The organism is Algisphaera agarilytica (genome assembly GCF_014207595.1).
Lineage (GTDB): Bacteria > Planctomycetota > Phycisphaerae > Phycisphaerales > Phycisphaeraceae > Algisphaera > Algisphaera agarilytica.
The window spans coordinates 3,369,479-3,482,373 of the sequence record NZ_JACHGY010000001.1; the positions used below are offsets into that span (position 1 = coordinate 3,369,479).

At 62.8% G+C, this 112,895-nt stretch carries 103 protein-coding genes and 4 tRNA genes (2 of these 107 running past the window's edge); 45 read left to right on the forward strand and 62 right to left on the reverse strand.

Annotated elements, in window-relative coordinates; translation table 11 throughout:
• The 4 genes from HNQ40_RS14610 to HNQ40_RS14625 all read left to right on the forward strand — a co-directional run.
• Positions 1-541: the 3' portion of a hypothetical protein gene (locus tag HNQ40_RS14610; RefSeq protein WP_184678570.1), read on the forward strand. 782 nt of this gene lie to the left of the window's left edge; only the last 541 of its 1,323 coding nucleotides appear in the window; its start codon lies off the left edge, out of view; the stop codon is at positions 539-541.
• A gap of 131 nt (positions 542-672) precedes the next feature.
• On the forward strand, positions 673-2,490 hold the full coding sequence (locus HNQ40_RS14615; protein WP_184678571.1) for a S49 family peptidase: 1,818 nt from the start codon (positions 673-675) through the stop codon (positions 2,488-2,490).
• Positions 2,491-2,512: 22 nt separating this feature from the next.
• Entirely contained in the window at positions 2,513-3,331 is an 819-nt protein-coding gene (locus HNQ40_RS14620) for an IspD/TarI family cytidylyltransferase (protein ID WP_184678572.1), read from the forward strand.
• 151 nt (positions 3,332-3,482) lie between these two features.
• Positions 3,483-4,928 carry a hypothetical protein gene (locus HNQ40_RS14625; protein ID WP_184678573.1) on the forward strand — a complete coding sequence of 482 codons (1,446 nt, stop codon included), beginning with the start codon at positions 3,483-3,485 and terminating at the stop codon, positions 4,926-4,928.
• A gap of 27 nt (positions 4,929-4,955) precedes the next feature.
• Here HNQ40_RS14625 and HNQ40_RS14630 read toward each other — a convergent pair whose 3' ends face one another.
• Positions 4,956-7,661: a tetratricopeptide repeat protein gene (locus tag HNQ40_RS14630; RefSeq protein WP_221435549.1), complete on the reverse strand. Its 2,706-nt coding sequence runs from the start codon at positions 7,659-7,661 to the stop codon at positions 4,956-4,958.
• Between the two features lie 25 nt (positions 7,662-7,686).
• On the opposite strand from HNQ40_RS14630, the gene HNQ40_RS14635 reads away from it, so the two are divergent.
• Both HNQ40_RS14635 and HNQ40_RS14640 read left to right on the forward strand, forming a co-directional pair.
• Positions 7,687-8,841, forward strand: a complete 1,155-nt coding sequence (locus tag HNQ40_RS14635; protein WP_184678575.1) for an aminotransferase class V-fold PLP-dependent enzyme — start codon at positions 7,687-7,689, stop codon at positions 8,839-8,841.
• 109 nt (positions 8,842-8,950) lie between these two features.
• Positions 8,951-9,907: a mechanosensitive ion channel family protein gene (locus tag HNQ40_RS14640; protein WP_184678576.1), complete on the forward strand. Its 957-nt coding sequence runs from the start codon at positions 8,951-8,953 to the stop codon at positions 9,905-9,907.
• A gap of 87 nt (positions 9,908-9,994) precedes the next feature.
• Here the strand turns inward: HNQ40_RS14640 and HNQ40_RS14645 are convergent, their stop codons facing one another.
• Together HNQ40_RS14645 and HNQ40_RS14650 are read right to left on the reverse strand one after the other, a co-directional pair.
• Complete coding sequence (locus HNQ40_RS14645; protein ID WP_184678577.1) at positions 9,995-10,855, reverse strand: LolA family protein; 861 nt, start codon at positions 10,853-10,855, stop codon at positions 9,995-9,997.
• 324 nt (positions 10,856-11,179) lie between these two features.
• On the reverse strand, positions 11,180-11,950 hold the full coding sequence (locus tag HNQ40_RS14650) for a hypothetical protein (RefSeq protein WP_184678578.1): 771 nt from the start codon (positions 11,948-11,950) through the stop codon (positions 11,180-11,182).
• A 122-nt stretch (positions 11,951-12,072) separates the two neighbouring features.
• Here HNQ40_RS14650 and HNQ40_RS14655 point away from each other — a divergent pair, with 122 nt between their 5' ends.
• Positions 12,073-13,356 carry a DUF1570 domain-containing protein gene (locus HNQ40_RS14655; protein ID WP_184678579.1) on the forward strand — a complete coding sequence of 428 codons (1,284 nt, stop codon included), beginning with the start codon at positions 12,073-12,075 and terminating at the stop codon, positions 13,354-13,356.
• Positions 13,357-13,453: 97 nt separating this feature from the next.
• On the opposite strand, the gene sdhB is transcribed toward HNQ40_RS14655, so the two are convergent.
• The 4 genes from sdhB to HNQ40_RS14675 all read right to left on the reverse strand — a co-directional run bounded on the left by sdhB (position 13,454) and on the right by HNQ40_RS14675 (position 17,625).
• Complete coding sequence (gene sdhB, locus HNQ40_RS14660) at positions 13,454-14,233, reverse strand: succinate dehydrogenase iron-sulfur subunit (RefSeq protein ID WP_184678580.1); 780 nt, start codon at positions 14,231-14,233, stop codon at positions 13,454-13,456.
• Between the two features lie 59 nt (positions 14,234-14,292).
• Entirely contained in the window at positions 14,293-16,212 is a 1,920-nt protein-coding gene (locus tag HNQ40_RS14665) for an FAD-binding protein (RefSeq protein ID WP_184678581.1), read from the reverse strand.
• A gap of 87 nt (positions 16,213-16,299) precedes the next feature.
• Complete coding sequence (locus HNQ40_RS14670) at positions 16,300-17,145, reverse strand: hypothetical protein (RefSeq protein WP_184678582.1); 846 nt, start codon at positions 17,143-17,145, stop codon at positions 16,300-16,302.
• A 63-nt stretch (positions 17,146-17,208) separates the two neighbouring features.
• The gene (locus tag HNQ40_RS14675; RefSeq protein ID WP_184678583.1) at positions 17,209-17,625 is read right to left on the reverse strand and encodes a DUF1844 domain-containing protein; all 417 of its coding nucleotides are present in this window, start codon (positions 17,623-17,625) and stop codon (positions 17,209-17,211) included.
• A gap of 188 nt (positions 17,626-17,813) precedes the next feature.
• Between HNQ40_RS14675 and hisI the strand changes: the two genes are divergently transcribed.
• Positions 17,814-18,215 (forward strand): phosphoribosyl-AMP cyclohydrolase, encoded by a 402-nt coding sequence (gene hisI / locus HNQ40_RS14680; protein ID WP_184678584.1) that lies wholly within the window; start codon positions 17,814-17,816, stop codon positions 18,213-18,215.
• Positions 18,216-18,236: 21 nt separating this feature from the next.
• On the opposite strand, the gene HNQ40_RS14685 is transcribed toward hisI, so the two are convergent.
• The gene (locus HNQ40_RS14685; protein WP_184678585.1) at positions 18,237-19,097 is read right to left on the reverse strand and encodes a helix-turn-helix domain-containing protein; all 861 of its coding nucleotides are present in this window, start codon (positions 19,095-19,097) and stop codon (positions 18,237-18,239) included.
• Between the two features lie 85 nt (positions 19,098-19,182).
• Between HNQ40_RS14685 and HNQ40_RS14690 the strand changes: the two genes are divergently transcribed.
• The 4 genes from HNQ40_RS14690 to accC all read left to right on the forward strand — a co-directional run bounded on the left by HNQ40_RS14690 (position 19,183) and on the right by accC (position 23,299).
• Complete coding sequence (locus tag HNQ40_RS14690) at positions 19,183-20,085, forward strand: phytanoyl-CoA dioxygenase family protein (protein ID WP_221435550.1); 903 nt, start codon at positions 19,183-19,185, stop codon at positions 20,083-20,085.
• Between the two features lie 38 nt (positions 20,086-20,123).
• The gene (locus HNQ40_RS14695) at positions 20,124-21,233 is read left to right on the forward strand and encodes a M24 family metallopeptidase (RefSeq protein WP_184678587.1); all 1,110 of its coding nucleotides are present in this window, start codon (positions 20,124-20,126) and stop codon (positions 21,231-21,233) included.
• Between the two features lie 81 nt (positions 21,234-21,314).
• Positions 21,315-21,803 carry an acetyl-CoA carboxylase biotin carboxyl carrier protein gene (gene accB / locus HNQ40_RS14700; RefSeq protein WP_184678588.1) on the forward strand — a complete coding sequence of 163 codons (489 nt, stop codon included), beginning with the start codon at positions 21,315-21,317 and terminating at the stop codon, positions 21,801-21,803.
• Between the two features lie 152 nt (positions 21,804-21,955).
• Positions 21,956-23,299 carry an acetyl-CoA carboxylase biotin carboxylase subunit gene (gene accC / locus HNQ40_RS14705; RefSeq protein ID WP_184678589.1) on the forward strand — a complete coding sequence of 448 codons (1,344 nt, stop codon included), beginning with the start codon at positions 21,956-21,958 and terminating at the stop codon, positions 23,297-23,299.
• A gap of 12 nt (positions 23,300-23,311) precedes the next feature.
• Here the strand turns inward: accC and HNQ40_RS14710 are convergent, their stop codons facing one another.
• The 4 genes from HNQ40_RS14710 to HNQ40_RS14725 form a co-directional block, all read right to left on the reverse strand.
• Positions 23,312-23,734: a hypothetical protein gene (locus HNQ40_RS14710; protein ID WP_184678590.1), complete on the reverse strand. Its 423-nt coding sequence runs from the start codon at positions 23,732-23,734 to the stop codon at positions 23,312-23,314.
• A gap of 48 nt (positions 23,735-23,782) precedes the next feature.
• Positions 23,783-24,628 (reverse strand): diaminopimelate epimerase, encoded by an 846-nt coding sequence (dapF, locus tag HNQ40_RS14715; protein WP_184678591.1) that lies wholly within the window; start codon positions 24,626-24,628, stop codon positions 23,783-23,785.
• 117 nt (positions 24,629-24,745) lie between these two features.
• Positions 24,746-26,206 (reverse strand): M48 family metallopeptidase, encoded by a 1,461-nt coding sequence (locus HNQ40_RS14720; RefSeq protein WP_184678592.1) that lies wholly within the window; start codon positions 26,204-26,206, stop codon positions 24,746-24,748.
• Between the two features lie 18 nt (positions 26,207-26,224).
• On the reverse strand, positions 26,225-27,073 hold the full coding sequence (locus HNQ40_RS14725) for a LarC family nickel insertion protein (protein ID WP_184678593.1): 849 nt from the start codon (positions 27,071-27,073) through the stop codon (positions 26,225-26,227).
• Positions 27,074-27,281: 208 nt separating this feature from the next.
• Here HNQ40_RS14725 and HNQ40_RS14730 point away from each other — a divergent pair, with 208 nt between their 5' ends.
• From HNQ40_RS14730 to HNQ40_RS14740, 3 genes are all read left to right on the forward strand, one after another.
• Positions 27,282-28,415 (forward strand): S49 family peptidase, encoded by a 1,134-nt coding sequence (locus HNQ40_RS14730; RefSeq protein WP_184678594.1) that lies wholly within the window; start codon positions 27,282-27,284, stop codon positions 28,413-28,415.
• A 139-nt stretch (positions 28,416-28,554) separates the two neighbouring features.
• Positions 28,555-29,124, forward strand: coding sequence for a hypothetical protein (locus tag HNQ40_RS14735; RefSeq protein ID WP_184678595.1), 570 nt, complete (start codon positions 28,555-28,557; stop codon positions 29,122-29,124).
• Between the two features lie 188 nt (positions 29,125-29,312).
• On the forward strand, positions 29,313-30,560 hold the full coding sequence (locus HNQ40_RS14740; protein WP_184678596.1) for a hypothetical protein: 1,248 nt from the start codon (positions 29,313-29,315) through the stop codon (positions 30,558-30,560).
• 9 nt (positions 30,561-30,569) lie between these two features.
• Here the strand turns inward: HNQ40_RS14740 and HNQ40_RS14745 are convergent, their stop codons facing one another.
• From HNQ40_RS14745 to HNQ40_RS14755, 3 genes are read right to left on the reverse strand one after another with little or no spacing between them, the layout of a single operon-like run.
• Entirely contained in the window at positions 30,570-31,427 is an 858-nt protein-coding gene (locus tag HNQ40_RS14745; protein ID WP_184678597.1) for an alpha/beta hydrolase, read from the reverse strand.
• A gap of 3 nt (positions 31,428-31,430) precedes the next feature.
• Positions 31,431-32,615, reverse strand: coding sequence for a hypothetical protein (locus tag HNQ40_RS14750; RefSeq protein ID WP_184678598.1), 1,185 nt, complete (start codon positions 32,613-32,615; stop codon positions 31,431-31,433).
• Between the two features lie 46 nt (positions 32,616-32,661).
• Entirely contained in the window at positions 32,662-33,069 is a 408-nt protein-coding gene (locus tag HNQ40_RS14755; RefSeq protein WP_184678599.1) for a cupin domain-containing protein, read from the reverse strand.
• Between the two features lie 113 nt (positions 33,070-33,182).
• Between HNQ40_RS14755 and HNQ40_RS14760 the strand changes: the two genes are divergently transcribed.
• Positions 33,183-34,091: a hypothetical protein gene (locus HNQ40_RS14760; RefSeq protein ID WP_184678600.1), complete on the forward strand. Its 909-nt coding sequence runs from the start codon at positions 33,183-33,185 to the stop codon at positions 34,089-34,091.
• Positions 34,092-34,112: 21 nt separating this feature from the next.
• On the opposite strand, the gene HNQ40_RS14765 is transcribed toward HNQ40_RS14760, so the two are convergent.
• Complete coding sequence (locus tag HNQ40_RS14765; protein ID WP_184678601.1) at positions 34,113-34,541, reverse strand: ribonuclease HI family protein; 429 nt, start codon at positions 34,539-34,541, stop codon at positions 34,113-34,115.
• 81 nt (positions 34,542-34,622) lie between these two features.
• Positions 34,623-35,375, reverse strand: a complete 753-nt coding sequence (locus tag HNQ40_RS14770) for a zinc ribbon domain-containing protein (protein ID WP_184678602.1) — start codon at positions 35,373-35,375, stop codon at positions 34,623-34,625.
• Between the two features lie 132 nt (positions 35,376-35,507).
• On the opposite strand from HNQ40_RS14770, the gene HNQ40_RS14775 reads away from it, so the two are divergent.
• From HNQ40_RS14775 to HNQ40_RS14785, 3 genes are all read left to right on the forward strand, one after another.
• Positions 35,508-35,580: transfer RNA gene (locus HNQ40_RS14775), tRNA-Ala, on the forward strand.
• 214 nt (positions 35,581-35,794) lie between these two features.
• Positions 35,795-36,694, forward strand: coding sequence for a fructosamine kinase family protein (locus HNQ40_RS14780; RefSeq protein ID WP_221435551.1), 900 nt, complete (start codon positions 35,795-35,797; stop codon positions 36,692-36,694).
• A 70-nt stretch (positions 36,695-36,764) separates the two neighbouring features.
• Positions 36,765-36,838 (forward strand) — tRNA-Leu (locus tag HNQ40_RS14785).
• A 70-nt stretch (positions 36,839-36,908) separates the two neighbouring features.
• Here HNQ40_RS14785 and HNQ40_RS14790 read toward each other — a convergent pair.
• Complete coding sequence (locus HNQ40_RS14790; protein WP_184678604.1) at positions 36,909-38,282, reverse strand: hypothetical protein; 1,374 nt, start codon at positions 38,280-38,282, stop codon at positions 36,909-36,911.
• Between the two features lie 164 nt (positions 38,283-38,446).
• A complete protein-coding gene (gene argJ, locus HNQ40_RS14795) occupies positions 38,447-39,670 on the reverse strand; it encodes a bifunctional glutamate N-acetyltransferase/amino-acid acetyltransferase ArgJ (protein WP_184678605.1) in 1,224 nt (407 codons plus the stop codon).
• 119 nt (positions 39,671-39,789) lie between these two features.
• Between argJ and fbaA the strand changes: the two genes are divergently transcribed.
• Complete coding sequence (gene fbaA, locus HNQ40_RS14800) at positions 39,790-40,827, forward strand: class II fructose-bisphosphate aldolase (RefSeq protein ID WP_184679261.1); 1,038 nt, start codon at positions 39,790-39,792, stop codon at positions 40,825-40,827.
• A gap of 93 nt (positions 40,828-40,920) precedes the next feature.
• On the opposite strand, the gene HNQ40_RS14805 is transcribed toward fbaA, so the two are convergent.
• The 3 genes from HNQ40_RS14805 to HNQ40_RS14815 are packed head-to-tail and all read right to left on the reverse strand — an operon-like array spanning position 40,921 to position 42,471.
• Positions 40,921-41,454: a hypothetical protein gene (locus tag HNQ40_RS14805; protein WP_184678606.1), complete on the reverse strand. Its 534-nt coding sequence runs from the start codon at positions 41,452-41,454 to the stop codon at positions 40,921-40,923.
• Positions 41,426-41,920, reverse strand: coding sequence for a hypothetical protein (locus HNQ40_RS14810; protein WP_184678607.1), 495 nt, complete (start codon positions 41,918-41,920; stop codon positions 41,426-41,428). Before HNQ40_RS14810 ends, HNQ40_RS14805 begins: the two co-directional genes overlap by 29 nt.
• The gene (locus HNQ40_RS14815; RefSeq protein WP_184678608.1) at positions 41,917-42,471 is read right to left on the reverse strand and encodes an RNA polymerase sigma factor; all 555 of its coding nucleotides are present in this window, start codon (positions 42,469-42,471) and stop codon (positions 41,917-41,919) included. The genes HNQ40_RS14810 and HNQ40_RS14815 overlap by 4 nt, the downstream gene beginning before the upstream one ends.
• Positions 42,472-42,761: 290 nt before the next feature.
• Here HNQ40_RS14815 and HNQ40_RS14820 point away from each other — a divergent pair, with 290 nt between their 5' ends.
• Positions 42,762-44,600, forward strand: coding sequence for a DUF5060 domain-containing protein (locus tag HNQ40_RS14820; protein ID WP_221435552.1), 1,839 nt, complete (start codon positions 42,762-42,764; stop codon positions 44,598-44,600).
• 85 nt (positions 44,601-44,685) lie between these two features.
• On the opposite strand, the gene HNQ40_RS14825 is transcribed toward HNQ40_RS14820, so the two are convergent.
• Positions 44,686-45,405: a cobalamin B12-binding domain-containing protein gene (locus HNQ40_RS14825; protein ID WP_184678609.1), complete on the reverse strand. Its 720-nt coding sequence runs from the start codon at positions 45,403-45,405 to the stop codon at positions 44,686-44,688.
• 458 nt (positions 45,406-45,863) lie between these two features.
• Here HNQ40_RS14825 and HNQ40_RS14830 point away from each other — a divergent pair, with 458 nt between their 5' ends.
• A complete protein-coding gene (locus tag HNQ40_RS14830) occupies positions 45,864-46,835 on the forward strand; it encodes a M48 family metallopeptidase (RefSeq protein ID WP_184678610.1) in 972 nt (323 codons plus the stop codon).
• A 30-nt stretch (positions 46,836-46,865) separates the two neighbouring features.
• Positions 46,866-47,648, forward strand: coding sequence for a bifunctional demethylmenaquinone methyltransferase/2-methoxy-6-polyprenyl-1,4-benzoquinol methylase UbiE (ubiE, locus tag HNQ40_RS14835; RefSeq protein ID WP_184678611.1), 783 nt, complete (start codon positions 46,866-46,868; stop codon positions 47,646-47,648).
• 2 nt (positions 47,649-47,650) lie between these two features.
• On the opposite strand, the gene HNQ40_RS14840 is transcribed toward ubiE, so the two are convergent.
• The 3 genes from HNQ40_RS14840 to HNQ40_RS14850 all read right to left on the reverse strand — a co-directional run bounded on the left by HNQ40_RS14840 (position 47,651) and on the right by HNQ40_RS14850 (position 51,371).
• On the reverse strand, positions 47,651-49,504 hold the full coding sequence (locus tag HNQ40_RS14840) for a monovalent cation:proton antiporter-2 (CPA2) family protein (protein WP_184678612.1): 1,854 nt from the start codon (positions 49,502-49,504) through the stop codon (positions 47,651-47,653).
• A gap of 3 nt (positions 49,505-49,507) precedes the next feature.
• The gene (locus HNQ40_RS14845; RefSeq protein ID WP_184678613.1) at positions 49,508-50,116 is read right to left on the reverse strand and encodes an NAD(P)H-dependent oxidoreductase; all 609 of its coding nucleotides are present in this window, start codon (positions 50,114-50,116) and stop codon (positions 49,508-49,510) included.
• A 712-nt stretch (positions 50,117-50,828) separates the two neighbouring features.
• Positions 50,829-51,371, reverse strand: a complete 543-nt coding sequence (locus HNQ40_RS14850) for a hypothetical protein (RefSeq protein WP_184678614.1) — start codon at positions 51,369-51,371, stop codon at positions 50,829-50,831.
• A 1,041-nt stretch (positions 51,372-52,412) separates the two neighbouring features.
• Here HNQ40_RS14850 and HNQ40_RS14855 point away from each other — a divergent pair.
• Both HNQ40_RS14855 and HNQ40_RS14860 read left to right on the forward strand, forming a co-directional pair.
• On the forward strand, positions 52,413-54,761 hold the full coding sequence (locus HNQ40_RS14855) for a hypothetical protein (protein ID WP_221435553.1): 2,349 nt from the start codon (positions 52,413-52,415) through the stop codon (positions 54,759-54,761).
• A gap of 235 nt (positions 54,762-54,996) precedes the next feature.
• Positions 54,997-55,869, forward strand: coding sequence for a hypothetical protein (locus tag HNQ40_RS14860; RefSeq protein ID WP_184678616.1), 873 nt, complete (start codon positions 54,997-54,999; stop codon positions 55,867-55,869).
• Positions 55,870-56,023: 154 nt separating this feature from the next.
• Here the strand turns inward: HNQ40_RS14860 and HNQ40_RS14865 are convergent, their stop codons facing one another.
• The 13 genes from HNQ40_RS14865 to HNQ40_RS14925 all read right to left on the reverse strand — a co-directional run bounded on the left by HNQ40_RS14865 (position 56,024) and on the right by HNQ40_RS14925 (position 66,639).
• Positions 56,024-58,081, reverse strand: coding sequence for a phage tail tape measure protein (locus HNQ40_RS14865; protein ID WP_184678617.1), 2,058 nt, complete (start codon positions 58,079-58,081; stop codon positions 56,024-56,026).
• A gap of 3 nt (positions 58,082-58,084) precedes the next feature.
• Entirely contained in the window at positions 58,085-58,549 is a 465-nt protein-coding gene (locus HNQ40_RS14870; RefSeq protein WP_184678618.1) for a hypothetical protein, read from the reverse strand.
• 448 nt (positions 58,550-58,997) lie between these two features.
• Positions 58,998-59,660: a hypothetical protein gene (locus HNQ40_RS14875; protein ID WP_184678619.1), complete on the reverse strand. Its 663-nt coding sequence runs from the start codon at positions 59,658-59,660 to the stop codon at positions 58,998-59,000.
• Positions 59,661-59,953: 293 nt separating this feature from the next.
• A complete protein-coding gene (locus HNQ40_RS14880; protein WP_184678620.1) occupies positions 59,954-60,289 on the reverse strand; it encodes a hypothetical protein in 336 nt (111 codons plus the stop codon).
• 357 nt (positions 60,290-60,646) lie between these two features.
• Entirely contained in the window at positions 60,647-61,843 is a 1,197-nt protein-coding gene (locus HNQ40_RS14885; protein WP_184678621.1) for a helix-turn-helix domain-containing protein, read from the reverse strand.
• Complete coding sequence (locus tag HNQ40_RS14890) at positions 61,840-62,061, reverse strand: hypothetical protein (protein ID WP_184678622.1); 222 nt, start codon at positions 62,059-62,061, stop codon at positions 61,840-61,842. The genes HNQ40_RS14885 and HNQ40_RS14890 overlap by 4 nt, the downstream gene beginning before the upstream one ends.
• Positions 62,062-62,137: 76 nt before the next feature.
• Complete coding sequence (locus HNQ40_RS14895) at positions 62,138-62,395, reverse strand: hypothetical protein (protein ID WP_184678623.1); 258 nt, start codon at positions 62,393-62,395, stop codon at positions 62,138-62,140.
• Positions 62,396-62,473: 78 nt separating this feature from the next.
• Positions 62,474-63,040 carry a hypothetical protein gene (locus HNQ40_RS14900; RefSeq protein ID WP_184678624.1) on the reverse strand — a complete coding sequence of 189 codons (567 nt, stop codon included), beginning with the start codon at positions 63,038-63,040 and terminating at the stop codon, positions 62,474-62,476.
• 129 nt (positions 63,041-63,169) lie between these two features.
• Positions 63,170-63,355: a hypothetical protein gene (locus HNQ40_RS14905; RefSeq protein WP_221435554.1), complete on the reverse strand. Its 186-nt coding sequence runs from the start codon at positions 63,353-63,355 to the stop codon at positions 63,170-63,172.
• Between the two features lie 335 nt (positions 63,356-63,690).
• On the reverse strand, positions 63,691-64,860 hold the full coding sequence (locus HNQ40_RS14910) for a tyrosine-type recombinase/integrase (protein ID WP_184678626.1): 1,170 nt from the start codon (positions 64,858-64,860) through the stop codon (positions 63,691-63,693).
• 141 nt (positions 64,861-65,001) lie between these two features.
• A tRNA-Arg gene (locus HNQ40_RS14915) sits at positions 65,002-65,075 on the reverse strand.
• A gap of 93 nt (positions 65,076-65,168) precedes the next feature.
• Complete coding sequence (locus tag HNQ40_RS14920; RefSeq protein WP_184678627.1) at positions 65,169-65,627, reverse strand: RbsD/FucU domain-containing protein; 459 nt, start codon at positions 65,625-65,627, stop codon at positions 65,169-65,171.
• A 58-nt stretch (positions 65,628-65,685) separates the two neighbouring features.
• Positions 65,686-66,639, reverse strand: coding sequence for an aldo/keto reductase (locus HNQ40_RS14925; RefSeq protein ID WP_184678628.1), 954 nt, complete (start codon positions 66,637-66,639; stop codon positions 65,686-65,688).
• Between the two features lie 309 nt (positions 66,640-66,948).
• On the opposite strand from HNQ40_RS14925, the gene HNQ40_RS14930 reads away from it, so the two are divergent.
• Both HNQ40_RS14930 and HNQ40_RS14935 read left to right on the forward strand, forming a co-directional pair.
• Positions 66,949-67,794: an amidohydrolase family protein gene (locus tag HNQ40_RS14930; RefSeq protein ID WP_184678629.1), complete on the forward strand. Its 846-nt coding sequence runs from the start codon at positions 66,949-66,951 to the stop codon at positions 67,792-67,794.
• Between the two features lie 73 nt (positions 67,795-67,867).
• Positions 67,868-69,139, forward strand: a complete 1,272-nt coding sequence (locus HNQ40_RS14935; RefSeq protein ID WP_184678630.1) for a tagaturonate epimerase family protein — start codon at positions 67,868-67,870, stop codon at positions 69,137-69,139.
• A gap of 87 nt (positions 69,140-69,226) precedes the next feature.
• Here the strand turns inward: HNQ40_RS14935 and HNQ40_RS14940 are convergent, their stop codons facing one another.
• On the reverse strand, positions 69,227-70,522 hold the full coding sequence (locus HNQ40_RS14940; RefSeq protein ID WP_184678631.1) for a competence/damage-inducible protein A: 1,296 nt from the start codon (positions 70,520-70,522) through the stop codon (positions 69,227-69,229).
• A gap of 239 nt (positions 70,523-70,761) precedes the next feature.
• Between HNQ40_RS14940 and HNQ40_RS14945 the strand changes: the two genes are divergently transcribed.
• From HNQ40_RS14945 to HNQ40_RS14955, 3 genes are all read left to right on the forward strand, one after another.
• On the forward strand, positions 70,762-71,607 hold the full coding sequence (locus HNQ40_RS14945) for a bifunctional 5,10-methylenetetrahydrofolate dehydrogenase/5,10-methenyltetrahydrofolate cyclohydrolase (RefSeq protein WP_184678632.1): 846 nt from the start codon (positions 70,762-70,764) through the stop codon (positions 71,605-71,607).
• On the forward strand, positions 71,607-72,197 hold the full coding sequence (locus HNQ40_RS14950) for a hypothetical protein (protein WP_184678633.1): 591 nt from the start codon (positions 71,607-71,609) through the stop codon (positions 72,195-72,197). The genes HNQ40_RS14945 and HNQ40_RS14950 overlap by 1 nt, the downstream gene beginning before the upstream one ends.
• Before the next feature lie 233 nt (positions 72,198-72,430).
• Positions 72,431-73,165, forward strand: coding sequence for a hypothetical protein (locus HNQ40_RS14955; RefSeq protein WP_184678634.1), 735 nt, complete (start codon positions 72,431-72,433; stop codon positions 73,163-73,165).
• An 88-nt stretch (positions 73,166-73,253) separates the two neighbouring features.
• Here HNQ40_RS14955 and ispH read toward each other — a convergent pair whose 3' ends face one another.
• The 3 genes from ispH to HNQ40_RS14970 form a co-directional block, all read right to left on the reverse strand.
• The gene (gene ispH / locus HNQ40_RS14960; protein ID WP_184678635.1) at positions 73,254-74,201 is read right to left on the reverse strand and encodes a 4-hydroxy-3-methylbut-2-enyl diphosphate reductase; all 948 of its coding nucleotides are present in this window, start codon (positions 74,199-74,201) and stop codon (positions 73,254-73,256) included.
• Between the two features lie 102 nt (positions 74,202-74,303).
• Entirely contained in the window at positions 74,304-75,176 is an 873-nt protein-coding gene (locus HNQ40_RS14965; protein ID WP_184678636.1) for a glycosyltransferase family 9 protein, read from the reverse strand.
• Between the two features lie 18 nt (positions 75,177-75,194).
• Entirely contained in the window at positions 75,195-77,039 is a 1,845-nt protein-coding gene (locus HNQ40_RS14970) for a SulP family inorganic anion transporter (protein ID WP_184678637.1), read from the reverse strand.
• 289 nt (positions 77,040-77,328) lie between these two features.
• On the opposite strand from HNQ40_RS14970, the gene HNQ40_RS14975 reads away from it, so the two are divergent.
• Entirely contained in the window at positions 77,329-78,213 is an 885-nt protein-coding gene (locus HNQ40_RS14975) for a sigma-70 family RNA polymerase sigma factor (protein ID WP_184678638.1), read from the forward strand.
• An 87-nt stretch (positions 78,214-78,300) separates the two neighbouring features.
• On the opposite strand, the gene HNQ40_RS14980 is transcribed toward HNQ40_RS14975, so the two are convergent.
• The 9 genes from HNQ40_RS14980 to HNQ40_RS15020 all read right to left on the reverse strand — a co-directional run bounded on the left by HNQ40_RS14980 (position 78,301) and on the right by HNQ40_RS15020 (position 88,114).
• Complete coding sequence (locus HNQ40_RS14980) at positions 78,301-78,621, reverse strand: hypothetical protein (RefSeq protein ID WP_184678639.1); 321 nt, start codon at positions 78,619-78,621, stop codon at positions 78,301-78,303.
• Positions 78,622-78,710: 89 nt separating this feature from the next.
• The gene (gcvT, locus tag HNQ40_RS14985) at positions 78,711-79,838 is read right to left on the reverse strand and encodes a glycine cleavage system aminomethyltransferase GcvT (RefSeq protein ID WP_184678640.1); all 1,128 of its coding nucleotides are present in this window, start codon (positions 79,836-79,838) and stop codon (positions 78,711-78,713) included.
• Between the two features lie 59 nt (positions 79,839-79,897).
• Complete coding sequence (locus tag HNQ40_RS14990) at positions 79,898-80,053, reverse strand: hypothetical protein (protein ID WP_184678641.1); 156 nt, start codon at positions 80,051-80,053, stop codon at positions 79,898-79,900.
• A gap of 188 nt (positions 80,054-80,241) precedes the next feature.
• On the reverse strand, positions 80,242-82,116 hold the full coding sequence (locus HNQ40_RS14995) for a peptidoglycan D,D-transpeptidase FtsI family protein (RefSeq protein WP_184678642.1): 1,875 nt from the start codon (positions 82,114-82,116) through the stop codon (positions 80,242-80,244).
• Entirely contained in the window at positions 82,109-82,432 is a 324-nt protein-coding gene (locus tag HNQ40_RS15000; protein WP_184678643.1) for a hypothetical protein, read from the reverse strand. Before HNQ40_RS15000 ends, HNQ40_RS14995 begins: the two co-directional genes overlap by 8 nt.
• A gap of 42 nt (positions 82,433-82,474) precedes the next feature.
• Positions 82,475-83,968, reverse strand: coding sequence for a LysM peptidoglycan-binding domain-containing protein (locus tag HNQ40_RS15005; RefSeq protein ID WP_184678644.1), 1,494 nt, complete (start codon positions 83,966-83,968; stop codon positions 82,475-82,477).
• Between the two features lie 123 nt (positions 83,969-84,091).
• A complete protein-coding gene (gene rsmH / locus HNQ40_RS15010; RefSeq protein ID WP_184678645.1) occupies positions 84,092-85,102 on the reverse strand; it encodes a 16S rRNA (cytosine(1402)-N(4))-methyltransferase RsmH in 1,011 nt (336 codons plus the stop codon).
• 66 nt (positions 85,103-85,168) lie between these two features.
• On the reverse strand, positions 85,169-86,749 hold the full coding sequence (locus HNQ40_RS15015) for a sulfatase family protein (RefSeq protein ID WP_221435556.1): 1,581 nt from the start codon (positions 86,747-86,749) through the stop codon (positions 85,169-85,171).
• A gap of 45 nt (positions 86,750-86,794) precedes the next feature.
• On the reverse strand, positions 86,795-88,114 hold the full coding sequence (locus tag HNQ40_RS15020) for a nucleoside hydrolase-like domain-containing protein (protein ID WP_184678646.1): 1,320 nt from the start codon (positions 88,112-88,114) through the stop codon (positions 86,795-86,797).
• A 444-nt stretch (positions 88,115-88,558) separates the two neighbouring features.
• Between HNQ40_RS15020 and hslV the strand changes: the two genes are divergently transcribed.
• Positions 88,559-89,155: an ATP-dependent protease subunit HslV gene (gene hslV / locus HNQ40_RS15025; RefSeq protein WP_184678647.1), complete on the forward strand. Its 597-nt coding sequence runs from the start codon at positions 88,559-88,561 to the stop codon at positions 89,153-89,155.
• Complete coding sequence (locus HNQ40_RS15030; RefSeq protein WP_184678648.1) at positions 89,152-89,700, forward strand: GrpB family protein; 549 nt, start codon at positions 89,152-89,154, stop codon at positions 89,698-89,700. The genes hslV and HNQ40_RS15030 overlap by 4 nt, the downstream gene beginning before the upstream one ends.
• Positions 89,701-89,767: 67 nt before the next feature.
• Here the strand turns inward: HNQ40_RS15030 and HNQ40_RS15035 are convergent.
• From HNQ40_RS15035 to HNQ40_RS15045, 3 genes are all read right to left on the reverse strand, one after another.
• Positions 89,768-89,851 (reverse strand) — tRNA-Leu (locus HNQ40_RS15035).
• Positions 89,852-89,969: 118 nt separating this feature from the next.
• A complete protein-coding gene (locus HNQ40_RS15040; protein WP_184678649.1) occupies positions 89,970-91,292 on the reverse strand; it encodes a dihydroorotase in 1,323 nt (440 codons plus the stop codon).
• Positions 91,293-91,378: 86 nt separating this feature from the next.
• Entirely contained in the window at positions 91,379-91,663 is a 285-nt protein-coding gene (locus HNQ40_RS15045; RefSeq protein ID WP_184678650.1) for a hypothetical protein, read from the reverse strand.
• A gap of 137 nt (positions 91,664-91,800) precedes the next feature.
• Between HNQ40_RS15045 and HNQ40_RS15050 the strand changes: the two genes are divergently transcribed.
• Positions 91,801-94,161: a hypothetical protein gene (locus HNQ40_RS15050; protein WP_184678651.1), complete on the forward strand. Its 2,361-nt coding sequence runs from the start codon at positions 91,801-91,803 to the stop codon at positions 94,159-94,161.
• A gap of 167 nt (positions 94,162-94,328) precedes the next feature.
• On the forward strand, positions 94,329-95,288 hold the full coding sequence (locus HNQ40_RS15055) for an ABC transporter ATP-binding protein (RefSeq protein WP_246402886.1): 960 nt from the start codon (positions 94,329-94,331) through the stop codon (positions 95,286-95,288).
• A gap of 157 nt (positions 95,289-95,445) precedes the next feature.
• On the opposite strand, the gene HNQ40_RS15060 is transcribed toward HNQ40_RS15055, so the two are convergent.
• Positions 95,446-96,081, reverse strand: a complete 636-nt coding sequence (locus HNQ40_RS15060) for a Spy/CpxP family protein refolding chaperone (RefSeq protein ID WP_184678652.1) — start codon at positions 96,079-96,081, stop codon at positions 95,446-95,448.
• A 146-nt stretch (positions 96,082-96,227) separates the two neighbouring features.
• On the opposite strand from HNQ40_RS15060, the gene HNQ40_RS15065 reads away from it, so the two are divergent.
• Genes HNQ40_RS15065 through HNQ40_RS15075 form a run of 3 tightly spaced genes read left to right on the forward strand, consistent with a single transcriptional unit; the run spans position 96,228 to position 99,118 of the window.
• Positions 96,228-97,325: an Mrp/NBP35 family ATP-binding protein gene (locus HNQ40_RS15065; RefSeq protein ID WP_184678653.1), complete on the forward strand. Its 1,098-nt coding sequence runs from the start codon at positions 96,228-96,230 to the stop codon at positions 97,323-97,325.
• Between the two features lie 47 nt (positions 97,326-97,372).
• Positions 97,373-97,954, forward strand: a complete 582-nt coding sequence (locus HNQ40_RS15070) for a YqgE/AlgH family protein (protein WP_184678654.1) — start codon at positions 97,373-97,375, stop codon at positions 97,952-97,954.
• Positions 97,955-97,999: 45 nt separating this feature from the next.
• Positions 98,000-99,118 carry a serine hydrolase domain-containing protein gene (locus tag HNQ40_RS15075; RefSeq protein WP_184678655.1) on the forward strand — a complete coding sequence of 373 codons (1,119 nt, stop codon included), beginning with the start codon at positions 98,000-98,002 and terminating at the stop codon, positions 99,116-99,118.
• A 23-nt stretch (positions 99,119-99,141) separates the two neighbouring features.
• On the opposite strand, the gene HNQ40_RS15080 is transcribed toward HNQ40_RS15075, so the two are convergent.
• On the reverse strand, positions 99,142-99,417 hold the full coding sequence (locus HNQ40_RS15080; RefSeq protein WP_184678656.1) for a hypothetical protein: 276 nt from the start codon (positions 99,415-99,417) through the stop codon (positions 99,142-99,144).
• Positions 99,418-99,419: 2 nt separating this feature from the next.
• On the reverse strand, positions 99,420-100,034 hold the full coding sequence (locus HNQ40_RS15085) for a hypothetical protein (protein WP_184678657.1): 615 nt from the start codon (positions 100,032-100,034) through the stop codon (positions 99,420-99,422).
• Positions 100,035-100,108: 74 nt separating this feature from the next.
• Between HNQ40_RS15085 and HNQ40_RS15090 the strand changes: the two genes are divergently transcribed.
• The 3 genes from HNQ40_RS15090 (at position 100,109) to HNQ40_RS15100 (ending at position 104,781) form a co-directional block, all read left to right on the forward strand.
• On the forward strand, positions 100,109-101,788 hold the full coding sequence (locus HNQ40_RS15090) for a MiaB/RimO family radical SAM methylthiotransferase (protein ID WP_184678658.1): 1,680 nt from the start codon (positions 100,109-100,111) through the stop codon (positions 101,786-101,788).
• A gap of 105 nt (positions 101,789-101,893) precedes the next feature.
• Positions 101,894-103,399: a sulfatase-like hydrolase/transferase gene (locus HNQ40_RS15095; RefSeq protein ID WP_184678659.1), complete on the forward strand. Its 1,506-nt coding sequence runs from the start codon at positions 101,894-101,896 to the stop codon at positions 103,397-103,399.
• A 113-nt stretch (positions 103,400-103,512) separates the two neighbouring features.
• Positions 103,513-104,781 (forward strand): family 16 glycosylhydrolase, encoded by a 1,269-nt coding sequence (locus tag HNQ40_RS15100; protein ID WP_184678660.1) that lies wholly within the window; start codon positions 103,513-103,515, stop codon positions 104,779-104,781.
• Between the two features lie 20 nt (positions 104,782-104,801).
• Here the strand turns inward: HNQ40_RS15100 and HNQ40_RS15105 are convergent, their stop codons facing one another.
• Positions 104,802-105,701: a hypothetical protein gene (locus HNQ40_RS15105; protein WP_184678661.1), complete on the reverse strand. Its 900-nt coding sequence runs from the start codon at positions 105,699-105,701 to the stop codon at positions 104,802-104,804.
• 61 nt (positions 105,702-105,762) lie between these two features.
• On the opposite strand from HNQ40_RS15105, the gene HNQ40_RS15110 reads away from it, so the two are divergent.
• The gene (locus HNQ40_RS15110; protein ID WP_184678662.1) at positions 105,763-106,551 is read left to right on the forward strand and encodes an alpha/beta hydrolase; all 789 of its coding nucleotides are present in this window, start codon (positions 105,763-105,765) and stop codon (positions 106,549-106,551) included.
• Between the two features lie 6 nt (positions 106,552-106,557).
• A complete protein-coding gene (locus HNQ40_RS15115; protein ID WP_184678663.1) occupies positions 106,558-107,694 on the forward strand; it encodes a dipeptidase in 1,137 nt (378 codons plus the stop codon).
• A gap of 54 nt (positions 107,695-107,748) precedes the next feature.
• Here HNQ40_RS15115 and HNQ40_RS15120 read toward each other — a convergent pair whose 3' ends face one another.
• Entirely contained in the window at positions 107,749-108,510 is a 762-nt protein-coding gene (locus HNQ40_RS15120) for a hypothetical protein (RefSeq protein WP_184678664.1), read from the reverse strand.
• 214 nt (positions 108,511-108,724) lie between these two features.
• Positions 108,725-109,774: a type I phosphomannose isomerase catalytic subunit gene (locus HNQ40_RS15125; RefSeq protein WP_184678665.1), complete on the reverse strand. Its 1,050-nt coding sequence runs from the start codon at positions 109,772-109,774 to the stop codon at positions 108,725-108,727.
• Positions 109,775-109,843: 69 nt separating this feature from the next.
• Here HNQ40_RS15125 and ispG point away from each other — a divergent pair, with 69 nt between their 5' ends.
• Together ispG and HNQ40_RS15135 are read left to right on the forward strand one after the other, a co-directional pair.
• On the forward strand, positions 109,844-111,097 hold the full coding sequence (ispG, locus tag HNQ40_RS15130; RefSeq protein WP_184678666.1) for a flavodoxin-dependent (E)-4-hydroxy-3-methylbut-2-enyl-diphosphate synthase: 1,254 nt from the start codon (positions 109,844-109,846) through the stop codon (positions 111,095-111,097).
• Positions 111,098-111,217: 120 nt separating this feature from the next.
• The gene (locus tag HNQ40_RS15135; RefSeq protein WP_221435557.1) at positions 111,218-112,771 is read left to right on the forward strand and encodes an SHOCT domain-containing protein; all 1,554 of its coding nucleotides are present in this window, start codon (positions 111,218-111,220) and stop codon (positions 112,769-112,771) included.
• A 19-nt stretch (positions 112,772-112,790) separates the two neighbouring features.
• Here HNQ40_RS15135 and HNQ40_RS15140 read toward each other — a convergent pair whose 3' ends face one another.
• Positions 112,791-112,895 carry the 3' portion of an aminotransferase class I/II-fold pyridoxal phosphate-dependent enzyme gene (locus tag HNQ40_RS15140; RefSeq protein WP_184678668.1) on the reverse strand. 1,128 nt of this gene lie beyond the right edge of the window, so 105 of the gene's 1,233 nt are visible here — the last part of the coding sequence; its start codon lies off the right edge, out of view; the stop codon is at positions 112,791-112,793.

The window sequence follows — 112,895 nt, forward strand, 5'->3', positions numbered from 1 at the left end:
GTTGTCTCACATGGAGTTCGCGCAGCAGGCGGCGGAACTGCTTAGTGTGCTTCACGACAAGGTCGGCGTGATTCACCTCGACCTGCGGCTCGACAACATGGTCATCAGCGAGGGCAAGGTCTGTTTCCTGGACTTCGGCTCTTCGGTGCGGGTCGGCGAGAACGTGCACGAGAGCCCGCTGCTCAGCTCGCTCTTCGACGAGATGATGAACACCAGCCAGATCCAGCGCACGATGGGTAAGATGCGCGACGCGGGGCGGTTGACGTCGGATGTACTGGTCGCGGCCCAGGGCAAGATCGACCGCGGGGTCGACATGTTTTATCTGTCGCTGCAGATCAGTAAGCCCGTGAGCAACCCCGAATTGCTCCCGCTCATCCGATACGACGCGCTATCGCCCACCGCCAAGCGGATTAAGTTGCTCACCGACTCGATCCTGCGCCCGAGTAATCCCAACCGCCCGCACTTCATCTCGGCACATGATGTCTTCCTGGGGCTGCAGAAGATTGAGCAAAAGCTGGTCGAGGCCGGCGAGGCTGATTGAATCTCGGGTTTGCGGAATTTAGGGCGGGCTTCTGCGGGACATCCTGTGCGCCTATGGTTAAGCTGAGCGAATATCAATTGGAGCACGCGATGACAAATGCAGGTTGTTGGAAATGGGTGGCGGTTCTGGGGATGTGTTTCGCATCTTTTTCGGCGTCGGCAGACGAATCTGAAGCTGCAGCGGGTCAAGTCGAGATCCATGTCGAAACCGATGCAACGAGCGACGCGTCGGAAACCACGCCGATCGTGGGCTGGATCGAACTGAACGGGATGTTGCGAGAGAGTCCGGTGCCGTTCGCCTGGGTGGCCGAGTCCGATGCGGGCCCCTCGCTGCAGAGCTTACTCGACCAGATCGCCGCGGTCCGTGACGGCGAAGAGCACAAGGGCCTGGTGCTCTTCCTTGATCAACCCGAGCTGTCGTTGACCCAGTGCACCGCGATCGCGGACGCCCTGATTGAGCTGCGGGCGACCGGGAAAACCGTGATGACCTTCGCCGAGGCCTATGACCTGCGCGACTACATCATCGCCAGCGCGGCCGACATGGTCCTGCTCCAGCAAAAGGGTTCGGTGGAACTGATGGGCATCGCCGTCGAGGAGATGTACCTGGCGGGCATGCTGGAGAAGATCGGCGTCAAGCCCGATCTGTTGCAGGTCGGGAAATACAAAGGGGCCGACGAAACGCTGATGCGTTCCGAGCCGAGCGAGGCCTGGGACGAGAACTTCGATGCGCTGCTCGACGGCTTGTACGAGCAATCGATTTCGCGGATCGCCGAAGGGCGGGGGATGACCCGCGAAGAAGTCGAGTCGCTGATGGCCGACTCGTGGACGCTGACGGATCAAGAGCTTCTCGCTCGCCGCGCGGTGGACCAGGTCGTCGATCGTGATCTGATCGAGGTCACCGAGGTCAGCTTTGGCGAGTACTTTGAGTGGGACACCGAACTCGGGCTCTACGCCACGACGATGGACACCAGCAACCCGTTTGCCATGTTCAGCGTATTGTTTGCCGAACCGACGGTGCAGACCGATCGGCCGACGCTCGCCGTGATCCACGCCGACGGCCCGATTATGTCCGGCGATTCGTCGTACGGCGACGGTCTGTTCTCCGAGGAGTCCATCGGCAGCCGTACGCTCGTGTACGCCCTTGAAGATGCGCTCTACGACGAGAACATCATGGGCGTGGTTCTGCGTCTGGATTCGCCCGGCGGCTCGGCACTCGCCTCGGAGGTGATCTGGCAGGCCGTGCGTGATGTCGCTGCAGAAAAACCGGTCTTCGCAGTCGTGGGGTCCATGGCCGCGTCTGGCGGGTACTACATCGTGTCGGGGGCCGATCAAATCTACGTGCAGCCGCACTCGATCCTCGGGTCCATCGGCGTCGTCGGCGGCAAGATCACCCTAGGCGGGTTGTATGACTGGGCCGGTGTCAGCATCACCCGTCGTAGCCGCGGCCCGGGGGGCGATCTGTTCAACTCGGTTGAGCCGTTCACGACCGAGCAGCGTGTGACCGTCCGTAAGGCTTTGCAGGTGGTTTACGACCAGTTCATCGATCGTGTCGAGATCGGCCGAGGCGATCGCTTGCCGGATGTAAGCACCGTGGCAGAGGGACGATTGTTCGTCGGCACCACGAGTATCGAAAACGGCATGGCTGACCGATTGGGCGGCCTCGACCAGGCGCTGGCTGACCTCGCGGAGCAGATCGGTCTGGACGAAGGGGAGTACGACGTGGTCAACCTGCCCGGGCCGATGTCGCTCAACGAATACCTCAACAGTCTGTTTGGCGTCAGCAGCCCCGCGGTGGCGATGGATTCGGATCTTCCGGCCTTCATGGGGGCCGCGAAGCAATTGCTCGGCCCGGTGGCCTGGCGGAACATCAGCCGGTCTATGCAGGGCATGATGTTGCTCCAAGACGAGCCGGTGTTGATGATGATGCCAACCGCTATCGTGGTGAAGTAAGAGCTTTCAGCGAGTCATCGAAATGAATATTTGTGTCATCCTTCCCGCTGCGGGGGTCGGACAACGCTTTGCGGCGGGCGGCAGCGCCTCGGCCAGCAAGATCGAGTTTGAACTCGATCACAAGCCCGTGTTCGTTCACGCGATCGAGGCGTTTCGGGCGGTGGGTAACGTCGGGCAGATCATCCTCGCGGTCCATCCCGAGCGGATCGATGATTTTCGATTTCGCTGGGAGGACAAACTCGCGTTTCTTCAGGTCGATTTGGTGGCGGGGGGCACGGTGGAGCGGTGGGAGACCGTGAAGCTCGCGCTCGATGCCGTACGCGATGGTGCGACGCACATCGCGGTGCACGACGCGGCCCGTCCGGTGGTTTCGCCGAAGATGATCGAACGCGTGTTTACGGCGGCCGAGCGATTGCCCGCCATCATCCCGGGTTTGCCGGTCAGCAGCACGCTGAAAAAAGTCGGCGATGCCGCATCGTCAGCACCGTCTGATCCGCTTGATGCGATTCTAGGTGATGCGCTCAGCCCGACCACGCAAGCCCGGCCGGTTCACGGCACCGTGTCACGCGAGGGGTTGGTGGCGATCCAAACCCCTCAGGTCTTTGAGGCCGAGTTGCTGCGCCGGGCTTATGCCCAAGCGCAAGACACCGAAGGCATCACCGACGACGCAGGCCTGGTCGAGGCGTTGGGTGAGGCGGTCCACGTGGTTGAGGGCGACCCGGGCAACATCAAGATTACCCATCCCGGTGATGCGGAGTTGGCCCTGGCGTTAATCGCTCACCGCAAGCAGGCCGTTGCCGAGAAGAAGGTGATCGATCTGTTCGGCGATGACGACGATTAAGCAAGCAGCACTGGTTTCATGGTTCGGTTGATTTCACACGCGCTTCAGTTCTGGGTGAGATGAGGTGGCGAGTCGCACGCATGGAGCGCCGGGCGCGTTTAGAATTTGTGGGTCGCATACTTTTGTTTTCTAACACATCAAGGGGTTTTCTATGCCAGCCATCTGCCGTCGTTCTTTCGCTTGTCTCTGGGTTTTAGTCCTCGCGCTGGTGTTGGCGGGATGCTACGAAGACGAGGCCGAGGTCACGATCAACGCCGACGGCAGCGGCTCGTTTGTGCAGACCATCCTGATTTCGGAGCAGATGGTGGTGGCGATGATGTCGGAAGACGAGAGCATGGGTGTCAGCAGTGACGCGCCCTTCGACGTGTCTCGTGAAGAACTGGAAGCCAAGCTCGGCGACGCGGGGAAGATCACCGCGTTTGAGACCGAAGACCTGGACGACGGCAGCATGCGGATCACCGTGCAGGGCACCTTCCAAGACGCCGCAGTGTTTTTCGGCAGCGAATACGCCCTCGACTCCCTCCAACTCGGCGTCGAGGCCACCGAGGACGGTCAGGCCGAAGTGATCTGGGTGGCCCAGGACGAATCCAGCCAGAACGGCCCATCGCTCGACCAGCTTTACGGCATGGCCAAGGGGCTCAAGATCGTGCGTGCCGTTAATCTTCCCTCTGCTCCCGTTGCCGAGCTGGGCGAAGTCGTGGGCAACCGCATCGAGTGGGCGATGGATCTGTCCGACCGCGTGGCCCTTGAGTCGACCAAGGCCATGATCGAAGCGTCTGATGACGGCGTTCTGGTGGCCAGCTTCGATCCTGTAGGCATCGATTTCGGTGTGGTGGAGGAGATGCCGGTTGTCGAACATGAGGCCAGCGGTCAAGACCAGCCGGCGAAAGCTGCGGCGCCGGTTGATACCTCGGGGATGGAAGTGGTAATCAACACGGTGGGCTGGACACGCTACGTCACGCTGAACGAAAACGCCTTCGCCCAGGACCACACCCTGAGCCTGGATATGGAACTCAAGTGGCCCGAGGGCAGCCGGCCGATCGCGGTCTACCCGGCGACGCTGACTTCGCTAAACGATGACCTGGGTAACAACCTGGTCCGTGAAGTGGACAACACGTTTGGCCAAAACCGCAGCGAAATCTGGGAACACTCCGATACGCAGATGATCCGTCTCGACGCCGACGGCCCGGACCGTGATGCACGGGCGTTGCTTGGGCTGTCGGGTGAGGTCCGGGTGGTCACGCAGGTGAACCTCGAGGCCGCGAGCCTGGACAACCCTACCAGCTTGGTGGGTAAAGCCAAAGTCGGCAACACCACGCTCGACGGCATGGGCTTCAAGATCAAAGCGATCAAAGACATGTCGCTGGAGCTCACGTTCAACGAAGGCGTCGAAGCTACCGAAGTCATCGAGTCTTTGACCGCGACCCTGCCAAACGGCAGCGTGGTCGAGAGCAACGGTTGGGGCGGTTGGGCGAACAACATGAACTACAGCTTCCCCGAAGATGTTTCGGGGATGAAGAACCTGACGGTCAATGTGCTCACCGGTGAAACGGTCGTGGCGGTGCCGTTCTCCCTGGAGAAGATCGAGCTGCCCTGATTGGCGGAGTCGCCAGGACGGTAAGGCTTACTCAGTGGGCTCGGCCTTGAGGAAGTTCTGCACCTTGGCGTTGGGGTTGAGTTCAAGAGCCCGTTGCGCTGCGTCGTGTGCGTCGTCGGGTCGGTTCAGTCGGCTGTAGATCACCGCCAGTCGGGTGGGGTGTTGAGCCCGATCGGGTTCGAGGATGGCTAACGCCTCGACTTGGAAAGCTGCGGTTTCGAGGTCACGCCGCTGGATGGCGATGGTGGCCGCGAGCTCACGGTAGGGGGCGTGGTACGGCTCGCAGTAGAGCGCGCGGGTGATCGAACGCTGAGCGGCGTCGAGTCGGCCAGCGCTTCGGTGGATCTCCGCAAGCTGGTGAGACCACGTCGAGGTATACGTGTCGCTACGTTCGAGCAGCTGCAACGAGCCGAGGGCTTCTTCGGGACGGCCCAAGTCGAAGGCGAGTTGGGTCAGCACTTTGTGGGGCCAGGGATCGACCGGCCGGGCCTGGGCGTAACGGTTCAGCCAGAGGCGGGTTTGCTCGGGGTCCACGCCATCCGCGGCACGTTCGGCGACGAGTTTGAGCAGGTCGGGGTGGTTGTTGCCGTGGGCCTCGAGTAGCTCGACGAGTTGGCTGGTGGCGATGCCCTGGCCGCCTGACGCGAGTACCGCGGCGGCCTCTTCGCTGGTTTCAACACGACCCAGTCCCCAGGCTTGGACCTGGCCCTCGGCCCACACACTGAATGCATCCATGAACGCGTCGGCGGTGTAGCCGGTGACTTGTTTCAGAGCATCGGTGTCGGAGACGCCTTCCCGGTAGAGATCCAGCAGGTCGACGACAGCCTGGTGCGACCAATGGATGGCGATGAACTCGAGCATCCAGTCGGATTGAGCGTAGGCCAGCGGGCGTTCACGGTCGGTCTTCGGGCGGACAAATCCCCAGTTGATCTGGTCGTATTCGAACAGCTTGTCGTTGTGGACGGCCCAGGCGAGCAGCTGGCAGCTGTCGAAGGTCCGCCCGGTGGTTTCGGAGGACACTGCGCACGCTTCGGTGAACCAGTGGGGCACGCGGTTCTGGGTCTGCGCGAGGTTGACGGTGTGCACGAATTCGTGCCGCATCACGTTGACCCAGTTGTACGGGTCGAACTGATCGGGGCCCGAGCGGGGCGGGGTCATGGAGATCACATCCCCCGTCGCGGCGGCGATGGTCCAGATGTCGGGCATGCCGGTGATGCGGACGGCAAAGGTGGACTGATCGGGCATCAGGTCGATCTGGGTTTTGTTGGCGGGGCGGTGCTGGAAGACGGCGGTGAGCTCGTCGTAAAGCTCTTCGAGCGGGCCGGGCATGTCGCGGGCCAGGACTTCATCGATCCCGGGGCGGTAGCGGATGACGAAGTTCTCGGTTTCGATGGTCTCGTATTCATCCAGCAAATCCTCGACGAGGCGGAGCTGGTTGTTGATCCGTTGGTGGAACGGGTCGAGGCGTTGGGCGTGGGCGAGTTCGAGGCGGGCGCTTTTGAGGTCGCCCGACTGCATCAACAGGAGCCCCAGTTCGAGGCGGGGCGCGGGCCAGTTGGGTGAGCGCTCTATGGCTCGACGCAGCAGGTCTTCGGCCGGGATGTACTGGCGGTCGAGGCTCATGTACTCGCCAGCGATATACAGCGCCAAGGGCGAGCCCACGGCGTCTTCCCGGCCGCCGGTGCTGATTTGATCGAATCGGTCCAACGCCGACGCCAACGCCGAATCGTCGTACGCCATCGCTTCGGTCGCCGCGGCGAGGGCGAGGAGTTCGCGGTTTTTGGGGAAACTCTTGAGTGCGGGTACGAGCACCTTCCGGGCGGAGGCCACGTCGCATTGGCGAAGGAACGACCGGATGTCGATCACGTCCGCCAGCGGATGGATCGGGTTGATCGTTCGGAGTTGGTCGGACACCTCGGCTGCGGCGTCGAAGTTATAGCTGTCCACCCAGAGCCGTCCGAGTTCGTACCAGGCGATGCCGGCCTTGGGGTTGAAGCTCAACGCTTCTTGCAACGCATCGCTCGCCTCGGACCAGTTGTCCTTGCTCATGAGCAGCTGCGCTTCAGCGACGCGGGCGGGCCAGTACAGCGGGTCGAGCTCTTGGTAGGCCCGGGCATACATCCCCAGAGCGAGTTCGTAGTCTTGTGAAGGTCGGCCTTCAAGATGGGCCAGCAACACGATCGCGTTTGCCCCAGCGGTCAGCTCTGCAGGATCCGTCAGGGTTTCGTGCTGGAAGCGCTCACGCAGCGGGGTGAGCAGAGCCACGGCCTCGCTCAGCCGACCGAGGTCTTCCAACGCACGCCCACGCAGAAAAGCCGCGGCGACCGTTACCTCATCTTGCAGCAGACGCAGGACTTCCCCGGCGTCGCCACGGAACAGCGCGACTTCGGCCCGCAGCGTAAGGTCGGACGACGCTTCAAAAGTGGACGGGTCCGACAGCCGGTAGCTGGCCCAGGCGAGGGCCGCCTCTTCGTCGGGTGTTTCGGCCGTGAAGTCGTCCCACTGGCCGTGGAACAGCTTCAGGGCTTGTCGACGCGTTTCGTCGATGGCGGGGCTGTCGAGGATGCGGGTCAGGGTCGCCGACAACTCGACCTCGGGGTGCTCGTGCCCGTCGGCTTGGGTTTCGATCAGGCCGTCGATCACGGTGGTGTCTTGTAGCGACACCTGAGTGGTGGGGACGAGGGCGGTGGCTCCCAGCAGCAAGAAAACGGCATAGCGTTGGAGAGACATCATCAGTTAGTTTAGGATCGGTACCGCCATGAACCAACCCTTTCCCGAGTTTGCCGGCGATTTCCCGATTCTGCGGAAGCTCGATTTTTTCAACCACGCGGGGGTCGGTCCGATCAGCGGGCCTGCGGCCCAGGCGATCCGTGACTACGCCGAGCAGGCCCAGTCGGAGGCCTACGTCGGGGCGGACTGGTACCGCCGGGCGAATCAGACCAAGAAGCTCGCGGCCCAACTCATCAACGCCAAGGGCGGCCACGAGATCGCCTTTGTTCCGAACACCTCGACGGGCTTGTCGCTCGTGGCCAAGGGGCTGACGTTTCATCCCGGCGATCGCGTGATCATCACCAACGTGGAATACCCCGCCAACCGCTATCCGTGGGAAGACCTGAAACGCTTGGGCGTGGAGCTTTTCGAAGTGCCCCAGTCGGCCGACGGACGGATCGATGTCGAACAGGTGTGCGACGCGATCAACGACCGGACGCGGGTGGTGTCGCTGTCGCATGTGCAATACGCCTCGGGTTTCCGGATCGACCTCAAGCCGATCAGCGACATGGTCCACCGGGCGGGTGGGTATCTGTGCGTCGATGCGATTCAGAGTTGCGGGGTGCTGCCGGTGGATGTGGAGGCGATGGGGATCGACTTCCTTTCGGCCGACGGGCACAAGTGGATGCTTGCCCCAGAGGGCGCGGGGATTTTTTATTGCCGTGAAGCGTTGTGTCCGTTGCTGCATCCCAACGTGGTCGGCTGGATGAATATGGTCGACGCGGGGAACTACGGCGACTACCAATTCCGGTTTCAGGATGACGCCCGTCGTTTCGAACCGGGCAGCTGGAATATCCCGGGGATCGTGGCGCTGGGCGCGAGCCTTGAGTTGTTGCTTGGGGTTGGCGTCGAAGGCATCTGGTCACGGGTTGAAGGTTTGACTCACCAGTTATGTGAAGGGTTGGAGGCGAAGGGGTATTCCGTATTCACTCCTCGGGCTTTGCCTGAGGAACGTAGCGGGATTGTGATTTTTGATCTGCCGCAACGCTTGCGCGATGCCTTGGACCCCAGGCAACTCGTGGCCGAACTGCAGAAGCAAGGCATCGTGATCGTGGTCCGAGAAGGCCGACTCAGAGCGAGTCCACATTTCTACAACACGCCCGCACAGATCGATCGGCTGATCGACGCGTTACCCGCGGGTTAAACTCGTCTTGGCGTATCGTGTCGGTTTGTTTAGACTTTGAAGTGCCGTGTCGACGTTGCACGACATGGCATGATTCAACCGCCATGTTCAAATCTCAGGAAGGTCTCGAATGTCGATTTCCCAACTCTTTTCGCTACCGTTAACGCTCGCGCAAGACGAACCGCCAGCCGAAGACGCCGCCTCCGAAATTGAGGCCGTGCAGGCCAGTGCGAAGGAGGACGCCCAGCAGGCGCTCGACGGCGTGATGAGCGGCGACGTGGGGGCCGCGTGGCCGTTGGTCGAAAAATATCTGTTGCCGCTGGCGCTGGCCATCGTCATCCTGATCGCCGCGATTATCGTGGGCAAGATCATCGCCAAGATCGTGTCGAACTCCACACGCAAAGCCAACGTCGATGAAACCCTGGCCCGCTTCTTCGGCAAGCTGGCGTTTTATGTCGTGGTCATCCTGGGTGTGATCGCGGCGCTGGGGCGGGTCGGCATCGAGGTGACCGCCTTCGCCGCCATCCTCGCCGCGGCGGGCTTTGCCGTGGGTATGGCCCTGTCGGGAACCCTGAGCAACTTCGCGGCCGGCGTGATGCTGTTGATCTTCCGCCCATTCAGCGTCGGCGATGTGGTCTCCGCTGCGGGCATCACCGCGAAGGTGAACGAGATCGAGCTTTTCACGACCACGTTCGACACCCCCGACAACCGCCGCATCATCGTGCCCAACTCGTCTATTTTTGGTGGCACCATCGAGAACATCACCCACCACACGGACCGACGCGTCGACGTGGCGGTGGGCTGCGATTACTCGGCTGACATCGACAAGACCCGCGAAGTCCTAACCGCGGCCGTGGAATCGGTCGGCGGCCGGATCGATGGAGACGGGCGTGGCTATCAAGTCTTCCTGTCCGGGCTCGGCGCATCGTCGGTCGACTGGGCGGTCCGCGTGTGGTTCCCCGCGGCGGACTACTGGGGCAAGTACGAAGAGCTGACCCGTGCCGTCAAGGTGCATCTGGACGAAGCGGGGATCGGCATCCCGTTCCCGCAGATGGATGTTCACGTCGACGGCAAGCTCGGCGACTGATCGCACAACACCAATTCACAACAGCCGAGCCTTTGCGGGCTCGGCTGTTTTTTGCGCGTTTTCACGGGGAATCGGGGCGTGTGGGTCTCAGTCCAGGGGGACGACTTGCAGCTCCCAGCCGGGCTCGGTGGGCAGGCTGGTTTCAAAGGTGTCGTCCGAAATCTCGGCGTTGGCTTCAAGCTGAAACAGGTCCACGATCGTCTGGTCGTCGTCGGCCTCGAGGGTTGCGGCGCGGAGCGGCAGCAACGTTTCGCGATCAAACCACAGGTCGATCCGCTGGGCGTCGGTGCCCGCGGCCGGCTTGGGGGTCAGCCGGAGGTGAAAAGTCCCGGCGTCCGATTTAGGGTCGCCCTCTGCGGCATCGATCAACTCGACGTCAAACTTCTGCAGCACCCGGTCCTTGCGTAGATTTAACGGCAGCAGAAACGGCCCATCGCCGAGCTCGAGATTCGCCTGCTCGCCTTCGGGAACCAGTTCGCGTTGCGTGGCGGTTTTATCGATGGCGTCCATGTCCAGCAGCCAGCGTCCGTCGTAGATGTAGCTCTGATCGATGTCTTCGATGAGGTCCTCGATCTTCATGCGGGTGAACTGAACGGCGAACCGCATCGAAGGGTTTTGGTCATCCGCGGCAGCGTACTTCAACGGCCCGAAACGCTGTGTCTCTTCTTCGAGCAGCGAAGCGATGGTGGTCATACGGACCCGCGCGGTGAGCGTAAGGGTTTCGCTGGCGCTGCTTTCCAGCAGGGTCAGCCAGCCCTCGGCGGTGGGTTCAACGGGCTGAACCACCACGGGCTCGATCGTGTCCGGAGCGACCGGTTGGACCGGCGTGTTGGGGGCAGGCTCAGCGGGCGCCGCGGTGCACCCGACCGCAATCAATGAGAAACCGATCGCGCAGGACAACGAATGCCAAGCGCCGCTTTTTCGGGTCGGATCAAACGGGGTCTTCATCAATGGATTTTATCAGCGGGATCGAGAAGGGCGGGCGTGTCTGATAGATCAGTCACCGGGGCGCAGTGCACCACTTCCGGCTGACCATCGGTCGCACGCGCGGGGGGTTGTCCGATAGGCAACACCAAGGGCACCATGAAGATCAGGACTTTCGCCCTGAACATCTCATCTCTCATTCCCATGATGAGAGTGTACCCCCTTATCGGCCGTATGAGAAGAGCGGTGACCCTTGTTCAGGGCATATTTTCACGACCGATAACGTTCCGTGGGAAATCTTTCGGGGTATACCGGTCAGGTAATTTGGGGAGGTCCAAAACGGGGGGCTCAGGCGACCTCGGCCAGGGGGAAGCGTCGGAAGACCATCCGGGTCGGATCGATCTGACGCAGCGCCTCGGCGACGCGATCGCTCAACGCGCCCAGGTGGCCCACGAAGTAACCCGCCAGGCTGGGGTGGGACGAGAGCCGTGAGACCTGCGCGGCCACCGACGACTCGACTTGTGCTTCGGGGTCGATCGGAACGCACTGCACCAGCAGGATCCCGGCGCGGTCGGCGGCGTCGTAGAGCAGCTCCGGGCCGAAGTGGTCCCGCACCAAAAGCAACGACTCGCCGGTTGCGGGCAGGAGCTGATTGGCATCGGTGCGATCGATCACGACCACGGAATCAAAGTCGCAGATCCGGCCGTTGACCAGCAGCGATTCGTCGAATTCCTCGCCTAGGACACGGTCTCGCCGGACGCTGGTGAGGCCGAACGTCACGGACTGCTCGGCGTATCCCAGGCCAGGTTCCTGCACTGTGACCGAAAGGGTGTACAACGCCTGCTCACCCATCCCCGCGGGCCACCAGCGTTGTGGACGAACGATCTCGAAGCGTACGCTGCCCGAATGATCGGTGAGTTGGACCCGGGCACTTCCTTCGTCGTGGAAACCGTCGCTGCCGTCGATCTCGATCTGGACATCAACCGCACCCCCGGGGGGTTGGCTGATCGAGCCCGTGACCGCGGGCAACGTGGTGAAGTGGGCGTCGATCACCGCCTGGTCGCGATCGACGTAGCGGACGAGCGGGCGGATGGATTCCAGACGAACACCGTGATGCATGGCGTACTCCCAAAGGGCGTGACGCAGGCCGAACCTAATGTATGATCGGATGAAAGATTTGTGAACTACAAATTTTAGAGGTTACGATTCCGTATTCTTTCTCCCATTTCCGGAAACCCGTCATGACCAGGTTCGCCTCTCCATTTTCGCTTCTCCGGGCCCAACGCCAAACCCTCCATGGCCTCGCCGGTGTAGGGATGCTTGTCCTTGGTGCGCTGTTGGTGTTTGGTACAGCCCCCGAAGCGACCGCCCAGCCCCGCGGCTTGTCCAAGTTCGAGAGCCGGGCCTACGTCATCCACACCAACCTGACGAAAGAGGAGGCGCTCGAATACGGGGTCCACATGGACCTGATCTACAAGGAGTACAGCAAACGCTTTTCGGTGCTCGAAGGAAAAGGGCGGGGCAAGCAGGACCTGTACCTCTTGCGTACCCGGCAGGACTACATCCGTGCGATGGCGGCGTTTGGGCTACAGGCCGAGGCGTCCGGCGGGATGTTCTTTTGGGGGCCGGGCATTTCGGGGCTGGCGACCTGGGTCGAAGGACTGTCACGCGATCAGGTGTTCTCCACGCTGCAACACGAAGGGTTCCACCAATTCGCCTACACCAAGATGGGCGAGAACTTGCCGCTGTGGGTTAACGAAGGACTGGCCGAATACTTCGGCGCGGCGATCGTCGTCGAAGGCAAGGTGCGGATGGGTATCGTCGATGAAGACCGCGTCGAGCGGGTGCGGCGGGCGTTGGAAGCCGGGCAGGCGCTGACGTTCCGCGAGTTGCTGGGCATCCAATCCAATCAGTGGCACCAGAACATGCTGAGCGGATCGCACAAGGGGTATCTGCAATACGATCAGTCCTGGGCGGTCGTGCACTTCCTGGTTCACGGCGACAAGGGGCGCTACAAGAAAGCCTTCGGCAACTACCTCGTGCTGATCAGCCAGGGCGCGACCCACGACCAGGCCTTCAGCCGAACCTTTGGCGACGACACGCGCAAGTTCGAAGCGCGTTGGGAAAACTTCATCGAGAAGGTGGAGCCCGATCACTACAGCATGGCCCTCAAACGCATGCAGTTCCTTGGCGAGGGGCTGCGTTTTCTCGAATCACAGAACGTCGACACGCCCAAGACAACACGCGACCTGCGGAAGGCGTTGCAGGCCCGCGGGTTCCGCCTGACCTGGGTCACGCAAGCCGGCAAAAAGGTGGTCGATTCAGACGACAGCTCGCTGTACAGCTACAAGGACAGCAAGGGCAACACCCAGCGATTCGAGATCATTCCCGCGGAAGAGGACTCGGAACTGCCGCCGTCGATGAGCGCGCCCAAGCTCAAGCCCGTGGTGTCGCTTACTTGGATCAAAGACGACCAGGGCAACCTCCGCTCACAGCTCGAATACGGCAAGAAGCGCCGCCGGTAGGGCGGTGGCGAGGAAAGCAAGCCCGAAAGCAATCGCCAGCAAAAAACGCCCGAGGTTGACCTCGGGCGTTTTTACGTGTTTCAAAATGAGTCGGGCCTTACGAACCGGTGAAGAATTTCTTCACCGCGTGGACGGTCAGCTGCCGGCCCGCCTTGCCGATCGCTTCGGTCAGCGGGATTTCCTTGGGGCAGACCTGCACGCAGTTCTGGGCATTGCCGCAGTCGCTAACGCCACCGGGGCCCATCAGCACGTCCAGGCGCTCTTTCTTGAGCTTCTTGCCGGTCTCGTGTTCGTTGAAGTAGTACGCCTGAGCGATGGCCTGAGCGCCGAGGAAGTCGTTGTCCTTGGTGAACTGCGGGCAGGCTTCGAGGCAGCAGCCGCAGGTCATGCAGCGGCTGATGGCGTAGCGTTCTTCTTGTTTCTCGGGCGACTCGGTCGGGCCCGCTCCGAGGGAGTGCGTGCCGTCGATCGGCACCCAGCCCTTGACCTTGATCAGGTTGTCGAACATCCGCTGGCGGTCGACAAACAGGTCGCGGACCACGGGGAACTTGGTCATCGGTTCGAGGGTGATCGGCCCGCCGTTGGCCTCGGCCAGCAGCTCGGGAACGAGGGCCGAGCAGGACTGCCGGGCCCGGCCGTTTATCACCATCGTGCACGCGCCGCAGACTTCTTCGAGGCAGCCCGCGTCCCAGACGACCGGCTCGACGTCTTTGCCGTCGGTGGTGGTGGGGTTCGCCGCGATGTACTGCAGCACGCTGATGACGTTCTGCGACGGACGGACGGGCACTTCGAATTCCTGCCAATAGGCGGGCTGGCTTTCGCCGTCTTGACGCTTCACACGGACGAGGAATTTCTGGTCGGGGTTGGGTGCAATCATGGGGTGCTTTCGAGTAGTCAGGGCGATCTTCGATCGCCCGCTAAACGTTGTGAACGAATTCAGCTAGCTGCGGCTTCTTCTTTCTTCTCGGGGCTCGCATCAACCTTACCGTAGGTCCGTGCACGCAGCGGGACCAGCGGGCTGGGGATGTCTTCCCATTCGATGATCGGCTTGTCCGCGTCGGCGTCGTACTTCACCTTCGTGGTCTTGTGGAACTGGTCGTCAACCCGCTCGGTGTAGTCGCTACGGTAGTGGCTGCCGCGGGATTCTTTGCGGGCGATCGAGCCTTCCATAAGGGCGTCGCTGTAGACGATCATGTCGCCGAGGGCGCGGGCGAAGCTCACGTTCTGGTTGGTGTAGACACCGGTGTCGCTGATCTTGAGGTCTTGGTACTTGGCCTTAATCTCGGCGAGTTTCTCCCGGCCCTGCAGCAGCCGCTGCTCTTCCTTGACCACGGTGCAGGTTGCGGTCATCTCCAGGCCCAGCTCCTGGTGGATCTCGTAGGGGTTGTTGGCCCCGGTGGATTCAGTGAGTTTCTGGACTTTGGCTTTTTCCTGCTCGACGTACTTGTCGAACAACGCGTCGGGCAGCTCGCCGGCCGGGGTGCCCTGCGGGGCGTGGGCGTAGTTGTGGACCGACAGGCCGTTGTAGAGGCCGTCGAAGATGCAGGACAAGAGGGCGTTGGCGCCCAGGCGGGTTGCGCCGTGGTAGGCGTAGTTGGACTCCCCGAAAGCGTAAAGCCCGGGGATGTTGGTCATCATGTTCTTGGGGTCGCCGTAGAGCAGGCCCTCGTTGGGCTGACGCTTGGGCTCCGAGGCGGGGGTGTAGGTGTCCCGCTCGGGGTCGTAGGGCTCGTAGATCGTGTAGAGCCCGCCCATGGTGTAGTGCACCGCAGGGAAGATCTTCATCGGGACTTCACGCGGGTCGTCGCCGGTGAACTTCTCGTAGATCTCGAGGATCGCGGCGAGCTTGTTCTTGGTGGCGATGGGCAGGTGGGTGATGTCGAGGTAGACCTGGTTGGCCCCGCCGATACCCAAGCCTTCCTGACAGACCCAGAAGATCTCACGGGTGGCGATGTCGCGGGGCACGAGGTTGCCGTAGCCGGGGTACTTCTCTTCGAGGAAGTAGTAGCGTTCTTCCTCGGTGATGTCGAGGGGGTGCCGGTCGTCGCCCTTCTTGCGGGGGACCCAGACGCGTCCGCCTTCGCCGCGGGCCGACTCGGACATGAGCCGGCACTTGTCTTCGCCGGGGATGGCGGTGGGGTGGACCTGGATCATCTCGGGGTTGCCGAGGTAAGCGCCGGCCTGGTAGCAGCGGGCGACCGCGGCGCCGGTGCAGATCACCGACATGGTCGACTTACCGAACATCAGGCCGTTGCCGCCGGAGGCCATCACGACCGCGTCGCCGCGGAAGGCTTTGATCTCCATGCTGCGGACGTCCTGGGCGACGATGCCCTTGCACACACCCTCGTCATCGATGATCGGCCAGAGGAACTCCCAGAACTCGTACTTGTTGATCTTGCCCTCGGCCTCGTAGCGACGGGTCTGTTCATCCAACCCGTAGAGAAGCTGTTGGCCGGTCGAAGCGCCCGCAAAGTGCGTCCGCTTGAACAGGCTGCCGCCGAAGAGGCGTAGGTCTCGCATGCCCTCGGAGGTGCGGTTGAACGGCACGCCCATGCGGTCGAGCAGGTCGATGATCTTGGGCGCCCAGTGGGTCATCTCGTAGACGGGCGGCTGGTGGTTGAGGAAGTCGCCGCCGATGAGCGTCTCGTCCATGTGCTGCCACTCGGAGTAGCCCTGCTGGCGGGCGACGTCGTTGCAGGCGTTGATCCCGCCCTGAGCACACACGCTGTGGGAGCGTTTGACCGGGACCAGAGAGAACAGGTCGACCTTGGTACCCGACTCGGCCACACGGACCGCGGCGGAGAGTCCCGCCAATCCGCCGCCGACGACGATCACTCGGGGTTCTGCTTTTGCCATCGTTGCTTCAACTCACTTTCACTACGCGGAATCGATCCGCATTTCATCATCGAGAAGTCTAGGTCCCCACCCACGCCACGGCCGCGATTATTTGTTCACCGGGATCGCCACCGCGGGGTCTTCGACGATCAGGAGGAACAGCTCGGTTTGCTCAGGGGTCATATCGGAGAAATCGAAGATCAACGCCGCCACGATCGCGATGCTGAAGAACGCCGTGAGGGCGATGAACATCGCGATGCAGACGTAGCCCCAGCGTTTCATCGAGGACGTGGTAATCGTCAGGCCCCAACTGATAGCGGCGGTCCACAGGCCGTTAGCCCAGTGGAAGACCGCCGAGAGGGTGCCGACTACGTACAGGACCACGACGATCCAGCTGTACTGCAAGGCATACGCCGTCAGTGGCAGCGACATCGGCACATCTTTCAGGTGCTTGGGGATCCCGCCGTCAACCGCTCCTGCGGCCTGGTAGCCCTCGCCGTAGAACGGGGTGAACCAGCCAAAGATATCCCACCGCCACCGCAGGGTCGCGATGTGCAGGAAGATGAAGATCAACGCGATGATGCCGGTGACGCGCTGGAGCGTGTAGCGGACATTGCTGCCGTAGCTGTAGTGGGTGAGGTTGCCCTTGCCGGTGAAGGTGTACCACAGGCCGAGCACGGCGTGGAAGCCGATTGCGCCCCACAGGCTCATCTCGATGAAGAGCAGGAAGGGCATGCTGTGGATGAAGTCGACTTCGTGCTGGAACTCGCCCTTGCCGGTCGCCGGGTCCTGGCCCCAGATCATCTGGGCGTTCGTGAACAGGTGGACGCAGACGAACAGGCCGATGGGCACGATGCCCGACAACGAGTGGAGCCGCCGCAGCAGGAAGTGGTTCTTGCTCAGCAGGGCGGAGGGGGAGAGCTGACTTCCAGAGGGGGCATCAATGGCGGTCACGGTCGTGAACCTTTCAGGGCGGGGCGGGGGTTGGGAGGTTTAGGGCTTTAGGCCAATCATCGGCTAGGCACCACGCTGAGCATTGGCAACCTGCACGTAGCGGGTGCGCAGCTCGTACATCGTGCCGGCGAGCATCTTCTCTTCGTCTTCGGTGAGGTTGCCTTTGGTTTTTTCTTCGAGCACGCCCAGCATGTCGATCTGGTAGCGGGCCAGGTCGAGGTGCAACGCGGGCTGGCCGGTCTGCGGATCGGGGATCGCGCCCATGGCAAACAAGGCCTGGGTGACGAACGAGCTCAGCAGTGTTTCAAAGTTGGCGGGGGGCAGTGCTTCGCCACCGGGGCCGCCGAAGTCGGTGTTCTCGGGGGAGTCTCCACCCGGCTCGGCTTTGGAGGCGGCGGCGAGCTTTTCCTTCTCGGCCTGGGCCTGGGCTTTCCAGTCGCTGTCGATCTGAATCTTGGGTGTGTCGTCCGTGTCACTCATTAATCAGCCCTTTCGTAAGCATGACTATAGATTCCCTGCGGCGACATGCCAACCGCACCTAAAACGTATGGTTTTCAAGGCTTCGAGGCGAGACTTCGTCTCAACGGGTGACTTGGAACTCGCCGTGGTTTCGCGCACAATATCGAGCCTTCAGTCAGTCAACCACCACCTTCAAGAGTTAGGAATCCATGTCCGATCCCGCCCGCGAAACCGGTACCCTCCTCGATGTGAAATACGACGCCAACGGCCTCGTCCCCGCGATCGTGCAGGACCACGAGTCCGGCGAAATCCTCATGATGGGCTGGATGAACGAAGGCGCCCTGAAGCAAACGCTCGAGACCAAGCTCGCCAGTTTCTACTCCCGGTCACGCCAAAAATTCTGGATCAAGGGCGAGAGCTCAGGTAACACCCAGGAAGTCGTCGAGGCCCGGATCGACTGTGACCAGGACACGATCATCCTCAAGGTCAAATCCAACGGCCCATGCTGCCACGTCGGCTACAACAGCTGCTTCTACCGCAAGATCACCGGCCCCGAAAGCCTCGAAACCGTGGATGAAAAAGCGTACGACCCCAGCGAGGTCTACAAGTAAGGCGAATCACTACGTGGCGGGTTAATGCAGGCTGGCGCGGAATTGGCTCGGTGTGCGGCCGACCAGTTGCTTGAAGCGTCTTGAAAAGTGTTGTGCGTCGGTGAAGCCCAGGCGGACGGCGATTTGTTTGTCGTTCATCGTGGTGTCGCGCATCCACTGCCGAGCCTGATCGATCACTTGCCCCGAACGATAGCGCCCCGGTGATACACCAAAGGTTGGGGTAAACGCACGCCGGAAGGTGGTGTAGGACACGCCGAGTTCGTTGGCTAGCGAGTCCCAGTCAACGGGTTTGTTGAGATGCTCAGCGAGTCGTTGCTTCGCTTGACTCAACCAGCGTGGAGCTTGGGCGTCGGGTGGGGCTGGTGAAAGCTGAGCGTTCGCGATCAACCGGCTGAGCACGGCCTGCCAACGGCCCAGACGGAGCAACCCTTCCTTGGTGGAGCGAGATGGATCATCTGCACCATGGACAGCTTGATAGAACTGCGCGGGCCAGTCTTGTGGTGATTCGATAGTCGTGACCGGCGGGTCGGTGTGGAAGATGCCGTGCTGCTGCCAGAGTTCGAAGAGTGGTCCTTCGAACACAACGTAGGTTTGTACCCACCCGTCGGTGCCCGGGCTGTAACGGTGGCCCAGTTCGGGAGTCAGCTTGATGAGGCTGCCGGGGCCAAGGTCTGCCTCGTATCCGTTCTCGTCGAGGTAGGTGCCCTCGCCGTTCACGACCACGACGACTGCGTAACTCCCCAGTCGACGCCAGCTCGGCCAGGGCATCTCGCGGGCTCCGTCTTGCCTGACGGTCGCCGCCTGACTTACCCGCCCCAAGGGGTGGGGTGGCTCGCTGGCGGGGCACGACCAGTACCAGGATTCGGGGAGCGCTAAGGCCATGGTCAAAATATACGACAGATGGTCAAATGAGCTATCGACAGCTGAATTTTTTGGGAGAAAATCCCAGTCCGCCTTCGGTCAAATGATGAATGGAGTTGCCATGAGGACCCGGTTTTGCCTTGATGAATTCGAACTCGACAGCCCCGAACTCGGTCGGCTGCAGGACAGTTCTCCGATCGTGGGCGATCCGGAGGCTTTGCGTGAGCGCCTTCGAGTACAGGGCTATTTGTACATGAAGGGCTTTTTCGATCGTGAGGCAGTGCTCGGGGCTCGTGAGGTGATCCTTAAGCATATGGCGGAGCACGAAGGGCTCGAGCCCGGTTCCCGTCCGCTGGACGGGGTGATGGGTCGGTACGGCAAGAGCGTCGGGATGTTGGGCAGACGCGCGATCACCCACCACCCTGCGGTGAAAGCGGTGCTCGAAGCCCCGGGCCTGTTTGATTTCTACCGCGGGCTGTTCGAGGAATCCGCCTCGACATTCGACTTCAAATGGCTCCGGGCGATCGGGGTGGAAGAAGCCACGGGCTGCCACATGGATCACGTCTATATGGGGCGGGCATCGCAGCGGGTGATGACGTGCTGGGTGTCGTTCGGGGACATCCCGGTCGAGCAGGGAACTCTGGTGGTCTGCGAGGGGTCCCATCGTGGTGAACGTTTCGCGAAGCTGCGCGACACCTACGGCAGGATGGACGTCGATCGCGACGGCATCGAGGGCTGGTTCACGATGCATCCGCGTGAAGTGACCGGGGCTTTCGGCGGGCGATGGCTGACCGACGATGTCGAGGCGGGCGACTTCATCACCTTCGGCATGCATCTGATGCACGCCTCGACCACCAACACGACCGACCGCTGGCGTATCTCGTGTGATGTGCGTTTTCAGCCCTCGGCCGATTCGATGGATGAGCGATGGCTCGGCGAAGAGCCTCCCGGCCACTCGGTAAAGCAGCACACCTCCATGAAGCAAGCTCGGGCGGCGTGGGGGGTGTGATCCAGACCGGCGGGCGTGAATTTTTTTAGAATGCCTGCATGTCTAAATCCAAACCAACAGAAACGCTTGATTCTCGGCTGCGTAAGCTCCGCGGTCGGTTACGCGATGCCGGGCACGACGCTTTGCTCGTCACCAACCCTGTCGATACCCGCTACCTCACCGGCTTTGTCGGCGACGATTCGTGGACGCTTGTCCCGGCCAAGCGTGGGCAGCCGATCGTGCTCAGCGATAATCGGTTCGAGGAGCAGATCAAGCAGGAGGCGCCGCACGTCAAGGCGGTGATGCGAAAGCAGAGTTTGGCCGACGAACTCGCCAAGCTCGCGGATCGGCGGAACCTGCAGCGTATTGCCGTGCAGTGCGGGCACCTCACCCTGGCCCAATACGACGCGATTGGGAAGAAGGTCGGTAAGCGACGGCTTCAGGCTTTCGAGGATGGCTTGCTCGAGCAGCGGGCGGTCAAGACCGATGACGAGGTCCGCCTGATCCGCAAGGCGGGGAAGATCCAGCAGGAGGCGTTTATCGAGCTGCTGGATTTCATCGAGCCAGGCCAACGTGAGTCGGAGGTGGCGGCGTTTCTCGAGTACCGGATGCGGGCGCTCGGGGCCGACGGGGTGAGCTTCCCGTCGATCGTGGCGGCGGACGCCAACGCGGCGCTGCCCCACGCGATCCCGGGCAACCGCAAGCTCAAGAAGGGGGGCATCGTGCTCATCGACTGGGGCGCGAAATACAAGGGCTACTGCTCGGACATGACCCGCGTGATCGGGCTGGGCGGGATGAAGCCGAAAATGCGGGAGATCTATCAGGTTTGTTTGGAGTCTCAGTTGGCGGGGATCGACGCGATCAGGCCGGGCGTGAAGTTGACCGACGTCGATGCGGCGGCCCGCAAGGTGATCGACGACGCGGGCTACGGTGATTTCTTCGGGCACGGCCTGGGCCACGGCATCGGTCTGGACATCCACGAGGCCCCGCGGCTTTCGCCTCTGGCGGGCCCCGGCGTGCTGGAGCCGGGTCACGTGGTGACGGTCGAGCCGGGCATTTACCTGCCGGGCGTGGGCGGGGTGCGGATCGAGGACGATGTGCTGGTCACCGCTCGGGGCAAACAGGTGCTGACCGACTTGCCCAAATCGCTAGAATCCGCGATCATCTAGGGTTACGAGAGGGTTAATCTCTATATTGCTGCGGGGTGTTGGAACCCCCAGTCCGAATCAAAAACCAACGAGACGGCTTCTATGAATGACCTCAAAACGATCCGCCAGCTCATCAAGATGATGGTCGACAACGACATCTCCGAGATCGATCTGGAGGGCGAAGGCGAAAAAATCAAACTCAAGCGTGGTGGTGTCGGCGGCGTGGGCGGGCCCAACAACGTCCAATACGTCAGTGCCCCGGCCCCGACCGCTTCGGCTCCTGCCGCCCCGGCTCCCTCAGCCGCAGCGGGCGACGCCGGTGACGCCGCCGCCGCGGATGCCGAAGACGACAGCCTGATCACCATCGATAGCCCGATGGTCGGCTCGTTCTACACCGCCTCGAACCCCGACGCCGACGCCTTCGTGAACACCGGCGACAGCGTGAGCGAAAATACCGTGGTCTGCATCATCGAGGCGATGAAGGTCTTCAACGAGATCAAGGCCGAGGTTACCGGCACGATCGTCGAGGTGCTGGTCAAGAACGGCGACGCGGTCGAGTTCGGCCAGCCGCTGTTCAAGATTAAGCCGTGATAGGGGCTTGGGTGTTGGGGGCTTAGGGGCTTAGGACCCTAAGGGCGAGTTTTCTGAAACTCACTCCAACACCCAAGGGTTGCGCCGTTTCATCAGGCGTGATTTTCCCTCCTAAGCTCCCAAGCCCCTAAGCCCCCAGGCCCCCAACCCCCATGTTCTCACGCATCCTCATCGCAAACCGTGGCGAGATCGCCGTCCGCATCATCCGCGCCGCTCACGAGCTGGGCGTCGAAGCGGTGGCGGTTTACTCCGAAGCCGACGCCGAGTCGAAGCACGTGAAGATGGCCGACCACGCCGTGTGTATCGGCCCGCCCGCGCCCAACGAGTCGTACCTCAACATCCCTCGCATCATCGCCGCCGCGGAAGTCACCAACGTCGACGCGATCCACCCGGGCTACGGCTTCCTCGCCGAGAACGCCCACTTCGCCGAGGTCTGCCGGTCCTGCAACATCGAGTTCATCGGCCCCTCGGTCGAAGCCATGCAGACCCTCGGGGACAAGGTCGCCTGCAAGCAGCTCGCCATCAAGAACAAAGTCCCCACTTCGCCCGGCTCCAAGGGCGCGGTGGAAACCGAGGCCGAGGCGCTCAAGCTCGCCAAAGAGATCGGCTACCCCGTGATGATCAAGGCGTCGGCCGGCGGCGGCGGACGCGGGATGCGGGTCGCCCACAACGACGGCTCGCTCCGCAGCGGCATGAAGGCCGCCAAGGCCGAGGCGGAAAACGCCTTCGGTGACGGCACGGTCTACCTCGAAAAATTCATCGAGAACGCCCGCCACGTCGAGGTCCAGGTCATCGGCGACCAGCAGGGCAACGTCTGCCACCTCTATGAACGCGACTGCACCATGCAGCGCCGCAAGCAGAAGTTGATCGAAGAAGCGCCTTGTCCGGTGCTCACCCGCGGCGAAGCCGAATCGCTCTGCAAATCGGCCGCCCGCCTGGCCAAGGCCGCGGGCTACCACACCGCCGGCACGGTCGAGTTCCTCATGGACTCGAAGAAAAACTTCTACCTGATGGAAGTCAACACCCGCGTCCAGGTCGAGCACCCCGTGACCGAGATGATCACCGGCGTCGACATCGTCAAGACCACCATCGAGGTCGCTGCGGGCAAGCCCCTGTCCTTCAAGCAGAAGGACATCAAGGTCAACGGCCACGCCATCGAGGTCCGCATCAACGCCGAGGACCCGGAAAAGGGCTTCATCCCCTCGGCCGGCCTCGTGCAGGAGTTCGATCAGCCCGGCGGCCTAGGCGTTCGCATGGATACGCACTGCCACGCCGGCTATCGCATCCCCCCGAACTACGACTCGATGATCGGCAAGCTCATCGTCCACCGCAAGACCCGCGACGCCGCGATGGATGCGCTGCTGGGCTCGCTCAACGAGTTCCACATCGCCCCAACCAAAACCACGATCCCGCTGCATATCCGCCTGCTGAAGAACGGTAACTTCCGCAAGAGCGACGTGGACATCAACTTTGTTGAGCGCCTGCTGGGGCTGTGAAACCGTCTGGTTTTACTGTTGGGCACCCGGCTCAAGCGTGACCATCAATTCCAGCTCGTTGTCCGGGCGGAGTTGGTACTTGCGTGAGTTGGTGCCCTTGAGCCATTGGCCTGAGGGGAAGAAGCCGTCGAGGTTCGGCAGGTCGAAGGTGATCAGGTCGTACTGCGGGGCGTCGACCGTGACCTGATATTTGGTTTGCCCGGTGGCGAGCCGGAGGCGGGCGGTGCCGAAGCTGTTGCCTTGCTCGGTCACGGCAGCGCTGGGCTTACCCAGAGAGCCGCTGCGGGGGGTGATGGTGATCACCGGCTCGGCGACGGGCGAGCGGTCCAGCCGATCCCGGACCGAGACGATCACCCACGCCTCGGGCGAGGCGCACCCCGCCAGGGTGGAAAGCGTGATCAGGACGGCGAGGATGGCAGAGACACTGAGCTTCATCACGTGGTTGCTAGCTGGGTTACCGCAGGCCACAGCCCGCGGGTGGGGTTATCCGTTGTCCGGCCACTCGCCGGTAAACACCTCGACGGCCGGGCCGGTCATGATGACCTGGCCGTCCTTGGAGCCTTCGTCACCTTCCCAGTGTAACTTGAGCGGGCCGCCGGGCAGGTGGGCGGTTAGGGTCCGCCCAGTCCGGCCCGATAACACCCCCGCCACGCAAACCGCACACGCCCCGGTGCCGCAGGCCAGCGTCGCGCCGCTGCCACGCTCCCAGTGGTACACCTCGACCTCTTCCGGGCTCTTCACCCGCACAAAGTGGACGTTGATGCGATTCGGGAACGCGGGATGGCGTTCGAGCTCGGCCCCGAGATCGGGCTGCACGAGGTCCGAGTCGTCATCGATATAGATCACCACGTGGGGATTACCCATACTGACGAAGACCGCGTTATCGAGACGGGCATCGAGCTTGGATTCATCGACGGGGATAGCGGGCAAGTCCAGGATGGGGGCACCCATGTCCACGGCCACCGTTTCGACCTGGCCTTCGCCGTCCAGCGTGTACTCCAGCGAGAGCACGCCGTTGCCGGTCTGGATACGCATCGGGTTGGCGGTGGGGTTGGGGCCCAGGCCGTGGTCGTGGACGAGCTTGCAGACGCAGCGGATGCCGTTGCCGCACATCTCGGATTCGCTGCCGTCGGCGTTGAACATGCGCATCCGGGCGTCCGCCTCGACGCCGTCCTCGGCGGGCATCGCCAGGATGAGCCCGTCGCCGCCGACACCGAAGTGGCGGTCGGCGATCTTCACGGCAAGGGCCGCGGGGTCATCGATCGTGTTGGAGAAGCCATCGACGTAGACGTAGTCGTTGCCGAGGCCGTGCATCTTGGTGAATCGCATCGTGGGGTCTCGTTCGGGGAAAGCGTGGGATTATAGGCGAATCTCGCAACATCCCAACCTTCCCACTTTAGCCCCGGGTCAATGACCCGGGGTGCCGCGGCTTCCCACAAACAGGTTTCAACCCACCACCCCCCAAACGATCACCCCCACCAGCAAGAGCAAACTGACCGCATTGATCTTCCACATCATCCGATCGATCGGCGGCCGGTCCAGCGGCTGTCCGATCAGAGAGCTGAGGTACGCCTGTCGCCACGCGATCGAGCCGTGCCGCCAGCTCCGTCGGTTGGTGGCGATGTGGTTCAGGTCCGCGACGCGTTGCAGGGCGCCGATCATCGAAGCCACGCCGAACTCGTCAAAAAGTGTCGCGGGGGCTCGGGAGGGCAGCTCGGCTTCAACCGTCGTCTCCCCCGGGGTGGCCCGCGTCCGCTCGTCATGGACCACGGTCATATGCCGGGCTCCGAAGGTGTCCGCCTGCCGCTCGATCCGTCGCGACACCCAGCCGAACTGCAACGCCCACAACACCAAGCCCACGACCGACAGGCCCGCCTGAACCCATGCGGGCCAATCGCCGCCGAGCTTCAACAACGTCTCGCCCAACACGGACAACACCCCCACACCCGCCGCCGCGGAAATCAGCAGCCACCACAGGTGACGCATCCGAACGTGGGCCAACTCGTGGGCCATGACGGCCTCCACCTCACGCTCGTTGACCTGGTCCAGCAGCCCGTCGGACAGCAGGATGAATCGCACCCGGCCGAACAAGCCCATGACCGCCGCGTTGATCATCCCGCCGAAGGTCCGCCACAGCAGCAGGTCGCTCACCCGGACGCGGTGCCGATCGCACATCGACAGCAGCTTGTCGCGGATCGGCCCCGGCGGCAACGGCACCGTGTCCCACAGTTTCCGGATCATCAGCGGGGCAAACAAAAAAGCCACGCCCGCGCCAACGGGCATCAGCCAGAGCTGGGTGGTGCCGGTGATGTGGCCCGCGGTCTGGAGTTTCACCAGCGTCTCGCTCCAGGCCATGATCACCAGCAGCGGGCCGAGGATCATCGCGAAGTGGTTGCGGATCTGGGCGGTGACGTACTGGCGTCGGGTCCAGACCGGGTAGAGCGGAAGGCCCTGGTCGGCCCGGGTGAGCAGCGTCGCCTCACGCAGCCGGCGGTCGATCGGGTAGTACACCCAGTACGAAAACACCAGCAGCCCCAGCGTCGGCAGCATCACCACGAGTTCATCAATCAGCACCCAGTCTCGCGGGCCCGTGGTGCCGGGCGTGTCCGCGCCACGCAGCCAACTCGGCAGACCCGCCCAGAGGTCGAGGACAAAGCTGGCCAGCGCGAACAGCGGGAAAAGGGCGGTGAAGCGATTCAGGCGGTTGATGCTACGCATGCCCCCGGCTTTGCCCAATCGCCGTGTAGTTCGACGGCAAGCCCACGCATAGCCCAAGGCGAGAATCGCTTTCGGCACCAGGACACAGACCAAGAGCCAGCCCAACGGCAGAACAACACCCAGTCCCGAGAACTCGGGGGTGTCGTGCATGAAGATGGCGAGCGCAAGCCCCAACAGGATCAGTTGCATGGGTCGGCGATCCCGTCGTTAACCCCGGGGCGAAGCGTGGGTGTTTGAAGCAGCATCCTCGGGAGTCAGCGGGCCGAGGTCTCCGGTGTCTAGCGATTGACCCAAGAACAACCGCAGGAGATTGGGCACCTTGGGGTCGGTCCGGTCGCCCGCGCCGTAGCCGACGCCGAGCATGGTCATGGCCGGCGGCGGCCCGACGCGATCGCACAACGCCTTGACCAAGGCGGCGCCGGTGGGCGTGATGAGCTCGCCACGCCGATCCACGCCGAGGGTGGGCAGGTCCTGGAGCAGGTAGGCGGTGGCGGGGGCGGGCACGGGCATCAGGCCATGGGCGCATTTCACGAATCCGCTACTGATCGGCAGCACGCCGCAGGAGAGCGTGTCGATCTCCATGAGTTCCAGGGCCACCACCGAGCCGAGCATGTCCACGATCGAGTCGACCGCGCCGACCTCGTGGAAATGGATGTCATCGAGCGTCTTGCCGTGCACCCGAGCCTCGGCCTCGGCCAAGACCGTCACGACCTCGCCCGCCCGTTGTCGACCGCGCGGAGAGGTGTCGAGCTGTTCTACCATCGCCATGATCTCCCGGTAGCCGGTGTGATGGTGGTGGTGATGGTCGTGGCTATGCGAATGGTCGTGGTCGGCGTGGTGGTGGTGATCCTCGTCTTCGAGGACGACCTTGAGGTCCACCGCTCCGATGCCGTGGCGTTCCACGCGGTCGGTGGTGATGCGGTAGGGACGCTGGACGGGCAGGTCCCCCAACGCGGCACGGACCGCGTTCAGGTCAAGACCGAGGTCGACGAGAGCGCCCAGAAACATGTCGCCAGCAATACCGCTGAACGGATCGATATGCAGGTGTTTGGCCATCGTAACCGATGATAACCCTCTGAAGACGCGCGGGCCACCGCCGCGGTGAATCGGGTTTCCTGGCGACTTGGGTTGCTGTGTGTGGGCTTGAAAGAAACAATTGGGCCCGTGCGCTCGTAGATGTAGCGGGCGGCAGGGGCCGCATTCAAACCAATTTACAAAGCGGGTCTATGATGTTTGTTGACGAACCCGCACGGAGTCTGAATCGATGAATGAATCCAACACGCCACCTTCGCCCAACGACATGGGCCGGCCGCCCGTCTCCACCCAGGCCATGAGCAGCCCGCCGCCGCCGCCCCCGGGCTACCTCCCCCCGGCCTACCCCGCGCCGCCCGCTCAGAAAGGGGTGGTCACCAAGGTGCTGACCTCGGTCGTGGCGACTTTGTTCATCCTCTCGATCCTGGCCAATATCTACTTGGCCTTCATCGTCTTCTCGCTGACTGCCGGGGCGAGCGAAATGGAGTACCGATCCGGTTCGAGTGAGCAGCGTGTGGTCATCGTCCCGATCGAGGGCGGGATCGATGCGGTCATGGAAGACTACGTCACCAAGTCTTTTAAGGCGCTCAAGAAGTCACCGCCCGCGGCGATCGTGCTACGCATCGACTCTGGCGGCGGCGGGGTCACCGCCTCCGATCAGATCTGGCACACGATCAGCCAGTTCAAAACCGACCACCCCGACACCAAGATCATCGCCAGCTTCGGCGGCGTCGCAGCCAGCGGCGGTTACTACATCGCCACCCCCGCGGATTACATCTTCTGCGAGCAGACCGGGATCACCGGCAGCATAGGCGTGATGGCACAGATCCCCGCGCTCGAAGACATGATCGGCCTGATTGGTGTTGAGATGAACACCCTCGTGGCCGACGGCTCGGACCGTAAAGCGGTCGCGAATGACCTGTTCCAAAACTGGACCAATGAAGAAGGCGAATTGACCCAGGCCGGCGAGATGAACCAGCAGGTCCTCAAAAACCTGCTCAACAGTGCGTGGGACCGTTTCGTGCAAGTGGTCGATGAGGGCCGGGACACGCTCGACCTCGACCAGGTCCGGGAGCTGGCTTCGGGCGATATCTTCACCGCTCAGGAGGCCCTGGACAATCAGTTGATCGACGACATCGGCTACCTCGACGACGCCGTGGACAAAGCGATCGAGATGGCGGGGCTGCCCGCCGAGGACACCCGGGTGACGGAGGTCCGCCGCGGCGGCGGGGGGCTCTTGGGCTTGCTGGGAGCCTCGACCTCCAATGATGGAATTGACGTAACCGATCTGTCTGCCGAGGGCGTACGCACCTGGATGCAAGAGCTCGGAGAAGTGAAGCTGTCGTACCGCGTACAGTATGAATAATAATTTTTACGACTCGCCCGTTAGATATTGAGCATGTCTGCTTTGTGCGTGCATGGGCAATTGCAATAACCTTGCGTGCGTTGCGTTTAATACCGGCACGCAAAAGAAGTCTGATTTCATAAGTCAAATTAGGAAATGCATGGTTGCCGCAAAACTCCGCGGGTTCTTAAATCAGCACTCTGCGATCGCCACGATCGTCGCGGTGGCTCTGTTGGTTTTGGCCCTTGCAATCATTGTTTTGCAGAACAACAAGCAGATGGTTTTTGATTATGAAGTCTATTACTACGACCTGAACACCCAAAAGATTTTTGCCGCCCATGTAAGCCTATCAACTCCGTTTGACAATGGTGCTGGCTTGTACGACTACGATGATGGTATGAAGGGCTCGGCGGTCCGCGCAACGGTTTTGACTTGCGGAGACCCCTCCCAGATTAAAGAAGGGATGTCGTTAGCAGAGATCCGTGAAGTCGGTGGCGAGATCACGTATTTGGAGCGGCGATCGCCTCATGCACTTGCTCTCGAAGCCAAGGTCCAGGCTGGTATCGAGCCGTCGATGGATGAGATGGGCTATGATTTTTTTGGATCGATTATTGCCAGCCCCGATGATTTGGTTTGGTATTCAATGGAATCTGAAGGCGGTATGCGGATCTTTAGTGAAACGCCGCCGCATTGCGAAGCGGAGCAGGTGCCGCAGATTTGCTTCCCCTGAATCAATATTTCGAGAGTCAGCGAGTACGCTGGTTCTTTTGGTGCTTCCAGCTGTTTATCGTTGCGTGTCTTGGAGGATGTGGTGTTACGTCTGTGCCAATCAGCCATGGCTTGATCCTAGACCGAAGCCAGCCGATTCAACGCCGTGCTGAATCGGTGAGATCGCTTCCGATTCAGGGGCAGGAGAACGTGCAGAACCTGGCGGCGATGCAGGTGCTGGTGTGGTCCGATCGCCATCCGCTCGAACTTCGTCTGCTCGCGATGGGCCGGTTGATCGTAGAGGAGGAGACGGTTTTCTGGTGGTCCGCCAATCGTTGGTGGCCTCGGGTCGATGATCCGGAGATGGCTGCCGCGATCGGAAAACGTGTCGTCGAGCATGGGCGCGTGGATGTGATTCCCGGGTTGCTGAATCGGTGGTCCCTGACTCCACCGAGTGATGCCGAGCAGGAGCGGATGGAGTTCCGGGTGTTCGAGCAACTTATGGCCCCGGAAACGGTCCGCCAATCGCTATGGCGATGTGTGGCGGATCAGGCGCACGAAACAAAAGGTTCGGCGGAGGTGGCGAGGTCCGCTTGGGTCGTCTTGTGCCGATTGGACGACGAATCAACGCGTCGAGCCGTCCTCGCGCAGCGCTCGGGAACCAGTGCGCTATGGACGGATTTGAATGCCGCTGCGGTTCTGTTGGATCAGCTGCCCGAGACGCATGAGGGGCTGCGGTGGTTGGCTGCCCTGCGTCAGCAGGAGCGCTATTGGCAGCAGTTGGAGGAAAGAAAGGATTCCCTGATCGAGGAAGCGGCGGCTGGGTGGCAGATCCGGCATCTGGGAATCTTGGCCAACGCTTCAGAAGAGTTACTCGCAACCGATCAGGATGAGTTGCAAGGCGAACTGGCGAGGGAGTGGTCTCAAGTCATCCGCGTTCCCCGGGAACAACCCGTGGGAGAGGAAGTTGCCATCGAACTGGGCGATCAGAGGACGTGGTCCTGGCCCGACTTGGCGTTGGTCTGGAACGTCATGCGAGCGATGGATGAGCCCTCGGTTGTCCGGGCCTGGTTCGATCAGGCCGATGCCGATTTGCTGGATACCGGCAGCGAATTCGGCGGGGTGCTGACTTGGAAACCCGATGGCTCATTCGTCGCGGTGGGTTTCACGCCCGAACAGCGGGAGGGCGATCGCAAGTTCTTTTCGTCTCCCGCATTGATCGAAGCGATGTACACCGGGCTGGCGCACTACCACTTCCACGCCCAGGAACACCACAATGCCGAGTATGCGGGGCCGGGGCGGGGCGACCTTGCATTCACCGCAAACCTCGAAACGCATACCCTGACGCTGACGTTCATCAACAGAGATCAGATCAACGTCGATCTGGCGTTCCCCGACGGGCGGGTGCTGGATTTGGGGCTTGTGACCCGTCCGCGGGGTGGAGCCGCGGGGCAGTGAAGTTCTGGGTCAGGCCACGCCGAAAGTCGAGCCGAGGGTTTCTCGGATCACCTTGAATAGGTCTGCGGTTTGGGGAGGCAGCTGGTCCTCTGCGGGCAGGGGGTTCGGCGCGTTGAAGACGTGGTTGGCCGAGGAGATCGTGTGCGTGCTCGCGGCGGGGTTGGCCGCGGCGTAGCGGTTCAGGTCGTCTATTGAGACGGTGGCGTCGTCCTCGCCGTGGAGGTGCGTGGCCCGAGCGCCGAGTTTGGCCGAGGCCAGCAGCGGATCGTGTTCTTCGGGGTCGGCCTCGATCTCGGTCAGCCAGTTTCGGCCGACGTAGAGCAGCTGCCCGGTACGCCCGGAGGGAGAAGCGATGCGTCCTTCACGCAGGAGTAGGTCACGCGCTTCGGGCTCAAGCCGACCCGCATCCGCAGGCGAGGCGGCGGTGATGACCCCCGCGATCAGGGCTTCGGGGAGGCGAGAAGCGGTGAGCAGGGCGGTGATCCCCCCGCGGCTGTGCCCGATGAGCACGGTCGGGAGCTGCTGTTTGCCGCAGATTTGATCGATCACCTGGCTCAGGTCGAAAACCTGGCGATTCCAGGTATCGCGCTCGAACAGCTCGGGTGTCGCGAAGGTTTCGTAGTCGCGGGTCATGCCCGAGTGGCTGAAGTTGAAGCGGTGGGCGACGATGTTTTGCTGGGCGAGGGTGTCCGCCAGGCGTGGCATGAAGCCGTAGTCCATGTAGCCCTTGAAGCCGTGGCAGATCACGACCTGGCCAATCGGTTGGGCCGATTGGGTTAGCGAATGGGTGCAGCCATAGATCGGCTGGCGGTCGGAGCCCACCAGTTCCCATTCTTCGGTCGCGGTTTCTTGATCGGGCTGCGGCACGGGTTACTCTTCGACCTGCTTGAACGAGATGCCCGTGGCCGGTGGTGGAGGCGAAGCCGGGTTGGCCGGTGCCGAGGCGGGCGGGATCGGGGCCGGACCTGCGGGCAGTTCGGTTTCGGAGGTGACCGGCGTGACCGGGGGCGCGGCGGCGGCCTGCTGCTGGCCGGCGGCGTTGGCGCGGAGATGATCGATCAGCGAACGTACCTCGTCGGCCATCCGCGTGTTGGGGAACTGCTTGATGATCTGTTCCCCGGCCTGGACCGCGGCGGTCCATTCCTTGTCGTGAACCGCGAGCTTGAACTGCACGCCGAGGTTGTCCCGTTTCTTGCCCACCACCCCGCGGGCAACTTCGCGGAACGGCTCGGCCTCCTCGGGGGTGAGCATCTTGTCCAGCACCTTCATGATGTCCAACGCACGGTCGACTTCTTCCCGCTCGTTGGCCTGAAGGAAGGCACGCTCGAGTTCCTTCTTGTACTGCTCCTTGGCCGCGGCGACGCGTGGGGGGAGCTCTGCAACCGAAACCTCTTCGGGGTAGAGGCGTTGCAGGCGGGCCGCTTCTTTGTTGGCCGCATCGAAGTCGTGGGCCGCCAGGTGTTTTTCGAGTTGAGCGATGCCGGTGGCGATCTTCTCTTCCTGGTCTTTTCGGCGAGCCGCGTCGATCTCGGCCCGGAAGTTCTCGGCTTCTTCGAGTTGGCCGTAGGCCGCGGCGAGTTCGGTGACCAGAACCATGGCGGCGTCGTATTCGTGACGCTTGATGTCCTCACGCAGCGTGGTGCGGAGCACGGCCATGTCTTCGGTGCGGTAGGTGATCTTCTTGGCGGTTTCGCTGAGCAGCAGGCGCTGGTTGATCGACTCCAGCAGGGCGAGCTCACGGCTGGAGTTCAGGGTGGCCGAGGGCAACGCGCGTCGGCCGAAGATGGCCCAGCGGATGGACCCGACGATGAGGAAGACCACGCTGAGGACGATCGCGATCGTGGACGGGCCGAAGGCGAGGTAGGTGATGAGCAGCTGCATCTGCTCGTTGGCAAACTCCATGGTGGAGAGGATGCTGACCGCAGCGACCGCAAGCACGCAGGCCACCACCCACAGGATCACGGCAAGCGCCACCGTGCCGACGGGAGTGGTAAAGAAGGGCACGGGCTTTTTCGCGGAGGAGGCGTTGTCGATCGTGGCGTTGGCTTTGGTCATGAGAACCCTTGGGGGCAAGCGTGGACAGAGAAACAGTAATACGAAATCAGGAACCCGGGGTCGGGGCGAACTCCGGCGTCGAGGTGTCGCTTTCGGGGGCACTGCAGTCGTAGGACGTGGGCACCATGCACATGAATCGCAGCGGAGCCTTGGACGTGTTACGGAACTGGTGGAGTTGATTGGCGGGGATGTACAGCACCTCGCCGGCGTTGGCGGGGCGCTCGCTATCGATCGTCGCGTCGAAGACCTGGGCCTGACCTTCGACGATCATGACCTCGTGTTCGTAGTTGTGGGCGTGTTTGGGCGTCTGCCCGCCGGGCTGGACGGTGAAGAGGCGCATCGCGAAGTTCGGCACGCCGTCGTCCCGGCCGACCATAAGCTTCATGGTCACGCCCTGGGCGCCGGGCATGGTCATGGCTTGGTCTTCAACTTCTTCCGGACGGCGAACAAGCATGCGGGCCTCCTTGCAGCTCCAGCTTCCTTCCCTTCCTGACAAATCCATTATACGCCATGCCGATGGGGGCGCAACGATTAATCGATTCTGCTTCGTCGGTTACGATGATTGTGATGAATGCTTCGGACCCCGAACGCCGTCCCTTGAACGTCCGACGTCTGATCGGCTTTCTGGTGGGTGTGGTCTTGCTGGGGTTGGCGATCGGTTTCGCTCTGCGGGGGGTGGAGCTTTCGGTTCTTGGGGAAGCGGCGGCTTGGGAGTTCGCGGCGCTTGGGGGGTTGGTGGTCCTCAATCTGCTGCTGACCTCGCTGTTGTTTTGGGGGGTGACGCGGCCGTTCGCTCCGGTGCCGGAGGTCGGGTGTCGAACGATGGCTGCTCTGCTCGCGGTAAGCGGGGTGCTGAATTACATCCCCGTGATCCGGGCGGGGCTGTGGGGTCGCGCGGCGTATCTCAAAAAGTTCCACGGTTTAGCGGTGAAGGATTCCCTGCTGATCCTCGGTGTGGTGTTGGGGTTGGCGGTGTCGGTGCTAGGCACGGTGTGTCTGGTGCTGCTCCTGCTGCCAGGGGAAACGGGCTGGTGGGCGTGTGTGGGCGCGTTGGCGGTTCAGACGTTCATGAGTGGCAGGGTTTGGGGCAAGGCGTTGCGTCGCCCGGCGGTGGGGGCGTGGATGTGGGTGCCGCTGCGCACCCTTGATCTGGCGGCGGCGGCGGGGCGGCTTTGGTTGGCTTTTGGGATCGTGGGGGTCGAGCTCACCTGGACCGATGCGGTCCTGCTCGCGTCGGCGACGCTGGTCGTGAAGCTGGTGGGGCTGACACCCAACGGCCTGGGGCTCAGCGAATGGGTGGTCGCGGCGTTATCGGCGGCGATGATGCCGATCGGGACCGCGACGGCCGCAGCGGCGGCGCTGGTCGATCGGACGGTGGAGGTGGGGGTGATGCTGCTGGCCGGGGCGGCGGGGGCGTGGTGGTTGAAACGTGAAGCATCCAACCACGCGGAGGACAGCGCAGCGGCTTCGAGTTGAAATGCGTTTAGGTTGCCCGGGTCAGTCTTCGGAGGAGAAGCTCACGTCGGCGGCGGCGTCCATGGCACGGTTGGCCAGTTGGTCGGCCAGCTTGTTGTTCTCGCGGCGGGTGTGGGTCATGTCCCACTTGCCGAAGCGGCCCAGCAGCGACACCGACTGCTGGTACAGCGGCTTGAGGTTCTCGGCCTTGACGCGGTACTGCCCGTTGATCTGCTTGACCATGAGCTCGGAGTCGGAGACGACCAGCACCCGTTTGGCACCCAGCTCGCTGGCGACTTCGAGGCCCTTGATCAGGCCGGTGTACTCGGCGACGTTGTTGGTGGCTTCGCCGATGTAGTACCCCGCTTCGTGGAGGTATTTGTCGTTGGCGGTGTCCTGGATGACGACGCCGACGCCGGCCGGGCCGGGATTACCGCGAGCGCCGCCGTCGATGTGGATGGTGCAGTGCATGATGACTCGGATGTTGAGGGGGCGTTGCCGCAGGCCGTGCGGGGCCGGCTTGGAAGGGGCCGACTTTTTGCCCGTAGGTGTTTATTTGGGGATCAGAGCCTCTTTGAGCTCGGTCTTGGCGTAAAGGATCACGCCACAGTTGGGGCAGGTGACGGGCTTGTCGTTGGTCGTCAGCGTGGCGTTGACCACCTGGATCGGCAGGCTCATAAAACAAGCGCCGCAGGTGTACTCCATGCGGCGGCGGTCTTGTTCTTCGATCTCGCCGAGGGCTTCGCCTTCGGTGTCTTCGTCGAGCTTGTTGTAGAGGGCCAGCGTCTCGGGGTCGATGGGTTCGGCGGCGACGGCACGTTCCTTCTCGAGGTCGCCCAGCTGGTCGGCGATCTCGGCCTGACCTTCTTCGACTTCTTTCTCGGCTCCCGCGACGAGCTTGGATTGGGCTTCGACTTTGCCGGCGATCTCGTCAACGGTGGCCTGGAGCTCTTCGACCTTGCCGAGTTGTTCCAGGGCTTTGCCTTCGATCACGTCCTTCTCGGCCTTGAGCGTGTTGATCTCGACCAGCAACGCGGAATACTCCTTGTTGCTGCGGACGCCGGCCATGACTTTTCGGATTTTCTCGATCCGCTCTTCCACTCCCTGGGAGTCGGATTCGAGGTTGCCAGCACTCGCCTTGGCGTGCATGTACTGGTCGTTGATCTCGCTGGCTTGACGCTGGAGCTGTTCGAGTTTGTTGCGTTGGGCGTTGAGGCGGCGGCTGGCTGCGTCGACTCGACTCCGCAGTCCGCGGACCTGTTGGTCGAGAGTGAACAGTTCTCGCAGTTGATCTTGGACGGACAAAGGCTCGGCTCCACTGGGGGGTTAATCGTCAACCCGTACTATACCAAAGCCCTCCGCGGGTACCGAGATTTCAGCCGCGGCACGGTCGGCTTGATTCGCCCGGCGGGTTTCACTATACTCTTCGACCCCCATGGGGCTGTAGCTCAGTTGGGAGAGCGTTTGTATGGCATACAAAAGGTCGCAGGTTCGATCCCTGTCAGCTCCACTCCCCGTGTAATACGGATTAACCCGCTGCCCAACAGCGGGTTTTTTCGTACCTGACGTTTCCGGGACTCAGGGGTACAATCTAAAATTGGTTGTGTCCAATGACGATGAGAATCGGCCCCGGGGTGGGGTGGACGCGGGACGAAGAGGGATTGGCCTTGCTTAACGATTCATCCAGACCCATACATCCTGGTAAACGCGGCTCCCGGATCGGGTTGGAGCAGGCCACGGCCATCGTGCGTCGGCACCTCGACCCCGAGCTGACCGTGACCGGGGCCCGGAAGCTGTACGGCGGCTCGATCAACCGGGTGGTCGAATGGAGCACGGACGGGGAGCCCAAATCCATCGTCGCCAAGCTGCACAACTCGCGGAACGTCAAATCGTTTGAGCGGGAGATGCTGTCGCTGATTACTTACCGTGAGCACACGACCCTGCCCGTGCCCGAGCCCTGGGCGGTGGTGGCCGACGATCCTGACTTCGACGGCGCCGGGCTCCTGATGGAGAAGATCCCCGGCATCACCCTGGCCGACGCCAAGGTCAGCCCACGCGGCACGGCTATTCTCCAGAACCAGCTCGCCCGGTATCTGGTCGACCTCCACTCCCACCACCGGTCCACCTACGGCAGTGCCCTGCAAGACCGCGGCGAGACCCGTTGGCTGGACAACTTCGGCCCGGTGATCGAGAAAGAGTTCCACCACGTCCGCGAATTCCTCTCGTCCAACAGCCGGTGGTTCATCGACGACCTGCTCAAAAACCTCGAAGACTGGCTGCCCGAACAGTCCACCCCGACGCTGGTCCACGGCGACCTGTGGTCCAACAACATCCTCGTGGCGGACAACCACCCCGACGAGCCGCAGATCCTCGCCTTCATCGACGGCCTGGCGTCCTATTGCGACCCCGAATACGAGCTGGCGTACCTCCGCATGTTCCAGACCGCGGACGACAGTTTCTTCGAGCTGTACCGCCGTCGGCACCCGTTACGCCCGGGGTTCAGCCGACGCTGCCGGGTCTATTGGCTCAACACGATGATGATGCACATCCGCGTCTTCGGCGAACGCTACGTCCCGGCGTGCGAAGAGTTGGCCGGCCAACTCAAGACACTCGCCACCAAGTAGTTTGCCCTGTACGCAGGCCCTGGCCTTGCAAGCCGATCCGATATCATCAATCATCCTTCAGAATCACGTCGGCCCGGTAGCCCAATTGGCAGAGGCACACGACTTAAAATCGTGACAGTGTGGGTTCGAACCCCACCCGGGCTATTCGATCGGTAAGAGATGCACGCCGCATTGGATGCAGCGCAAACGGGTTGCTTCCGAACCAATCTCGCGATCAATCGGCCTTGCCCACCATGACTTTCAGACGCGGGGCGTCTTCCAGTGCCTGGATGAGTTTGTCCATGTCGCCGCGGTGGATCTTGCCCGCTCGGGCCAGGCGTCCGCCAGACTCGAGGGTGATGCGGACGTACTTCCCGTCGGTACGCAGGTGGAGGATCGCGTCCTGGTTGAGCGACAGGCTGCGGCTGCGGCGGAACTTGTGGTAGAGCAGCCGACGGTCGGTCACGACCACACCGCCCAGGCCCATGTCGGAGACGGTGAGATCGGCGTCGTTGAGGTAGAGCTTGAACCGCTCGCCACGCTCGAACTTGCACCAGGTCTCCAGGCGACGCTGCGTCTTCTCGGAAAGGCTGGTCCAGCCGTCGTTCTTGAGGTGGGCGACCGCGGTTTTGAGTAGCGCGTACTCGGGGCCGCAGCGTCCGTTGACGCGGCTGACCCACTCGACCGCCACATCGCCGAAGGGGATCAGGACTTCGCAGTGGTCTCGGCCCATGGCGTCGGTGTGGGCGCGGCATTTGAGGGCCTCGCCGGCGTGGCCGTCGCAGGCGTAGTAGAGCAGGGGCCGGTCGTAAGGCTCGTAGAAAGCCGCCAATCGTCCGATGCCGCGGACGTGTTCGCGGGGCGAGTGTTTGGGGCCGACGGTTTGTTCGTAACGCATCTCGTAGCCGCGGGCCTGGGCGCTGCCCTCCTCGGTACTCCGGTTGAGGAAGATCATCGGGCGGCTGACCAGGTGGGTCTCCGGCCCTTTGCCGGTGAACGCGCAGCGGATCGGCATCGAGGTGCGGAAGACCTCGTGCTGCAGGAACTCGGTGGCGAACGAGAGGGCCACCCCGCGCATCGAGACTTCGTTGATCACCAGATACGGACGTAGCTCGGTGGGGCGGAGCTCGGTGGGGTAGGTGCTCGCGGCTTCGGGTGCCGGGTCGGGCTGGGCCGAGGGCTCTTCGGATGGGCTCGAATCATCGTCATCGGATGGAGAGTCGGCGCCCTCCTCGGCGACGGCGGCGGGTGCGGCTTCGGGTTCGCTGAGGTGATCGACACTGAGCACCCCCGAGGCTTCGTTGGGCGCGGGCTCATTCGTGATCGCGGGCATACCGAGGATCGTCCCCGTGCTTGAGACCGGGTGCTCGGGACGAGCAGGGCGTCCGGCCGAAGACTGGACCTCCTCGTACAGCGGGTCCTCTTCGTGGTAGCGGTGGTCGAGTTCTTCGAGCGCCATCTGCGTGATGGTTTGTTCGAGCAGTTCCTCGCGTGAAGGAATGACGAACCGTGTGTTGCACGAGGTGCAGCGGGCTTTGCGGCCGACCGCCGCTTCGGGCACGAGAAGTCCTCGGCCGCAGTTTGGACAATCCAGCGTCATCGTACTCATGGCACACCCCTACGCCCGAAGGCGTGATTACGGCGCCGGCACCTGAACAGAAGAGAAATGAATCGCCGACGTGATACTCAAACATACCCCCAAGCCTAGCCAGGGGCAAGAGTTAATTTGCCTTTGGAACAAGGGTTTTAAGGGGCTTCCCGTAATCGGGGCGATTAAGTGGTGTAGTCGGCGTTGATGTGGATGTATTCGCGGGTCAAGTCGCAGCCGAGCCACTCGGCCGAGGCTTTGCCCAAGCCTAAGTCCACCTCGATTTGGACTTCTTTCGCGGCCATGGCTTTGGCCAGTTTGGCGGGGGGCTTGAGGCCGAGCTTGGTGGGTTGGCCGTGCTCGTAGATGCTCATACCCGCGATGCGGATCGACAGCGTGTCCTTCTTCAGTTTCGCGTCGCTCTTCCCGGCGGCCATGGCGATGCGGCCCCAGTTGGGGTCGGCCCCGTGGAGCGCGGTTTTCACCAACGGGCTGTCCACCACCGAACGCCCGACACGGTCGGCGTCCTTGACGCTCGCGGCGCCGCTGACGCGCACCCGCATGATGCGTGTCACGCCTTCGCCGTCCCAGATGAGCTGTTCGCTGAGGTCGCGGCAGAGGTCGGTGAGGGTTTCGACGAAGCGATCAAAGACTCTGCCCGGTCCGGTGATGGCGCGGTTCTTGGCCTGGCCGTTGGCCAATACCATCACGCTGTCGCTCGTGCTCTTGTCCGAGTCGACCGACAGCCGGTTGAAGGTCTCGCTGGTCGCCGCACGCAGGGCGAGCTTCAGCGGCTTGGAATCGATCGCGACATCGGTGGTGATGAAGGCGAGCATGGTGGCCATGTTCGGGGCGATCATGCCGCTGCCCTTGCAGATGCCGCCGAGGGTGATGGTCTTGCCGCCGAGGGTGACGGTGCGAAGGGCGGTCTTGCGGACCAGGTCGGTGGTCAGGATCGCGTCCGCCGCGGCGTTGTCGGCCTTCTTGCCCTGGGCCAGCGTCGGGGCGAGTTGTTCGATGCCCGGCAGGACTTTGTCCATGGGCAGGCGGTGGCCGATCACGCCGGTGGAGGCGACCAGGACTTCGCTGGGGTAGCGCAGGCCCAGCGCCGCGGCGGTGGTTTGGCACATGGCCTCGGCGTCGCGCAGGCCTTGCTCGCCGGTGGCGACGTTGGAGGTCCCCGAATTGCAGACAATTGCCCGGGCCTTGCCGTTGCGGACGTGCTTCTGGGAGACCAGGACGGGGGCTCCCTTGACCTTGTTGGTGGTGAACACCCCCGCGGCGGTGCAGGGCGTGTCCGAGACAATCAGGGCCAAGTCCGGCTTGCCGCTGGGCTTGATGCCACAGGTGCTGCCCGCGGCGCGGAAGCCGATGGGCCGGGTGATGCTGGTGGGGGAAGTTCGATCCATTTGGTGCGGATTGTACGGTTTTCGTGGTCTGGTTATAGTCTCGACCTGCTGATCGGTTTTACGAGTGAAAATCTCGGCCGATGAATCGTCCCCACCACCCCCAGGAAGGCCGTAGAACCATGCCCGTCGCCGATTACGCCACGTACGTCAAGATGCTTGACAACGCGTACCAGAACAACTTCGCCTACCCCGCGATCAACGTCAGCTCGATGGTGACCGCCAACGCCGCCCTGAAAGCCTTCGCCGACCTCAAGAGCGACGGCATCATCCAGGTCTCCACCGGCGGCGGCAAGTTCGCTTCGGGCCTCGTGAACGGCGACATGGTCATGGGTGCGATCTCGCTGGCCGAGCACATCCACCGCGTCGCGGCCAAGCTCGACGTCAACGTCGCCATCCACACCGACCACTGCCAGCCCGGCAACGTTGACGACTTCCTGATCCCCCTGATCGAAGAGTCGGAGCGTCGCGTCGCCGAAGGTAAACTGCCGCTGTACCAGTCGCACATGCTCGACGCCTCGATCCTGCCCGTGAAGGAAAACATGGACCTGGCTGTGCCGCTGCTCGAGCGTATGACCAAGATCGGCCAGATCCTCGAGGTCGAAGCCGGCGTCGTTGGTGGCGAAGAAGACGGTGCCGCCGGTTCGGACGACATGCCCGACGAAATGCTCTACACCACGCCCGAAGACATGGTCTACGTCTACGAGCGTCTCTCGGAAGTCGAAGGCGGCCGCTACATGTTCGCCGCGACCTTCGGCAACGTCCACGGCGCCTACAAGCCCGGTGCGGTCAAGCTCAAGCCCGGCATCCTCAAAGAAGGCCAAGACGCCATCAAGGCCAAGTTCGGCGAAGACGCCTACTTCTGGCTGGTGTTCCACGGCGGCTCCGGCTCGGAGAAGCACGAGATCGAAGAAACCCTGGGCTACGGCGTCGTGAAGATGAACGTCGACACCGACTGCCAGTACGCCTTCACCCGTCCCGTCGCCGCTCACATGTTCCAGAACTACGACGGCGTCCTGAAGATCGACGGCGAAGTGGGTGCCAAGAAGACCTACGACCCCCGCGCGTACCTGAAGAAGGGCGAAGAAGCCATGGCCGAGCGTGTGAAGGAAGCCTGCGAAGACCTCCACGCCGTGGGCAAGACGCTCGGCTCCGCCTGAGTTTCTGCACGACACGATTAAATCACAACAAAGCCAAAGCCCTGGGATGTTTATCCCAGGGCTTTGTTATTTGGTGTTGGGTTTTGATGGGGTTTACTCGCCAGAGTTTGTGATGAGCAGCTTCAATTGTTCCAGCGATTTCTCGGGCTGATCCATATCGCCGTAGACGTCCACGAGTTTCAGGCGGATGGCCCGCTCGACCCGGGGGTTGGTGACTTGCGGGAGCACCTCTTCGAAGAGGGCGGCAGCCTCGGAGGCTTCTTCGACGTGTTCTTCAACGGCCATCACCGCGGCGACACCTGCGGTGCCGGGGTCGCTGGCGATCTCGTCGTAGGTGAGGACCAGTTGGAGCAGTTGGCCGTACATCTCCAGCTCGACCACGTACCACTCGAACTCTTCGATCTCTTCTTCCCAGTCTTCCTCGCCCCACTCCTCATCTTCGTCGCCTTCCATGTCGTCGCCTTCGACCTCTTCGAGGTCATCGTCTTCGGCGGCCCAGGCGGTGGGCGCCACCGCGGTGGTGAAGACACCGCAGGCGATGAGTAGCGCGAGCAGGGCGGCCCAGCGGGAGAGCCAGGTCAAGGGGGCGGGTTTGGAATCAGACGATTTCATCGGGTGCGTGTTCATGGCTTGGTCTCCGGGAAGAAGGGGGATTGGGTTTAGGGCGTTTGAAATCGACGCTCGGGAAACGCTTGGGCGTCGAACGGGGTTTGAACGAGGCGGGGCTGGACGGCGGCGCGTATCGGCTGGGCCGATCGGTGACGCGCGACAAGCGGAGCGTGGGTACTTCGGTCAGGCGCACGCCGATTGTGGCGGGGTCGGCCGATTGAGTGGTGGCGACCGGCGGACGGGGCGGAGCATCAACAACGATTGGCCCGGGCTCCGGCCCGACCTCGGTGGGGGGCGCCGAGTTGAGCCACCACAACGCGGAGGCGGCGATCACCACCGAAGCCGCCAGCGCCAATGAACGCCAAGCCCACGGCGAGGCCGCGCTGGTTTCGCTCAATCCCAGGTCGGCCGCGAGGTCGCCGGGGTAGCGGTTCGCTTGGTGGCGTTCCCGCGCGGCTTGTTGGATGGGGGGTGGGGACTTCATGATTCGGCGGCCTCCTCTCGGGCCCGGAGCGAACGCAGGGCCTGCGAGATCGTGGCCTTGGCGGTGCCTAGCGCACAACCCATCGCGGCGGCGGTGTCGCGGAGAGAAAGCTGTTCGAGGTATCGCAGGGTGATCGCCTCGCGTTGGCGTTCGGGCAGCGAGGCGAGCCGACGTTCCAGGAGGTCCAATTGCTCGGCGTGGGCCAGGGTGTCGGGCGTGGTCGTGGATTGCGGGATCACGTCGGCATCGGCCAGAGCCAGGTGGGGCCGGTTGCGCCGCATCTCCCGGCAGACGTTCAGAGCGATGCCCAGCGACCAGGTCTTGAGTCGGCTCTCGCCGCGGAACTCGGGGAGCCCGCGCAGGAAGCGGAGGCCGGTTTCCTGCGCGGCGTCGCGGGCCTTGTCGCCATCGCTCAGCATTTTGTAGGAATACCGGTACCACACGTCCTGCAACTCCCGCAGCAGCACCGCCTGGGATCCACGGTGCCCACGCTGGGCCTTGCGGATCACCCGAGGATCGATTTCTTCCTCGTTGAAGGCGGTCACATCCATGAGTGGGGTTGAGGGGCGAAAGGTTTAGTCCTCGTCTGAGATTTCCCTGGTGAGGTGTTGAGACCGCTTCAAGTGTAAAGGCTCGTGGGGTAACAGCAGGCAAATTCATCAAGCCGATCGTCTGTGTGGTATAGTTCGGGTCAATAATTTCGACGGCAACCCGTCATCCTTCCCGCGTCAGTTCTCCACTTTCCTACCCATCCCGATGTGACCGATCACGGCTTGTTTCCCGCGAAGCCGATCGCCGTGGTGTTTCTTTGTTCTTCAGCCTGTTCAGGAGTTTTCACGACATGATGTATTTGTTTAACCGTGTGCCTAAGCCGGATGTGTTGTCGCTTTGTGTTCTGGTGTCGGCCGTGGTGTTGGCATTGGCCACGACTTCCTCGGCCGGTGAAAACCGGGTCATGATCTGGCACGCGTTCTCCCAGGAATTCCAGGGCCCGGAGACCTCCGAGTCGGCCACGCCGAACCCGTTCACGGACTACCGGCTGGACGTGACCTTCACCAACGGCGAGGCGACTTACGTCGTGCCCGGCTATTTCGCGGCCGACGGCGATGCGGCCAACACCTCGGCAGACAACGGCAACGTCTGGCGGGTCCACTTCCTGCCCGATGCGTTGGGCGAGTGGACGTGGTCGGCTTCGTTCCGCAGCGGCGAAGGCGTCGCGATGGCGGACGGCCACGACGCCGGTGAGTCCGCGGGCCACTTCGATGCAGCCACCGGCTCGTTCACCGTGATCCCTTCGGACAAGACCGCCCCGGACTTCCGCGCCATCGGTCGCCTGGCTTACGTCGGCGAGCGCTACCCCCGCACGCTGGGTGACGGCAAGGTGTTCTTCAAAGCCGGGGCCGACTCGCCGGAGAACTTCCTGAGCTACGCCGACTTCGACGGCAACTTCAAGAGCGACGGCCACAAGGACCAGCTGGTCAAGACCTGGGAGCCCCATGTCCGCGACTGGAGCGAGGGCGACCCCTCGTGGCAGGACGGCAAGGGCAAAGGCATCATCGGCGCGATCAACTACCTGTCGTCCAAAGGCCTCAACTCGGTGTCGATGCTCACCATGAACATCGGCGGCGACGACCGCAACGTCTTCATGTACGTCGACTACGACGACTACACCCGTATCGATGTCTCGCGCGTCGAGCAGTGGCGCATCGTCGTCGAACACGCCGCCACCAAGGGGCTGTTCGTCCACTTCAAAACCCAAGAAACCGAAAACGAAACTCTGCTCGACAACGGCGAGACCGGGCCGGACCGCAAGCTCTACTACCGCGAACTCGTCGCCCGCTTCGCCCACCTGCCCGCGCTCAACTGGAACATGGGCGAAGAGAACGGCGAATGGGGCAAGCACCACCACAAAGAGAAGTATCAGACCACCGAGCAGCGTTTCGCGATGGCCCGCCACATCAAGTCCATCGATCCCTACCAGCACCCCGTGGTGATGCACAACGGCCAATGGCCCAACGATGTGGTCGGCGCCGACACGCCCTACGACGGCTGGTCGCTCCAGACCGCCCAGCCCGACTTCCGCAATGTCCACAAGAGCACGCTCAACATCCTGAAATCGGCCGAGTCCAAAGGCAAGATCTGGATGGTCGCCTGCGACGAGCCCGGCGACGCCATGCATGCAGTTAAACCCGACGACCTGGACCCCGACCACTTCGACGCCCGCACGAACGCACTCTGGGGTAACTTCCTCGCGGGTGGCTGGGGCGTTGAGTGGTACTACGGCTACAAGAACCCCCACTCGGACCTGTCGCTCCAGGACCACCGCAGCCGCAACAACATGTACGAGCAATCGGCCCACGCGCTGCATTTCTGGTACAGCACCGACCTGCCGGTCAACGACATGAAGAACCACAACGCCCTGCTGCGGAACGCCGACGGCTTCTGCCTCGCTCTGCCCGGTGTGGCGTATGTGGCTCTGGTCAAAGACGCGGGCAAGCCCGCGCAGCTCGACCTGACCGGCCAATCCGGCACTTTCAGCGTCCAGTGGTACAACCCCCGCGCAGGCGGCGCTCTCCAAGCCGGTAGCGCTGATTCGCTGAATGGCGGCGACTGGCGCGACCTCGGTGCCCCGCCTGCAGATGCGGACAAGGACTGGGTCGTGCTGATCAAAGCCGAGTAACAACACATCACATGATCGCCAAAACGCACGAAGCCCGCATCAACCGATGCGGGCTTCGTTGCTTTTGGAGAGTTGTGGGTGTGGCTTACGCCGCGGCGCGTTTGCTCGACGGGCGACGCTTGCGGCCGACGGTGCGTTGGTCTTCGGTCATGCGGCGTTGGGTGTTCTCGGCGATGGTCTGCACCAGCTCGATCGGGTCGCTGGCCCAGAGGTCGGCGCCGATCTCTTCGGCCAGGCCCTCGGCCCGGTTGAACACGCCGCCGCCGACGATGATCTGCAGCTGCGGGCAGACGCCCAGGTCGTGCAGGCGGTCGATGAGCAGGCGGGTTTCCGGCACGGTCGCGGGGATGCTGCCGAAGACCACGAGCTTGTCGGCACGCAGGGTGGCGATCTGTTCGGTGATCTCGTCGTTGCTCACGCCGCCGCCGCAGTAGTACACGGTGTAGCCGTCGGCTTCGAGGAGGTCGGCGGCGAGTTGGCCGGTGAGCTCTTCAGATTCTTCGGGGCCGGACATGACCAGGACGGTCTGGTCGCGGCGGGCGTGCTGCTGGTAACGCATCTGCAGCTGATCGGTGATGGACCGCATCAGGCGGGTGGCGTAGTGGTAGGCCAGCGAGCTGAGCTGGTCGGCACGGCGCATGTTCTGGATCTGGTTGAGCGTCGGCCAGATCAGGTTGCTGGCGATCCGCTCGGCGGGGACGTCGGCTTCGAAGACCTCGTCCATGATCTCGCGGGCGGTGTGACGATCACCGGAGATCATGGCGGTGAAGTATCGTTCGAGAAGGGCGTTGCGTTGGCTGGGCATCGGTCTGGACTCCGTCGCCGTGGATGGTTCGGCGAGTATTGGTGTGTCGAGCTTCCACATCCCTTGTGGTCGCCTCGTTCAGGCTGTCTCGGCGAGTTGTCCTTCACTCGCAGGCTCGGGCTCCTGCCCGGCCTCACTGGCACACTGTTCATCGTGAATCGGGTGAACCACGCTCCACCGCTCCCTCGGAAGGGGTCCGGAAGGGTCCGTATAGCGGAAAAATGCCATAAGTTGTTATTTTTCAATGTTCCGAAACGGTCTGGGTGGGTCCAATAACCGATTTGAGGGCAGGCCCGCCCGAGAGATAGAAAGCAAAATCAGTTATCGGCGGGGAGAGAAATCACCAATACGAAGCGGATCGAGGCAAATGAATTGCGGTTTTGGCGTCGAATGGGGGGGCAATCCTTTACGATGAAGCAGGCCGGGTACAAAGGATCGATTTCCGAAAGGTTTGCACGATGAGGATGTTCAACGGACTGAAATCACTGGCCGCTGCAGTGGTGTTGGGGGTGGGCGTGCTTGGCTCGTCCACGGGCTGTGTGACCAACCCGGCGACGGGGAAATCCAGCCTAAACCTGATCAGCGAAGAGAAAGAAATCGCCATCGGCACCGACGCCGAGCCGCAGTTCATCCAGGAGAACGGCGGGCTGGTCCAGTCGCAAGTCCTCACTGACTACGTCTCCAAGCTCGGCCACGAACTTGCGGCCGTCAGCGAACGGCCGCACCTGCCGTGGAACTTCAACGTCCTCGACTCGGACCAGATCAACGCCTTTGCATTGCCCGGCGGCAAGGTCTTCATGTCCCGCGGCCTGCTCGAACGCATGACCAACGAAGCGCAGCTGGCCGGGGTGCTCGGCCACGAGGTCGGCCACGTCACCGCCCAGCACGTCAACTCCCGCATGAGCCAGGCCCTCATCATCCAGGGCATCGCCATCGGCACCGCCGTGGCGGGCGAGGTCACCGACGACGACACACTCCGTGTGCTCGGCGTCGGCGCGGGCGTCGGCGGGGGGGTGTACCTGCTGAAGTTCGGCCGCGACCAGGAGAGCGAGTCCGACATGCTCGGCGTGCGCTATATGACCCGCCTGGGCTACAACCCGTACGGCCAGGTGCAGGTCATGGAGATCCTCAAAGAAGCCCAGGGCGGCGGCGGTGGGGCGGAGTTCTTCTCGACCCACCCGCTCCCCCAGACACGGATCGATCGGCTCAACAAGCTGATCGCCGACCAGTACCCCGGGGCGGGCCGGTCCACCGCACAGAACGATGCCTACGGCCAATCCGACCAGTTCCGCTTCGGCGAAGATTCGTTCAAGCGCAACGTGTTGGACGAGCTCAAGAAGCTGCCCGCTCCCAAAGCCGCTCAGATCGGGCCTAAACTCCGGGGGTACCTTGCTGCGGTCGAGTGTGGCGGCGAGGATCACGTGCACTGAACACGCCGCTGAGTTTTGACGAGTAATCCATTGTCCACCGACACCGCGACCTTGCCGCCCCAGAACACCACCACCGAACCCGCGTGGACCGAGTCACGCCTGGACAACCCCCACGCCGAGCCGGACAAGGCCCGGCGGGTCGAGGCGATGTTCGCCGCGATCGCCCCGAGCTACGACCTCAACAACCGGGTACACTCCTTCGGTCGGGACCAGGCCTGGCGGCGCACCGCGGTGAAATTGGCCAACGTCAAACCCACCGACACGGTGCTGGATGTGGCTTGCGGCACGGGTGATCTGTCCATGGCGTTTTGCGACGGCGGGGCCCAACGCGTGGTCGGCGTCGACTTCACCGTGCCGATGCTCGACGTCGCGCAGACCAAAAAGCCCACGGGGGCGGAGCTCTCGTATCACGCGGGGGACGCGCTGCACCTGCCTTTGGCGGATCAGAGCGTGGACATCGTCAGCATCGCCTTCGGCATCCGCAACGTCACCGACCCGATGGCGGCGCTACGTGAGTTTCATCGTGTGCTTCGGCCCGGCGGCCGGCTGATCGTGTTGGAGTTCACCGTGCCGGCGAACCCGGTTATGCGGATGGGCTACAACTTCTACTGCGGCTGGCTGATGCCCAAGACCGCCACGCTGATCTCCGGCGACAAGAGCGGGGCCTACAAATACCTGCCCCGCAGCGTCAGCACGTTTACGGGCAAGGCCGAGCTGATCGACGCGATGCAGCAGACGGGGTTCGGAGACGTGTCCGCCAAGAGCCTGACCATGGGCATCGCCGCGTGCTACCGCGGCGTGAAGCCCGGCTGAATCTAGAGTTCCGGGTTCTTCGCGGTCCAGGCGGTGGCGACGGCCTTCTGGTCTTCGGGGTTGTCCAGCTCCATCACCGCCTTGAGATTCTCGTGTCGTTGCTGATAGAAGGAGAGATAAGCTTCCTTCTCGCAGCGTAGCTCGTAGAGCTCGGGCATCATCTCGTGGTCTTTCTTCTTAAAGATGAGGCCGAGCCGACGGGCTTCGTAGGGGTTGGTGCCGAGCTGTTCGAGAGCGGCCTGGCCGAGGTCCAGCGCGGTGCCGAAGGTTTCGCGGAAGACGTTGGCGACGTCGAGGTCCATCATCTCGTAGGCGGCGTCGCGGTTGGCGGCGCTGGTGATCACCTTCATGTTGGGGTAGTGCTTCTGGGTTGTTTCGATCAGACGCTTGGCCCGGTCGGTGTCGCCGATCGCGACGATCAACAGGTCGGCCTCGCGGGCGCCGGCAGATTCCAGCAGGTCGAGACGCGTGGCGTCGCCGTAGTACACCTCGAAGCCGTACTGGCGGAGGATGCGCACGTTGCTGACGTCGTGGTCGAGGATGACGGGCTTGACGCCGGCGGTCAGCAGGAAGCGCCCGACGTCGATCCCCAGTCGGCCGAAGCCGGCGAGGATGACCCGGTGGTTCTGTTGTTCGATCGAGTCGGGTTCTTGCGCGGAGTCCTCATCGGCCTCGGCTCGGTGGAGCTTGTCGTGCAAGAGGAACACGATCGGGGTGAGAAACATCGAGATGGCGACGGCGGAGACCAGCGGGTCGATGGTGCTGGTGGGCATCACGCCCTTGCTCTTGGCGATCTGGAACAAGACGAAGGCGAACTCGCCGCCCTGGGCCAGGGCGACCGCGAAGAGCGAGCGGTCCTGACGTCCCATCTTGTAGACGCGTGCGGTGACAGCCAGGATGAGCCACTTCAAAACCATGAGGCCGGCGACGATCGCCAGGATGAGCCCGATGCTGCTGCCGATGAGGGTGAAGTTCAGGCTCGCACCGATCGTGATGAAGAACACGCCCAGGAGCAGGCCCTTGAACGGCTCGATGTCGCTCTCCAGCTCGTGGCGGAACTCGCTGTCGGCAAGCATCACGCCGGCGAGGAACGCGCCCAGTGCCGGGGACAGGCCGACGACGATCATGAGCACAGAGGTGCCGATGACCAGGGCCAACGCCGCGGCGACGAACACCTCACGCACGCCGGTCGAGGCGATGGCCCGGAACACCGGGCCGCAGATGAACTTGCCGGCGATGACGACGAAGACGATGGCACCGAGCGTGATCAGGGTGCGGGCGTAACCCGGGAGCGCGGTGATGTCGAAGAGCGCGGCTTCGTGGTGGTGGCCGCCGTGGTCGATGGCCAGCGTCGCAAGCAGCGGCAGGCCGGCCAACATGGGGATGACCGCGAGGTCTTGAAACAAGAGGACCGCGAAGATCGATCGCCCGGCTCCCGTGTCCATCTGCCCCTTTTCCTGCAGGGTCTGCAGCACGATGGCGGTGGACGACAGCGACAGGATCAGGCCGGCGGCCAGGGCTTGTTGCCACGGCAGGAAGAACGCCGCGATGACGGCGATGGCGATACTGGTCGCGACCACCTGGGTCCCCCCGATCCCGAGGATCGGCAAACGCATCCGCCAGAGCAGCGCCGGCTTGAGTTCAAGCCCGACGAGGAAGAGCATCATCACCACACCAAACTCGGTGATGTGCATGACCTCTTCGATGTCGTGGATCAGCGCAAGCCCGAACGGGCCGATGGCGATCCCCGCGACCAGGTAGCCCAGCACCGAGCCCAGCCCTAGTTTCTTGGCGATGGGCACCGCGATGGCGGCGGCTGCGAGGAAGACAAACAATTCCAGGAGCATGGATTCCATGGGTTACTGCCCTTTGATGGCCTGGTTGAGGTCGCTGTTGAGGGTTTCGCTGCGGAGGACGTGTTCGAGATCGAGGCGGTCGTCGCGCAACGCCGTGACCACGCGGTGGTAATCGTTGGCGTGTGCCTGGACCTGTTCCTTGGGCAGCCCGCGGTGGACACCGGCCACAACGAACGGCGGCAGCCAGGTCATCTTGCAGAGGTTGGCGGTGGCTCGCATAGGCGAGGTGAGCTCGGCGAAGGTGAATCCGTTGTAGCCGTCCTTGGTGTAGGTGGAGGCATCGCCCCCCGCGGACATGGCTTGGAGAAACAGCTTCCCGCTCAAGGCGTCGCCGGTCGACCCGTAGGCCCAGCCGTGCTGGAGGACCAGGTCGAGCCACTCCTTTACGATCGAGGGCGTGGAGTACCAGTAGAAGGGGTGTTGGAAGATGATGACGTCGTGTTCTTCGCAGAGCCGCTGTTCGCGTTCGACGTCGATCATGAAGTCGGGGTAATGGTCGTAGAGATCGTTGACCGTCACCTGGTCGAGGTCCTGGATCACGCTGAGCAGCGCGCGGTTGATCGTCGACCGAGATTTCATCGGGTGCGCAAAGTTGATAAGGATTCTTGCCATGCTGTTCGGTCCGGCTGTCGATCCGGTGGTACCGGCGTGGGGATGATTTAAGATCGCCATTTACCGGCAGGCGATAGGCGATCGCAGAAATACCCTCGACAAGATACAAGCCATTCAAGGGAAAAGCGAAAAGGGGCGTTTTTACTTGTATATAAGGGGTTTTGAGGTGATCGTCGATATGGGCTAAGTCGGTCTTTGAGGGTCTTTTCAGGCGTTTGGGTTGTCGCGACAACCGTCCCTGCGCAAGAAAAACCCCGCCGAATGACGGGGCTGTAAGGGGCAAAGACTGGGCAGTTACCACGCCACCCTCCTCCGCTCCTAGGTTAGTTTATGCCCGACCTGACGGGCCAATACGGTAAGCGGGCTTTCGCCCGACTCGCCGCGTTCCGGGGGCACAAAGAAGCTGGTAACCACACCGCCCCTCCAAGCACCTGGGTTTAATTCAATGGGGTCGCTAGGCCGTCCCATGAATCCCGCCTCAGCCATCTCAGAATGAGGCGAGTGTTCGCTCGGGCAATACATTTTGGCGGTAGGTCGCCACCCTATCTCACAGCCACCCGCTCCATAGGTTCGAGGGTTGTTTAGTTGTGCCAAGCGAACAGCCACAGAGTACCCGTGTGCCAACCCGCGTCTACCCCGGATAAATTCGGGGTTACATTCTGGCGGCTGCGTCGGGACAATGGCGGCGGCAGGAGGAGGGTTGGATCTGGGCTTAGGTTCCCCGGCTGTCGTAACGCAGTTCATCAACATACTCGGGCCCGTAGTACATGGGGCCATGTTCGCGTTGGTCGTACGCCGCAGCTATGAAGTCAAAGCCGTCAAAGAACCGCATGGACCATATGTGGCCCACGCTTTCGTCGATTGACTTTCTGGCAAACTTAAAGCACCCGCCCGCCCTTGAATGGAAATCCGAGCCAGCGAATTTCCCCGCGATCCGCTCAACTGCCTCACGCTCTGTCTTTGGCGACCTATTAATCGACATGCCATCAAGGACGCTTACGGCAAGCTCCGACGGCATTGGCTGTTCGAACTCCCAGAAATACAAGCCAAGCGTGATTCGCTCAACCACGGAGTGAATACGACGGTAATCCACGTCATAGCTGGGGGCGCGGCCTGTGTATATCCCCTTTGGGGATACTACATCCCTGACCTTGACCGCCCGCAGGAATGCATCGCGGAAACCCTTCGCCTCCGGTCGCCAGAGCGACTTGGCAGCGATACTGGCCGCTCTAGCGGCCTCAGGGTGTTCGCCCACCTTGCTTTCTGCGCACAGCACCAACCTGAAGTATTCGTCGTCTTGCGACGCCCGCTTGTTCAGGCCGTCACAACACGGAACCGTGATCGGGTTGCTCCGCTCTGTTGGAAACAGGCATTTCGGCGGTACATGATCTCGAGACAGGTTGTCCGACCACCTTCCGGTATATGCACAAACGCCTGATCTTTTTTTACCCTTAGGTCGGGACATATGCTTCCACCCGGTTGGTATCGCTGACTAATTCTCCTTCCGCTACTCCCAAGCCGGTCAAGTGCGACTAGGATAGGTTAGCGGGGTGACGACTGTTTCGTGCAGTCAGCCGACAGCTGGCCATTAACGTTAGGCGACAAGGTTATGCCGCTCAGCACCGGTTTATACGTTGGGGTGTTTGGTCTCGGTTTGTTTCTCCTAGGCTGGTTTTTCTTCCGCAAGCCGGGAATCGCACTCGGGACATTCGCTCCAGTATGGCGAGCCAACCACTATCTGAAGCCTACCGGGGCAGTGCTTTGGGTATGTGGCTCTGTGATAGCGCTTGCAGGCGGGGCTTTGTACATAGCGAGTCTCATTTCTCGCAATAGCTGACGCGGCATAACTACCGGCTGCAGTTGGCTGGCTACACACTCACCCAAACCTCGCCCCCGGCCGCCGGGCGACCTCAATCCATGTCCCACCCCAGCGCCTCAGACAACGCAACTGCGGCCGTATAGCGGTCCCGCCTTGGACCTCCCATGTCTTGGGCCCCTGGTTGTAGACGGCTTAGTCTTGGGGGCCAGCGGGGCCGCCGACCCTTCGGTCATCTCCGCCCGCTCGCTGCGCAAGCGGTAACATCCACTCGATCGATCTGGTGATGAGGGGGGCTGGCCGATCGATAGTCAGTAGAATGTATAGGATAGGGGCGACCAAGAAGGCCGTAGGCGCTAAATCGTTCCTGCGATATGCTGCGGCTCTATCACATCTTCTTTGGCCGTATGGCGTAAGTAGCGTGGAGCGGGGTTATTGGGGGTTGGGCAGAAAGGGCTGGTTATGGCTATGGATCGTGTTATGCGGAAGACTTGGGTGGCGGGCGTTTGGGCTTCGGCGTCACTCGCAGTGGCGGGTGCCAGCCACGCGGTCGACTGGGTCGGGACGTTCGGCGACAACTGGGGCGACGGGATCAACTGGTCCGGGTTGGCGGGGCCCGGGCTCACCGACACCGCTACGTTCGATCGGCTGACGCCGCTGGGCGTGGTTTCGCCGCGCAAAACCGTCGTACTGAGTACACCCAAGTCGATCGCGCAACTTGATATTTTTGACCCCGACGGGGTAGGCGGATACACATTTGTGCGGGGCCTTAACGGTTTTCTTTCGGTGTCGGGTGATGCCACTATTTTCGGGGAAGACGGCGGGGCTGATGTCACCACGTTTGATGGATTCCAAGTATTGGCCGGGAATTTGATTGTTCGGCCTGAAGCGGCTTTGGCTTTGGAAAACGCCGCGGCCGTAACTTCCCTCGGCAGTTTCAATGTGCTGGAATCAAGCTCCGCGTCGGTGACCGGTTCGACGGTCACGGCCACAAATGTGTATGTGCAAGGCGGCCAACTCGATATTCATGACGGATCGACCGTCACATCGCTGCGGACCACGCCCGGCGCGATTCTGGCAAACAATGGTTCGCTGACCATTAATGACGGCGGGACATTAAGCCTCTCTGCGGAGAGAGTAGAGATTCTGTCGGGGACGCTTACGCTGAACGATGGGGGCGAGCTTAACCTCGCCGAAAGCGCTTGGCTGCGAGCGTCGGGGGCGAATTCCAAGATCGACTTCAAAGAGTCCTACAACATTGTGAGCAGCAATGAGTTCATCGTGAGCTTCGGGGGTAGCTTTACGAGCACGACGTATTTGGATGTGGGCAACAGCGGGGCGGGGGTCCTGTTTGTGACCAACGAGGGCACGGTTTCGATGCAATCGCTGGCCGAGTGGGGGCGTGGAATAGAAGGTAACGCAGAGGTGGTGATTAATTCAAACAGCGTCGCGACCGCCCGCGATTTGGGGCTGGGCGTCGACAACGGCACTGCCAGCCTGCGCGTCACCGACTCCAGTTTGACCACCTCGGGGACGTTCGAGATGGGCGGCGGCAGCGTAGATCGAGCGGTCGATTTTGTGGTGGGCAACGACAGCGTGTTCACTGCCAACGGTTTGGCGACGCTGAATAATGAGGCTAATCTCGACCTCGTCGGCGGCGAGGTGAACTTCAACGCCGGGGCTGAGATCAATGAGGGCGCCCTGCTCGACTGGAACGGTGGCAGTCTTAATTTCGCCGAGCAGACGTTGGCGATCAACGGCGGAACGATCGATGTCACCGCTGGCGGGCGGCAGCTCAGCAACAACGCGACGCTGAACATCACCCGCAGCGGCACGGTGGGCGGGACGTTCACGTCGGACGCGTTTTTCGATCTGGGTAACGGCACGATGAACATCACTGGCGAAGACTCGATTTATCGGATTTTGAGCGGGGCCAGCACCACCGACTGGGCAAGAATCAACGGAGAGGAAGCGGTCGTTACTGTGCGTGACATGGGCGAGATCGATGTGCAGTCTTCGCTGCGGCTGGGTAGCAGTGGCCGGGCGACGGTGAACGTGATCAGCGATGGCGTATTGCGGGCCGGGGTGTTGAACGCCGGCGGCAACGCCACCTCGGATGTATTTCTCGGGGTGGCGACCGGCGGGTTGGTGGAAGTCGGCTCGGCCATGCTGGGTCAAGGCACCGACTTGCTGCTGGTCAACGACGGCACGTTGACGACAACCGGCGATCTGACACTGACCTCGGGCACCGTGGCTCAGCTCAACACCGGCGGCAAGTTAAATGTCGGCGGTAACCTCACCGCCTCGGGCCGGATCGAGGTGGAGTTGTCAGCCCCCAGCACGTTTGAATCCATCAATGTGACCGGGGAGGCGGCTTTGGGTGGGACGTTGGCTTTGTCGTTGGCCCCGGACTTTACGCCTGTGGATCAGCAGATATTCGAGGTTTTGAGCATCGGCGTGGAGCCGACGTCGGGTTTTCAGGCCATCGAGTTCCCCGAGCTCCAAGGGTTTTCGTTTCAGGTGATCTACGACCAGTTTTTCGTGCAGATTCAAGCCATCGCCGACCCGGCGTTGTTGGGCGACTACAACGGCAACGGCGTGGTGGATGCAGCGGATTACACGGTGTGGCAAGACAGCTTCGGTTCGATGGTGGACCTGGCTGCAGACGGTAACGGTAATGGTGTGGTTGATGCTGCCGACTATACGGTGTGGCAGGACAACTTTGGGATTACTGCCCCAGCAGGCGGAGCGTCAGTTGTGATACCTGAGCCAAGCGTGCTTGCACTTACAGTTCTTGGAATGATTTGTGCGTCGCATCGTAGGCGCTAGACGTAGTTACGAATTAGATCAGGGGCGACCAATCCAACAAATGCGACATCGCATATCGCCGCCGCCGGTTCGTCTACTCGTCCGGTGTATGCAGATTCACCGCTTCCGGCACTCCCGTAACTCCCGCCCCAAAACCTCCGCGGCTTACGCCGAACTTCAGTGGGATCTCAATTTCTGGAGATCGTTTTTTCTTTCACTTAACCGGCCTGGATGTTAATATAGGTGTTCGATCGATGTGAATCATGATTCTCGGGCAATCTGTATCCTGCCATTTGTACTGCTTCCGGACTTGATAGCACAATTCATCGGTTTAGAAGCTACCTGCAAAGGAGTTTTTGTGATGCTACGTCATGATTTTCGTGCACCATTCATCGGTGTTGCTCTTCTCGCGTGTTTGAGTGTATTGGCCAGTCATGCGGCCTCTCAACCTGTATTCAGCCAAGAGTTGAACTCAAGCGAAGGATTAGGGTTTACCAATTCCAGTTCTACGCCCCTCAGTTTGACGAACGTGGTTCGTCTAGTCGAGCCGTTTAACCCACCGTTTAACTTTGATAATTTCGAGGGATATATCGAAGAGTTCACTGTGGTGCACTCTGCTGACGGAACGCCAGGTAATACAGCTTCTACTTACTCGTTAGACGCGCATGTCAATAACAGTTTTGAGTTTGTTACAGGGAACATGGTTTTTCCGTTTGTGAAAGAAGCATTCAGCCGTAGTGAGGTGACTTTAACCCTTGATGCGCCCTCTACCGTAACATTGGATGCGACATACTCATCTACCCTTTCAGGTGGGTATCAAGATCTTTACTCCCTAAACGAAGGGATGATTATTCGGGCTGATCTGTACTTTGGTGTAACAGGTGTTGCGCCCATAGTGAAACCGCTGGGAATAGTACAGCCAGCAGATGTGGGGAATGGTATTAGCGAAGTGACGAGTAACTTTAGCGATTCAGACTCTGTCGCTTTAAGTCTTCCCGCTGGCGTCTATACCATTTATGTGGAAGTTGTGGGTAAGAACGAAAACCCTTTCCCGTACAACCATGCACCGGCTTATGTGGGAAGTTCTATTGCCACGGCTGGCCTTGATATTTCAGTTACATCTGACTAGCAAGCCCTGTAATTACTGATAATCTCAGTGCTATAGCTAATGTGCGCGGCGGAGTGCCTGGTGGCTCCCGCCGTGCTTTTCATAGGTGTCGCCTCTGGCACGCGGATTCGTCATGCTTCACGCTCTTCACCCGCGTACTCACTGTCGGACAATTTTATCTAAGCAGAACTACCTCTTCGCCACCACGATACTGATCCGCGACGACCTTAGTCTGCTCCTTGATCGCCGCAACAATCGCCTGCTCGCCCCTTGTCAGCGCGGTTGACTTCAACGCCTGGATCGCTCCTGAGTTCGTCACGCCCCGCGTGATGTCGCGTCGGACCCCGATGTCATTTAGGCCTTCTTGTAGCTTCGCAAACCGCAACCGGAACAGCTCCCGAATCTTGTTCGGGTCTTCGCCGTTCTGCCGGGCGTCACGCAGACGCTGTGACTGTTCGAGCTTCAACAGCTCGCGTTGTCGATCCACGCCGGTGGTGCCCAGCTCCACGCGCAGGCGGTCGATCTCGTCTTGCAGCGACCGGTTGCCGCCGCCGGTGATCTGGCCGACTTCCCGCTTGACCGCATCGTCGATCTGGCGGGATAGCTCAGCCGACAGCAGCCCCAGCTTGTCGGCCTGTCGCTTGAGCAGGTCAGCCGAGCGATTGATGTCTCCGATCTGCGCGTCTTGGGCGTCGCCCAGGAACTGGCCAAGCTCGAAGTCGAACTCGTCGCGCGCCGCCACATAGTTCGCGGCGGCCTTGCGCAGCGTGTCGGCGATCTGGTCGGCAAACTTAGCCAACGGCGAGGTCGTGACACTGCGGGCTTCTGCGGGTGCCTCGGTGACCTTCTTCAACAGCTCCTGCTCTTTGGCGAGCTGCTTTTCAAGCTTGCGGATGGTGCGGTCGCGGATGGTCCCGGCGAATAGCGGTTGAGCGCCCTCACGCGGGATGATGGCGTCGGTCGATCCGATGCCCAGGCGTTCCTCGGCCTTCCTTAGCCGCCGCATGGCCGCGATCTGGTCCTCGATGGCTCGTATGGCCTCGCGCCGGGCTTCCTGCTCTGCGTCCGTCCCAGCGGCCTCCTGTAGCTTCTGCGCGGCCCTGATGGCCTCGGTCGTCGTCCGCTTCACCGCATCGGCGGCGTCTTCCAGCTTGAGGGATTGCGATGTCTCCTTGGCCACCTTGTCGAGTATGCGCAGGTTGTCGGCGATGCCGAGTACAGCGCCGCCGAAGTCGATGCCCGCGACCTTGCCGTCGTTGAAGTAACCCACGATGCCCGCCAGGCCTGCGGTCAGCCCGGCGGGGATCAGCAGCGCCGGGTTCAACGCCAGTCGCAGGCCTCCCAGGGCGAACGACAAGCCGCGCGCTGCGATACCCACGCCCAGTATGGTGCCGCCCAGGCCGGTGAGCGTTGCGCCGAGCTTGAGGTTTCCGCGTGCGAGGTCTTCGTTGTCCCGCACGACGTTCTGCAAGCCCTTGCTGGCCTCAGCGGCCCGCTCAGCAAACTTCCGAATCTCTGGCGACACCGCTTCACCCAGCGCGAACGCGACGCGTTGCAGGCTGGTGGTCAGGATGTTCATCGTGTCAGTGAGCTTCGCCGCTTCCTTGGCCGAGCTACGCCCGATAGTGAACCCAAGCTCGCGGGCCTGACGCTGTAGCTTCTCCATGCCCTGAGCGCCATCGGCGAACAGGGGGAGTAGCCGCTGGCCTGCACGACCAAACACCTGCATTGCCGTCGCTGCTCGCTTAGTCGGGTCGGGGATCGCCGCCAGCCCGTCAGCCACGGCCTTGAGCTGATCCTCGGGCGATAGGCTTTGCAGGTCGGCGAAGCTCAAGCCCAGGTCGGAGAACGCCTGAACGGGCGTCGATAGCCCCTTGCCCAGGTCGTTGATGGAGCGCTGTAACCGACGCACACCGCTCTCAAGCTCAGTGAAGTTGCTGCCCGACTGCTCAGCCGCAAAACCAAGCTCGGACAACGCCTCCACGGTCACACCGGTACGTGATGCGGCCTTGTCGAGCGAGTCGCCGAAGCTGGCGAACACCTTGGCCGATGCAATGAACGGTGCGGTGATCGAAGTGCCCAGCCCGGCCAGTCGTGTGCCGATCTCGGTGGCCTTGCGACCGAAGCGGTTTAGCTCGGCCTCGACGGTGCGCAGCCCTTTCATCAACGCCGATTTCTCTAGGGAGAACTCGACGAACGCGCCGCCTGCTCGGATGTCTCTTGCACCTGCCATGACTTACCCCCTCGCGCCCTTAATCAGTTCGTCGGTCAGCTTGTCCACGTCGATGGCCGCGATCTGCTTCTGTGCCAGCTTGGCAAGTGCGGCGTCGGCATCCTGGAGCTGGCGGACCATGTTGTGCATCGCCTTACGCTGATCGGGGTGCGGGTAGAACTCGCAGATCGCATCGGTCAGGGCGATCTGTGCCCTCGCCAGCGCATCGCCGGTGACGCGGTAGCCAAACTCGGCGTCGGTCATTCCCTTAGCCTCGAACTGCTCGCGGCAGGCGATGATTACGCAGAGGCCACAGAACACCCAATCGGTGAGTATCCGCATGAGCGCCGGTGTTTCGGTCGTTGACGCGAAGCCGACGCCCAGCTCGCTTTCGACTGTCTGAAAGAACTTGTAGCCGGTTTGGATAGACCACTTCGTACCGGCATTGTCTTTGAACGCGAACGACTTTGTTGTTTTAGTCTTCTTCATGTCCTGCTTTCATAAAAACCGGCCAGGGCACCAACTCGCCCCGTCCGGCTGTTAGCGATAACGTGTCGCCTGTAAAACCCACCGCCCCGACCAGATTTGAGGCGGTGGGCAGGAGTCCGCACTATCACAGTGCGGCCGTTATGAAATCTCATTTGACACGGGCCTTTGCGCCATACCGTGAACCGAACCGGCGGCGATTGAGCCTCTCGGTCTCGTCGGACAGCCGGTTCCACTCGGTAAGCGTGTGGCCGTCGCCCCCGAAATCGTCGAGTGATAGTTCGGAGCCTCTCTCCCCATATCCACAGACGCCCACGACCTTGTAACGTGGTTCACGCTTTGGCTTGACTGCTAAGCGCGGGGCAGCGGCGTTGGATTGGACGCGGATGAGTTCTGCGAATGTCTTTCGGGTGGAGCTTGTCATGGTGGGTTCCTAGATATGGGGTACGGATTAGAACGACGCCAGCGCTGCGCGGGAGTCACGGATCGCCGTTGCGTTGTGATCGCGGCCAGATTCGGCATCGCGATGTTTCTCGGTTAATGAGCCGATGGTGATGGTGGAGTTGCCCAGGTCGCCGAGCGCGGCTGTGATGAGTTTTGAGTTGCGGGCTTTGCCTTGCCAGTTGATGCAGCCTCCCGCGTTCTGGCTGTCGTATGGCCTCGCCTCGTAGTGGCCGCTCGCCACCATCTTTTCGATCCAGTCGGCATCCAATCGCTCGACCTCGGCCCTGCAGTGCTCGCGGTAAGCTTCGGCGTCCTTCCGTACAAGCTTGACCACATCGATTACCGTCGAGCAGGCTCGCATCGCGTCTCGAAACAGCGTGATAGCCCGCTCGTGGATTGTGCCGTTGGACTTGATCGCCTTGTCGGTGAGCTCCACCGGGTCGGCGCATTTGAACGCGTGGTTCTCGTCCTCCAACTTGGTCTTGGTCGCGGCGAGTTTGGCCAGGGTTGAGTTGATTTCCACTACAGCCGACTCGGTTTCGTCGCTGAACCAGTCATACACCTGGAACGGTGATGGGATGGCGACGCCCAGGCGGGTTCGTAGCCGCGTGTTGGGGTCTTGGGGCGGGCGGTGGCCTCGGGTGGGGGTAAATGGTCGATCGATGCTCATGGTTCGCGTCCTTGCGAGGGGGGGGGAGAGATAACAATCCGTTTTGATCATTTTCTCAGGATAAAAACAACAAACAACAAAACTTTGAACGGTTTTGTGTTGAGGGAACAAAAACTTTCACCTTCGGATGACCACATAGCGCGTCGGGTCGCCGAATTCATTAGTGCAGGTCAGACATTCGCATCTCAGCTCGCGCGACTCGCCACCCAGCTGGCGGCTGTGCGTGATCTTTCGCTCAATCGACCCGCACTTAGGGCAACGGGCGGCGGTTTCGGTGACGGCGGGGATTTTGCTCATTGCTCCGCCTCCACCAACTGCACCGCGCGGGTGCTGCCCGTCTTGACCACGCGCCACAGCCCCGCAGCTTCGCCAGACTTCAACGCACGGCTGAACGCAACCGCCTCGCGATTGGTCGGAGAATGGCCCAGGATGGCCGCAGCGCTTGCGGGGGCGACACCGGCCTCGGCATCTGTCTGCATGGCGTCATACGCCGTTCTAGCGGCTGTATATCGCTGCCACGCATCCACGGTGATGGGGTCGGGTCTTGCAGGCGGTTCGGTATCCTTGGCCTGCTCAAACCAGCGGCGTGCGTGGGCCAAAATGGCGGCTTGTAAGTTGCTTTCGATCATGGGGTTGCCCTCGGTGTAAGTCAGGGATTAACAAAGTCGGATTTGTGCGAGCTTCCGTTGGTGTCGGGGGGTTGGGCTTTCGGCTTAAGGACCCGTTGGGGGGGTACGGGTCCTCTTTCGCTTCCGGTGTGATGGCACACTTCGGGAACGTGTCACAACACATAACTCCCTACCTCCCGCACCTCGATTCGCGCAGTTCGGTCGATACGTTCAGCGCTAACGCCTCAGTGACGACCAACAAGCCGACCTGCTCACGTCGATCTTCACCGGCTTCTGCTGCCTCAGCGGCTTCCGTCAGTGTGTTTGCGAGCTTTCGCCAGCGTTCACGGGTTACGGGGCTCACAGGGTGCTTAGTGCTCATTGATTTTCTCCCGTGGTGCCCACGCCACGACCGGCACCCACCGACGCGTTAGCGTCGGAAGTGTTCGTTGGGTTTTCCTTCGTTGGGTTTGCTTCTATGGGTCTACTTCTATGGTGCACGCTGGAGCGGACACCCCCTGCACGTTTATCGTGCACCGGGTGCACGTTTTCTGTTGGGGGAGGTGTCCGTTTATCGTGCACCCCCTGCACGTTGAGCGTGCACCCTTGGCGGTCAGATTCGGCCGTCTCAAGCTGGCGAAGTGCGGCGTGGGCGACCTCGCGGGGGCCGACTTCGAGCTGTTCCGAGATATCCGCAATCTTGGGTGCCGAGCTTCGCCAGGCGTCCAGGTTGTCCAGCCCAAGCCGGTCCTCGCTCGTGTACGTGGCGTTGAGCTGGTCGCACTCGCCAACGATGATCTGCATGCGTGTGCTTACCGCCTCGGCAACAGCGTCGTCGTCAATCCACCCAGACCCTGCGCGACCTTCATCCTCAAGCGATGGCCCGGCTGGGTTCTGCAACCCGAACTCGGCTACAGGCGGCTTATCATCGACGTTGAAGGCCCGCTCAAGGGTCGTGGACATGGCGACCACACCCGCTATCACAATGTCTTCCCAAGCGAAGGGGGCGGCCTTGTGGTCGGGTACCTCTGCCGTCCAGCAAGGGTTGAATTCTGCGAGCACGGGATAGGCATCAAGCATCACGCGCTGGGTCGTACTGGCCGGTAGGCCCTGCCTGTAGGCCCGTACGGCCTTGCCTGTGGTTTGGCGCTGCCCTTCAAGTGCGGCCATTACATCGGCTGGACCGGGCCGCTGCTGCTCTGCTCGGTGCATCCCGTTCTCGTCCACATGCGTGAGGCAGTAGACGTTGGGGCGTCCCGAGGTGCCGCCACCGCCAAGCGTTCGCATCTGCTTCGCCCCGATGTCGGTGTACATGGGCCAGTCAATCACCGCGATCAGGCCAGCTCGTTCAAGCCCGCGTGTCGCCTCGCTCATGGATTGGCGGCGTGTGATCCCGGTGATCTTCGTAAGCGTCTTATGTGAAGGCCACACCAGCCCCGAGTTGCCGGGTGCGAAGTGTTCGGCCAGGGCGATGTACACCCGTAGCTCGTTGCCTGTGAGCTCTGAGAGCCAGTGGCGGGTAAAGCCGTTGGTCAGGGCGATGAACCGGTCTAGGCGATCGAGTTTTGGGCTCATCCTCGCCCCCAAGCGCCGCGCAACAGGCCTTCAGAGGCAAAGCGGTAGGCGTCGATGCGGTGATACCGCTCGCCGTCGATTTCGTGATCCGCTTGTTCGATGTGAGCCATGAACGTTTGCCCTCCAGACTTGCCACCGATGGCGGTGCAAAGTTGGTATCCGGGGCTTTGTTCGTGGTCGTGGGTGGGTACGATGTGGGTGTTCGGGGAATCTTCCATGTCTTTGATCTCCGCCGACACCCGCTTTAGCTGGGCTTGGTGTCGGCTAGGCGCGCGGCGTCCGTGCCGCGCTGGGTTAGGCGATGTATTGGGTGCGGCCAGGCGTCACTCGACGGCGGTGCCTCCGTTTGGGCTGGGGCGTCGATGCGGCCTTGGCGTCGGCGATGTACTGAGCGAGCGATTCAGGCTCGACTCGCCACTCGCGCCGCTTGGCGGTCGGGTCGAGATACCAGGCTTCGATGAGGCCGCGCTCGAACAGCGACACTGCGGCGTCGTAGCCGCAGTTCAATGCCTCGCACACGTCACGGGTCTTAAGGGGCTTTGCGTTCTTCATGGGTTCATAAATACCCACGAAAAAACCACCCTCAATTGGGTGGTTAGCGCTTCATGTTCGATAGCGTACGATCGCGCGCTATCCGGTTCGATCCGGCCTCAAAATGTCGGCGGCATCAGGGTTTCTGGACTCAATGGCATCCAGGTCAAAGACATATTTCTTGCCTTTCGGCGGGCTGAGCTGCCGGTGCGGGATGGTGCTGTCACTCAGAAGCGTGCGCTTGTCCATACCCAGCAGCTCTGCAACCCGCTTGGGGTATTCGGGGCGAGTGTAGTTCTCGATAGAAACCCCCTCTGATGCTGGCGGTGTCTTGATCTTCCAAAACTTCGGGCGAGGGATTAGAGAGGGGGGCTTCGCTTTGCTTGACCGCTTCAGACAGCGACGGGCTAGGTCTAGCCACAAATCTTCGTTGGCCGCATCGGGCTTGCTATCGATTTCAGCGCAGAGGCTGGCAAACGATTGCCTCAGCAGCTCGCCCGCGCTGTCCCAGTCGCTCCTGATGCTTGCTGAGGGCTTATAGTGATTCGTTAGTTCCGCACGAAACTGCCCCCATTCAGCCTCAGCGAAAAGCTCTTCGGTCCTAGCGATAGAGTCTGCTCGGACAGCGATCTCAACGCGGCGCTTCAGCATCTCTTGTTCAAGCATGTGTTTTCACCTTTCAACCGGCTGCACCGCCCCCGCCGCCAAGGTGATGGACGGCAGGGGCGGAGCGTTGTGGGAGCTACCCACACCGGCATTGATATTGTAAACGGCTGTTGGTCGGGGCCGGGTAGTTCATTTCACCCACGGTAAATCATCCACGCTTCGCCCCAAGTCGTGGTCGTGGCCATCGTCGTGACGGCTTTGCTCGGATTCACGCCAATGCTCGAACGCCTCGGCGAATCGGGGATCAAACTCCACGCCCGCCCGCCCCATGACGTCGTACAAGGCAAACAGCGGCGCTGCGGCTTCTAGCTCCATGCCCTCGGCCACATCATCCCAACACCACGTCCACAGCTCCCACGCTCGCCGCAAGGCGTCTGGCGTCTTTCCAGGCGGATCGGGGAAGCGCGGAGGATCGAAGTTGACGGGCCATGGCGGTGGGTAGTCTTTAGGGGCTGGCCGGTCCCGGCGTCGGCTGTTCTGTGAGATGTCGTATCGGGCCTGATGGAGAGGGTCGTTAAAGCGTCTGCGTTCAGCAGGTAGAATCGGGGTAGCTGTCATCGGTGGTTACCTCATCGATGGTGGTCAGAGCCGCTTTGGTGTCCTACCACCGTTGCGGCTCGCTTATTTGGCGGGTCCGACGCTCGGACCGCTCACTTGTCATACAACCAGCGATAAACGTGGTCGCTCACCGCGCGTAGGGCGGTGTAGTCTTCTTCCTCGACGTAGTGTTCGAGCATCTCGCCGTCGGCGTGACCCATAATGACTTTGACGGCGTCGCTGTTGCCGCTGCGCTTGCCGATGGTGGCGAACGTCGTGCGGAACACGCGGAAGCCCCAACCCTTCGGGCGGTCGATCTCGGCCATACGGCAAAGCACCAGGAACCGCTGGAACACGTCGTCGTAGTGGACCACGGCTTTTATTTCACCCCGGTCGCCGCGCCGTACCTCGCCCGCACTGGTCAGCGGTCGCCCTGTAGGCGACAGGAGCAGCTTGTCGGCGTCCCTTGGGTTGGTGGGGGTGGGGCGGTCGGCCTGTGCCTCGTCAATGGCGTCGAGCGTCTCCTGCCATACGGGGCAGATACGCGGCACCATCGTCTTGGGGCGGGGCATATCGATCAGCATAAGGTCGCGGTCGATGTGGGCTTCCTCCAGGTCGCCGCAGTCGGTCGCGCCGAAACCGCAGTTGATGGCCAGCAGGATGCAAGCACGGTCCAGGGGGGTGCCGACGGCGAGTAGCTTGTGAATCTGTTCGGGCGTGAATAGCCGCTTGCGTCCCTGCTCACGCGACTGGCGCAGGGATCGTTTCAGGCTCTTGACTGCGAAGTTGTTGCCGAAGCGGGGGGCGTTGGTAAGTAGCTCGGCGTCCTCATACGCCCAGCGGAACACGGTCTTGATGGCGTTCGTGTAGTTCGCCATCGTCTCGGGCCGGTAGTTCGCCTTGAGCCGGTTCCTGAGCCGTGCGAAGTCTGCGGGCTTCAGGTCGTCGGCGTCCGTCTGAGCGCCCAGCACATCGGCCACAATGGCCCCTGCGCGGCGGTAGCGGTTGAATGTCGCCGCACCGATGCCGCCCTCGGTCACTTGGTCTAGGTCGCGTCGCGTCTCCCTCACGTCGGCCTCGCGGTCGGCGAGATATTCGTTGAAGATGCCCGCAACGGTCACGCTGCCAGACGACGGCGAAGTGTTGGCCGGTCGCCCGGCGTGTAGATCGGCGGCGACAGCGAGATAGCGGTCGAGCGCCCCGTCGGGGGCGTCCCAGCCCCCGAAGTAGTGAATCTTGCCGAGTATTTTCTTACACCACTGCCCATTCTTGTGGGCGGTCATCTTTGTGACCTTGGTGTGGGGCCATTTGGGCTTCCGTGCCTGATTTGCCATCTTGGTCGCTCCGGTTGTCGTTCCGGTTGTCGCAATCTGAGTTTGGATTGCGAATCGCCTTGTTTTGTAGGCGATATGCGATTATAGCAATACCCTCGACAGGATTCGAACCTGTGACCGTCGGCTTAGAAGGCCGGTGCTCTATCCAGCTGAGCTACGAGGGCGTGGCCCCCATGATATCGACCGGCGGGATCGGGATGGCGGTGGTTAGCCACAGCACCCCGGGACATGGAACCGGGGCGAAAGGTGGGGCGGATTTACCCGTCTTCGGGCATCACGACGCCGATGGTCAGTAGCAGGTTGGCGTAGATCGCCTGCTCGCCGGTGGCGATGACCAGGGCGAGGTCGGGCTTCTCGGCCAGCGCGTTGAACTCGGGCTTCTGCAGCTGGACGAGGTCTTTGTGGAAGTCGGCCCGGTCGGCGAGCGTTTTCTTGTACGTCTCCCAGATCGGCGGGTCGTGGTCCATGGTGAACTCGCCCTCGAGGTTGGGCGCCATGACGGTGGCCTCCTCGATCGGGATGAGGTCACAGAGCATCTCAAGGACCGTGTTGCCGTCGAGCAGGCCCGGGCGGTAGTTGGCCCAGACGACGTCCACGCCGGGGAGGGGCTTGGTCGTGTGGGGGTAGTTGCCGTCGCTGATGAGCACCGTCGAGAGGTGGCCCGCCCGGCCGAGGCTGGACAGGAGTTCGGGGTGCAGCACGGGGAGCTTGAGCATGGGCGGTCTCGATGGATAGAGCGGTTGGCGAAAACTGGATGCAGCGAAACGCCTGGGCTTAGCAGACGATCGCATCCTGGTTCTCCGGGAAGCCGCGGGTGAAGTTGAAGTTGTGCACGGGCTTGAGCATCTCCAGCACGGCGTCGACTTTCTCGGCGTCGTAAGGGGCTTCGACGGCTTCGATGTTGGCGATCATGTTGTCGGGGTTGGCTGAGCCCACGAGGGTGCTGGCGATGCGGGGCTCGCGGCAGGAAAACTGCATCGCGATCTGGGTGATGTCCCAGCCCTTGTCCTGGCACTCCTTGATGACCTTCTCGCAGTGGCGGGCGAGCTGCACCGAAGCGGGGTGCCAGTCGGGGCAGCCACGCGGGGTGAGCAGGCCCATGCTGGTGGGCGCCGAGTTGATCACGCCGATGCCGCGGCTCTCACAGAGGTCAAACATCTCGGCCAGGGCGTGGTCGTTGAGGCAGTACCGGCTGAACGACAGGATCGTGTCGATCATGCCCGGCTCCGAGCGGTTGATCGTCTCACGCAGCACCTTGAGCGGCAGGCCCGTGATGCCGACGTAACGCACCAAACCCTCGGCTTTGAGCTCGTGCAGCGCGGGCAGGGTTTCGTTGACGATCTGATCGACATCCGCAAACTCGATGTCGTGGCACTGGATCAGGTCGATGACATCGACCCGGCAGCGTTCGAGGCTTTCGTGGACGCTCTTCTTCACACGCTCGGCAGAGAAGTCGAACACGCCGTGGTCGTACTGGCCGACCTTGGTGGCGAGGTAGAACTTGTCGCGGTCCAGGGTTTCCAGGGCCTTGCCCAGCACGGTCTCGGCCTTGGTCACGCCGTAGTACGGCGAGCAGTCGATGAAGTTGATCCCCCGCTCGACGCTGACGTGGACCGCCTCGATGCCGCGGGCCTCGTTGATGTCGCGGAACACGCTGCCCAGCGACGAGGCGCCGTAGCTGAGGATCGAGACTTTCATGTCGGTGTTGCCGAGCTGGCGGTATTCCATGGCGGAGGTCCTGGGGGGTTGAAAAGCTTGGGTTAAGTATATAACTTGGGCGGAATGTATCGTTCAGGGCGAGCCGAGGCAAGCCCAGGCGGAGCCCACCTCATGCCGTCGGAGAACGGTGGAGTCAAAGCCCGCGCGGCCGAGGCACAACTGTACTTCAAGTTGAAGAAGTTGGCCGAAATTGACGCCGCGGATTAAATCCTTCACGCCCGATTTTGATTATCCTGCCCCGGCGATCGCGGCCTTCCTGGCCCGCACGAAACACGGTCAACGCCTGACCCGCGCACCGCGATCCCCAGCGACTTAACCATGCGAATCATCGACGCCCACCACCATTTCTGGAAGTACACCGCCGAGGAGTTCGGCTGGATCGACGACTCGATGAGCGCGATCCGCCGCGACTTCCTGCCCGCCGACCTGAAGTCCGCGATGGACGCGGCGGGGGTCGATGGCGTGATCAGCGTCGAGGCCCGCTCGATCCTCGGCGAGACCGGCTTCCTGCTCGAACACGCCCGCCAGAACCCCTGGGTCTACGGCGTCGTCGGCAAGGCCCCGCTCTCCCAAGGCAAGTCCGCCGTTGAGGAATACCTCGCCAAGACCCTGCCCGGAGCCGACAAGCTCGTCGGCGTCCGCGACGTGCTCCAGGGCTCGCCGATCGAGGTGTTTTCCGATGCAACGTTCAACGACGGCCTCTCGGCCCTCGCCCCCCACAACCTCGTCTTCGACCTGTGCATCTACCACAACCAGATGCAGGCCACGATCGAACTCGTCGACCGACACCCCGAGCAGCGCTTCGTGCTCGACCACATCGGCAAGCCCAACATCAAGGACAACGTGCTCGAGCCCTGGGCGACGCAGTTCCGCTCGCTCGCCGAGCGGGACAACGTGTTCTGCAAACTGTCGGGCATGGTCACCGAGGCCGACCCGACAAACTGGACCGCCGAACAACTCCAGCCCTACTTCGACACCGCGCTCGACGCCTTCGGACCCAAGCGCTTGATGTTCGGCTCGGATTGGCCGGTGTGCCTGGTCGGCGTCGAGTACCCCGATTGGCTGTCGACCGTGAAGACGCTGGCCGACGGGCTCAGCGAATCCGAGCAGGCCGACTTCTACGGCAACACCGTGCTCAAGGCCTACCGCATCGACGCCGACTGAACGAACCAAACCATCGCCCCCAAGCAACGGCCGTGACCGCGGCCCGCCTCCACTCACCCCAAGAATGGCAACCATGACTGACTCGAACTCCAAAGCAATCAACCTCGGCCTGGCTCCCTCCTTCGGTTTCGGCGACCGCCTCGGCTCCGCCACGCCCGGCCACCTCGCCGCACTCAAACGCACCGGCGGCCACATCCGCGGCATCTTTGCCCAGCAGTCCATCCGCGAGATGGCCCGCACCGACCGCCAGCCCGACCAGGTCATGACCGCTGCTTCCGAAGCACTCGTTGCCGCCGGTTTCGATGAGCCCTGGGGCAGCGACGCCGACCACCTCAAGACCCCCGAAGACGTCGAGCGGATGGCCGAGGCGAAGTTCACCTTCTTCACCATCGACCCGTCGGACCAAGTCGACCAGAAGGCTGACAACTACTCCGCCGAGGAAGTCGAAGCCAAGTACGAAGCCCAGCCGTGGGTCGACCAATACCTGGGCAAGACCATCCAGGTGCCGGGCGGCCCCGAGATCGTCTTCGACGAGCTCACCGTCAAACGCGCTGCCGTGAAGTACGGCAAAGCGATCCAGCACTCCGTTGAACTTGCCGCCGTGATCAAAGCCGCCGCCGAGAAACGCAGCCAGGACCACGAGATCGAGATCAGCGTCGACGAAACCGACCAGCCCACGACCTTGGCCGAGCACTACATCATCGCCGACCAACTCATTCAGGCGAAGATGAACCTGGTCAGCCTCGCCCCGCGTTTCGTGGGCGAGATGGAAAAAGGCGTCGACTACATCGGCGACCTCGATGTGCTCGAGAAATCCCTCGCCGACCACGCCGCGATCGCCGAGCATCTGGGCCCGTACAAGCTCAGCCTCCACTCGGGCAGCGACAAGATCTCGATGTACCCCGCCTTCGCCCGCGCCACGAAAGGGCGGTTCCACGTCAAGACCGCGGGCACCAGCTATCTTGAAGCGCTGCGCGTCATCGCCCGCCACGACGAGCGTTTGTTCCGCGACATCGTGACCTTCAGCCGTGATCGCTACGACACCGACAAGGCGACCTACCACGTCCACGCCACGCTCGACAGCGCTCCGCCGGAAGATCAGGTCGAGTCGCTGGAAGAACTCGAGCGTGAGTACCTCGAACACTGGTCCGAGGTCCCCGCGGGCAAGGGCTTCACCAAGGCCGGACGCCAGATCCTGCACTGCACCTTCGGCTCGGTCGTCACCGACCCCAAGCTCGGCCCGGCGTTTTTCGCCTGCCTCGAAGCCCACCCCGACACCTACACCGAGATCCTCGACGACCACTTCGGCCGTCACCTCGAAGCACTGCACGCGGGTCTGTCGTAAGACGTATCCGCCCAACGTTTAGCGGGCGGCACGAAGTGCCCCGCGGTTGGGTATTTCCAACGGCCGCGGGACGCTGCGCGTCGCCCGCTAAACGTCATGCTTCGCCAACCAACGGATATGTCCAAGCTCCTCGCCCATCAGCGTGAGCCGGACCATCTGCAACGCGCACTTAGCCGCACGGTCCCGGACGCTGGTGCGGTTGCCGATCAGCCGTGCGAGGCGGGCGGTGGTGCCGTTTGGTGTCGCCAAGCCCAGCCACACCGTGCCGACCGGTTTTTCTTCCGTCCCCCCGCCGGGACCCGCGACGCCCGACACCGACACGGCGTAGTCCACGCCGCTGCGCTGCTTAGCGCTCTCAGCCATCGCGATGACGACTTCTTTGCTGACTGCGCCGTGGGCCTCGATGACGCCGGGGCGTACGCCGAGTTGGCTGGTCTTGAGTGCGTTGGAGTAGGTCACCCATCCGCCGAGGTACGCAGCGCTGCTGCCGGGAACGTCGGTCAGCATCGAGCCGATCATCCCGCCGGTGCACGACTCGGCCGTGGCGACGGTTTTGTCTTCCTTGAGCAGGAGCTTGACCAGTGCGGTCTGCAGCGAGGTGTCGTCTCGGCCGAAGACGGTGGGGCCCATCACGTCTTGGACTTTCGTTACGGTGTCTTCGAGTTGTTGCTGCGCTTCGTCCACGTTGGGGAACTCGGCCCGGACGCGGACCGAGCAGATGCCATCCGAGACCGTCGTGCCCACCACCGGGTTGCGGTCGCGTTGCATAAGGTCGCCCAGCCGCGTGGCCACGTCGGATTCGCCATAGCCGAACGTGTTGATCTTCGTCGCCAGGATGACCTTGCTCTCGGCTGCGCCCGCCTCGGCCAGCTTCGTCTGCACCGCGGGGATTACGTCCGCTTCGATCATCGCTTTCATCTCACGCGGCACGCCCGGCGTGACAAACACCTCCGCCCGGTTCAGCGTCGCGCGGATGCCCGGTGCCGTGCCGCACGAGTTAGCGATCATCGTTGCGCCCGCCGGGCAAAACGCCTGCACCCGGTTGCGGTCGGCCATGGTGTAGCCCCGCTTGGCGAAAAACGCTTCGAGGTCCGCCATGCTCTCGGCGTCCTCCACCAGTTCCACGCCCATCGCTTGGGCCAGGGCTTGGCGGGTCAGGTCGTCGTCGGTCGGGCCGAGTCCGCCGGAGATCACGATGAGGTCTGCCTTGGTCGACGCCCAGCCAATGCTCGCGGCGATGAGGTCCTGGTCGTCACTCACCGTCTCATGCAGCACGGTCGAGATACCCAGCGTCGCCAGCTTGGCGGCCGCCCAGGCGGAGTTGGTGTCGACGGTCTGACCCAGGGCGAGCTCGTCGCCGATCGAAAGAAGAATCGCTTGCATGGGGGAGAGTGTAGTCGCCGCGAGAGCGGCGGGGCGGGGGTGTAGTGTGGCTAGATGCAAAGCGGGGCCGCGAAGGCGCTAGGCGCTAGTGGTTAGGCGCTAGGAGAGAGTTCGGACTGTTGACCGAGATGCAAAGTTTCTCCTAACGCCTAGCGCCTAATCCCTAGCGCCTACCCAACCCCGCTCTTAGCCTAACGCTCCCAAGCGGCGCACCCCCGCTCACGTGCTAAACTACCCCCATGACAGCGACTCTCATGGACGGGAAACGGGTGGCCAGCGAGACCCTCGCCGCGGCCGAGAAGCGGGTGGCGAAGATCAAGGAAGACACCGGTGTCACGCCGTGCCTCGCCACGATCCTCGTCGGCGCGGACCCCGCCTCCATCACCTACACCCAGATGAAACGCCGACGCTGCGAAGGCATCGGCATGATCTCCCGCAAGGTCGAGCTCCCCGAGGACACCACCACCCAGGGCCTGCTCGACGTGGTGAACGAACTCGGCAGCGACCCGTCGGTCCACGGCATACTCCTGCAACACCCCTCGCCGCCGCAGGTTGACGAACGCGCCGCGTTCGAGGCCATCCCCGTGGGCAAGGATGTCGACGGCGTGACCTACGGCAGCTTCGCCCACATGTGGTTCGGCGAAGGCGGCTTCGCCAGCTGTACGCCCGGCGGCATCGTGCGTCTGCTCGATGCGTACGACGTGCCGATCGAAGGCAAGCACGCCGTGGTCATCGGCCGCAGCGCCATCCTCGGCAAACCCATGGCCGGGCTGCTGCTCGACCGCAACGCCACGGTCACCATCTGCCACAGCCGCACGCAGAACCTCGCCGAGATCGTGAAGCAGGCCGACATCGTCGTGGCCGCGGTGGGGCGGGCCGAGTTCGTGAAGGGCGACTGGATCAAACCCGGTGCCGTGGTCATGGACGCGGGCTACAGCGACAACAAAGGCGATGTCGAGTTCGAGACCGCCAAGGAAGTGGCCTCGCTCATCACGCCCGTGCCCGGCGGTGTGGGCCCGATGACCATCGCCACGCTGATCGACCAGACTGTCGACGCGGCTGCCAAGCAATTGGGGGTGGCGTGATGTCGCAGTTCAGCTCATCCAACTACGAAGTGCAGAAAACCTCCGGCGTGTGTGCGTCCACGGGCGAAACCCTCGAGCCCGGCGACGGCTGCTACTCGGCCCTGGTCGACATCCCCGCCGAGGAGCGCGAAGCGGGCGACCAGCTCGGCATGAAACGCCTGGACATCTCGATCCCCGCGTGGGAAGAAGGCTTCCGCCCGCCGCACCTGTTCAGCTACTGGAAGACCACGATCCCGGAATCCAACGCGAAGAAGAAGACCTTCGTTGATGATTCGGTGCTGCTGAACCTGCTGCGTCGTCTCGAAGACGCGACCGAGCCGCAGCGGCTGGCGTTCCGCTTTGTCGTGGCCCTCATCCTGATGCGCAAAAAACTGCTGCGCTACGACGCGACCGAACGCCGCGACGATCCCGAAGGCGACGGCCCGGTCCAGGAGTGGTGGCAGTTCACCCCCAAGCTCGACGTGACCAAGGGGCACTTCGGCAAGTGGAACGAAGACGAGCAGATCAACGTGCTCGACCCGCGTCTCGACGAGTCGCAGATCGAACAGGTCACGTCGCAGCTCGGCGAGATCCTCGAAGCGGAGTTGTGAGACTGAGCGGTTTTGCCGCAGATTCCGCAGATGTCGCCGATTCCAAACGATCAGGGAAGGCAAGGATGCTCCAAAACCCAATCCAATTTCCGGTCTTGAATCTGCGTGCATCCGCGAAATCTGCGGCGACATGCTGTCTTGTGGCTGTTTCTTTGTTTTTGGTCGGTTGTAACCCGGGGCAGATTGTTCCGGACGATCTGAACCCTCCGCCGATCGAGACTGAAGATTTAGAGTTGCCGAACTACGCCGAGTTGGTGGGGCGGTACAACCAGAACGCGACTGCGTTGGAGCGGGTGTGGGCGCGGACCAAGGTCGAGATGCGTTGGCGGGACGGGAAGAACCGCAAACGCCGAGAATCCGGGGATGGGCGGCTGATTTTCGAGCGTCCGCTGAATACAGCCTGGACCGTGGAGTTGTTGGGGGACGTGAAGTTGTGGGCGGGGTCGGATGTCAACGGGTTCTGGATGTTCGACTTGCTCGACGAACGCCGGGCGTACTACGGACGATACGGCCAACCGTTGGTCCAGCCCCTGCCGCTGCCCGTGCAGCCCGAAGCGGTGCCCTTTCTCCTGGGGCTGATGCCGATCGATGCGTCGCGTCGACCCTCTGCCCCCGAGGTCGAGGTGTTTAACGGCTACTTCGTCATCGAACCCCCGGCGCTCAACCTCCGGTTGATGCTCGACCCCGTCACGGCTCGGCCCGTGCGTATCGACTTGACCGACACGACGGGGGGCAGTGTGCTCACCTGTATCCTCACCGGTGAGATCGCCGTGACCAACGAGGCGGAGTTGGAGGTGTATCTCCCCGAGACCGCCGAGCTCTACCCGCAGGGCGACGAGTCGCGTCTGACCGTGACCTTCAAGAGCGCGACGTCCAACGAAGACAAGATCAAACGCAAGTGGTTCGACTTCGACGGGTTGGCCAAAGCGCTCAAGCCCAAAGAGGTGATTGATCTGAATCAGCCGTGAGTTGTTCTCTGTTTAGCGGGCGATCGCAGATCGCCGGGGGAATAATCACGGCGATCTGCGATCGCCCGCTAAACGGCAACGTCGATGATTAAGCCTGCGACATCTCGTGCTTGAGCACGCGCAACTGCACCGGTAGAGCGAACTTCATGTCCTCTTCGATGATGTACGACTCGTCGATGTGGCCGTCGTGTTTCTCGACGAGCGTTTCGATGACACCCTTGACCAGGTCTTCCGGCGCGGAGGCGCCCGCGGTGATGAGCACGGTATCGACCCCTTCGAACCATTCGTCGCGCAGCTCGGACGCATCGTCGATGAGGTGTGAAGGTGTGCCGTCGGTGATGCTGATCTCGGTCAGACGGACGGAGTTGGACGAGTTCTTGCTGCCCACCACGATTGTCAGGTCGGCACACGGCGCGAGTTGACGCACCGCGTGCTGGCGGTTGGTCGTGGCGTAGCAGATATCTTCCTTCGGCGGGGCGGTGCACCAGTGGAACTTCTTCTTGATGGCCGCGATGATCACGTTGGCGTCGTCGACACTGAGCGTGGTCTGGGTGAGGTAGATCAGGCCCTGCGATTCGGGGAAGTCGAGCTTGTCGACGTCTTCGGGGGTCTCGACGATGTGCATGACCTCGGGCGCCTCGCCGTAGGTGCCGATGATCTCCTGGTGGTCGGCGTGGCCGATGAGCAGGATCTGTTTGCCCATCTTGGCGTAGCGGCGGGCTTCGACGTGGACCTTGGTCACCAGGGGGCAGGTCGCGTCGATCATGCGGAGGTTGCGGGCTTCGGCATCGACGCGGACCTGTGGGCTGACGCCGTGGGCGCTGAACACCACGGTGTTGTCCGGCGGGACCTCGTCGATGGATTCAACAAACGTCACGCCCTGCTGCACGAAGCGGTCGACCACGTGCTTGTTGTGCACGATCTCGTGGTAGACGTACAGCGGTGTGCCGATGAGGTCGACCAGTTCCTGGACGGTATCGATGGCCATGTGGACGCCGGCACAGAAGCCGCGTGGGTTGGCGAGGATGATCTGCATGCTCTGATTTTAGCCGGTTCTGTAGGTCAGGCATGTCTGCCTGACATCGGTTTGCTTTGAGGCCGCGTCAGGCAAGCATGCCTGACCTACGAAACGACGAAGTCATTGCAGCACCAGTTCGGTAACTCGTTCGATCGTGAGCCAATCCATGCCCGTCGGTTCGTCGGGGGCCACTACGGTCACCTCCGGGCCACGCGGTGCCCAGACCTCGGGGTCGGTCGGGCCGAACAGGGCGGTGGTGGGCAGCCCGAGCTGCGCCGCCAGATGCGTCGGGCCCGCGTCGTTGCCGAGGAATGCAGATGCTCCCAGCAGCTGCTCGACCAGGTGCTCGATCGAGGCGCAGCCCACCGCGTGGTAGCGTTCGTGCCACTGCTCAACCACCTCCTGCTGCCAACGCGAAGCCTCGGCCTCGCCGAAGATCACACGCACCGAACGGTGCTGCTCGTGGCAGCGATCCAGCAACGCCTCGAACCGCTCGCGGTGCCAACATTTTTCACGCGTCCCGCTCCCGGGGTGGATCACCAAAGGCCCATACGGATCACTCCGCCGCGGCACCTCGATCTCGGCGAGGGCGATGCCGTGGCTCAGCAGTTTTTCGCGGTGCCAATCCGCAAGGTGCCCGTACCACTCCTTCGGCGGGCGGGTATCCAGACACACCAAATTGCACTGCGGGGCCAGCCGAACCACGTGCTCCGCCCAGGGATCGTCGTCGCGGCTGACAAAACTGATGACGGTCTTTGCGTCCTCGAACAACTCCGCCACCGCCGGGCTCAGCGTGTGCGGCCCGTCTTCGCTGTGCAGGCGGGTGAACTCGAACAGCTCGATGTCCATCGCCGAGACGTCTTCGATCAGAGCCGAGGCCAGCCGCCCGCGTGACCACGGCGCGACGAGCGTCGTTGGCCCCTCAAGCCCGCGCAAGAGCGGCAGGATAAGGGCAAAGTCCCCCAGTGCGGCTTGATGGAATACCAGATTCATTCGGTGCTCGGGTAACGTTCAAGACGCGGGCTCGGGCGTTTCGTCCGCCTTCGGCCCCACCAGCAATCTCGCCCGCTCCACGGCCGCCTTCGCGGCGCTGAACGGCTCGTTGTCCGACACGATCACGTTCTCCTCGCCCAGATCGTCAACGAGCCCGTACTCACGCATACGATCGTACATCCGAGGCCGCAATCCACAAAGGATCAGATGACGATCGGCCTTCTTCATCTGCCGGTTGAACTGCTCGATCACGTGCATGATCGTGGCGTCGACCATGTGGGTCCGCTTCAGCCGCAGGATCACCGCCCGGGCGTCGGACGCCAACAAGTCGTTGAAACGGTCCTGGAGGTCGTCTGCCGCGGCGAAAAACAGGTTGCCCTCGACCTGGAGGAAGACGATATCGGGGTCGGCGTCGTGGTCGGCATCGCCCTCGCCGCAGATGCTCTGGGGCTTGTCGCCCTTGAGCGGCCGTTCGATGAAACCCGAGGCCACGCCGGGCGTCCGCACCATCTCGGTGATGTAGAGTTGGCGGGCGCGTTGCAGGTACAGGGCGATGGTCAGGAAGATCCCGACGAACACGGCGATCTCCAGCGACAGAATCAGCGTCGCGACGAACGTCCCGATACAGACCAAATGGTCGGCCGGGTTGCTCTTGGCGATGCGGCGCACGTAGTCCAGGTCGATCAGGCCGTAGGCGATCACGAAGAGGATCGCGGCGATGCTGGTCATGGGGATGTACCGCGCCGCGGGGGCGAGCGCGATGAAGATGACGGCGACAAACACCCCGGTCATCAGCCCGGCGAAGCGGGTCCGGGCCCCCGCCGCCTCGTTGAGCGCGCTGCGGGAGTAGCTGCCGGTGGAGGGGATGCAGCTGAAGAAGCCGCCGACGACGTTGGTCGTGCCGACGCAGAGGAACTCCTGGTTGGCGTCGATGCGGTCGCCCGAGCGGGCGGCGAGTTTCTTGCCGATGCCGTAGGCGTCGAGCATGCCCACCAGCGCGATCGCCAACGCCGGGGCAAACATCGGGCGGTACGCGTGCCAGTCCAGCTCCGGCAACGCCAGCTTCGGCAGCCCGCGGTCCAGGTCGCCAACCAGCGCCAGGTCCGCCTCAGTCCAGTTCATCAGATACACCACCACGCCCCCCGCGACGGTCGCCAACAGGTACGACGGCAGCCACTTGCTGATGCGCTTGCAGACCAGCACGATCGCCAGGCTGAACAAGCCCACCGCGATCGGCTCCCAGCTGATGTGCTGCGCGTTCAGCCGGATCGCCTGAAACAGCCGGTCGATCTTCTCGCCGACGCCCTGGAAGTTGCTCGAGGTGTCCTGCAGGCTCACGCCGATGAACGCGGGCACCTGCCCGACCGCGATCAGCACGCCCGCCCCGGCACTGAACCCCACGATGACCGAGTGGCTGACGAACCGCACCAGCTCGCCCATCCGCGCCAGCGCAAACAAAATCTGGATCAGCCCCGCGAAGACCGTCAGCATGATCGCGACCTGCAACACCTGCCCCTCGGTCACGGCCAACGCCACGAACCCGCTGCTCACCAGCAGGCTCATCGTGTTGGTCGGGCCCAGCGAGAGGTGCGGGCTGGAGGTCAGAAACGCCCCAACGATGGCGCCGACGATCGCGGTGTAGACCCCGTAGATCGGCGGCACCCCGGCGATCGTCGCGAACGCCATCGACTGCGGGATCGCGACCATCGCCACGGTCAGCCCCGCGATGGCGTCGCCGCGAAATTGGGTCGGGTTGTATTGGCGGGTCGTGCGGGCCAGGGACGTCCCGGCCGACAACACCGGCGAAGCGGCGAATCGGCAGCCGGCCACGCAGGTCTTGGATGTACGACCGAAGAATCCCATGCCCTCAGACTAGCAACTCCGCGCAAACGGTGCCCCTCGCGGCTGTTGTGGGTGCGACGCGTCCGCTCGACCTCGCGGTGAATCACGGCCGATAACGCAAAACGCCCTCGGATTCCGTGATTCAAATCAACGGGTTTGTCCTCGCGGTCGCCTTAAGCGGCCCCTCCCATTCGCCGATCCACCTGAAGAGGCCCGTCGTCCCGAAGACGACCCCTCTCGCCGTGCGGGACCCCATCAATCCGGGGGTTTCGAAATGCACGGCGAAGCACTGGAGAGGAATCTGCCGCCGATGGCCAAATCGACCCGCGTGAAAACCGATCTTGAGTTGTATCTCAAGCAGATCGACGAGTCTCCGTTGCTCACCGCTGACGAGGAGAAGTACCTCGCCCGCAAGATCATCAACGAGGGCTGCATGGAGTCGCGCGAACGCATGATCCGCAGCAACCTGCGTCTCGTCGTCGCTATGGCCAAACGCTACATGAACCGCGGCCTGCCCCTGCAGGACCTCATCGAAGAAGGCAACGTCGGCCTGATGAAAGCCGTCGAGGGCTTCAACCCCGACATGGGGGCCCGCTTCTCGACCTACGGCTGCTGGTGGATTAAGCAGGCGATCAAACGCGCCCTGATCAACGCCGTGCAGCCCATCCACATCCCCGCCTACATGGTTGAGCTGATCGCCAAGTGGAAGAAGGCGTCGCGCGACCTCGAAGAAAAGCTCGGCCGCCAGCCCACCATCCAGGAGCTCGCCGAGGAGATGGACCTGCCCGCCAAAAAGGTCCGTATCATCCGCAAGGCGGTCAAGGCCAGCCAACGTCCCAGCCAGACCGGCAGCGGCGAAGACGGCGAAGGCCCGTCGCTCGACGAGATCGTCCGCGACGAACGCAACCTCCGCCCGGACGAACAGGTCCTGCTCGACGACGATCTGCAGACCATCAGCGCTCTGCTCGACGCGATCGATCAGCGTGAAGCGACCATCCTCCGCCTCCGCTACGGCCTGGACGGCAACGAACCGCTCACCCTCAAAGAGATCGGCACCCACGTCGGCCTCACCCGCGAACGCGTCCGTCAGATCGAGATCGAAGCGCTCAAGAAACTCAACCAACGCCTCGAATCCGATCGCCCCCTCGCCGCCGTCCGCGCCAAGGCGGACATGGAAGCCCGCAAGTCGGCTTGATTCTTTTGCCTTACCCCCTCTCCCTCCGGGAGAGGGTTGGGGTGAGGGCGCTTGCCGTAGTGTTATTGATGCGGCTTGTCTTGAGCGTTACAAACCACCGGCTTGCTGCCGCAAGGTCTTCCATGCCTGCTTTTTAGCCGCATCCTTCTCATCTTTCGTCCGGGTGAACCCGACAACCAAGATTCCGATTACCGTAAGAGGGATGCCGACGATCGCACCTATACGAGCTTGCTTTGCAAGCCAATTCAGGATGGGCGTGATGTCGTGATTTGAGTTTTGGGGAAGCATGGCCAGCATGAGTGCGGCTGCGACAGGTACCCCGAGAACAACAACACCCGTAACCAGTGTGATTGCGCCGTAGCGCTGCCCTGGGCGGCGAAATCTGGCTCGCGTTTGCGAAGTGAACATACCGGTGTTATCGACCAGGATCGCTACAGGCCGAACCTAGATTCACGATGAAGTTGAATCAGGCCACCTTGGTAGCCAATCATCGACGCTCAGCGTCCGCGCTTGTAGAACGGCAGCGGCACCAACTCCGCCTCCGCTTCCGACGATCCCACCGCCACGGTCACGGTATCGCCGGTGGTGGCGGTGTTGGGTTGGAGGTAAGCCATCGCGATGGGGCAGCCCAGCGTGGGGGAGAGGCAGCCGCTGGTGACCGTGCCTATGACCTGGCCGTCGCGTTTGATCTCGGCGCCTTGGCGGGGGGTGCGTTGGCCGTCGATCTTCATTCCCACGAGGGTCTTGGGCGTGCCCTCGGCGTTGATCTTTTCCAACGCGTCCTGGCCGATGAAACGCGGGATCTCGACGTCGTCCTCGTCGGTGACGTGTTTTTCCAGCGAGACCGCGAAGCCGAGCCCAGCACTCAGCGGGTCGGTTTCTTCGTCGAGCTCGTGGCCGTAGAGCGGCATGCCCGCTTCCAGACGCAGCGAGTCGCGGGCACCCAGGCCCGCGGGTTTGATCGCGGCGGCCTCGCCCTTCTCTTTGAGCAGCAGCTTCATCGCCATGCCCGCCATGTTCGCGCCGAGGATCACCTCGACGCCGTCTTCGCCCGTGTAGCCCGTCCGGCTGACGGTCATCTTCAGGATGAGCAGGTTCTTCAGGGCGAAGGTGTAGTTCTTGAGGGTGGGGATTTCTTTGGAGAACTCGCCGATCTTTTCGATGACTTCGGGCCCTTGCACGGCAAGCATCGCGGTGCCTTCGGTGATGTCTACGAGTTTGATAGCGAAGCTGCCCGATTCTTTCACCGCATCGAAGTGGGCGAGCAGCTTGGTGCGGTTCGACGCGTTGACCACGAGCATCCAGTGGTCGTCGTAGCGGTAGACCAGCACGTCGTCCTTCACGCCGCCTTGCTCGTTGCAGACCAGCGCGTAGCGGCAGGTCTTGGTCTTCATGTTCGAGATCTTGCGGGTGAGCACGGTCTCGAGGAACTTGCGGGCGTGGCGGCCGGTGATCTTGAATCGGCCCATGTGCGAGACGTCGAAGATCGAGCCGGAGTTCCGGGTGTGGTTGTGCTCGTCGATGATCGAGCCGTAGTGCAGCGGCATCTCCCAGCCGGCAAAGTCAACGAGCTTCGCGCCGTTCTCGGCGTGGAATTTTTTGAACGGGGTGTCAAGCAGGGCCAAGGGCAAACTCCATGGGCCGTTGCAGCGGAGCCGCAACGAACGGTGGGGCGGGGTACGAGTCAGATAAGCGTCAGCAGTAGCGAAGCGAGACGCATCGATCCGCGGAAGATCGGGTCCCACGACACACAGCCGGAGCCGATCACGAGCAAGGCCCCGCAGAGCAGCGTGGTAAACAGACGCGAACGCAGAGCTTTGGTGCGGGGACGGATCATCATGCCGTGCATGATAACGATGCGGGGGTGCGTGTGGGGGCGTTCAACGTGCCGACGTGAAGCTTGCCTTAACCCCCTCTCCTACCGGGAGAGGGCTGGGGAGAGGGCGGGTTGAATACTTTGTGTGTTGGCTTCGTGAAGACAGAAGCGCGAGTGCCCTCTCCTGTGGGGAGAGGGGACCAAGGCATTATTCAGCGTGAACGATCGGCGACGGTGTCGGTCGTGACTTCGGTGTCTTCTTTGGTCGGCACGCCCAGGTAAATGAGGCTGCGTTCCATGACGCGTTTCACCGCCGGTCCGCTGACCACGCCGCCGTAGTGCGTGTATTGGCCGTCGACGATGCGCTTGGTCGTCTTGTGGACGAAGCAGCCGACCACCAGTCGCGGCTGGTCGACGGGGGCCCCGGCGATGAACGAGGAGCTGTAGAGGTTGTCGTGGTAGCCGCCGTTTTTCAGGTCGGGCAGCTCAGCGGTGCCGGTCTTGCCGAACAGGTCGTACAGGTCCGATCGGGCGCGTCGGCCGGTGCCCTCGGTGACCACGCGGGCCAACACCTCACGCACGTTCTCAGCCACGCGGGGCGACAACACGCGGGCCGTGATGTTGGTCCGCCTTTCATCTTCCGTGTCGTCGGCGCGGGCTTCGATGGTGGGGTTGACCAGCACGCCATCGTTGGCCAGCGCGCAGAACGCACGGGTGACCTGTAGAGGCGTGACGGCTATGCCGTGGCCCATGGGCATGCGGGTCAGGTCGGTCCAGCTCCATTTGGACACGGGGCGGAACATCCCTTTGATCTCGCCGGGCAACTCCGAGCCGGTGACCTTGCCGAAGCCGTAGCTGTCGAGAATCTTGTGCAGCGCATCCATGCCCATGCGTTCGGCGACGACGGCCATGCCGATGTTCGACGACTGCACGAGGACCTCTTCGTAGGTGATCTCGCCGTGGCCCTTCCCGGGGCCGTAGCTCGAGTCTTTGAGCAGCGGCCCGCGCTGGGGTTTCCACATGCCGTCGTCGGTGGTGTCGATCATCTCACTGGCTGTGGCGTAGCCGCCCTCGATCGACGCGGCCCAGACCAAGGGCTTGACGATCGACCCGGGCTCAAACACGTCCGTGACCGAGCGGTTGCGCTGCGCGAGCTTGGCGTCTTCACGGAACCGGCCCTTCTCGTCGCGGAAGTCGGCGGGGTTGAAGAACGGGTAGTTCGCCAACGCCAGCACCTCGCCGGTGCGCGGGTCCATGATGATGAGCTGGCCCGATTCACCCTCGAACTTAGTGACGGTGGCTTCGAGCTCTTCCTCGGCGATGGCCTGCAGATTCAGGTCGATGCTTAGCCGGATGGGCTTGCCGTCGGCCTGGAGCTTGTAGTTCTGGTTGGCCAGCCAGAGCCGGTTGCGGCCGCGGTCGTAGACGAAGGCGTGCTGCCCGGGGTCGGGGGCGAGGCGGTCGTCGTAGGCGCGCTCGAGGCCGTCCAGGCCCTTGCCCTCGTGGCCGATGAAGCCGACGAGCTGCCCGGCAAGCTGGGCCTGCGGGTAGTCGCGGACAAGGATCGGGTGCGACGAGAGCCCGCGCAGCTCTAGCAGCTCCGGCGTCTGCTGGTACAGCTCGTAGGTCTCCTCGGGCATCTGCTTGTCGATCACGATGTACCGGCTGCCGCGGCGTTTGAAGAGCTGCTGCTCGATCCACGCGGGGTCGTAGCCGAGCGTGTAGCCGACGGTCTCGGAGAAGGTGTTGGGGTCTTCGACGATGTCGGGGTCGATGAACAGCCGGTGGGCGACGCGCGTCGTAGCGAGCACACGCTGACGGCGGTCGACGAGGCTGCCGCGACGGGCGTCGAGGTCGCGTGTGCTGATCTGGGTGTCGATCATCGCGGCGATGCGCGGGCTGGGGTGTTGCTGGAGCTGGTACACCCGGCCGAGCAGGGCGAGCAGGGCGATCGTCACCAGCACCATCGCCACACGGCCAACGCTCAACGCTCGGCGGTTGTTGCGTTCCAGCGCCGCGGTGTCCGGGACCACACGGGTCGGACTCTCGGCGGGGTCGCGGGGGCTAGGGGGCGTGGGGTCAGTCACGGCTGGGCGCGTGTTCCGGGGCGTGGGCGAAGTGCGTCGGGTCGGGCCAGGGCGTGGGGATGGCCCCGTCGTCGGCGGGGAGTTTGAGCGGCTCGAGGTCCAGCCCGATACGCTCGACCGCCTCGTCCAACGCCACGGGGTGCGAGCCCTCGGCGATCTCGGCCTGGGCGTCCCACGTCGCCTTGCGGTCGGCGTCCATCTGCACGTGCAGGTCCGACATCGCGTGCAGCGTCTGCAGGCGCTGCTGGTGCAACCCGAGCAGCGCCCCGGCGATCAGCGCGATGCTGGCGATACTGAAAAAAAGCTTGGGGAGCATGGCGTGGCCCTCCGCAACCGCGGCCTCGTCAACTGAACGTGATTACGGGAGACGCAGCGTCTGGCCCGCGAACAAATCGTTGGGGCTGTCGAGTTGGTCGGCGTTGGCTTCGAAGAGTTCACGCCAACGATCGCCGTCGCCGAGCTCGCGGGCGGCGATGCGGGTGAGGTTGTCGCCCGATTGCACGGTGTAGGTCTTGGGGGTTTCGGCTTTCGGCTTACGGATTTCGGAAGTCGCAGTAGGCTTGGCCGACTCGGCGGGGCGGACCGAAGCGGTGGGCAGCTTCAGCACCATGCCGACCTGCAGGAGCTCGGGGCTTTCCAGCTGATCGCGGTTGGCTTCGAGCAGGTCGTCCCAGCGTTCGCCGTCGCCCAGTTCACGGGCCGCGATACGGGTGAGGTTGTCGCCGGCTTGCACGGTGTACGTCGTGCGAGGCGTTGCCTTCTTCTGCGACACGGTGGGCGTCACCGCACGGCTCGGCGTGTCCGTCTTCGTTTGCGTTGCCGCCACCGAAGCAGATCCCTCCGGCAGCCGAAGCGTCATCCCCGAACGCAGGTCCGCGGCGGTTTCCAGTTGATCACGGTTGGCCTCGATCAGCTCACGCCAACGCTTGGACGTGCCCAGGTGTTCCGACGCCAGCTCGCTGAGCGTGTCGCCGGGCTGGACTTCGATTTCCTTCACGTTCGAAGACGCCACCTCAACGGTGGGGCCCGCCGGACGATCGGGCAACGCCGGGATGACTCCGTCCACCTTGATCGCGTGCTCTTCGTGCACCGGCTGGAACAGCCGGCTGAACACCGGCGAACCCAGCGGCGGGATTTCCAAACGAGCACCCGCACGCACTTGGCCTTCGCGGTCGACCTTGGTCGGGTTGGTCTGGGCGATGGCGGCGGCAAACTCGGGGTTGCCGTAGTGCTGCCGGGCGATCTCGGCGAGGGTTTGGCCCGCCTGGACGTAGTGGATGTAGGTCGTTCCGCCCGCCACCGCCGACGGCACCGCAGGAATAGGTTCAATCTGGGCTGGCAATTGCGACATGCGCGAAAGCTCTTGATTGAACGCTGTCGGGTCCGACTCGGGCTGGTCGGGGTTCTGCACCGCCAGACGCATCGCCTCGAATGATCGCTGGAACTGGGCGACGGCATCGTTGTTCGCTTCGAGCGTGTCGAGGTCGGGCAGCGGCGGCTCGTGGGTCAGGCCGGGCAGCGACGGCGAAGCCGGGCCGGGCGTGCTCGGCTTCGGCGGCGACCAGCTTTCCACCGGCGGGTTGGTCGAGGGCGTGTGGTAGTCCTGGGCGGGCTCGGCGGCGAAGCCGGGCATGCGGTCGAACTCGCTCTGGCGGATCGCGGGGCGGATCGGCGATTGTTCTTGGGCGTCGTAGATGCCCGCCTGCGCTTCCCGGCCGAACTCGGTCGCCGCGTTGCTGCTGGCCTCGGCCGACTCGGGCGAGCCGGTGGTGAACAGATCAGAAAGCACCAGCCCGACCAGAAGGATCAGGGCGAGACCGATGAGGAGTCCGACTTTGGTTTCTTGAGCCATGGAACCGTTTCGTCCGTGGGGTCCAAAAGGGGGGCCGCCTTCCTTGGCGGGACACGCATTTTAACGGCTGCGTGCTCACTGTGCCTTGACCGAATCGCAACCGTGAGCGTTCCGGGTTGCCCGTCACGCGGGCGGAGTCTTGCGGATGCCGCGGAGCTTCGCGGATCGGCTGCGCGGGTTGCGGGCCAGCTCTTCGGGGCCCGCGGTGAGCGGCTTGCGGGTCAGCCGTTCTGCTTGACCGTCCTGCTGAAACTTCAGAAACGCCTGCTTCACCGGCCGGTCTTCCAACGAGTGGAAGCTGATGATCCCGGCCCGTCCCCCGGGATTCAGCAAACCCATCATTCCTCGCAGCAATCCATCGAGCGCATCCAGCTCACCGTTCACCGCGATCCGCAGCCCCTGGAAGGTCCGCGTCGCGGGGTGAATCTTCGATTTCCCCGCTGCCGGGCCGTACGCCCGACGGCAGATCTCCGCGAGTTCACCAGTAGTCAAAATCGGTGATTCCGCTCGCTTTTCGACAATCTTTCGGGCGATCCGGCGGGAGAGCCGTTCTTCGCCGAAGCGGTAGATCACATCCGCCAAGTCCTGCTCGGGCAACGTGTTGACCAGTTCCGCCGCCGTGCCGCGCGGATAGCCGCCGTCCGCCCACTCGCCCGCAGCGCTTTCAGGGCTATTTCCCGAGGCGGTAGCGCTTCCGGCGGCACTTCCGGGGGCGGGGGAGGTTCCGGGGGAAAGCCGCATGTCGAGCGGCCCGTCGCCCATGAACGACAGCCCCCGCGCCGGGTTGTCCATCTGGTTCGAGGCAAACCCCAGGTCCGCCAGCAAGCCGTCCGCCCCCGCGATCCCGTGGGTGTCCATCGCCGACCTCATCCCCGCAAAGTTGCCTTGAACCGCGATCAGCCGCACGCCGTGCGCCTCGGCGATTGGCCCGAGCCGTTCCCGCGCGAAGTTCAGGTTTCCCCCATCCAGGTCCATCCCCAGATACGTCCCCCCGCTCATCAACGGAATCATCGCCGCCGCGTGCCCCCCACGCCCCAGCGTCCCGTCACACACCACCTCCCCGGGCTGCGGCGCAAGCAACCCCAACACCTCATCCAACAACACCGAGACATGGCCGACTTCCGATTCATCCATGCAGGTGGTTATATCCGCAAGTTTGAGGAGGTGTGTTTCTTCCCGATAAGCGCTGGTGAGCCGTCATCAGGGCATCCAATCCAATTCCGGCCAGGTCGCTGGGCCATCGTTCCGCTGGGGTTGGCCCGGCGTGCTCCGCCCCTCATTCACGTATTGGACGAGCAACGCCTTCATCGCCTCAACGCGATCGGGGTGCTTGTCCACGAGGTTTGAGGTTTCGCCCGGGTCCGATGTCAGGTTGTAAAGCTGAAACCGAGGCAACCCTTCCATGTCTTCGGCAGAAGCAGGGTATGCCCAGCCGCCTGAACCAGGCCAAAGGATGAGTTTCCATTCAGCTTGGCGGATCGCGAATCGGCCGTCGCTGGAATGATGGACGGTAGCTTCACGGATGGGCCTGGTTTCATGCTGCTGCAGCAAAGCGGGGAGGATACTGTAGCTGTCCTCGCCCGTCTCATCGCCAAGCGGAACCCCCAATAGTTCCGCCGCGGTTGCCATGAAATCGGTGGTGCAGATGACTTCATCCGACCAATCACCTTCATCGATTTTCCCGGGCCAACTCGCGATAAACGGGACTCGGTGGCCGCCCTCGAAAATATCGAACTTCCGGCCTCGGTAGATGTAGCTCCCCTGATGGCCCGCCAGAGGTAACTCGTCGTTTTCGAAGTCCGCACGAGGCGATTGGCCGTTGTCGCTGGTGAAGAAAATCAGTGTGTTTTGTAATCGATCATCCTCAACAACCGCATCCACGATCTGGCCTACGCCGTGGTCGACTTGCAGCACAAAATCCCCGTAGGCCGAGGCATTGCTTTTCCCGATCCACTCCGAGGTCGGAACGATGGGGGCGTGTGGCGCGGTCAACGCAATGTAAAGGAAGAAGGGCGTCTGGCCGTCTGCCTTCTCTTCAATCAAGCCGACGGATCGATTGATGATGCGATCCAGAGTGCGGGCGTGATCAAAATCAGGGGCAATCGGCCCTTTGCGCCAAAACGCCTTCTCGTCGTAATTCACGGACACCCGGTCCGGTATCTGAGTTGCTCGGCTGTTTTCGACCCACACGAACGGCGGAGACGACAGCGATGCCGCGGTGACGTAGCTGTACGCGAATCCGTGGTCTTGAGGACCGTTTTCGATGCGCTTGCTGAAGTCAATTCTTTGGCGTGTCTTGACGTCGAACTGATCCGTTGCCCCTTCGACGTATCTCCAGTCCCACCCCAGGTGCCACTTCCCCACCATCGCGGTGTCGTACCCGGCATCCGAAAAAAGCTCGGCGATCGTCAGCCGCTCGCCCTCGATCAGCGGGGGGGAATAGCCATTTAATCCAGCTTTTTTGAGGGTTGATCGCCAGTTGTAGCGCCCTGTCATGATGCTGTAGCGTGTGGGGGTGCAGATGGATGAACTCGTGTGGGCATCGGAAAAACTCATCCCGCGGGCCGCCAGTCGATCGATGTGCGGGGTTTGCCAGGCCGAGTTCTTGTTGTAAGCGGAAACGTCGCCGATGCCGAGGTCGTCGGCAAGGATGATGATGACATTGGGCCGGGTTTCCTTCGGAGCACCAGGCGTCTCGACGCTACGGAGGCTGCAGCCCCCCAACGCAATGGCGACTGCCGCCAAGCAGCAACTCAACAAAGCCAGGCGTTGGTGCATCATGATCCGGTTTCGAAAAGGTATTGGACGTGCCTGATGGACATGTTCCTACAGCGGCTTCACAACGGTCTTGTCCGGGAACAACAACTCGACGCGGTAGTGCCCCTGGGGCTGCTTGGGCAGGTCCACCGGGTTGCGCCACTGCTTGAACTCGCCTTCGAGCAGGACCTCGCCGTCGGGCGAGAGGATGCGGTAGGGCACCGCGGCGGGGACGTAAACCGCGTAGTGGCCCCAGCGGTAGTAGGCGTAGGTGAAGTAATCGGCGACGAACGAATCGGGAAACGGCTCGGCCTCCGACGCTTGGGCGCGGTCAAGCAAGTTGTCCATGACCGCGGGAGCCAACGCCTTGAACTTTTCGATCCGCTGTTCTTCCATCGCCCGGGTCAGGTCGCCGTTGGTCGGGTAGCGCTTGAGGTCAAAACCAAGGTCCGAAGCAAAAACCCAATACGTGGCGGCGTCGCTTTGGTCTTGTTTGTTGTTGTAGCTCTTGGCGCTCATGAAGATCTGGCCGAGCGGGTTCTCGGCAAACGCCTGGATACGCGGGTAGTTGATCGAGCCGTCGACGATGCCCGTCTGGCCGACCGAACCCAGCTGGACCAGCTTGACATTGCCCTGGGCCGCCTGCTCGTGCACGTACATGCAGGCGTCGCGGTCCATCCGGCAGTTCGTCACCGCGAACGGGTCGGTCTTGAGCTCTTCCTGGTGCATGGACATGACATAAGACTTGCTCCAGTGCGAGACGATGGTGATGTTGTCGAGCGCCGCGCGGTTCCCGGTGGTTTGGAGGTGCTTCACCAAAATGGCGGGCTCGGTCAACGCGCCCCAGACCAGAACGTACACCTCGTGGTCGGTTGCATATTCAACCAGCGACGACACCGTCTCGAAATCGCTGAGGTCTTCGTAGCTCCGACTCTTCTGGAACTTGTTGACTCGGCCCGCGCTGGTGACCGAGGACCACTGGAATTGGATTTCCGGTTGGTATGGGTGGTCGGGATCAGCCAGTCCCTGGAGGTGCGCCTCGTATGCCGGGACGAAGATGTCCTCGATCATCTCGACGGGGTTGCTGATCTCGGGGAACGAGCCCGACCCGACCACGATCGACTCGATGTGGAACCGGTCGGCCGAGAGCAGGAGGCTCGCCAGCGAGGCGAGGTCGTCCGGGTCGCCCTTCGGGTGCCCGCCGTCCCGCTGGTTCCTCGGGTCGGTGAGGTCGGAGTACACCCAGATGTTGGGCTTGATGGGCTGTGCATCGGTCCACCCGCTGGTCAACGCCGACAGCACCAGTGCGGCAAGAAGAGATGGCAGCAGAAGAAAACGGCGAGGCCTCCGCGAGCGCGGGGCGAGCATGATGTCATCCATTGTCGGCATGGTGATTCCCTGAAACTGCTTGAATCGAAAGCGATGAAATCCATTCATCGATCGGCGGCATGGAGGCCGGCTGGCACGCGGCGATGGATCGGTGGGCCCGGGCCACGGTCGTCTAGAGAGGGGGCGGCACAGTTTAATCTGTGAATGGGGTGCGGATGAGGTTGGATTACATTGACATTTGCTAACAAATACCTAAAATATAGGCTTTGAGAGTGAAGTCTGTCGCCGAGTTAGAACAGAATGCCGGTTAACTTTCCCATGGTCAGATTGACCCGCTCGAACACCGCAACTGGTCTGGTTTTGGTCTAAAGGTGGTCTGCCACCAGACCAGCAGACCAGACCACCACCCCTGCCCCTCGGAATTCCTTCTCCCAACCCCCAACCCCCAACCCCCAACCCCCAACTCCTAACGCCCCACTCCCCGCCCCCGATACACTGGCCCGCATGAGCAAGAAACGAAACAGCGAGACCCGGCCCGAGATCCGATCGACGACGGTGTTGTCCGTCCGCCGGGCGACCCCTTCCGGGGGGATGGGCGTTGCGATCGCGGGGGACGGGCAGGTGACGATGCAGAACGTGGTCGCCAAGGCGGACGCGGTGAAGGTGCGCAAGCTCGCGGGCCTGGGGGCCGAGGGGGCGGGCGTGCTGGTGGGCTTTGCCGGGGCGGCGGCCGACGCGTTTGCCTTGCTCGAGCGGTTCGAAGCGACGCTGAAGGAGACGCCGGCGAACGTGAAGAAGGCGGCGGTGGAGTTGGCCAAGCAGTGGCGGACGGATCGGGCGCTGCGTCGGCTGGAGAGCCTGCTGGTCGTGGCGGACCTGGAGGTGAGTCTGTTGGTATCGGGCACGGGAGACGTGATCGAGCCGAGCGACGGCGTCATCGGCATCGGGTCCGGCGGGGCCTACGCCACCGCGGCGGCGAGGGCGCTGCTGACGCATACCGAGCAATCGGCAGCGGATATTTGCCTTCATGGCCTCCAGACCGCCGGAGAATTGTGCATCTATTCGAACACGAACATCACCCTCTTGGAGTTGGGCGGATGAGCCGGATTGAGGTTGTGCCATACGACCCAGACTGGCCATCGGTTTTCCAGCGTCTGCACGATTCGATGTGGCCGGCGTTGGCTCCTCACGCTTTGCGAATCGAGCATGTCGGCAGCACCTCGGTGCCGGGGCTGGCCGCGAAGCCGATTATCGATATGACCATCGTGGTGCCCAGCGTGGACGAGTTAGAGCGGGTGATCGAAGCGTTGGCGGGACTGGGCTATGAGCATCGCGGCGATCTCGGGGTAGTGGGGCGTGAGGCATTTCGTTCCCCCGAAGGCTTACCCGTCCACCACCTTTATGCCTGTATCGAGGGGGCTTTGGCCCTGCGCAATCACGTTGCGGTTCGTGACCATTTGCGGGCCCACCCCGAGGCGGCCCGCCAATACGGCGAGCTCAAGTTGGCGTTGGCGGAGGAGCATCCCAACGATATCGATGCCTATGTCGCGGGCAAGACGCAGATGCTGCTGTGGATCCTTGATGCCGCTGGACTTGATGAACGGGAGCGGAAGGAGATCGCGTCGATCAACGGCGGGGCGGCGTGAGTTCAGAGGCTAAGGGCAGAGGGGCGCGGGACGCGCATGAAAAAACTCCGCCGAAGCGGAGATGAAATGCCCATAGCAGGAGTCGAACCTGCACTCCCTTGCGGGAACCGCCACCTGAAGACGGCGCGTCTGCCAATTCCGCCATATGGGCTCGATTGCGAGTCGGGGAGTTTAACCCATCTCCGCCGACGTCGCAAAGTCTCGGTGCCATCGCGATCCGGGACGGGGCGGACGGCGTGGAAAGCCTGGTTTTGCAGGGGGCCGGAGGGTTAGTCGAGCGTGATGACCTTGCCGCCCACGATCACATCGCGGGCTTTGCCTTTGACCGCCCAGCCATCAAAGGGGCAGTTGCGGGCCTTGGAGGCGAAGGCGTCGACGTCGATGGTCCATTCGTGATCCGGGTCGATGATCGTCACGTCTGCGTCGCTGCCCACGGCCAGGGTGCCCTTGCCGTCGAGGTTGCAGAGCTTGGCGGGGTTGATGGTGAGCAGTTCGATGAGCTTGGGCCAATCGATAACGCCGGGCTCAACGAGGGCCTTGATGTAGAGCGGCAGGGCACAGTCGAGGCCGACGATGCCGTAGGGCGCCGCGACGAACTCGAGCGATTTTTCCTCAGCCGTGTGCGGGGCGTGGTCGGTCGCGAGGACGGTGATCGTGCCGTCGGCGATGCCGGCCTTGAGCGCATCGATGTCCGACTGCTGCCGCAGCGGGGGGTTCATCTTCGCGTTGGTGTTGTAGCCCTCGCAGGCGTCTTCGGTGAGCAGCAGGTGGTGCGGGCTGGCCTCGCCGGTGAGCACATCCTCGTGGCCCGCGGCCTTGGCATCGGCGCGGGCGCGGCGGAGGATCTCGACGCCCCAAGCGGTGGTCATGTGCTGGGCGTGGTAACGGCAGGCGTAGTTCTGCGCTTTGCACAGCTGGATGTCACGCTGCAGCGTCAGCTCTTCGGCGACACGTGGCCAACCCGGCAGGCCCATCTTGGTGGCGAGGGTGCCGGCGTTCATCGCGCCGCCGCCGAGCTCGGGGTCTTCGCAGTGCTGCATGAACACCTTGCCGGTCATCGCGACGTAGGTCAGCGCCTTGGCCATCACGCCCGCCGAAGCCACGGCACAGCCGTCATCGGAAAACGCCACGGCCCCGGCCTTGGACATCAGCCCGATCTCCGCGAGCTCCTTGCCGTCTCGGCCCTTGGTCGCGGCACCGACGACAAACACGTTGCACAGCCCGGCCCGCTCGGCCTGACGATGCACGAACTCCACCCGGCCGTCGTCGTCGAGCGTGGGGGTGGTGTTGGGCATGACGCAGACGGTGGTGAACCCGCCGTTGATCGCCGAGGCTGCGCCGGTCGCGATGGTTTCCTTGTGCTCGCCGCCGGGCTCCCGGAAGTGGACGTGGGGGTCGATCAGGCCGGGCGAGACGATCATGCCCGAGGCGTCGATGACTTCGCCTTCGGGCGAGTCGACTTTGCCGACCGAGATGACTTTGCCGTGTTCGAGGACGAGGTCGGTGACCTGGTCGATGCCCGCGGCGGGGTCGATGAGTCGGCCGTTTTGAATCGTGAGTCGGGGGGCGTTGGCGGAAGAATCTTGTGACATCGCCACAGCGTATCACAGGACGCCCCGCGGGAATTTGGCATGCTCGATGGACGGGGGGTGAGCGAGAAAACCGCTCAAAGAGCGGGTTACGCCGCCTGACGGAGAGGGGGCTCGTCTTCGATGATGTCGACGTTGTATTCGTCTTCGATCTCTGCCTCGTCGTCCTGGCTGCCGTAGTCGGCGTTGGCCTTGCGGCGTCGCTCTTCGACGCTGCGGAGGTAGGCCTGCTGCTGCATGCGGGCAGCACGGATGAGGTCGTGGCGGTCGATCGCCGAGCCGAGCTGATGGGCGAGGGTGTACAGCACCAGCGTCACCAGCGTGAACGCGAGCCCGCCGAATACCGTGGTGTAGAACATGACTTGGGCTGACATCACCGGTGATATCGGGAGGGCGTGCCGGGGACTGACAGCGTGTGCGACGTTCGGAGGTTATCGGCGTCGCCATTATTGGGACCTTTCGACTCCCCGCATCCGTCACGACGGTGCGATGCGACGCTAAACTATTTGCGATGTCACGAGTTCTGTGTTTTGTCTTGGGGTGTTGGTTGATCGCGGGGGCGGCGTTGGCGCAGCTCGACGAGGTCCGCCTGGACATCGAGCAGGGCTACCTCGGCCTCGATGGCTACGTCCGCCCTGGGACCTGGACCCCGATCCGGCTCAGCGTCGACAACCTCGCCGCGGACGACCGCGATGTGATCTTCCGCTGGGAGCACCGTGACGAAGACGGCGACCGGGTCTCGGCCGAGCGTCTCGCCACGCTCACCCGCCAACGCGACGATCAGCCGGTGTGGCTCTACGCCGCGGTGCCGATGACGGTGGACCGAGACACGCGTTGGAACCTGCGGGCGGTGGATGCCGAGTCGGGCGAGCTCTTGGCCGCCGCCTCGGTGCAGCCCAACGACGAATTCCTGCTGCGCAACAGCGAGCAGCTCATCGCCGTCACCAGCACCGCCGACCTCGGGCTCAACGACTATCAACGCCACACCACCCAGCAGGCCCCGGTCAAGCTGGTGCGCGGGCTCTCGCTGCCTCGACTGCCCGATCGCTGGCAAGGGCTCGAAGCGCTGTCGGCCTTCGTCTGGACCCAGGACCTAGGCGGCGACCCGGCCGACCCGTTGCAGGTCTCCGAAGCCGCGCTGCTTTCGCTGCGGGAATGGGTGATGCGCGGCGGTCACCTGGTGGTCATGTTGCCCGAAGTGGGGCAGACCTGGACGAGCAGCCCGCTGGCGGACATGCTGCCGGTGACAACAGGGCAACTGCGTCAGCGTGAGAGCACCGATTGGCCTTTTCAGGATTGGATCGGGACCGGGCGGGACTCGGTCCAGCCGTTGACGATCACCAACTTCAACGTCGGCCAGGACGATCCCCGCGCGACGGTGGTCTTGCGTGACGACGCGGGCGAGCCGGTCGTGGTGGCAGGCAGGTACGGGTTCGGCCGGGTCACGGTGATTGGGATGGACCTCACATCCGCCTCGGCACGGTCGAGCGCGGTGTTCAGCAGCCAACAGCGCTTATGGAACCATGTTTTTAACTGGCGTTTCCCGGTGCTGACCGAGGCGGTGACCGAGGGCGAGATCAGAGCGAATCGGCTGTTCGAGGCCTCGCGGGTCAGCGCCTCGGTGAACCTGATCGGCTTCGTGCCCGAACGGATCGCGATGTCCGGCACCGTCGGGGCACTGCTGCTCGGGGCGATTTTTCTCTTCGGTCTGTATTGGCTGGTTGCGGGTTGGTTGATCCAGCCGATCCTCAAGAGCAAAGGGCTGTCGCGGTTCAGTTGGGTGGGGTTCGTCGCGTTGGTGGCGGTGTTTGCTGGGATCGCGTGGGCGGGGGCCGCGGTGCTCAGGCCCGGCGGCGAGAACGTGTCCCACGTCACGGTTCTGGATTACGACGGCAACTCGGGCGTGGCCCGCGGCCGGGCGTTTGTGTCGATCTTTGTGCCGGACTTCGGCACCAGCGAAGTGGCGACCGATTCGCCTCGGATCAACGCGTTGGCGACGCCGGTGCACAACCTCATTTCGAGCCCGGGCTTCAGTCCCGAAGCGGCGGAGACGGGGTTTGTTGATACGCAGCGGTATTCGCTCGATGCGGCGCAGCCGGACGCGGTGGATGTGCCGGTGCGTTCGACCTCGAAGCAGTTCATGCTGGACTATCTGGGCCCGGTGGACGGGGACATGCCCGGCTTGGCTAAGCCGTTTTCGATCGGGGTGTCGGATCCGATCGTGGCGGACGACGTGGGATGGCCGACGGGCGAGGTGCGTCACACCCTGCCGGGCACGCTGAGCAATGTGCGGGTGATCTATTGCCCGGGCGAGCGGGTCGATCAGTTCGGTAATGTTCGGCAGCTGCCGCCACAGGTTTGGAGCTACGTGAACGCGGCGGGTGAGAACCGCTGGTCACCCGATGAGCCGCTGGTGCTGGCGGGCCGGCCCGACGCGAAGGACCGCGAGGTGCTCTACGCCCCGTTCCGTCGTTGGCCCCAGATCAACAGCGAACGGGACTGGAAGGGCGAGGGCTTCCTCGGCCGACGCCTGGGCGAGCAGAAAGGCCCGGGGCTCGGGAACCTGGGGGGAGGCGGGACCGCCCCCGCCGACGAGAGCGTGATTGCCCGGCACTTCGAGTTGTTGACGTTCTTCGACGCCCTGCCCCCGCCGGACGTCAAACGCGATCCCGACAAAGCGCAGCTCAAGCAGGGCTACGTGCTGACGCGGCTATTGGGGCAGCGGATGGACCTGACCCCGCTCACCCAGGGCCGCCGTGTGATCATCCTCGCCCACCTGCGTGATTCGCCGTTGCCCGTGCCGTTGACCCTGGACGGCCAAACGCCGTCGAGCCAGGGGTGGACGGTGGTGCGTTGGGTGTATGATTTTTAGGTTGGGGGCTTGGGTGTTGGGGGCTTAGGGGCTTGGATCGAAACGCTGAGCCCCCATGCATGGTCCCAAGTCGCAAGTTCCGAGTCGCAGGTCGCAAGCCCGAAATCCGAAATCTAAAATCCGAAATCTGAATTCCTAAGCCCCTAACCCCTAAGCCCCCAACGCCCATGAGTATGATCCAAACCATCAACCTGACCAAGCGCTACGGCGAGTTGATGGCGCTGTCGAACCTCAACCTCACGATCGAGCAGGGCCAGTGCTTTGGGTTCATCGGGCCCAACGGCGCGGGCAAGACCACGACGATCAAGATCCTCGCCACGCTGCTCAAGCCCACCTGGGGCGAGGCCCGCGTGGACGGGTTGTCCGTCGGCCCGGTCAACGCCCGGCAGGTCCGCTCGATGATCGGCTACGTGCCCGACTTCTTCGGCAGCTACGACGACATGGTCGTCAAGGAATACCTCTCGTTCTTCGCGGCGAGCTACGGCATCACCGGCGACCACCGCAAACAAGTCATCGGCGACGTGCTCGACCTGACCGACCTGGCGTACAAAGCCGACGCCGAGGTCAACTCGCTGTCGCGCGGCATGCAGCAGCGGTTGTCGGTCGCCCGTGTGCTGCTGCACGACCCGAAGGTGCTCTTGCTCGACGAGCCTGCGTCCGGTCTGGACCCACGGGCGCGGATCGAGATGCGTGAGCTGCTCAAAGAGCTACACCTCATGGGCAAGACGATTTTGATCAGCTCGCACATCCTGCTGGAGATGGCCGACCTGTGTAACGTCGTGGGCATCATCGAGCAGGGCGAGCTCAAATTCACCGGCACGATGGACGAGATCATCGAGCGGGCCCGCACCATGGGCGGCGGCGGCCGGGTGCTGACCGTGGCGGTGGCGAGCAAGACGGCTCAGGCCGCGGCACTGCTGCAGCAAGCGCCAGGGATCGAGAAGGTTGAAGCGGTGAACAGTCACCTGCGGGTGAGCTTGTCGCCCGATGCGCCCAACGCCCACGACGCGGCGCCGCGTATCGCTTCGGCGCTGGTGCAGCAGGGCTTTGCCCTGACTCGTCTCGAAGAAGAACAGGTCAACCTCGAGACCGCGTTCATGCGGCTGACCAAGGGCCTGGTGCAGTAGTTCAAACCCGACTTGATCTACCAACGTTCTAGCTGCGACGCCACGCGTCGCTGTTTGTCGTGACAAATGCGGCCGCGACTACGTTCCAACAAAAAGCCCCGACTGTTTTGAAAACAAGTCGGGGCCTGAGCTTGGGGGTAGGGTTGTGGGGTGGGGGTCAGACCTTGTCTTCGCCGCCGTCGTTGCCGCCGCGTTTCTTCCCGTTCTTGCCTTCGGGGCCGCCTTCGCCGCCTTTCTTGCCATTCTTGCCTTCGGCACCGCCTTTGCCCTTGCCTTTGCGTTCGGCGGCTTTTTCTTTCAGCTTGGCGAGGTTCTCATCGAACGTCGCTTGTTGCTCGGCGTTGAGTTCACCGCGGACGGCTTCGTGCATCTCGTCACGCATGGCTTGGATTTTTTCCATGGCGGCCTTCATGGCTTCCTGGTCGCCAGACTCGCGGGCTTCCTTCATCTCTTCGCGGATCGCCCGGCCTTCTTCCTGCTTGCCTTTCAGGATGCCCTTGATGGCTTCTTTTTGGTCGTCGGAGAGGTCGAGGCCCTTGAGGACTTCCTGGCCGCCGCGTTGGCCACGCTTGCCGCGTTCGCCTTTCTCGCCGCGTTCTCCGCGTTCGCCACGCTCGGCTCGTTCGCCGCGCTCGCCCCGTTCACCGCGTTCGGCTCGCTCGCCGCGTTCACGTTGACGTTCTTTGGGGCCGTTGTCGTCGTCGCCGCCAGCCGGTTGGGCGTTGGCCAATCCGGCACACATCACCACGGCCAGTACCGCGATCAGGCTGAATTTGAGGTTTTTGCGTTCCATGTTGATCTCCAGTGTTTGGGTCACTTTTTGAGGTTGATTGGGGGTATTAACCGGTTCTGATGGGTCCAACGCGGGTGCGGCGGAGTTATTGCAGCCCTTTTTTGGGCCGTTGGCTCGGGGGCGGCGGGTGGTCTATGATCGCCCGTATGGCCGGAACCAAAGAACAAGTCGTCAGTGCCCTGCGTGAGATCGAAGACCCAGAACTCCGTCGGGATATCGTAGGGCTGAATATGGTCCAGAGCGTCGAGGTCGAGACCGGCCGGGCGACGGTGGGGATCAAGCTGCCGCGGCGGGCGGGGCGGTTCAAGGAGCAGTTCCGGGCCGAGGCGGTGGAGAAGATCACGGCATTGGGGCTGGAGCCGGAGGTGTCGTTTTCGATCGAATTGGCCGGGGGCGCGACGCCTGAGGCAGGCGGCACCGATGCGTCGGCGAGCAACAACCCGCTGCCGAACGTGAAGCACATCATCGCCGTGGGGGCGGGCAAGGGCGGGGTGGGCAAATCCACGGTGTCGGTGAATCTGGCGGTCGGGTTGGCCCGGGCTGGTGCGAAGGTGGGGCTGATGGACGGGGACATCTACGGCCCGTCGCTGCCGACCATGCTGGGCACCGATCGGTATCAGGTGAAGACGATCAGCAAGATGATCGTGCCCTTCGAGTTGCACGGCATCAAGGCGATGACCATCGGGGCGCTGGTCGAAGACGACAAGCCGCTGATCTGGCGTGGCCCGATGGCGCACGGCGCGTTCCAACAGCTCGCGACCCAGACCGACTGGGGCGAGCTGGACTACCTGATCATCGACCTGCCGCCCGGCACCGGCGACGTGCCGCTGACCATGTCGCAGCTGCTGCCGCTGACCGGGGCGATCGTGGTCTGCACCCCGCAGAAGGTCGCACAGGACGACGCGAAGCGGGCGATCCAGATGTTCCGCCAGCTCAACGTCGAGGTGCTCGGGCTGGTGGAGAACATGAGCTACTTCATCGGGGACGATGGCAAGGAATACGACCTGTTCGGCAAGGGCGGGGCGGAGATGCTGGCCCAGCAGGCGGGCGTGCCGTTCCTCGGGGCGGTGCCGATCAACATGAACCTGCGCCGCAACGGCGACGCGGGCGACCCCACCGCCAACTACACCGGCGACGACCAGCTCGCCAAGGAGCTCGACGCCCTGACCCGGGCTGCGGTGCACCACGTCAGCGTCCACGTCATGAGCGGCGCGGCGGCGGGCCCGACGTTGACCATTTCCTGATGAAGCCGGGGCTTGGAATACGCGGGCGCGGCAGTATGATCGGGGTCATGCAGAATCTGCGGGGCAAGTTGTTGTTGGCGTCGCCGGAGATGGGAGACCCGAATTTCGCTCGGTCGGTGATCCTGATCGTCCAGCACGGCCCGGACGGTGCGCTGGGGCTGGTCCTCAACCAACCCACGGGTGCGGCGGTCGGCGATGTGCTCAGCGCGATGGGGGACGACGCGGAGGTCGATTGCGGCGTGGACGAGCCGCTGTACCGGGGCGGGCCGTGCGATGGCCCGTTGATGGTGTTGCACCAGGACCCGGTCCACGCGCAGGAATTGGTGACCGATGGTGTGTACTTCGCCAGCGAGCGCGAGTATGTCGAGCCCGCGTTGTCCGGCGCGGTCAGCCCGGTGCGTTTCTACGCGGGCTACTCCGGCTGGGGTGCGGGCCAACTCGAAGGCGAACTCGCCCAGTCGGCCTGGTCGGTGATGGACGCCAGCCTCGACGCGGTGTTCCCCGCCAGCGGCGACACGCCGGTGAGCGATGAGGGCGTCTGGAAATCGCTGATCCGGGTGAAGACGACCAGCGAACTGCTCAAGGGATACAACCCCAACATCCTGCCACGCGACCCGTCGATGAATTGACGAGTCCTGGCGCTCCGCGCGGTGTGTGCGTTACACTGAACGCGCATGGATGCACTCCCCCAAACCGACAAACTGATCCGAGAGGGCATCGCCCAGGGACTCCACCCCGGGGCGCAGGTCTGTGTGTGGCGTGGGGAGGAATGTGTCGCCAACGCCGCGATCGGTGAGGCACGCCCCGGCGTGGCGATGGCCCCGGACACGATGACGCTTTGGCTGAGCTCGTGTAAGCCGATCACCGCGATCGCGTTGGCCCAGCAAGTCGAAGCGGGCGTGGTCCATCTCGACGATCCCGTGGCGGAATACGTCGAGGGTTTCGAACAGAACGGCAAGCAGGACATCACGCTCCAACACGTCCTGACCCATACCGGCGGGTTCCGCTCGGTCGTGTTCCGCTACCCCGGACAGACCTGGGACGAGGCGATCGAGGCGATCTGTGGCGCACGCCTCGAGACCGGCTGGGTGCTCGGCGAAACCGCGGGCTACCATCCGCACTCGGGCTGGAACATCTTGGGCAAGGTCCTAGAAGTCTGCACCGGCCAAACCCTCCGCGACCACCTGCGTGAAGCCGTGCTCCTACCCCTGGGTATGAACGACAGCTACGTCGGCCTCCCGCCGGAAGGTTACGACGCCCTCGAACCTCGCCTGGCTGCGACGCTCAACACCTCGGGCTCGGCCCCGGTCGACCAGAACTTCCACACCCCCGAATGGAGCACCGGCCAGCGCCCCGGCGGCAACGCCTTCGGCCCGGCTCACGAACTCGCCCGCTTCTACCGGGCCATGCTCAACGGCGGCTCGCTCGACGGCACCTCACTCGTCACCCCCGACACCGTCCGCCACTTCACCGCTCGACACCGCCGCGACACCATGGACCGCACGTTCCGGGCCGTGATGGATTGGGGGCTGGGTTTCATGGTGAACAACCAGCGGCACGACGCCGCCAACGCCGAGACGCACAAGATCGCCACGCCCTACAACTTCGGCCCCCACGCCTCAGACGACGCCTTCGGCCACTGCGGCAACCAATCGTCCGCCGCATTCGCCGACCCGGCGCACAACCTGGCGGTGGTCGTCGTGTTCAACGGCATGCCCGGCGAGCCGAAGCATCAACAGCGGATGCACGCCGTGCTCGGCGCGATCTATGAAGACCTGAATCTTGTGGGTTGAGTTGCCCGGAAGACGTGGAACGATTACGCCGCGTCGACGTTGTCCGGTGACCCCGCCGACTGCATCTTCGCCAAACGCAGCAGGCACACCGCGGCGGTGGTCATCAGTTCCTGTTCGCTCAGGTCCAGGATCATCGATTCCAATTCGGCGGGCGTCGGCTGATGGCACCAGCCCTCGAACACGGGCAGCCCGGCGAGGGCGCGGGCGACCTTGGCCTCGGGTGAGGCGTGTTGCTCAAACGACACGGCAAAGGCCGATCGGGCAAGGGGGATCAGATTGGGCTGTTGGGCCTGGCTCACTCTTATGACATCGGGTGGGGGCGGCTCACGCTTAACCGAGAGGCCGATCGAATCCGGCGGGGGGCAGGGGGCGATAACCGAACCGTCCGCGGGTTGAACAGCACGCCCGCCACCAGGCACAGCAGGCCCACCAGCAGCAGGGCCACACGCCCGGGCCCGGTAACCAGACGGGTCAGCCGGTTGTTGGGGGCAAAGTAGTGGGGCACGTCGCGGCCGATCACCGGCTGCCGCACCGCCAGCCAGTCGCCGACGTTGCCGGTCTCTTGATCGACCGGCGGCACCCACAGCGGGGTCTTGCCCGCCACGGTCTTGCGCAGGTGAGTCAACGCTAGCCGTTCGAGCACCACCGGATCGTCGTCGGCGATCGCCGCGGCGAAGGATTCGTAACGCTCGGTCTGCTCGGCCAAGGCACTGGCCTGGGCCTGCATGGCCCGCAGCCGCCAGGCCGCCTCGTGTTGGTCCAGCCAGGGCGGCGTGAGCACCACCACGGCCAGGATCGCGGCCCCGCAGATGCAGAACACCCAGCCCGGCAGAGTATCGCAACGGCGTTCAAACCAGTTGCCCGGCTGAGCCGGGACGGGTCTGGGTTCTGCCGATGGGGGACGGGTGGACGACATCGTGAAAGATAAATCGTCCAGATGGCCCGGATGGCGTGAAAGTTGCGGGTTTCGGCTACAATTTGCGGCTCGCCATGCCCGAAATCCCCCTGAACCAACTCGATGCCCCTTCCGAGACCGCGTGCAGCACCGACTCGACCGTCGAGCGGGCCGACGCCTCGCTGGAACAGGGCGGCGGCCCGTCGGTCTACCTCGAGACCTTCGGCTGCCAGATGAACGTGCTCGACAGCCAGCTCGTCACCGGGCAGCTCCGGGCGCTGGGTTACCGGTTCATCGACGACTGGAAGTCGGCGGATGTGGTGCTCTACAACACCTGCTCGGTCCGCGAGGTCGCGGAGAACAAGGTCTGGTCGCGTGTCGGGAAGTACGGCAAGTATCAGAACGCGCTGGCGAAAGAGGGCCGGGCAGACGAGGGGCCGAGCGTGTTGGGCGTGATTGGCTGCATGGCCGAGCGCGACGGCGAGGACATGGTCCGCAAGCACCCGCAGGTCGACCTGCTCTGCGGGCCCGGCGAGCTCGACAAGGTGCCGATGCTCATCGACAACGTGCTCAAGACCCGCATCGAAGACCGCGGCGGATTGGCCTCGGCGCAGATCGCGCTGCAGGGCAACACCCACCGCCGATCCGGCACGCTCGCCGCGGCGGAAGATCAACTCGAACTGGTCGACCTCTCGCGCAGCTTCGCGCCCGATGAATCGCTTGCCGGGGGCAAGTCGGCGTACGTCCGCATCACGCGCGGCTGCAACAAGCTGTGCACCTACTGCGTCGTCCCGCACACGCGCGGGGCCGAGGTGCACCGTCCGCCGCAGCACATCCTGGATGAGTGCAAGAAGCTCGTTGATGCCGGGGTGCGTGAGATCACACTGCTCGGCCAGACCGTGAACCACTACCACTACGACAGCGTCGCGGCGGTGGAAGTCAACGGCGTCCTGCAGCCACAGGTCGGCACGGTGATCTCGCCCAACCAGGGCACGGGCGGGCCTTCGCCGGTGTTCAACGACACGACCACCAGTTTTGCCGAGCTGCTGCACCGCATCCACGAGGAAGTGACCGGCCTCGAACGGCTGCGTTTCGTCACCAACTTCCCCCGCGACTTCGGCAACGACATCCTTCAGGTCATCCGCGACAGCCCACGTATCTGCCGATACCTGCACCTGCCGGTGCAGTCCGGCAGCAACCGCATCCTCAAGCTCATGAACCGTGGCTACAAGGTCGAACACTTCTACGACCTGATTGACCGGGTGCGCGAATACCTGCCGGACGCGGAACTGGCGACCGACATCATCTGCGGCTTCCCGACCGAGACCGAGGAAGACCACCAGCAGACGGCCGAGCTCTTGCGGCGCTGCCGATTCAAGAACAGCTTCATCTTCAAATACTCGCCGCGTCCGGGCACGACCGCGATCGATCGGTTTGAAGACAACGTGACCGACGCGGAAAAGAAGCGTCGCAACAACGAGCTGCTGGCGATCCAGAGCGAGGTGAGCGCTTCGATCCACGAGGGCTACGTCGGCAAGACCGTGAAGGTGTTCGTCGAGCAGATCAGCGCCAAGTCGCAGAAGTCCGCTAACGCGGCCGACCCGGCGGTGACGCTGGGGTGGCAGGGGGCTCAGACGGTGACCCAACTCTCGGGCCGAACCGATGGCGACCTGATCGTCATGTTTGACGCCGACCCCTCGCTCATCGGGCAGCTCGTCGAGGTCGAGGTGACGTCCGCGGCCGCCTTGGCGTTGTTTGGGCAAGTGAAAAGCTAATCCCCTTTTTTGAAGGTACATCTCGTGAAATTTGAATTGCCGCAGGTTCGCTTGAGAAGGCCGCTGGTTGCTTGTGATGCGCGTTGTCTCCTGGCCGTGTTGGTGATGGTCGTGCTTCAAGGGGCTTGTGCCCGGGGCGAGGTGGCTCGGCCCAACGTCGTTTTGATCTACGGCGACGACGTGGGGTACGCCGACATCGGCGTCAACGGCGCGACGGTGATTCCGACACCTCACATCGACCGCTTGGCGTCTCGCAGCCTCAACTTCACCGACGGCCACGCGCCGTCGGCCACGTGTACCCCTTCGCGTTTCTCGATGCTGACCGGCGTCCATGCGTTCCGCCAAGGCGTGCGCATCGCTCCGCCCAACGCGTCGCTGCTGATCGATCCGGATGCGATGACCTTGCCCCGTCTGTTTCAGGACGCCGGGTACAACACAGGTCTCGTGGGCAAATGGCACCTCGGGCTCGGCGACAAAGAAGCCGGCCCGCAATGGAATGGCGAACTCAAGCCCGGGCCGATCGAGCTCGGTTTCGATGATGTCTTCATGATGCCCACCACCAACGACCGGGTGCCCTGCGTCTACGTGGAAGGGCACCGCGTGGTCGGCCTCGACCCGGACGACCCGATCCATGTGGGCAAAAAGTACGAGGACGTCGACCTGCCCGGCTCGACGCAGTATCCGACCTGGGACAAGGGGCCGGTCTACCACAGCGTGATCAACGGCATCGGCCGGATCGGCTACATGTCCGGCGGAAAAAGCGCGCTCTGGGACGACCGCACCATGGCTGACGTTTTCGTCAAGCAGGCCAAGGAGTTTCTATCGAAGCAAAGCACCGAAGAGCCGTTCTTCCTTTACTTCTCGTCGCAAGACATCCACGTCCCCAACACGCCTCACCAACGCTTCCAAGGCAAGACCAAGTACGGCGTCCGCGGTGATGCGATGGTGCAGTTCGATTGGTCGGTCGGCCAGATCGTGGGCGAGCTCGAACGCTTGGGCCTCTCCGACAACACGATCATTATCCTGACCAGCGACAACGGCCCGACCCAGCACGACGACAGCTACCCGAGTACGCCGCAGGTGCAGCGTTATTCGCACCGCCACAACAAGGGCCACGACGCCTCGGGCCCGTGGCGTGGCGGCAAGTACGAGATATACGAAGGCGGCACCCGTATCCCGTTCATGGTTTCCTGGCCGGGGGTGATCGAGCCCGGTAGAAGCGATGCGATGGTGAACCAGATCGACTTCGTGGCGTCTTTCGCGTCACTGCTCGAGATCGAGCTGGCCGACGATCAGGCGATCGACAGCCGCGACACATGGGACGCATTCGCGGGCAGTGACCCCGTGGGCTTGTCGCTCATACTCGAGGAAGGCCGGAGCGTGGCGCTGCGGATGAACCAGTGGAAGTACATCCCCGCGATGGACCCGAAGTGGGGGCAAGGTTTTTGGCCCGAAGAGGATCAGCTGTTCAACCTCGAAAACGATCGGGGAGAGCAGGCCAACCTGATCGCCTCGGAGCACGAAAAGGCCGAGTCGATGCGTGAGGTGCTGGAAGCCTTGCGTGGCGACCAGGGGGTGCGTGCGGCGGTGACGAACTTCGACGCGAATTGAAGCGGCGGCGGGCCGCGTTCGACAGGCAAGCTGAATAGGGGAGCCTGGGCCGCATGAGCGATCGTGCGTGGCTATAATGACTTGAATCTATTCTTTTATTTGAGATCACGTCAATGCGGTTTTTGATTCTGTCTGTTGTAGCGTTGTGTTGTGTGTTCGGCGGCCGACCCCTATCGGCCGGGGATGCGGCTGCAGAATCGGGCAGCACGATTGATCTGTCTGAATGGAAGATCGTGTGGGAAGACGACTTCGATTACCCCGACGCGCAGCTCGACGAGAAGTGGGTGTCGCAGAACGGCCCGAACGGGCACATCCTCTCCAGCCGGTGGCGGGAGAACGCGGTGGTGGAGGATGGCATCCTGCACCTGGTCAACCGCAAGGAAAACCGCGGCGGGCAGGAGTGGACATCCGGCAACATCTGGACCAAGGAGAAGTTCAAGTACGGCTACTTCGAATGCCGGTACCGCTACGCCGAGGCCTCGGGTACGAACAACTCGTTCTGGCTGATGACCTTGTGGGACCAGCCCGATCCCGAAGAGGGGAAGCGCTTCGAGATCGACATCAACGAAGGTCACTACCCCAACGAGGTCAACACCAACATCCACAACTGGACCGACATCACCACGCTGCCCAACGGCAAGCAGACCCACCCTTCGGACTCCAAGAGCTTCACCTACGGCACCCAGGCGGGGTACTCGCTGCCTTTGGAGATCGCCGTTACCACCCGGAAGCTGCGCCTGACCTTCGATTCACTGAAAAGTCACCACATCCACGAGTTCCGCGTCTACGGCGAGAACGACCGGACCTTCCCCGACGCGATGTCGGACTCGGCCGACCAGGACCTGCCGGGCCTGGTGAATCACGCACGGGACGCCAAAGTGAAGATCACTTCCACCGGCGACCACAGCGAGAACAATCCGACCGCGAATCTGGTGGACGGGAAGATTGGTAGCAGTTGGATCAACCAAGCGGGGGAAGGCGAGAAAACGCTGACCTTTGAATGGCCCGAAGACATCACCATCGGGTGCATCCAGTTCGTCAACGGCTGGAAGTACAAAGGTACGTGGGTGGGCATGCTGCCCAACTACCGGATCGAGTACCACGACGGCAACGGGTGGAACGAGGTGTCTTCGCTGGACGTGAGTGAGGTCGCCAACTTCGGCAAGAACTACCACGTCTTCGGTCTGGAGTGGGACGAAGAGAAAATCGTTTTCTACAAAGACGGCAAGGAAATCCGCCGAGAGAAGAACGAATTTGCCTACAGCGAGGCGCCGATCTGGCTGAGCCTGGCGATCATCAAATGGGACGGCCCGGTGACCGAGGCGATCGACGGCACGAGCATGAAAGTCGATTGGGTGCGTTACTACCAGCGAAAAGAGTAGCCCGCGAAAAAACAGGAAGCCTACTCCGAAGCGGGGTGGTCTTTCGGAGCCGAATCCTCTGCCTCATGAGGCGGGGGCGTCGGCTCGGTTTCCGTTGTTGGATGTTCGGCCGGGGCGGAGGGCTCGGGCGGATCGATCACTGCGGTCGCTTGATCCGCCGAGGAGTCCGCTTCTGTCGACTCGGGTTGGTGCTGAGGCGGGCCTTGCTCGGTGTTTGCAGGCGGGTGCGGTTTGTCTTTCGACTGCTTCTTGTCTTTGTGCTTGGCCCGGGCCTCGTCGCGGAGTTGGGACTCGGGCTTGACGATCCGGCCGGTGACCCAGGTGCCGCCGAACTCGTAGTGCGGGTTGTCGACACAGCGGGAGGGCCAGCAGATGTCGCAGATGAAGACCCACTGCTTGCGGTGGTCCAGGCGGACGCGGTGGATGGTGGTGCAGGGGGTGTAGCAGTTCACGCACTGCTTGGTGCGCGGCTTACGGCGTTTCTTCTTTTTCTTCTTTTCGGGCGGGCCGGCTTTGCTGCCCGGGCGGTCGGGCGATGAGCCTCGGCCGGATTTTGGGCCGCCGGACTTTTCTCGATCGCCCTGATCGTCGCGTCCGCGCTGGCCGCGCGATTTCTTGCCTTCGGGGCCGCCGTCTTTCTTGCCGCGGTAACCCTGGCCGGAGCCACCCGATCGACCGGATTTCATCTTCTTGTTCTTGGCGGGGCGTTGAGACTCGTTGCCGGTTTCGCTGCCCGAGTCGTTGGCGGCCGCCTGGGCCTCGGGTGCGGCCCCCTCGGCCTGGTTGGGTTTATTCTTGCCACGCCGACGCCGACGTCGCCGCTTCTTGGGGGCGTCGCCGTTCGGTTTGGCGTTTGGGTTTTCCGCGTTCTCAGGCCCACGGTTTTCCGGGGCGGGGCGGGGGGTGGGCTCGTCGCTCATAACCCGTCATTCTAGCCGATCATACGCCGGGCCACAGCGGCGCTGGGGTATACTCCGGCCCATGTCGTTGATCCGTATCCCGTTGTGGCATCGTGAATCTGCACGCCCCGATTTGACGCTCTACCCCACCGAGTCCGCGGAGCCGCGGGGCGCGGTGATGGTGTGCCCGGGCGGGGGGTATCAGGTCTTGTCGGACCATGAAGGCTGGGACGTGGCGGAGCGTTTGGCCGAGGCGGGGTTCGACGCGGCGGTGCTGCGGTATCGCCTGGGCCCGCACAACCATCACCCGGCGATGCTCCACGACGCCCAGCGCGGGCTGCGGCTGATGCGACAGCGCCCCGAGATCCGCGCGGAGAAAATCGCGGTGCTCGGCTTCTCCGCGGGCGGGCATCTCGCTTCGTCCCTGGCGGTTCACGCCGAGCGATGGGCGTCAGATAAAGACGACCTGGCTGGTGAAGTCTCGGCCCGGCCCGATGCGGCGGTCTTGTGCTATCCGGTGATCGACATGGCCGGTGCCCACACCCACGAGGGCTCCCGCAACGCGCTGCTGGGGGAAGACGCCGACCCCGCGGTGGCCGAGATGATGAGCACGCATCTTCAAGTCAACGCCGACACGCCGCCGACGTTCCTCTGGCATACCGCGGACGACGAACCGGTGCCGATGCAGAACAGCCTGATGTTTGCGACGGCATGCCGTGAGGCGGGCGTCCCGGTGGAACTGCACGTCTACGAGTCGGGCGTCCACGGCCTGGGCCTGGCGCCCGGCCATCCCGCCGGGGCGTGGTTCGACGCTTGCACGGCGTTTCTCGATCGTCAGTTCCCTTCGCAATCGTTCACCACCCCTTCGTGAGGCTTCATGCTTATTTTCGACGGTCACCTCGACATCGCCTACAACGCTTTGGTACACGAGCGCGACCCGCGTTGGAGCGTGGACGAGACGCGTCAACGTGAACTCGACCCGCCGTGCGACGACGGGCGGGGCGAGTGCACGACCAGTTTTGTCGAGATGCGCGAAGCGGGCGTGGCGGTTGCGCTGACCACTTTGCTTGGCCGTGCCAAGCCGTGGGTGAAGCCCGGCCGGCCCCACGCTTTCCGTGGCGGTGACTGGCCCACGCAAGAGATGGTCCACGCCTGGGCCCACGGGCAACTCGCCTACTACCGCGAGATGGAGCGGCAGGGCGAGGTGCGCATCCTCGAAACAGCGCCGCAGCTCCGTAACCACTGGGCACAATGGCAACAAGCCGTGGCGGATGGAAGCGATACCTCCAAACTGCCCATCGGCCTGATCATCACCATGGAGTGTGCCGACCCGACCGTCGCCCCGGATCGGCTTTACGATTGGCACAAGCTGGGCCTGCGGACGTTATTGCTCACGCACTTCGGGCAGGGGCAGTATGCTGCCGGGAATCCCTCGGAAGACGCCGGCAACCCCCACGACCTCGACGGCCCGATCACGCCGCGCGGGCGCGAACTGCTTCGCGAGATGGTCAAGCTCGGCATGCCGCTTGACCTGACCCACCTCAGCGATACTTCGTTCTGGGACGCGATCGAGTACTTCCCCGGCCAGGTGTATTCCAGCCACAGCAACTGCCGAGCGATCAGCGACCAACAGCGGCAGTTCAGCGACGACATGATCCGCGCGGTCCTCGAGCGTGATGGGGTGTTGGGGGTGGCGCTGCCGATCAACATGATCCGGCTCGATCTGATCGAAGGCCCGCCGTGGACGCCGCTCAAACACGAAGTCAAGCTCGAGCATCTGGCCGACCACATCGATCACATCTGCCAACTCGCGGGGAGTGCCGAGCATGTTGCGTTGGGCACCGACACCGACGGCGGGTTCGGCAGCGAGACCTGCCCCCACGGCTACGACCGCCACCGCGACATCCACGTGTTGTCTGAGATTCTGGGCCAACGGGGATACCCCCAGTCAGCCGTCACGGATATTTTCTACGGCAACTGGCTGCGCTTCTATCAGCGGGTGCTTCCGACGTAAAAAAGCCCCGGTCGAAACCGGGGCTTTCATATTCATTATGTGTTTTCGTTGGGGTTAGGCCGCTTCGGCTTTGCGCCGGCGGTGCAGGGCGATCGCGATGCCCACGATGCCCGCCGCCGCGGCGCTCGGAGTCGGTACGGCCTTGGCAGTCCCGAAGCCATCGGTGTCGACCCAGCCGTGCTTCTTGTAGTCCCAATCCACTAGGCCGCCGTCCTTGCCGTAGACCGCACCGTTTTTGCCGCGACGGTCGAAGACGTGCATCCAGACGCCGATGGTTTCACCGTAGGCCAAGCCGATGCCGTCGTCGCCAAAGGCCTTGTTGATCGCCGAGACGTCGAGGGTGAATTCGCCCGTACGCTTGTTCTTGTCTTTCGTGAAGCCCATCGACTTGATGAAGCTGTCATCGTTTTTCGAGCTCGCGATGAGTTCCTGGGTTTTGTAGCTGTTGGCGTTTTGATACTTGTAGATGGACAGGTTGTTGCCGTTCTCGCGGCTGAAGTAGATCATCCCGATCTTGCCTTGCTGACCAGCGGTCTTCGGATTCCCACCGGAGTTGACCACGAGCCAAAGGCTGTCCCAACGCTTGTTCGCCGTCACCGACCAGGAGAACGTCTGGGCCTTCTCGTTGTATTCGCCGGAGAAGCTGTGGACCTTGCCGGCCTTGTCGTTAATCCCTGCCGAGATCTTTTCCCCGTCTTGGTTGTAAAACGCCTTGCCGATCCGGTTGGCTTCGAACGAGTAGGAAGACCCCGCCTGAGCGACGCCAGCGATCGAAGAAAGGGTGAGTGCCGCCACGAAAGTCATTGATTTGAACATGGTTGAGTGCTACGCTTTTGAATCAGATACAATGGGTCTGGTTGGTGATCAACCATGCCTCATGTTTCTTTCGTGGCGAGCACTTTGATGCGGGCGCGCATGAAAAACCGCCTCCAACGGAGGTGTATCTGCCTTAAGTCGCATAGACGTTACAGCCGGCCCCTATCCAGCGGCCCGATAACCGAATCGCGATATCCAGAAATACCCGAGCGTTCTACGCAAGCTGGCTGGCGGCCGCTTGGGGGAAGCCGACTTCCAGCCACTGCGCATCGCTGGTTACGCTCACCCTGCCGCCGGTCATGCCGGGGGGCAGCAGGACCGTGTCGCCCGGGCCGAAGGGCACGGGTTCGGCGCCGTCGCAGGTCAGTTCGCCGCTTCCATCCAGCACCATCCAGACCGTGGGTTGGTTCTCGCCCGCGACGTCTTCGAAGCCAGCGACCGCGGTGACTTTGTCGATGGTGAAGAACTCGCAGACGACCAGACGCTCGACCGTCGCGCCGTCGGACTTCGACGGTAGGGCGGTGAACAGTTCGTAGGAACTCACGTCCGGCGGGCCGAAGTGGATGCACTCGATGGCTTGATCCACGTGCAGCTCACGGCCGGTACGTCCCCAGTCGTACACGCGGTAGGTCGTGTCGCTAGGCGTCTGCACCTCGGCGACGAGGATGCCCGCGCCCAAAGCGTGGCAGGTGCCCGAGGGGACGTAGTGGCAGTCGCCGGGTTTCACCGGGACTTCGATCATCAGCGGGACGACCGCTTCGTCGGTGTTGGTTTCGATGGCGGCGCGGAGTTGCTCGGGCGTGACGCCTTCCTTGATGCCTTTGTAAATGACCGCGCCCGGCTCGGTCGAGACGATGTACCACGACTCGCTCTTGAGAAACGCGTCGTCGTGCGCCTCGGCGTAGGCGGGCGAGGGGTGGACCTGGACCGAGAGGTTTTCGTTGGCGTCCAGATACTTGAGCAGGATCGGGAACCCGCCGTCGTCCGAGAGCGGCAGGTTGCCCAGGACGTCGCTTCCGTGATCGGCGATCACCTGGGCGAGCGTTTGCCCGGCGAGGGGGCCGTTGGTGATGACCGACCGCTCGGACCCGCCGCCGCCGCCGGAGACCGAGGTCGTGGCGAGGTCGACCAGCTCCCACGATTCGCCCACCATGGCCTCCGGGGTGGGAAGGCTGCGGCCCAGGTTTTCGAGGGTGCGTCCGCCCCAGACTTTTTCTTTGTAAACGGGGGTGAACAAAAGCGGGTACATAGGCGTCTTAGTCATGGTCAGGGCATCATATCGATTTGTCCGTGGCGAGCGGTCGCCCGGGTGGGTGGCCCTTATAATCTGAGCATGATTGAGCGACGTAAAACCCGGCAGGTCCAGCTCGGCGACGAACGCGTGGGCATCGTGAAGATCGGTGGCGACGCCCCGGTGTCTGTGCAGACCATGACCTCGGGGTACACCTACGAGATCAATTCCTGCGTGGCCGAGATCAACCGCATGGCCGCGGCCGGGGCCGACATCGTCCGGGTCGCGGTGCCCGGCAAGAAGGACACCGCCGCGCTCAAAGAGATCATCCCGCAGGTCAGCGTGCCGCTGGTCGCAGACGTGCACTTCCACTTCGGCCGGGCCCTCGAATCCGTCGAAGCGGGCATCCACAAGATCCGCCTGAACCCCGGCAACATCAACGACCGCAAGCAGGTCGAAGAGGTCATCGCCGCCTGCAAAGAAAAGAAGCTGCCCATCCGCATCGGCGTGAACGAAGGCTCGATCATCGAACGCAAGGACAAGCAGAAACGCCTCAAAGAGCTCGGCGGCGTCTTCTCCGACAACAAGCACGGCCACTTCCTCGCGATCATGATCACCAAGCTCGAGGAATACCTCGACATCTTCTACGAGAACGATTTCTACGACATCACCATCAGCGCCAAGTCGCCCGACCCGACGCTGGTCATCGCCGCTTACACCGAGATCAGCAAACGCTTCGACCACCCGCTGCACCTGGGCGTGACCCACGCCGGGCCGAAAGAGACCGGCACGATCCGCAGCGTGGTCCCGCTCGGGCACCTGCTCGCGGCGGGCATCGGCGACACGGTGCGCATCAGCTACGCCAACGACCCGGTGTACGAAGTCGAGGACGCGCTGGAGATGCTCTATTGCCTGGGCCTGCGGGAACGCAAAGGGGTGGACCTGATCGCTTGTCCCACATGTGGGAGGATCGAGGTGGACTTGTTCACCCTCGTTCAGCAGGTCCGTGAGATCATGGCGGACGAAATCGAGTTGCCGATCAAGGTCGCGGTGATGGGCTGCATCGTCAACGGTCCCGGCGAGGCCGAGGGGGCGGATGTCGCGGTCTTTGCGGGCAAGCAGCGAGGAATCATCTATGTCCAAGGCGAAAAAGTCGCGACGGTGCCCGAGGCCGAGATCCTCACCGCCTTGCTCGAAGAGTGCAAGAAGTTCGAGGCCCGGGTGAAGGCTGGAGAGGCGAGCCTGGGCGAAAAGGTTGTCGATATCGTCCCGCCGGACCCCATCGGGGAGCTGGGCAGCGGGATCGAAAAGATCGCGGCGGGCCAGGTCGCCACGCTGACGGTCGAAGGAAAATAGACCGATTGGTCGCTAAATCTTGTAAACTGTTCCAAGATGATTGGGTTGACGTAATTCTTTTTGGGGGCGCTTTTTCGGGCTCGTCTGGCTTGGAAGTACTTTTTTTGGGGTATCGGTTAAATGATTACATTCGATTGCCAGGGTTGCGGACGCACCATGTCGGTGCCGGATAAGTACGCGGGTAAGCGGGTGCGTTGTCCCGCGTGTCAGACCGCGCAGCGTGTGCCGATTTCCGAGCCCTCGCTGGACGGGGACGACGATCAGTATCAGAGTCAGCCGCTCGCGGACCTTTCGGGCCTACAAGACACCAGCATGGGGTCGGGCGTCCGTCGACTCCGCCAGATCCTCATCGGCTGCGGCGCGTGCCAGAAAACCATCAAAGTCCCCGAGGCCAGGCTCGGCAAGACGACGCCTTGTAATTTCTGCGGCACCGTACTCAAGGTCGATGCGTTCAACCTGTCCAAGGCCAAGGGCGACCTCATCGACATGACCCACCTCGAGTTGGAGAAGGCCGACCTTCTGGCCGAAGGCGGTTCTCACGGCTCGACCCTGGGTGGCTCGTCCATCCAACTCGACGGGACCGGCAGCGGGGGTACCGGTTACCAGATGAACATGCCGCCCGCCGGTTCGATGTCTGGCGTCTCGATGAACAACAGCCAGACCCAGATGCGCGAGCTCCGCGAGCTCAACGACCTGAAGCACAGCGGGCAGATCAGTGCCGAGGAGTACCGCGAACGCAAGAAGGAAATCTACTCCGGGAAAACGCTGGCGATTCAGGCCATGTCGCGCTCGGCCGACGGCACGGGTGGGCGTCCGGTGATCAAGCGGGACGATCGGCCCGGCCTGTTGCCGAAGCCGGTGATGGCTTTGATTGTTGTGCTGATCATCGGCGGAGCCGGTTACGCCGCTTTCATGGCGATCTCCGGGTCGCCTTCATCGTCCACCGAAGTCGCGGAGACCCCCAAGCCCACCGCTCCCGTCGAAGCCGAGAACGCGGCCGAGGAAGTGGCCGTTGAGGAAGCGGTTCCCGAGGAAACGACGGAAGTCGAAGCACCCGTCGAGGCTGAGGTGGTGGAGATGCCGCCGGAACAGCCGGTCGAAGAGACCGCCGAAGCCGACCCGTACGGCGGGTTGCCCGTGACGATGTTCGAGATCGATGAGTCGATCGCATCGATGGAAGATGCGAAGGCGTCGGGCTCGGGGCAGGCCGCGGTGACCATGGTGGTCAAAGATTGGCAGACGGGCTGGCCCGACCAGAACGACCCCGAAGCGCGGAACCGCGCGATCGGCAAAGCCTGCGACGTCCTGCAACGCATTTCGGTCCGGGACGACCGTGCCACCATCGGTGTCGCGGTGGGGCCGGCGGCCACGGGTTTGGATAGCCCGGAATACCTCGACTTCCGTCAAGAGATGCACGACATCCTGACCCAAACCGCCCGGGCCAACGGCGTCTTCGATGACTTGGTGCTGCGTTCGAGCGATCGTGCGGCAAGCATGGGAGGTTTGGAATCCCATCGCATGCACGTCACGTCGAGAAGCAACCGCAACGTTCGGGCCACCATCCTGACGGGCGTGCAGGACGGCTACTGTGTGAGCTACTGGTTTGCCGGCGCCAAGAACTTGTACGACGAGTTCCTGGACACGGTGGGCCAGGCCGAGCTTGGTCCCCGATAAGGCGTCAGCCGCTTTGAGGTTAATAGTGCATAGACGGGCCGACGGCAGCCACGACCGCGGCGAGGTCTTCGTCGGTCAGGTCGGCGCGGAGGCTGAGCCGAACCCGAGTCTGGCCGGGAGCAAC

Excerpts from the sequence above, each read along its gene's own strand:
- HNQ40_RS14970 (WP_184678637.1), bottom strand. The coding sequence starts at position 77,039 with ATGGGATTCTTCGGTCGTACATCCAAGACCTGCGTGGCCGGCTGCCGA.
- HNQ40_RS14810 (WP_184678607.1), bottom strand. The coding sequence starts at position 41,920 with ATGAAGTCCCCACCCCCCATCCAACAAGCCGCGCGGGAACGCCACCAA.
- HNQ40_RS14790 (WP_184678604.1), bottom strand. The coding sequence starts at position 38,282 with ATGAGTACGATGACGCTGGATTGTCCAAACTGCGGCCGAGGACTTCTC.
- HNQ40_RS15000 (WP_184678643.1), bottom strand. The coding sequence starts at position 82,432 with ATGCTCCCCAAGCTTTTTTTCAGTATCGCCAGCATCGCGCTGATCGCC.
- HNQ40_RS15065 (WP_184678653.1), top strand. The coding sequence starts at position 96,228 with ATGGCCGGAACCAAAGAACAAGTCGTCAGTGCCCTGCGTGAGATCGAA.
- HNQ40_RS14890 (WP_184678622.1), bottom strand. The coding sequence starts at position 62,061 with ATGGAAGATTCCCCGAACACCCACATCGTACCCACCCACGACCACGAA.
- hslV (WP_184678647.1), top strand. The coding sequence starts at position 88,559 with ATGAGCAAGAAACGAAACAGCGAGACCCGGCCCGAGATCCGATCGACG.
- HNQ40_RS15105 (WP_184678661.1), bottom strand. The coding sequence starts at position 105,701 with ATGAGCGACGAGCCCACCCCCCGCCCCGCCCCGGAAAACCGTGGGCCT.
- HNQ40_RS14720 (WP_184678592.1), bottom strand. The coding sequence starts at position 26,206 with ATGCAACTGATCCTGTTGGGGCTTGCGCTCGCCATCTTCATGCACGAC.
- HNQ40_RS14825 (WP_184678609.1), bottom strand. The coding sequence starts at position 45,405 with ATGCCCAGCCAACGCAACGCCCTTCTCGAACGATACTTCACCGCCATG.
- HNQ40_RS14905 (WP_221435554.1), bottom strand. The coding sequence starts at position 63,355 with ATGGAGCTAGAAGCCGCAGCGCCGCTGTTTGCCTTGTACGACGTCATG.
- HNQ40_RS14630 (WP_221435549.1), bottom strand. The coding sequence starts at position 7,661 with ATGATGTCTCTCCAACGCTATGCCGTTTTCTTGCTGCTGGGAGCCACC.
- ispG (WP_184678666.1), top strand. The coding sequence starts at position 109,844 with ATGATTGAGCGACGTAAAACCCGGCAGGTCCAGCTCGGCGACGAACGC.
- HNQ40_RS14625 (WP_184678573.1), top strand. The coding sequence starts at position 3,483 with ATGCCAGCCATCTGCCGTCGTTCTTTCGCTTGTCTCTGGGTTTTAGTC.
- HNQ40_RS14760 (WP_184678600.1), top strand. The coding sequence starts at position 33,183 with ATGAATGCTTCGGACCCCGAACGCCGTCCCTTGAACGTCCGACGTCTG.
- accC (WP_184678589.1), top strand. The coding sequence starts at position 21,956 with ATGTTCTCACGCATCCTCATCGCAAACCGTGGCGAGATCGCCGTCCGC.
- fbaA (WP_184679261.1), top strand. The coding sequence starts at position 39,790 with ATGCCCGTCGCCGATTACGCCACGTACGTCAAGATGCTTGACAACGCG.
- HNQ40_RS14845 (WP_184678613.1), bottom strand. The coding sequence starts at position 50,116 with ATGGCAAGAATCCTTATCAACTTTGCGCACCCGATGAAATCTCGGTCG.
- HNQ40_RS15125 (WP_184678665.1), bottom strand. The coding sequence starts at position 109,774 with ATGACTAAGACGCCTATGTACCCGCTTTTGTTCACCCCCGTTTACAAA.
- HNQ40_RS14950 (WP_184678633.1), top strand. The coding sequence starts at position 71,607 with ATGTCGCAGTTCAGCTCATCCAACTACGAAGTGCAGAAAACCTCCGGC.
- HNQ40_RS14805 (WP_184678606.1), bottom strand. The coding sequence starts at position 41,454 with ATGAACACGCACCCGATGAAATCGTCTGATTCCAAACCCGCCCCCTTG.
- accB (WP_184678588.1), top strand. The coding sequence starts at position 21,315 with ATGAATGACCTCAAAACGATCCGCCAGCTCATCAAGATGATGGTCGAC.
- HNQ40_RS15030 (WP_184678648.1), top strand. The coding sequence starts at position 89,152 with ATGAGCCGGATTGAGGTTGTGCCATACGACCCAGACTGGCCATCGGTT.
- ispH (WP_184678635.1), bottom strand. The coding sequence starts at position 74,201 with ATGCAGATCATCCTCGCCAACCCACGCGGCTTCTGTGCCGGCGTCCAC.
- HNQ40_RS14735 (WP_184678595.1), top strand. The coding sequence starts at position 28,555 with ATGGTTGCCGCAAAACTCCGCGGGTTCTTAAATCAGCACTCTGCGATC.
- HNQ40_RS14880 (WP_184678620.1), bottom strand. The coding sequence starts at position 60,289 with ATGATCGAAAGCAACTTACAAGCCGCCATTTTGGCCCACGCACGCCGC.
- HNQ40_RS15115 (WP_184678663.1), top strand. The coding sequence starts at position 106,558 with ATGCTTATTTTCGACGGTCACCTCGACATCGCCTACAACGCTTTGGTA.
- HNQ40_RS14900 (WP_184678624.1), bottom strand. The coding sequence starts at position 63,040 with ATGCTTGAACAAGAGATGCTGAAGCGCCGCGTTGAGATCGCTGTCCGA.
- HNQ40_RS14620 (WP_184678572.1), top strand. The coding sequence starts at position 2,513 with ATGAATATTTGTGTCATCCTTCCCGCTGCGGGGGTCGGACAACGCTTT.
- HNQ40_RS14975 (WP_184678638.1), top strand. The coding sequence starts at position 77,329 with ATGGCCAAATCGACCCGCGTGAAAACCGATCTTGAGTTGTATCTCAAG.
- HNQ40_RS14685 (WP_184678585.1), bottom strand. The coding sequence starts at position 19,097 with ATGGCCTTAGCGCTCCCCGAATCCTGGTACTGGTCGTGCCCCGCCAGC.
- HNQ40_RS14965 (WP_184678636.1), bottom strand. The coding sequence starts at position 75,176 with ATGAATCTGGTATTCCATCAAGCCGCACTGGGGGACTTTGCCCTTATC.
- argJ (WP_184678605.1), bottom strand. The coding sequence starts at position 39,670 with ATGGATCGAACTTCCCCCACCAGCATCACCCGGCCCATCGGCTTCCGC.
- rsmH (WP_184678645.1), bottom strand. The coding sequence starts at position 85,102 with ATGGATGAATCGGAAGTCGGCCATGTCTCGGTGTTGTTGGATGAGGTG.
- HNQ40_RS14765 (WP_184678601.1), bottom strand. The coding sequence starts at position 34,541 with ATGCACTGCACCATCCACATCGACGGCGGCGCTCGCGGTAATCCCGGC.
- HNQ40_RS14725 (WP_184678593.1), bottom strand. The coding sequence starts at position 27,073 with ATGGCCAAACACCTGCATATCGATCCGTTCAGCGGTATTGCTGGCGAC.
- HNQ40_RS14815 (WP_184678608.1), bottom strand. The coding sequence starts at position 42,471 with ATGGATGTGACCGCCTTCAACGAGGAAGAAATCGATCCTCGGGTGATC.
- HNQ40_RS15040 (WP_184678649.1), bottom strand. The coding sequence starts at position 91,292 with ATGTCACAAGATTCTTCCGCCAACGCCCCCCGACTCACGATTCAAAAC.
- HNQ40_RS14990 (WP_184678641.1), bottom strand. The coding sequence starts at position 80,053 with ATGATGATCCGTCCCCGCACCAAAGCTCTGCGTTCGCGTCTGTTTACC.
- HNQ40_RS14755 (WP_184678599.1), bottom strand. The coding sequence starts at position 33,069 with ATGCTTGTTCGCCGTCCGGAAGAAGTTGAAGACCAAGCCATGACCATG.
- HNQ40_RS15005 (WP_184678644.1), bottom strand. The coding sequence starts at position 83,968 with ATGGCTCAAGAAACCAAAGTCGGACTCCTCATCGGTCTCGCCCTGATC.
- HNQ40_RS14865 (WP_184678617.1), bottom strand. The coding sequence starts at position 58,081 with ATGGCAGGTGCAAGAGACATCCGAGCAGGCGGCGCGTTCGTCGAGTTC.
- HNQ40_RS15050 (WP_184678651.1), top strand. The coding sequence starts at position 91,801 with ATGTCACGAGTTCTGTGTTTTGTCTTGGGGTGTTGGTTGATCGCGGGG.
- HNQ40_RS14930 (WP_184678629.1), top strand. The coding sequence starts at position 66,949 with ATGCGAATCATCGACGCCCACCACCATTTCTGGAAGTACACCGCCGAG.
- HNQ40_RS15075 (WP_184678655.1), top strand. The coding sequence starts at position 98,000 with ATGGATGCACTCCCCCAAACCGACAAACTGATCCGAGAGGGCATCGCC.
- HNQ40_RS14870 (WP_184678618.1), bottom strand. The coding sequence starts at position 58,549 with ATGAAGAAGACTAAAACAACAAAGTCGTTCGCGTTCAAAGACAATGCC.
- HNQ40_RS14895 (WP_184678623.1), bottom strand. The coding sequence starts at position 62,395 with ATGAAGAACGCAAAGCCCCTTAAGACCCGTGACGTGTGCGAGGCATTG.
- HNQ40_RS14615 (WP_184678571.1), top strand. The coding sequence starts at position 673 with ATGTGTTTCGCATCTTTTTCGGCGTCGGCAGACGAATCTGAAGCTGCA.
- HNQ40_RS14645 (WP_184678577.1), bottom strand. The coding sequence starts at position 10,855 with ATGAAGACCCCGTTTGATCCGACCCGAAAAAGCGGCGCTTGGCATTCG.
- HNQ40_RS15045 (WP_184678650.1), bottom strand. The coding sequence starts at position 91,663 with ATGTCAGCCCAAGTCATGTTCTACACCACGGTATTCGGCGGGCTCGCG.
- hisI (WP_184678584.1), top strand. The coding sequence starts at position 17,814 with ATGTCCGATCCCGCCCGCGAAACCGGTACCCTCCTCGATGTGAAATAC.
- HNQ40_RS15020 (WP_184678646.1), bottom strand. The coding sequence starts at position 88,114 with ATGCCGACAATGGATGACATCATGCTCGCCCCGCGCTCGCGGAGGCCT.
- HNQ40_RS14635 (WP_184678575.1), top strand. The coding sequence starts at position 7,687 with ATGAACCAACCCTTTCCCGAGTTTGCCGGCGATTTCCCGATTCTGCGG.
- HNQ40_RS14730 (WP_184678594.1), top strand. The coding sequence starts at position 27,282 with ATGAATGAATCCAACACGCCACCTTCGCCCAACGACATGGGCCGGCCG.
- HNQ40_RS15015 (WP_221435556.1), bottom strand. The coding sequence starts at position 86,749 with ATGATGCACCAACGCCTGGCTTTGTTGAGTTGCTGCTTGGCGGCAGTC.
- HNQ40_RS15095 (WP_184678659.1), top strand. The coding sequence starts at position 101,894 with ATGGTCGTGCTTCAAGGGGCTTGTGCCCGGGGCGAGGTGGCTCGGCCC.
- HNQ40_RS15135 (WP_221435557.1), top strand. The coding sequence starts at position 111,218 with ATGATTACATTCGATTGCCAGGGTTGCGGACGCACCATGTCGGTGCCG.
- sdhB (WP_184678580.1), bottom strand. The coding sequence starts at position 14,233 with ATGATTGCACCCAACCCCGACCAGAAATTCCTCGTCCGTGTGAAGCGT.
- HNQ40_RS14840 (WP_184678612.1), bottom strand. The coding sequence starts at position 49,504 with ATGGAATCCATGCTCCTGGAATTGTTTGTCTTCCTCGCAGCCGCCGCC.
- HNQ40_RS15085 (WP_184678657.1), bottom strand. The coding sequence starts at position 100,034 with ATGTCGTCCACCCGTCCCCCATCGGCAGAACCCAGACCCGTCCCGGCT.
- HNQ40_RS14640 (WP_184678576.1), top strand. The coding sequence starts at position 8,951 with ATGTCGATTTCCCAACTCTTTTCGCTACCGTTAACGCTCGCGCAAGAC.
- HNQ40_RS14935 (WP_184678630.1), top strand. The coding sequence starts at position 67,868 with ATGACTGACTCGAACTCCAAAGCAATCAACCTCGGCCTGGCTCCCTCC.
- HNQ40_RS14675 (WP_184678583.1), bottom strand. The coding sequence starts at position 17,625 with ATGAGTGACACGGACGACACACCCAAGATTCAGATCGACAGCGACTGG.
- HNQ40_RS14855 (WP_221435553.1), top strand. The coding sequence starts at position 52,413 with ATGCGGAAGACTTGGGTGGCGGGCGTTTGGGCTTCGGCGTCACTCGCA.
- HNQ40_RS14830 (WP_184678610.1), top strand. The coding sequence starts at position 45,864 with ATGAGGATGTTCAACGGACTGAAATCACTGGCCGCTGCAGTGGTGTTG.
- HNQ40_RS15100 (WP_184678660.1), top strand. The coding sequence starts at position 103,513 with ATGCGGTTTTTGATTCTGTCTGTTGTAGCGTTGTGTTGTGTGTTCGGC.
- HNQ40_RS14750 (WP_184678598.1), bottom strand. The coding sequence starts at position 32,615 with ATGACCAAAGCCAACGCCACGATCGACAACGCCTCCTCCGCGAAAAAG.
- HNQ40_RS14980 (WP_184678639.1), bottom strand. The coding sequence starts at position 78,621 with ATGTTCACTTCGCAAACGCGAGCCAGATTTCGCCGCCCAGGGCAGCGC.
- HNQ40_RS14690 (WP_221435550.1), top strand. The coding sequence starts at position 19,183 with ATGAATGGAGTTGCCATGAGGACCCGGTTTTGCCTTGATGAATTCGAA.
- HNQ40_RS15090 (WP_184678658.1), top strand. The coding sequence starts at position 100,109 with ATGCCCGAAATCCCCCTGAACCAACTCGATGCCCCTTCCGAGACCGCG.
- HNQ40_RS14945 (WP_184678632.1), top strand. The coding sequence starts at position 70,762 with ATGACAGCGACTCTCATGGACGGGAAACGGGTGGCCAGCGAGACCCTC.
- HNQ40_RS14665 (WP_184678581.1), bottom strand. The coding sequence starts at position 16,212 with ATGGCAAAAGCAGAACCCCGAGTGATCGTCGTCGGCGGCGGATTGGCG.
- HNQ40_RS14655 (WP_184678579.1), top strand. The coding sequence starts at position 12,073 with ATGACCAGGTTCGCCTCTCCATTTTCGCTTCTCCGGGCCCAACGCCAA.
- HNQ40_RS14650 (WP_184678578.1), bottom strand. The coding sequence starts at position 11,950 with ATGCATCACGGTGTTCGTCTGGAATCCATCCGCCCGCTCGTCCGCTAC.
- HNQ40_RS14925 (WP_184678628.1), bottom strand. The coding sequence starts at position 66,639 with ATGGAATACCGCCAGCTCGGCAACACCGACATGAAAGTCTCGATCCTC.
- HNQ40_RS14910 (WP_184678626.1), bottom strand. The coding sequence starts at position 64,860 with ATGACCGCCCACAAGAATGGGCAGTGGTGTAAGAAAATACTCGGCAAG.
- HNQ40_RS15120 (WP_184678664.1), bottom strand. The coding sequence starts at position 108,510 with ATGTTCAAATCAATGACTTTCGTGGCGGCACTCACCCTTTCTTCGATC.
- HNQ40_RS14710 (WP_184678590.1), bottom strand. The coding sequence starts at position 23,734 with ATGAAGCTCAGTGTCTCTGCCATCCTCGCCGTCCTGATCACGCTTTCC.
- HNQ40_RS14885 (WP_184678621.1), bottom strand. The coding sequence starts at position 61,843 with ATGAGCCCAAAACTCGATCGCCTAGACCGGTTCATCGCCCTGACCAAC.
- HNQ40_RS14940 (WP_184678631.1), bottom strand. The coding sequence starts at position 70,522 with ATGCAAGCGATTCTTCTTTCGATCGGCGACGAGCTCGCCCTGGGTCAG.
- dapF (WP_184678591.1), bottom strand. The coding sequence starts at position 24,628 with ATGCGATTCACCAAGATGCACGGCCTCGGCAACGACTACGTCTACGTC.
- HNQ40_RS15110 (WP_184678662.1), top strand. The coding sequence starts at position 105,763 with ATGTCGTTGATCCGTATCCCGTTGTGGCATCGTGAATCTGCACGCCCC.
- HNQ40_RS15060 (WP_184678652.1), bottom strand. The coding sequence starts at position 96,081 with ATGGAACGCAAAAACCTCAAATTCAGCCTGATCGCGGTACTGGCCGTG.
- HNQ40_RS14875 (WP_184678619.1), bottom strand. The coding sequence starts at position 59,660 with ATGAGCATCGATCGACCATTTACCCCCACCCGAGGCCACCGCCCGCCC.
- HNQ40_RS14820 (WP_221435552.1), top strand. The coding sequence starts at position 42,762 with ATGATGTATTTGTTTAACCGTGTGCCTAAGCCGGATGTGTTGTCGCTT.
- HNQ40_RS15055 (WP_246402886.1), top strand. The coding sequence starts at position 94,329 with ATGAGTATGATCCAAACCATCAACCTGACCAAGCGCTACGGCGAGTTG.
- HNQ40_RS14695 (WP_184678587.1), top strand. The coding sequence starts at position 20,124 with ATGTCTAAATCCAAACCAACAGAAACGCTTGATTCTCGGCTGCGTAAG.
- HNQ40_RS14920 (WP_184678627.1), bottom strand. The coding sequence starts at position 65,627 with ATGCTCAAGCTCCCCGTGCTGCACCCCGAACTCCTGTCCAGCCTCGGC.
- HNQ40_RS15070 (WP_184678654.1), top strand. The coding sequence starts at position 97,373 with ATGCAGAATCTGCGGGGCAAGTTGTTGTTGGCGTCGCCGGAGATGGGA.